106 protein-coding genes and 9 tRNA genes (1 of these 115 running past the window's edge) are annotated in these 115,343 nt (G+C 55.2%); 39 read left to right on the top strand and 76 right to left on the bottom strand.

Annotation, left to right across the window (positions count from 1 at the left end):
- From G6Q29_RS15520 to G6Q29_RS15540, 5 genes are all read right to left on the bottom strand, one after another.
- A partial coding sequence (locus G6Q29_RS15520) for a GTP-binding protein (RefSeq protein ID WP_000031685.1) occupies window positions 1–294 on the bottom strand: 294 nt, incomplete at its 3' end.
- A 119-nt stretch (window positions 295–413) separates the two neighbouring features.
- A tRNA-Thr gene (locus tag G6Q29_RS15525) sits at window positions 414–489 on the bottom strand.
- Window positions 490–495: 6 nt separating this feature from the next.
- A tRNA-Gly gene (locus G6Q29_RS15530) sits at window positions 496–570 on the bottom strand.
- A gap of 116 nt (window positions 571–686) precedes the next feature.
- Window positions 687–771, bottom strand: a tRNA-Tyr gene (locus tag G6Q29_RS15535).
- A gap of 8 nt (window positions 772–779) precedes the next feature.
- Window positions 780–855: transfer RNA gene (locus tag G6Q29_RS15540), tRNA-Thr, on the bottom strand.
- Between the two features lie 316 nt (window positions 856–1,171).
- Here G6Q29_RS15540 and coaA point away from each other — a divergent pair.
- Window positions 1,172–2,122 (top strand): type I pantothenate kinase, encoded by a 951-nt coding sequence (gene coaA, locus G6Q29_RS15545; RefSeq protein ID WP_165466326.1) that lies wholly within the window; start codon window positions 1,172–1,174, stop codon window positions 2,120–2,122.
- A 42-nt stretch (window positions 2,123–2,164) separates the two neighbouring features.
- Here coaA and dppF read toward each other — a convergent pair whose 3' ends face one another.
- The 9 genes from dppF to G6Q29_RS15590 form a co-directional block, all read right to left on the bottom strand.
- Entirely contained in the window at window positions 2,165–3,178 is a 1,014-nt protein-coding gene (dppF, locus tag G6Q29_RS15550; RefSeq protein WP_165466327.1) for a dipeptide ABC transporter ATP-binding subunit DppF, read from the bottom strand.
- Entirely contained in the window at window positions 3,175–4,158 is a 984-nt protein-coding gene (gene dppD, locus G6Q29_RS15555) for a dipeptide ABC transporter ATP-binding protein (protein WP_045342709.1), read from the bottom strand. The genes dppF and dppD overlap by 4 nt, the downstream gene beginning before the upstream one ends.
- A gap of 10 nt (window positions 4,159–4,168) precedes the next feature.
- Window positions 4,169–5,071: a dipeptide ABC transporter permease DppC gene (gene dppC / locus G6Q29_RS15560; RefSeq protein ID WP_045338310.1), complete on the bottom strand. Its 903-nt coding sequence runs from the start codon at window positions 5,069–5,071 to the stop codon at window positions 4,169–4,171.
- Window positions 5,072–5,080: 9 nt separating this feature from the next.
- The gene (dppB, locus tag G6Q29_RS15565; RefSeq protein WP_006810536.1) at window positions 5,081–6,100 is read right to left on the bottom strand and encodes a dipeptide ABC transporter permease DppB; all 1,020 of its coding nucleotides are present in this window, start codon (window positions 6,098–6,100) and stop codon (window positions 5,081–5,083) included.
- Between the two features lie 163 nt (window positions 6,101–6,263).
- Window positions 6,264–7,871: a dipeptide ABC transporter periplasmic-binding protein DppA gene (dppA, locus tag G6Q29_RS15570; RefSeq protein WP_006177809.1), complete on the bottom strand. Its 1,608-nt coding sequence runs from the start codon at window positions 7,869–7,871 to the stop codon at window positions 6,264–6,266.
- Window positions 7,872–8,492: 621 nt separating this feature from the next.
- A tRNA-Pro gene (locus tag G6Q29_RS15575) sits at window positions 8,493–8,569 on the bottom strand.
- A 91-nt stretch (window positions 8,570–8,660) separates the two neighbouring features.
- Complete coding sequence (gene eptB, locus G6Q29_RS15580) at window positions 8,661–10,355, bottom strand: kdo(2)-lipid A phosphoethanolamine 7''-transferase (RefSeq protein WP_165466328.1); 1,695 nt, start codon at window positions 10,353–10,355, stop codon at window positions 8,661–8,663.
- A 237-nt stretch (window positions 10,356–10,592) separates the two neighbouring features.
- Window positions 10,593–11,795, bottom strand: coding sequence for an L-lactate MFS transporter (locus G6Q29_RS15585; protein WP_165466329.1), 1,203 nt, complete (start codon window positions 11,793–11,795; stop codon window positions 10,593–10,595).
- 236 nt (window positions 11,796–12,031) lie between these two features.
- Window positions 12,032–12,574 (bottom strand): lipase, encoded by a 543-nt coding sequence (locus G6Q29_RS15590; protein ID WP_165466330.1) that lies wholly within the window; start codon window positions 12,572–12,574, stop codon window positions 12,032–12,034.
- Window positions 12,575–12,733: 159 nt separating this feature from the next.
- Here G6Q29_RS15590 and tag point away from each other — a divergent pair, with 159 nt between their 5' ends.
- Together tag and G6Q29_RS15600 are read left to right on the top strand one after the other, a co-directional pair.
- Window positions 12,734–13,315 (top strand): DNA-3-methyladenine glycosylase I, encoded by a 582-nt coding sequence (gene tag, locus G6Q29_RS15595; RefSeq protein WP_165466331.1) that lies wholly within the window; start codon window positions 12,734–12,736, stop codon window positions 13,313–13,315.
- Window positions 13,293–13,739 carry an N-acetyltransferase gene (locus G6Q29_RS15600; RefSeq protein WP_165466332.1) on the top strand — a complete coding sequence of 149 codons (447 nt, stop codon included), beginning with the start codon at window positions 13,293–13,295 and terminating at the stop codon, window positions 13,737–13,739. Before tag ends, G6Q29_RS15600 begins: the two co-directional genes overlap by 23 nt.
- Here the strand turns inward: G6Q29_RS15600 and G6Q29_RS15605 are convergent.
- A complete protein-coding gene (locus G6Q29_RS15605; RefSeq protein WP_165466333.1) occupies window positions 13,702–16,071 on the bottom strand; it encodes a molybdopterin guanine dinucleotide-containing S/N-oxide reductase in 2,370 nt (789 codons plus the stop codon). The genes G6Q29_RS15600 and G6Q29_RS15605 overlap by 38 nt on opposite strands.
- A 122-nt stretch (window positions 16,072–16,193) precedes the next feature.
- On the opposite strand from G6Q29_RS15605, the gene G6Q29_RS15610 reads away from it, so the two are divergent.
- From G6Q29_RS15610 to ghrB, 6 genes are all read left to right on the top strand, one after another.
- Complete coding sequence (locus G6Q29_RS15610; protein WP_165466334.1) at window positions 16,194–16,856, top strand: OmpA family lipoprotein; 663 nt, start codon at window positions 16,194–16,196, stop codon at window positions 16,854–16,856.
- A gap of 179 nt (window positions 16,857–17,035) precedes the next feature.
- On the top strand, window positions 17,036–18,052 hold the full coding sequence (locus G6Q29_RS15615) for a LacI family DNA-binding transcriptional regulator (RefSeq protein WP_165466335.1): 1,017 nt from the start codon (window positions 17,036–17,038) through the stop codon (window positions 18,050–18,052).
- A 102-nt stretch (window positions 18,053–18,154) separates the two neighbouring features.
- Window positions 18,155–18,904, top strand: coding sequence for a sugar phosphate isomerase/epimerase family protein (locus tag G6Q29_RS15620; protein ID WP_165466336.1), 750 nt, complete (start codon window positions 18,155–18,157; stop codon window positions 18,902–18,904).
- 3 nt (window positions 18,905–18,907) lie between these two features.
- Window positions 18,908–19,846, top strand: a complete 939-nt coding sequence (locus tag G6Q29_RS15625) for a sugar kinase (RefSeq protein ID WP_165466337.1) — start codon at window positions 18,908–18,910, stop codon at window positions 19,844–19,846.
- A 117-nt stretch (window positions 19,847–19,963) separates the two neighbouring features.
- On the top strand, window positions 19,964–21,244 hold the full coding sequence (locus tag G6Q29_RS15630) for an MFS transporter (protein WP_165466338.1): 1,281 nt from the start codon (window positions 19,964–19,966) through the stop codon (window positions 21,242–21,244).
- A 27-nt stretch (window positions 21,245–21,271) separates the two neighbouring features.
- Window positions 21,272–22,246, top strand: coding sequence for a glyoxylate/hydroxypyruvate reductase GhrB (gene ghrB, locus G6Q29_RS15635; protein ID WP_165466339.1), 975 nt, complete (start codon window positions 21,272–21,274; stop codon window positions 22,244–22,246).
- A 58-nt stretch (window positions 22,247–22,304) separates the two neighbouring features.
- Here the strand turns inward: ghrB and cspE are convergent, their stop codons facing one another.
- The gene (gene cspE, locus G6Q29_RS15640) at window positions 22,305–22,517 is read right to left on the bottom strand and encodes a transcription antiterminator/RNA stability regulator CspE (RefSeq protein ID WP_003860775.1); all 213 of its coding nucleotides are present in this window, start codon (window positions 22,515–22,517) and stop codon (window positions 22,305–22,307) included.
- A 243-nt stretch (window positions 22,518–22,760) separates the two neighbouring features.
- Window positions 22,761–23,471, bottom strand: coding sequence for a DUF3053 domain-containing protein (locus tag G6Q29_RS15645; protein ID WP_006812337.1), 711 nt, complete (start codon window positions 23,469–23,471; stop codon window positions 22,761–22,763).
- A gap of 331 nt (window positions 23,472–23,802) precedes the next feature.
- Between G6Q29_RS15645 and G6Q29_RS15650 the strand changes: the two genes are divergently transcribed.
- Entirely contained in the window at window positions 23,803–24,090 is a 288-nt protein-coding gene (locus G6Q29_RS15650; protein ID WP_063452196.1) for an HTH-type transcriptional regulator, read from the top strand.
- Between the two features lie 38 nt (window positions 24,091–24,128).
- On the opposite strand, the gene G6Q29_RS15655 is transcribed toward G6Q29_RS15650, so the two are convergent.
- The 3 genes from G6Q29_RS15655 to ubiD form a co-directional block, all read right to left on the bottom strand.
- Window positions 24,129–25,748 (bottom strand): ABC-F family ATP-binding cassette domain-containing protein, encoded by a 1,620-nt coding sequence (locus tag G6Q29_RS15655; protein ID WP_165466340.1) that lies wholly within the window; start codon window positions 25,746–25,748, stop codon window positions 24,129–24,131.
- A 217-nt stretch (window positions 25,749–25,965) separates the two neighbouring features.
- On the bottom strand, window positions 25,966–26,667 hold the full coding sequence (gene fre, locus G6Q29_RS15660; protein WP_006812340.1) for an NAD(P)H-flavin reductase: 702 nt from the start codon (window positions 26,665–26,667) through the stop codon (window positions 25,966–25,968).
- 39 nt (window positions 26,668–26,706) lie between these two features.
- Entirely contained in the window at window positions 26,707–28,200 is a 1,494-nt protein-coding gene (gene ubiD / locus G6Q29_RS15665) for a 4-hydroxy-3-polyprenylbenzoate decarboxylase (RefSeq protein WP_165466497.1), read from the bottom strand.
- A gap of 172 nt (window positions 28,201–28,372) precedes the next feature.
- Here ubiD and rfaH point away from each other — a divergent pair, with 172 nt between their 5' ends.
- Window positions 28,373–28,864, top strand: a complete 492-nt coding sequence (gene rfaH, locus G6Q29_RS15670) for a transcription/translation regulatory transformer protein RfaH (protein ID WP_165466498.1) — start codon at window positions 28,373–28,375, stop codon at window positions 28,862–28,864.
- Here rfaH and tatD read toward each other — a convergent pair.
- The 9 genes from tatD to udp all read right to left on the bottom strand — a co-directional run bounded on the left by tatD (window position 28,861) and on the right by udp (window position 36,771).
- On the bottom strand, window positions 28,861–29,643 hold the full coding sequence (tatD, locus tag G6Q29_RS15675) for a 3'-5' ssDNA/RNA exonuclease TatD (protein ID WP_165466341.1): 783 nt from the start codon (window positions 29,641–29,643) through the stop codon (window positions 28,861–28,863). The two genes, rfaH and tatD, sit on opposite strands and share 4 nt — an antisense overlap.
- Window positions 29,644–29,684: 41 nt before the next feature.
- Entirely contained in the window at window positions 29,685–30,455 is a 771-nt protein-coding gene (gene tatC / locus G6Q29_RS15680) for a Sec-independent protein translocase subunit TatC (RefSeq protein ID WP_015569997.1), read from the bottom strand.
- 2 nt (window positions 30,456–30,457) lie between these two features.
- Window positions 30,458–31,000: a Sec-independent protein translocase protein TatB gene (gene tatB / locus G6Q29_RS15685; protein ID WP_165466342.1), complete on the bottom strand. Its 543-nt coding sequence runs from the start codon at window positions 30,998–31,000 to the stop codon at window positions 30,458–30,460.
- A 3-nt stretch (window positions 31,001–31,003) separates the two neighbouring features.
- Window positions 31,004–31,258 (bottom strand): Sec-independent protein translocase subunit TatA, encoded by a 255-nt coding sequence (gene tatA / locus G6Q29_RS15690; protein ID WP_003860787.1) that lies wholly within the window; start codon window positions 31,256–31,258, stop codon window positions 31,004–31,006.
- Between the two features lie 76 nt (window positions 31,259–31,334).
- Complete coding sequence (gene ubiB, locus G6Q29_RS15695; protein WP_165466343.1) at window positions 31,335–32,975, bottom strand: ubiquinone biosynthesis regulatory protein kinase UbiB; 1,641 nt, start codon at window positions 32,973–32,975, stop codon at window positions 31,335–31,337.
- A complete protein-coding gene (gene ubiJ, locus G6Q29_RS15700) occupies window positions 32,972–33,577 on the bottom strand; it encodes a ubiquinone biosynthesis protein UbiJ (RefSeq protein WP_165466344.1) in 606 nt (201 codons plus the stop codon). The genes ubiB and ubiJ overlap by 4 nt, the downstream gene beginning before the upstream one ends.
- A gap of 13 nt (window positions 33,578–33,590) precedes the next feature.
- Entirely contained in the window at window positions 33,591–34,346 is a 756-nt protein-coding gene (gene ubiE, locus G6Q29_RS15705; RefSeq protein WP_032668843.1) for a bifunctional demethylmenaquinone methyltransferase/2-methoxy-6-polyprenyl-1,4-benzoquinol methylase UbiE, read from the bottom strand.
- 66 nt (window positions 34,347–34,412) lie between these two features.
- Window positions 34,413–35,870, bottom strand: a complete 1,458-nt coding sequence (gene rmuC / locus G6Q29_RS15710; RefSeq protein ID WP_165466345.1) for a DNA recombination protein RmuC — start codon at window positions 35,868–35,870, stop codon at window positions 34,413–34,415.
- Window positions 35,871–36,009: 139 nt separating this feature from the next.
- Entirely contained in the window at window positions 36,010–36,771 is a 762-nt protein-coding gene (gene udp, locus G6Q29_RS15715; RefSeq protein ID WP_003860792.1) for a uridine phosphorylase, read from the bottom strand.
- A 255-nt stretch (window positions 36,772–37,026) separates the two neighbouring features.
- Here udp and G6Q29_RS15720 point away from each other — a divergent pair, with 255 nt between their 5' ends.
- A complete protein-coding gene (locus tag G6Q29_RS15720; RefSeq protein ID WP_165466346.1) occupies window positions 37,027–37,830 on the top strand; it encodes a dienelactone hydrolase family protein in 804 nt (267 codons plus the stop codon).
- Between the two features lie 41 nt (window positions 37,831–37,871).
- Here G6Q29_RS15720 and G6Q29_RS15725 read toward each other — a convergent pair whose 3' ends face one another.
- Genes G6Q29_RS15725 through G6Q29_RS15745 form a run of 5 tightly spaced genes read right to left on the bottom strand, consistent with a single transcriptional unit; the run spans window position 37,872 to window position 43,500 of the window.
- The gene (locus tag G6Q29_RS15725; protein ID WP_165466347.1) at window positions 37,872–38,930 is read right to left on the bottom strand and encodes a glycoside hydrolase family 130 protein; all 1,059 of its coding nucleotides are present in this window, start codon (window positions 38,928–38,930) and stop codon (window positions 37,872–37,874) included.
- Complete coding sequence (locus G6Q29_RS15730) at window positions 38,914–40,497, bottom strand: alpha-glucosidase (protein ID WP_165466348.1); 1,584 nt, start codon at window positions 40,495–40,497, stop codon at window positions 38,914–38,916. The genes G6Q29_RS15725 and G6Q29_RS15730 overlap by 17 nt, the downstream gene beginning before the upstream one ends.
- Window positions 40,498–40,507: 10 nt before the next feature.
- The gene (locus G6Q29_RS15735; protein ID WP_165466349.1) at window positions 40,508–41,335 is read right to left on the bottom strand and encodes a carbohydrate ABC transporter permease; all 828 of its coding nucleotides are present in this window, start codon (window positions 41,333–41,335) and stop codon (window positions 40,508–40,510) included.
- The gene (locus G6Q29_RS15740) at window positions 41,336–42,202 is read right to left on the bottom strand and encodes a carbohydrate ABC transporter permease (protein ID WP_207309803.1); all 867 of its coding nucleotides are present in this window, start codon (window positions 42,200–42,202) and stop codon (window positions 41,336–41,338) included.
- A gap of 8 nt (window positions 42,203–42,210) precedes the next feature.
- Window positions 42,211–43,500, bottom strand: coding sequence for an ABC transporter substrate-binding protein (locus G6Q29_RS15745; RefSeq protein WP_165466351.1), 1,290 nt, complete (start codon window positions 43,498–43,500; stop codon window positions 42,211–42,213).
- Between the two features lie 186 nt (window positions 43,501–43,686).
- Here G6Q29_RS15745 and G6Q29_RS15750 point away from each other — a divergent pair, with 186 nt between their 5' ends.
- Genes G6Q29_RS15750 through G6Q29_RS15760 form a run of 3 tightly spaced genes read left to right on the top strand, consistent with a single transcriptional unit; the run spans window position 43,687 to window position 47,224 of the window.
- Window positions 43,687–44,727 (top strand): LacI family DNA-binding transcriptional regulator, encoded by a 1,041-nt coding sequence (locus G6Q29_RS15750; RefSeq protein ID WP_165466352.1) that lies wholly within the window; start codon window positions 43,687–43,689, stop codon window positions 44,725–44,727.
- Between the two features lie 29 nt (window positions 44,728–44,756).
- Complete coding sequence (locus G6Q29_RS15755; protein WP_165466353.1) at window positions 44,757–46,145, top strand: phosphomannomutase CpsG; 1,389 nt, start codon at window positions 44,757–44,759, stop codon at window positions 46,143–46,145.
- Window positions 46,142–47,224: an ABC transporter ATP-binding protein gene (locus G6Q29_RS15760; protein WP_165466354.1), complete on the top strand. Its 1,083-nt coding sequence runs from the start codon at window positions 46,142–46,144 to the stop codon at window positions 47,222–47,224. The genes G6Q29_RS15755 and G6Q29_RS15760 overlap by 4 nt, the downstream gene beginning before the upstream one ends.
- Window positions 47,225–47,256: 32 nt before the next feature.
- On the opposite strand, the gene metE is transcribed toward G6Q29_RS15760, so the two are convergent.
- Window positions 47,257–49,518 (bottom strand): 5-methyltetrahydropteroyltriglutamate--homocysteine S-methyltransferase, encoded by a 2,262-nt coding sequence (gene metE, locus G6Q29_RS15765; RefSeq protein ID WP_165466355.1) that lies wholly within the window; start codon window positions 49,516–49,518, stop codon window positions 47,257–47,259.
- 116 nt (window positions 49,519–49,634) lie between these two features.
- Between metE and metR the strand changes: the two genes are divergently transcribed.
- Window positions 49,635–50,588, top strand: coding sequence for an HTH-type transcriptional regulator MetR (metR, locus tag G6Q29_RS15770; RefSeq protein WP_165466356.1), 954 nt, complete (start codon window positions 49,635–49,637; stop codon window positions 50,586–50,588).
- On the opposite strand, the gene G6Q29_RS15775 is transcribed toward metR, so the two are convergent.
- The 3 genes from G6Q29_RS15775 to pldB form a co-directional block, all read right to left on the bottom strand.
- Window positions 50,476–51,375, bottom strand: a complete 900-nt coding sequence (locus G6Q29_RS15775) for a carboxylate/amino acid/amine transporter (protein ID WP_165466357.1) — start codon at window positions 51,373–51,375, stop codon at window positions 50,476–50,478. The genes metR and G6Q29_RS15775 overlap by 113 nt on opposite strands.
- Window positions 51,376–51,457: 82 nt before the next feature.
- Entirely contained in the window at window positions 51,458–52,258 is an 801-nt protein-coding gene (gene yigL, locus G6Q29_RS15780; RefSeq protein WP_165466358.1) for a sugar/pyridoxal phosphate phosphatase YigL, read from the bottom strand.
- Between the two features lie 31 nt (window positions 52,259–52,289).
- Window positions 52,290–53,282: a lysophospholipase L2 gene (pldB, locus tag G6Q29_RS15785; protein ID WP_015570002.1), complete on the bottom strand. Its 993-nt coding sequence runs from the start codon at window positions 53,280–53,282 to the stop codon at window positions 52,290–52,292.
- 111 nt (window positions 53,283–53,393) lie between these two features.
- On the opposite strand from pldB, the gene rhtB reads away from it, so the two are divergent.
- A complete protein-coding gene (rhtB, locus tag G6Q29_RS15790; protein WP_165466359.1) occupies window positions 53,394–54,014 on the top strand; it encodes a homoserine/homoserine lactone efflux protein in 621 nt (206 codons plus the stop codon).
- Here the strand turns inward: rhtB and rhtC are convergent.
- From rhtC to pldA, 3 genes are all read right to left on the bottom strand, one after another.
- Window positions 54,011–54,631 carry a threonine export protein RhtC gene (gene rhtC, locus G6Q29_RS15795; protein ID WP_165466360.1) on the bottom strand — a complete coding sequence of 207 codons (621 nt, stop codon included), beginning with the start codon at window positions 54,629–54,631 and terminating at the stop codon, window positions 54,011–54,013. The genes rhtB and rhtC overlap by 4 nt on opposite strands.
- Window positions 54,632–54,692: 61 nt before the next feature.
- Window positions 54,693–56,522, bottom strand: a complete 1,830-nt coding sequence (gene recQ / locus G6Q29_RS15800; protein WP_165466361.1) for an ATP-dependent DNA helicase RecQ — start codon at window positions 56,520–56,522, stop codon at window positions 54,693–54,695.
- A gap of 90 nt (window positions 56,523–56,612) precedes the next feature.
- Window positions 56,613–57,482, bottom strand: a complete 870-nt coding sequence (pldA, locus tag G6Q29_RS15805) for a phospholipase A (protein ID WP_039272915.1) — start codon at window positions 57,480–57,482, stop codon at window positions 56,613–56,615.
- A 160-nt stretch (window positions 57,483–57,642) separates the two neighbouring features.
- Here pldA and yigI point away from each other — a divergent pair, with 160 nt between their 5' ends.
- Window positions 57,643–58,110, top strand: a complete 468-nt coding sequence (gene yigI / locus G6Q29_RS15810) for an acyl-CoA thioesterase YigI (protein WP_165466362.1) — start codon at window positions 57,643–57,645, stop codon at window positions 58,108–58,110.
- Window positions 58,111–58,161: 51 nt separating this feature from the next.
- Entirely contained in the window at window positions 58,162–59,058 is an 897-nt protein-coding gene (rarD, locus tag G6Q29_RS15815; protein WP_165466363.1) for an EamA family transporter RarD, read from the top strand.
- A gap of 516 nt (window positions 59,059–59,574) precedes the next feature.
- Here rarD and corA read toward each other — a convergent pair.
- The 8 genes from corA to lptM form a co-directional block, all read right to left on the bottom strand.
- Complete coding sequence (gene corA, locus G6Q29_RS15820; RefSeq protein ID WP_032608220.1) at window positions 59,575–60,525, bottom strand: magnesium/cobalt transporter CorA; 951 nt, start codon at window positions 60,523–60,525, stop codon at window positions 59,575–59,577.
- Window positions 60,526–60,675: 150 nt separating this feature from the next.
- Complete coding sequence (gene ysgD, locus G6Q29_RS21750; protein WP_212743980.1) at window positions 60,676–60,732, bottom strand: YsgD/CorL family protein; 57 nt, start codon at window positions 60,730–60,732, stop codon at window positions 60,676–60,678.
- A gap of 149 nt (window positions 60,733–60,881) precedes the next feature.
- Window positions 60,882–63,044, bottom strand: a complete 2,163-nt coding sequence (gene uvrD, locus G6Q29_RS15825; RefSeq protein WP_165466499.1) for a DNA helicase II — start codon at window positions 63,042–63,044, stop codon at window positions 60,882–60,884.
- A 79-nt stretch (window positions 63,045–63,123) separates the two neighbouring features.
- Window positions 63,124–63,840 carry a 5-amino-6-(5-phospho-D-ribitylamino)uracil phosphatase YigB gene (yigB, locus tag G6Q29_RS15830; protein ID WP_165466364.1) on the bottom strand — a complete coding sequence of 239 codons (717 nt, stop codon included), beginning with the start codon at window positions 63,838–63,840 and terminating at the stop codon, window positions 63,124–63,126.
- Entirely contained in the window at window positions 63,840–64,742 is a 903-nt protein-coding gene (xerC, locus tag G6Q29_RS15835; protein WP_165466365.1) for a tyrosine recombinase XerC, read from the bottom strand. The genes yigB and xerC overlap by 1 nt, the downstream gene beginning before the upstream one ends.
- A complete protein-coding gene (locus tag G6Q29_RS15840; protein ID WP_165466366.1) occupies window positions 64,739–65,446 on the bottom strand; it encodes a DUF484 domain-containing protein in 708 nt (235 codons plus the stop codon). Before G6Q29_RS15840 ends, xerC begins: the two co-directional genes overlap by 4 nt.
- Window positions 65,443–66,267 (bottom strand): diaminopimelate epimerase, encoded by an 825-nt coding sequence (gene dapF, locus G6Q29_RS15845; protein WP_022646661.1) that lies wholly within the window; start codon window positions 66,265–66,267, stop codon window positions 65,443–65,445. Before dapF ends, G6Q29_RS15840 begins: the two co-directional genes overlap by 4 nt.
- Before the next feature lie 35 nt (window positions 66,268–66,302).
- Window positions 66,303–66,506: an LPS translocon maturation chaperone LptM gene (gene lptM, locus G6Q29_RS15850; protein WP_165466367.1), complete on the bottom strand. Its 204-nt coding sequence runs from the start codon at window positions 66,504–66,506 to the stop codon at window positions 66,303–66,305.
- Window positions 66,507–66,641: 135 nt separating this feature from the next.
- On the opposite strand from lptM, the gene cyaY reads away from it, so the two are divergent.
- Window positions 66,642–66,962 carry an iron donor protein CyaY gene (gene cyaY, locus G6Q29_RS15855; protein WP_165466368.1) on the top strand — a complete coding sequence of 107 codons (321 nt, stop codon included), beginning with the start codon at window positions 66,642–66,644 and terminating at the stop codon, window positions 66,960–66,962.
- Between the two features lie 91 nt (window positions 66,963–67,053).
- Here cyaY and cyaA read toward each other — a convergent pair whose 3' ends face one another.
- The gene (gene cyaA, locus G6Q29_RS15860) at window positions 67,054–69,597 is read right to left on the bottom strand and encodes a class I adenylate cyclase (protein WP_165466369.1); all 2,544 of its coding nucleotides are present in this window, start codon (window positions 69,595–69,597) and stop codon (window positions 67,054–67,056) included.
- 350 nt (window positions 69,598–69,947) lie between these two features.
- Between cyaA and hemC the strand changes: the two genes are divergently transcribed.
- The 5 genes from hemC to G6Q29_RS15885 all read left to right on the top strand — a co-directional run bounded on the left by hemC (window position 69,948) and on the right by G6Q29_RS15885 (window position 75,421).
- A complete protein-coding gene (hemC, locus tag G6Q29_RS15865) occupies window positions 69,948–70,889 on the top strand; it encodes a hydroxymethylbilane synthase (RefSeq protein WP_165466370.1) in 942 nt (313 codons plus the stop codon).
- Window positions 70,886–71,626 (top strand): uroporphyrinogen-III synthase, encoded by a 741-nt coding sequence (gene hemD, locus G6Q29_RS15870; protein ID WP_165466371.1) that lies wholly within the window; start codon window positions 70,886–70,888, stop codon window positions 71,624–71,626. The genes hemC and hemD overlap by 4 nt, the downstream gene beginning before the upstream one ends.
- A 20-nt stretch (window positions 71,627–71,646) precedes the next feature.
- Window positions 71,647–72,840 (top strand): uroporphyrinogen-III C-methyltransferase, encoded by a 1,194-nt coding sequence (gene hemX / locus G6Q29_RS15875; protein ID WP_165466372.1) that lies wholly within the window; start codon window positions 71,647–71,649, stop codon window positions 72,838–72,840.
- 2 nt (window positions 72,841–72,842) lie between these two features.
- On the top strand, window positions 72,843–74,042 hold the full coding sequence (hemY, locus tag G6Q29_RS15880; protein ID WP_165466500.1) for a protoheme IX biogenesis protein HemY: 1,200 nt from the start codon (window positions 72,843–72,845) through the stop codon (window positions 74,040–74,042).
- 167 nt (window positions 74,043–74,209) lie between these two features.
- Window positions 74,210–75,421 carry an MFS transporter gene (locus G6Q29_RS15885; protein ID WP_165466373.1) on the top strand — a complete coding sequence of 404 codons (1,212 nt, stop codon included), beginning with the start codon at window positions 74,210–74,212 and terminating at the stop codon, window positions 75,419–75,421.
- Window positions 75,422–75,926: 505 nt separating this feature from the next.
- Here G6Q29_RS15885 and G6Q29_RS15890 read toward each other — a convergent pair.
- From G6Q29_RS15890 to trxA, 17 genes are all read right to left on the bottom strand, one after another.
- Window positions 75,927–76,003: transfer RNA gene (locus G6Q29_RS15890), tRNA-Pro, on the bottom strand.
- A gap of 44 nt (window positions 76,004–76,047) precedes the next feature.
- Window positions 76,048–76,134, bottom strand: a tRNA-Leu gene (locus G6Q29_RS15895).
- Window positions 76,135–76,155: 21 nt separating this feature from the next.
- Window positions 76,156–76,231 (bottom strand) — tRNA-His (locus G6Q29_RS15900).
- A gap of 67 nt (window positions 76,232–76,298) precedes the next feature.
- A tRNA-Arg gene (locus G6Q29_RS15905) sits at window positions 76,299–76,375 on the bottom strand.
- 102 nt (window positions 76,376–76,477) lie between these two features.
- The gene (gene thrP, locus G6Q29_RS15910) at window positions 76,478–77,863 is read right to left on the bottom strand and encodes a bifunctional threonine/serine APC transporter ThrP (protein WP_165466374.1); all 1,386 of its coding nucleotides are present in this window, start codon (window positions 77,861–77,863) and stop codon (window positions 76,478–76,480) included.
- A 196-nt stretch (window positions 77,864–78,059) separates the two neighbouring features.
- Window positions 78,060–78,800, bottom strand: a complete 741-nt coding sequence (gene wecG / locus G6Q29_RS15915; protein ID WP_165466375.1) for a lipopolysaccharide N-acetylmannosaminouronosyltransferase — start codon at window positions 78,798–78,800, stop codon at window positions 78,060–78,062.
- A 12-nt stretch (window positions 78,801–78,812) separates the two neighbouring features.
- Window positions 78,813–80,165: an ECA oligosaccharide polymerase gene (wzyE, locus tag G6Q29_RS15920; RefSeq protein ID WP_165466376.1), complete on the bottom strand. Its 1,353-nt coding sequence runs from the start codon at window positions 80,163–80,165 to the stop codon at window positions 78,813–78,815.
- Window positions 80,162–81,241, bottom strand: coding sequence for a TDP-N-acetylfucosamine:lipid II N-acetylfucosaminyltransferase (locus tag G6Q29_RS15925; protein WP_165466377.1), 1,080 nt, complete (start codon window positions 81,239–81,241; stop codon window positions 80,162–80,164). Before G6Q29_RS15925 ends, wzyE begins: the two co-directional genes overlap by 4 nt.
- A complete protein-coding gene (gene wzxE, locus G6Q29_RS15930) occupies window positions 81,238–82,488 on the bottom strand; it encodes a lipid III flippase WzxE (RefSeq protein ID WP_165466378.1) in 1,251 nt (416 codons plus the stop codon). The genes G6Q29_RS15925 and wzxE overlap by 4 nt, the downstream gene beginning before the upstream one ends.
- A 1-nt stretch (window position 82,489) precedes the next feature.
- Complete coding sequence (gene rffA / locus G6Q29_RS15935) at window positions 82,490–83,620, bottom strand: dTDP-4-amino-4,6-dideoxygalactose transaminase (protein WP_165466379.1); 1,131 nt, start codon at window positions 83,618–83,620, stop codon at window positions 82,490–82,492.
- A gap of 4 nt (window positions 83,621–83,624) precedes the next feature.
- Window positions 83,625–84,302: a dTDP-4-amino-4,6-dideoxy-D-galactose acyltransferase gene (gene rffC, locus G6Q29_RS15940; RefSeq protein WP_165466380.1), complete on the bottom strand. Its 678-nt coding sequence runs from the start codon at window positions 84,300–84,302 to the stop codon at window positions 83,625–83,627.
- On the bottom strand, window positions 84,299–85,561 hold the full coding sequence (gene wecC, locus G6Q29_RS15945) for a UDP-N-acetyl-D-mannosamine dehydrogenase (protein ID WP_165466381.1): 1,263 nt from the start codon (window positions 85,559–85,561) through the stop codon (window positions 84,299–84,301). Before wecC ends, rffC begins: the two co-directional genes overlap by 4 nt.
- Window positions 85,558–86,688 carry a non-hydrolyzing UDP-N-acetylglucosamine 2-epimerase gene (gene wecB, locus G6Q29_RS15950; protein ID WP_165466382.1) on the bottom strand — a complete coding sequence of 377 codons (1,131 nt, stop codon included), beginning with the start codon at window positions 86,686–86,688 and terminating at the stop codon, window positions 85,558–85,560. Before wecB ends, wecC begins: the two co-directional genes overlap by 4 nt.
- Window positions 86,689–86,744: 56 nt before the next feature.
- Window positions 86,745–87,791 carry an ECA polysaccharide chain length modulation protein gene (gene wzzE / locus G6Q29_RS15955; RefSeq protein ID WP_165466383.1) on the bottom strand — a complete coding sequence of 349 codons (1,047 nt, stop codon included), beginning with the start codon at window positions 87,789–87,791 and terminating at the stop codon, window positions 86,745–86,747.
- 13 nt (window positions 87,792–87,804) lie between these two features.
- Window positions 87,805–88,908, bottom strand: a complete 1,104-nt coding sequence (gene wecA, locus G6Q29_RS15960) for a UDP-N-acetylglucosamine--undecaprenyl-phosphate N-acetylglucosaminephosphotransferase (protein WP_001050933.1) — start codon at window positions 88,906–88,908, stop codon at window positions 87,805–87,807.
- 243 nt (window positions 88,909–89,151) lie between these two features.
- On the bottom strand, window positions 89,152–90,411 hold the full coding sequence (rho, locus tag G6Q29_RS15965; RefSeq protein WP_001054528.1) for a transcription termination factor Rho: 1,260 nt from the start codon (window positions 90,409–90,411) through the stop codon (window positions 89,152–89,154).
- A 341-nt stretch (window positions 90,412–90,752) separates the two neighbouring features.
- Complete coding sequence (gene trxA, locus G6Q29_RS15970; RefSeq protein WP_006812392.1) at window positions 90,753–91,082, bottom strand: thioredoxin TrxA; 330 nt, start codon at window positions 91,080–91,082, stop codon at window positions 90,753–90,755.
- Between the two features lie 144 nt (window positions 91,083–91,226).
- Between trxA and rhlB the strand changes: the two genes are divergently transcribed.
- Together rhlB and gppA are read left to right on the top strand one after the other, a co-directional pair.
- Entirely contained in the window at window positions 91,227–92,495 is a 1,269-nt protein-coding gene (gene rhlB, locus G6Q29_RS15975) for an ATP-dependent RNA helicase RhlB (RefSeq protein WP_006812393.1), read from the top strand.
- A 6-nt stretch (window positions 92,496–92,501) separates the two neighbouring features.
- Entirely contained in the window at window positions 92,502–93,986 is a 1,485-nt protein-coding gene (gene gppA / locus G6Q29_RS15980; protein WP_165466384.1) for a guanosine-5'-triphosphate,3'-diphosphate diphosphatase, read from the top strand.
- A gap of 55 nt (window positions 93,987–94,041) precedes the next feature.
- On the opposite strand, the gene rep is transcribed toward gppA, so the two are convergent.
- Window positions 94,042–96,066, bottom strand: coding sequence for a DNA helicase Rep (rep, locus tag G6Q29_RS15985; protein WP_165466385.1), 2,025 nt, complete (start codon window positions 96,064–96,066; stop codon window positions 94,042–94,044).
- An 85-nt stretch (window positions 96,067–96,151) separates the two neighbouring features.
- On the opposite strand from rep, the gene ppiC reads away from it, so the two are divergent.
- Window positions 96,152–96,433 (top strand): peptidylprolyl isomerase PpiC, encoded by a 282-nt coding sequence (ppiC, locus tag G6Q29_RS15990; RefSeq protein WP_001140251.1) that lies wholly within the window; start codon window positions 96,152–96,154, stop codon window positions 96,431–96,433.
- A 54-nt stretch (window positions 96,434–96,487) separates the two neighbouring features.
- Here the strand turns inward: ppiC and cysE are convergent, their stop codons facing one another.
- The 5 genes from cysE to G6Q29_RS16015 form a co-directional block, all read right to left on the bottom strand.
- Window positions 96,488–97,309, bottom strand: coding sequence for a serine O-acetyltransferase (gene cysE, locus G6Q29_RS15995; RefSeq protein ID WP_165466501.1), 822 nt, complete (start codon window positions 97,307–97,309; stop codon window positions 96,488–96,490).
- 75 nt (window positions 97,310–97,384) lie between these two features.
- On the bottom strand, window positions 97,385–98,404 hold the full coding sequence (gene gpsA / locus G6Q29_RS16000; RefSeq protein WP_165466386.1) for an NAD(P)H-dependent glycerol-3-phosphate dehydrogenase: 1,020 nt from the start codon (window positions 98,402–98,404) through the stop codon (window positions 97,385–97,387).
- Entirely contained in the window at window positions 98,404–98,871 is a 468-nt protein-coding gene (gene secB, locus G6Q29_RS16005) for a protein-export chaperone SecB (protein ID WP_003860835.1), read from the bottom strand. Before secB ends, gpsA begins: the two co-directional genes overlap by 1 nt.
- A 31-nt stretch (window positions 98,872–98,902) precedes the next feature.
- Window positions 98,903–99,154, bottom strand: a complete 252-nt coding sequence (gene grxC / locus G6Q29_RS16010; protein WP_003860837.1) for a glutaredoxin 3 — start codon at window positions 99,152–99,154, stop codon at window positions 98,903–98,905.
- Between the two features lie 11 nt (window positions 99,155–99,165).
- On the bottom strand, window positions 99,166–99,597 hold the full coding sequence (locus tag G6Q29_RS16015; RefSeq protein WP_003860840.1) for a rhodanese-like domain-containing protein: 432 nt from the start codon (window positions 99,595–99,597) through the stop codon (window positions 99,166–99,168).
- A gap of 248 nt (window positions 99,598–99,845) precedes the next feature.
- Here G6Q29_RS16015 and gpmM point away from each other — a divergent pair, with 248 nt between their 5' ends.
- The 5 genes from gpmM to G6Q29_RS16040 are packed head-to-tail and all read left to right on the top strand — an operon-like array spanning window position 99,846 to window position 105,793.
- Window positions 99,846–101,390 (top strand): 2,3-bisphosphoglycerate-independent phosphoglycerate mutase, encoded by a 1,545-nt coding sequence (gene gpmM, locus G6Q29_RS16020; protein WP_165466387.1) that lies wholly within the window; start codon window positions 99,846–99,848, stop codon window positions 101,388–101,390.
- Between the two features lie 33 nt (window positions 101,391–101,423).
- Entirely contained in the window at window positions 101,424–102,683 is a 1,260-nt protein-coding gene (gene envC / locus G6Q29_RS16025) for a murein hydrolase activator EnvC (protein ID WP_242637226.1), read from the top strand.
- A 3-nt stretch (window positions 102,684–102,686) separates the two neighbouring features.
- Window positions 102,687–103,637 (top strand): divergent polysaccharide deacetylase family protein, encoded by a 951-nt coding sequence (locus tag G6Q29_RS16030; protein WP_165466389.1) that lies wholly within the window; start codon window positions 102,687–102,689, stop codon window positions 103,635–103,637.
- Between the two features lie 20 nt (window positions 103,638–103,657).
- Window positions 103,658–104,863 carry a glycosyltransferase gene (locus G6Q29_RS16035; protein WP_165466390.1) on the top strand — a complete coding sequence of 402 codons (1,206 nt, stop codon included), beginning with the start codon at window positions 103,658–103,660 and terminating at the stop codon, window positions 104,861–104,863.
- Window positions 104,864–104,878: 15 nt separating this feature from the next.
- Window positions 104,879–105,793: a hypothetical protein gene (locus G6Q29_RS16040; RefSeq protein WP_165466391.1), complete on the top strand. Its 915-nt coding sequence runs from the start codon at window positions 104,879–104,881 to the stop codon at window positions 105,791–105,793.
- Window positions 105,794–105,820: 27 nt separating this feature from the next.
- On the opposite strand, the gene tdh is transcribed toward G6Q29_RS16040, so the two are convergent.
- Window positions 105,821–106,849: an L-threonine 3-dehydrogenase gene (tdh, locus tag G6Q29_RS16045; protein WP_042717745.1), complete on the bottom strand. Its 1,029-nt coding sequence runs from the start codon at window positions 106,847–106,849 to the stop codon at window positions 105,821–105,823.
- Between the two features lie 9 nt (window positions 106,850–106,858).
- Window positions 106,859–108,055 carry a glycine C-acetyltransferase gene (kbl, locus tag G6Q29_RS16050; protein WP_165466392.1) on the bottom strand — a complete coding sequence of 399 codons (1,197 nt, stop codon included), beginning with the start codon at window positions 108,053–108,055 and terminating at the stop codon, window positions 106,859–106,861.
- Window positions 108,056–108,270: 215 nt separating this feature from the next.
- Between kbl and rfaD the strand changes: the two genes are divergently transcribed.
- From rfaD to G6Q29_RS16080, 6 genes are read left to right on the top strand one after another with little or no spacing between them, the layout of a single operon-like run.
- Window positions 108,271–109,203, top strand: a complete 933-nt coding sequence (gene rfaD / locus G6Q29_RS16055) for an ADP-glyceromanno-heptose 6-epimerase (protein ID WP_041911658.1) — start codon at window positions 108,271–108,273, stop codon at window positions 109,201–109,203.
- Between the two features lie 12 nt (window positions 109,204–109,215).
- Window positions 109,216–110,262 (top strand): ADP-heptose--LPS heptosyltransferase RfaF, encoded by a 1,047-nt coding sequence (rfaF, locus tag G6Q29_RS16060; RefSeq protein ID WP_165466393.1) that lies wholly within the window; start codon window positions 109,216–109,218, stop codon window positions 110,260–110,262.
- Window positions 110,263–110,265: 3 nt separating this feature from the next.
- Window positions 110,266–111,249 (top strand): lipopolysaccharide heptosyltransferase RfaC, encoded by a 984-nt coding sequence (gene rfaC, locus G6Q29_RS16065; RefSeq protein ID WP_165466394.1) that lies wholly within the window; start codon window positions 110,266–110,268, stop codon window positions 111,247–111,249.
- 3 nt (window positions 111,250–111,252) lie between these two features.
- A complete protein-coding gene (locus tag G6Q29_RS16070; protein WP_165466395.1) occupies window positions 111,253–112,362 on the top strand; it encodes a glycosyltransferase family 9 protein in 1,110 nt (369 codons plus the stop codon).
- Window positions 112,363–112,367: 5 nt separating this feature from the next.
- On the top strand, window positions 112,368–113,267 hold the full coding sequence (locus G6Q29_RS16075) for a glycosyltransferase family 2 protein (protein WP_165466396.1): 900 nt from the start codon (window positions 112,368–112,370) through the stop codon (window positions 113,265–113,267).
- Window positions 113,255–114,466 (top strand): O-antigen ligase family protein, encoded by a 1,212-nt coding sequence (locus G6Q29_RS16080; RefSeq protein ID WP_165466397.1) that lies wholly within the window; start codon window positions 113,255–113,257, stop codon window positions 114,464–114,466. Before G6Q29_RS16075 ends, G6Q29_RS16080 begins: the two co-directional genes overlap by 13 nt.
- Window positions 114,467–114,492: 26 nt before the next feature.
- Here the strand turns inward: G6Q29_RS16080 and G6Q29_RS16085 are convergent, their stop codons facing one another.
- Window positions 114,493–115,343, bottom strand: the 3' portion of a protein-coding gene (locus tag G6Q29_RS16085; protein WP_165466398.1) for a polysaccharide deacetylase family protein. It continues 103 nt past the right edge of the window; only the last 851 of its 954 coding nucleotides appear in the window; its start codon lies off the right edge, out of view — the gene reads right to left on this strand; the stop codon is at window positions 114,493–114,495.

The following is a 115,343-nucleotide window of genomic DNA, read 5'->3' on the forward strand; positions in this document are numbered from 1 at the left end:
CTGCGCAGCACCGGTGATCATGTTTTTAACATAGTCGGCGTGGCCCGGGCAGTCTACGTGTGCGTAGTGGCGAGTCGGGGTGTCATACTCAACGTGAGAGGTGTTGATGGTGATACCACGAGCTTTTTCTTCTGGTGCATTATCGATCTGGTCGAAAGCACGAGCAGCACCGCCGTAGGTTTTAGCCAGTACGGTAGTGATTGCAGCGGTCAGCGTTGTTTTACCATGGTCAACGTGGCCGATAGTACCGACGTTAACGTGCGGTTTTGTACGTTCAAACTTTTCTTTAGACATCGATTGTCCCTCTAAGACACGGATAAATCGGTGATATCACCACATCAACCAGGCGAAAATGCCTGAACTGTTGAATACATTTACATTGAAACAGAGAGAAATGGGAGGGAGAAGTGAAGTGGTGCTGATACCCAGAGTCGAACTGGGGACCTCACCCTTACCAAGGGTGCGCTCTACCAACTGAGCCATATCAGCACGTATTGGAGCGGGCAGCGGGAATCGAACCCGCATCATCAGCTTGGAAGGCTGAGGTAATAGCCATTATACGATGCCCGCATCCTGAAACTCGGCTACCCAGTTCTTTCTGTAACAAAAAAAGAGATTTCTCTCTTTTCTGTTCGAGCTGGTCAATTTTTCCAACCAGCTCTGGCGGCGTTGACGCTGCCAGAAAGTGGTGGTGGGGGAAGGATTCGAACCTTCGAAGTCTGTGACGGCAGATTTACAGTCTGCTCCCTTTGGCCGCTCGGGAACCCCACCGGACTTGATGGTGCCGACTACCGGAATCGAACTGGTGACCTACTGATTACAAGTCAGTTGCTCTACCTACTGAGCTAAGTCGGCATCAAGTAGCGCGCATTCTATGGAGACCTGCGCAGTCATGCAACTAAAAAATTGCATAAAACGTTCTTTCGCTCACATTTTATTCGAAACCAGGGGTAACCGCTGTAAATTCATCCGCTCGCGGTTAAAAATTCAACACGAACATCCGATTTCGGCACGCTATAGCGCCAGGCAATGCCTGCCCGGTTAAGCATCGCTTCCCATATTTTTTCTTATTATTCCTCTCATCTGGTGTTAACCTCCTGCCCATTGTCCAAAATTAACTATGTGATGAGCCCGCACCTGCCGTTTCGTGATGGTTCACAGAAGCATGCTTATGAGCAAAAAAGAGCAAACGTTAATGACGCCCTATCTTCAGTTTAACCGTAGCCAGTGGGCAGCCCTGCGTGACTCCGTCCCTATGACGCTGACGGAAGGTGAAATCGCAAGGCTAAAAGGGATAAACGAAGATCTCTCCCTGGAAGAGGTGGCAGAAATCTATCTCCCCCTCTCTCGCTTGCTTAACTTCTATATTAGCTCCAACTTGCGTCGTCAGGCCGTTCTGGAACAGTTCCTCGGCACGAACGGTCAACGTATTCCTTATATCATCAGTATTGCGGGCAGCGTGGCAGTGGGTAAAAGTACTACCGCGCGCGTGCTACAGGCGCTGCTGAGCCGCTGGCCGGAACACCGCAGCGTGGAGTTGATCACCACCGACGGCTTCCTGCATCCCAACGAGGTGTTAAAAGAACGCGGCCTGATGAAGAAGAAGGGCTTCCCGCTCTCTTATGATATGCACCGCCTGGTGAAGTTTGTCTCTGATTTAAAATCGGGCGTGCCTAACGTCACCGCACCGGTTTACTCGCATCTGATTTACGACCGTATCCCGGATGGCGACAAAACGGTTGTGCAGCCCGACATCCTGATTCTGGAAGGCTTAAACGTTCTGCAAAGCGGGATGGATTATCCTCACGATCCGCATCACGTGTTTGTCTCTGACTTCGTCGATTTCTCAATTTATGTCGATGCACCGGAAGATCTGCTGCAACGCTGGTATATCAACCGCTTCCTGAAGTTCCGCGAAGGCGCGTTCACCGACCCGGATTCCTACTTCCACAACTACGCCCAGCTCTCTGAAGAAGAGGCTATCAGCGTGGCGACCGGGCTGTGGAATGAGATCAACTACGTCAACCTCAAAGAGAACATCCTGCCGACGCGCGAACGTGCAAGCCTGATCCTCACCAAGAGTGAGAAACACGCCGTTGACCAGATTCGTTTGCGGAAGTAGACCTCAGACGTAAAAAAACCGGCTTATCGCCGGTTTTTTTCTTTATGCATGCGGCTTTTCGCCGTTTTCATCCTGATCGACCGCGAAGCAGGCCACCAGCTGTCCGTCATAATCCTTCAGCTGTGGCTGCAACTGCGTGCACGGGCCGAAGCGGCGACGGCAGCGGGCGTTGAACGCGCAGCCCGGCGGCGGGTTCAGCGGGCTCGGCAGCTCGCCGGTCAGCTTGATACGCTCACGTCGGTCATCCGGCTTCAGTCTTGGCGTTGCAGACAGCAGCGCCTGCGTATACGGATGACGCGGGTTAGTAAAGATCTGATCTTTCGTCCCCTTCTCCACGCAGCGTCCCAGATACATCACCATCACCTCATCGGCAATGTGCTCAACCACGGACAAGTCATGGGAGATGAAGACGTACGACAGTCCCAGATCCTGCTGTAAATCCATCATCAGGTTAAGCACCTGCGCGCGAACGGACACGTCAAGCGCTGAGACCGGCTCATCGGCAATCACCACGTCCGGGTCAAGCATCAGCCCACGAGCGATGGCAATACGCTGACGCTGACCGCCAGAGAACATATGCGGGTAGCGATCGTAATGCTCGGTTTTAAGCCCCACCTTCGCCATCATCGCCAGCGCTTTTTCACGACGCTGCTCTTTGCTCAGATTGCTGTTAATCAGCAGCGGCTCTTCCAGAATCTGCCCCACTTTTTTACGCGGGTTTAAAGAACCGTACGGGTTCTGGAACACAATCTGGATTTTCTGGCGACGCAGCTTCTGCGCCTGCGGATCGTGCTTGAGCAGATCCTGGCCCTGATAGTAAAGCTCGCCGCCGGTTGGCGTTTCGATCATCGTCAGCAGACGGCCCAGCGTGGATTTTCCACAGCCCGACTCCCCGACGACCGCCAGCGTTTTACCGCGTTCAAGGCTAAAGGAGACGCCGTCCAGCGCTTTCACCAGGCGCTCAGGGGCAAAGATCCCCTTCTTCACCGGGTAATGTTTTTTCAGGTCGATAGCCTGCAACAGCGGCTGTTGCGTGGTGGCCTGGTGCGTACTCATAGTGTTGGCCTCCCGGCATCATCGAGTGGGTAGTGGCATTTTGACTGCCGACCATCGGCCAGCAGATTCAGCTCTGGCTCCTCGGCTCGGCATTTATCCGTGGCATACGGGCAGCGCGGATTCAGCAGGCAGCCCTGCGGACGGTCATATTTACCCGGAACCACGCCCGGCAGCGACGCCAGACGCGCTTTGTCCTGAGCAAACTCCGGCAGCGCGCGCAGCAGTGCCTGCGTATACGGATGACGTGGCGCGCGGAAGATATCGTGCGAACTTCCGGTCTCCACCACCTGACCCGCGTACATCACGATGATTTTGTGTGCCGCTTCCGCCACCAGCGCCAGGTCGTGCGTAATCAGCACCAGCGCCATATTCTCTTTCTGCTGCAACTCCAGCAGCAGCTCGATGATTTGCGCCTGGATGGTCACGTCCAGCGCGGTTGTTGGTTCATCCGCAATCAGCAATTTTGGCCGACAGGCAATCGCCATGGCGATCATCACGCGCTGGCTCATCCCGCCGGAGAGCTGATGCGGGTAAACGTCCAGACGCGATGCCGGATCGGGAATACCCACCTGCGTCAGCAGATCGATCGCACGCTGACGACGGGTTTTCTTGTTGCCGCCCTGATGCACCTTAATCGCTTCCATAATCTGGAAACCTACGGTGTAGCACGGGTTCAGGCTGGTCATGGGGTCCTGGAAGATCATCGCCACTTCCGCGCCCACCAGCTGGCGGCGCTGTTTTTCGGAAATGCGCTTCAGATCCTGACCGTTGAACTCCAGATTTTCCGCCATCACGCGGCCGGGGTAGTCAATCAGCCCCATAATCGCCAGCGAACTCACAGACTTACCGGAGCCCGACTCTCCTACAATCCCAACCACTTCGCCCTGATTAACGCTATAGCTAATACGGTCCACGGCGCGAAACGGTGTGCCTTCGTCGCCAAAGTGCACGGATAATTTATCTACATTTAATAACGCCATCTCGTGCCTCTTACTGCTTCAGTTTGGGATCAAGTGCATCACGCAGACCATCACCCATCAGGTTAAATGCCAGCACCGTCAGCAGAATCGCCAGACCCGGGAAGGTGACGACCCACCAGGCGCTTTGCGCGAACTGCAACACGTCGGAGAGCATGGTGCCCCACTCCGGTGTTGGCGGCTGCGCACCCATGCCAAGGAAGCCAAGAGCGGCCATATCAAGAATGGCGTTAGAGAAACCGAGCGACGCCTGGACAATCAGCGGCGCAAGACAGTTTGGGAAGATATTGATAAACATCTGGCGCATCGCACCGGCACCCGCCACGCGGGAGGCGGTAACGTAATCGCGGTTAACCTCCACCAGCACCGCCGCACGGGTCAGACGCACATAGTGCGGTAGCGCAACAAACGTCAGCGCCAGCGCGGCGTTACCAATCGACGGGCCAAAGATCGCCACCAGCACCAGCGCCAGCAGCAGGCTTGGCAATGCCAGCATAATGTCGACGACGCGCATGATGATGTTATCAACGATGCCGCCGAAATAGCCCGCCACCAGGCCGAGTACGATCCCCATGATCAGCGACAGTACGACAACGAGGCAGCCAACCAGCAGCGACAGGCGTGCGCCGTACATCAGGCGCGACAGCACATCGCGGCCCACGTCGTCGGTGCCCAGCAGGTGCGCCAGGCTTCCACCGTCCTGCCATGCAGGAGGTGCCAGCAGCGCATCGCGGAACTGATCCGCCGGGTTATACGGCGCAAGGAAGTTCGCAAACACCGCAATCAGGATCATGATGGAAACATACACCAGCCCGACGACCGCGCCTTTGTTGCGCTTGAAGTAGTGCCAGAACTCCTGCATCGGCGTCATTGGCACCGGTGCGGTGACCACTTTATTTTGAGTAACTTGTGACATGATGGCCCCTTACTTCTTATGACGAATACGCGGGTTCACCACGCCGTACAGCAAATCGACCAGCAGGTTGACGAGGATAATCATCGTCGCGACCAGCAGTACACCACCCTGCACAACCGGATAGTCACGGCGTTGCAGCGCATCAATCAACCAGCGTCCAAGACCCGGCCAGGAGAAGATGGTTTCGGTCAGAATCGCCCCCGCCAGCAACGTCCCCACCTGCAAACCGATAACGGTCACTACCGGCAGCATGGCGTTGCGCAGGGCATGAATGATGATGACGCGCATACGGGTCAGGCCTTTGGCGCGGGCAGTACGAATATAATCTTCGCCCAGCACTTCCAGCATGGAAGAACGGGTCATACGCACGATCACCGCCAGAGGGATGGTGCCCAGCACCATGGCAGGCAGGATCATGTGCGCAACCGCATCAATGAAGTTGCCCTCTTCGCCCCAGATCGCCGTATCAATCAGCATAAAGCCGGTTAACGGGTTGGTGTCGTCCAGGAAGACCATATCGCTGACGCGACCGGAGACCGGCGTCAGGTTCCACTGCACCGAGACCAGCATGATCAGCATCATGCCCCACCAAAAGATAGGCATGGAGTAACCGGTCAGCGCCAGGCCAACGGCGGTGTGGTCGAAAATAGAGCCACGCTTAACGGCAGCCAGTACGCCAACGGGAATACCCACCGCGGTCGCGAAGATCATGGCGCAAATACCGAGTTCCAGCGTCGCTTTAAAACGCGGTACGAACTCGTCCCACACCGGAAGACGGCTTTTCAGTGAAATCCCTAAATCGCCGTGTAACACCCCCCAGATATAGTGGAGGTACTGCTGCCACATCGGCTTATCAAGGCCGAGTTCAGCCAGCAGTTGCGCATGACGTTCAGGGGAGATACCACGCTCGCCCGCCATAATCATTACCGGGTCACCCGGGATCATATGGACGAAGGCAAAAGTGAGAAGGGTGATACCGATAAACGTCGGGATAACCAGTCCCAGACGTCGGAGGATGAACTGCAACATAACCCGGATTCTCTCTGATGACGCACGCCCTGTGGCGTGACGTCTGTATTGCTCACAAATGTAAATTCCCTCTCCCTTCGGGAGAGGGTTAGGGTGAGGGGATGCATGCACGCCCCTCACCCCTGCCCTCTCCCAGAGAGAGAGAGGGAGAACACCCTACTTATTATTCAACAGACACGTTTTCGAAGTGGTGTTTGCCCAGTGGATCAACCACGTAGCCTTTCACTTCTTTACGCACTGGCTCGTACACGGTGGAGTGAGCAACAATCAGCGCCGGAGCCTGATCGTGCATGACAACCTGAGCTTGCTTGTACAGTTCGATACGTTTGTTGTGATCGTCGGTCGCACGCGCCGGTTGGATCAGGTCTTCAAACGGCTTGTAGCACCAGCGAGAATAGTTGGAACCATCTTTCGCTGCCGCGCAGCTGAACAGGGTCGCGAAGAAGTTGTCCGGATCCCCGTTGTCACCGGTCCAACCCATCATGACCGCCTGATGTTCACCCGCTTTGGCGCGCTTCAGGTACTCGCCCCACTCGTAGGTCACAATCTTGGCCTGTACGCCAATCTTCGCCCAGTCAGCCTGGACCATTTCCGCCATACGACGGGCGTTCGGGTTGTAAGGACGCTGTACCGGCATCGCCCACAGCTCAACGGTGAAGCCTTTGTCCTGACCGGCTTCTTTCAGCAGCGCTTTCGCTTTCTCAGGATCGTAGGTGTAGTCCTTGATGTCGTCGTTATAGCCCCACATGGTTGGTGGGATCAGGTTCTTGGCCGCAACGCCTGCGCCCTGGTAAACGGCTTTGATGATCGCTTCTTTGTTCACCGCGTAGGTCAGCGCCTGACGCACTTTCACGTCATCGAACGGTTTCTTCTCGGTGTTGAAGGAGAGATAACCTACGTTCAGACCTGCCTGTTCCAGCAGATTGATATTTTTGTCCTGCTTCATGCGAGCAATGTCAGCCGGGTTTGGATACGGCATCACCTGACATTCGTTTTTCTGCAATTTTGCGTAACGCACGGAGGCGTCAGGCGTGATGGAGAAGACCAGGCGGTCGATCTGCGGCTTGGTACCCCAGTAGCCCGGGAAGGCTTTATACAGAATACGGGAATCTTTCTGGTACTGAAGCAGCTGGAACGGGCCGGTACCGATTGGGTTCAGGTCCACTTTTTCCGGCGTGCCGGCTTTCAGCATATTGTCCGCGTACTCTTTAGAGAGAATAGAGGCGAAGTCCATTGCCAGGTCAGCCAGGAATGGCGCTTCCGGACGCGTCAGCACAAACTGAACGGTTTTATCGTCCACTTTTTTCACTTCAGCGATCAGGTCTGGCAGCCCCATCCCTTCGAAGTATTCATAGCTGCCGCCAGACACTTTATGGTACGGGTTCTGGGCATTTTTCTGACGGTCGAAGGAGAACACAACGTCGTCGGCGTTAAAGTCGCGCGTAGGTTTAAATTCTTTGCTGTCCTGCCACTTCACGCCCTGGCGCAGGTGGAAGGTATAGGTTTTACCGTCTTCGCTGACATCCCACTTCTCAGCCAGGCCAGGAATCACTTCCGTGGTGCCGGTTTTAAATTCAACCAGACGGTTATAGATCGGTACAGAGCTTGCGTCGTAAGTGGTACCAGAGGTAAAGAGCTGTGGGTTAAAGCCTTCCGGAGAGCCTTCAGAACAGTAAACCAGGGTTTTTGCCTGTACGCTTGCTGCGACGGTCATGGCCACCAGGCTCAGACCAAGCTTCAGCATCCCTGACTTCTTCAAGGAAATACTCATTATTGTGCTCCAATGTGATGTTTTGCTTTGTTGTGTTACGCCGCCTGACCTTTATTTATTTTTTACCCGGTCCGGTCGGAGATGCCCGAAGGCGTTAAAAGGGATAGAGAATCCTTTCAGAAGAGCGTTTGAGTTGCAGCGCAGATCCTCCCTGAAATGCCCCTCGTGCCCTACAATCTGTCAACAGAATGTGAAAACGTCAATACAGGTGGCGGGGATTTACGTGGAGTGTGAGAAACCGCAAACAAAGATTAAAAAAACCCTGAACGTTAGTTTTCAGCAGAGAAATTTATGCTACTCGCCATGACGCAGCACAATTATCTTCATATTTCGCAACACTCAGTGATTAAGTTTTATTCAGAATGGGTAAATTTTCTTACAGAATGGTGATTATCTGAGCACTAAATACCGCGAACGTTAAAACGCACAGCGAAAAATGCTGAGGTAATCCATAAGCAACGCGAAAAAAGATCACACTATATATAAAAAAATACAATGGATTATGTCACAAAACCGCAAGCAGGCAGGGGGAAGCAGGGCTAAGGGGTATTTTGAGGACTCGTGCGGGGTAACGCGTTAATGCAAAAAGGGCTAACCTTGCGGTTAGCCCTTTTTAGAATGTGGTCGGCGAGAGAGGATTCGAACCTCCGACCCACTGGTCCCAAACCAGTTGCGCTACCAAGCTGCGCTACTCGCCGAATGCGGAGCGCATCTTACTGCTGAGGTGCGCCCCCGTCAATCCCTTATTTTCAAAAAGCCATTCAACTGGCGATATTCTCGCCAGACCAGCTACTGCGCGGCTTTTGTGGTGTTATCAGGGAGTTTACACCAGTTGTTATTTTCGTTAATCCCACCGTTCGGTGAGGTATAGCCGAGACAGCCCATAATGGTGTCGTACAGCTCAACGTGACGGCGCGGTACCTTGATCTCTGCCTGCTGCTTCAGATGGGCAAACATTTTGGCTTTGTCCGGGTTTTCCAGGTACTTATCCGACATCCACATGATCATCGGCACGCGGAACTGTTCTGGCGGAGCCAGCTTACGCGGCGTACCGTGTAAATGCTCTTTCTCGTTGATGGACTCGCCGTGGTCGGCCGCGTAGATCACAATCGCCTTCTTATCGCGAAGCTGGTCGATCACCCGGCTGAGGAAGGTATCCACATACAGAATCGAGTTATCATAGGCATTGACCAGCTCCTGCTTGCTACAGTTCTTGTTAATGCCGACGCACTCAGGCGTCCATTTGGCGAAATCGCGCGTATAACGCTGATAGTAGCTGTAGTGTGACCCTTTGGTATGCAGAACAATAAGGTGCTTACCCTGCGGATGGTTTTTCAGCGACTGTTCCATCTCAGAGAGCAGCAGCATGTCATCAACGTTCTTTCCGCGGTTACGCGGCTCGGCGCCAATCTGCTCGCGGTAGGCGATGTTATCCGCCATGGTGTTGGTGTAAAACCACATCTCACTTTGCATGGCGAACAGATCGGAGGTAAATCCAAGCTGCTTCAGAACAGCAAACACGTTTTGCTCTTTGAGAGTGCGCTGAGGATTATCACTCGCACCGCCCTCACGCACAAACATACAGCGCAACGAGAGCTTCGTGGCGGTATCGCAGGAGTAGCCGCGGTAAGCCACCAGATTTTTTTCCTGCGCCAGCTTCGGGGTGGTATCGCGGTCATAACCGAGAAGACCCATATGATCCCAGCGCGTCGTTTCGCCGATAACAAAGACCACGTAAGTATCATCCAGTCCGTCAGCCGGAGCCTGGTAGGTGAACTTTTTGGTTGGGTTAATCAGCGATTTTACATCGCTGGACTCGTCCGCCTGTGCCCAGGCATAAAGTCCTAACGCGGACAGCCAGTTAGAGGGCAGATACGAGTTAGCCACCACGCCGCCGTAGCTTGGCATATCCACACCCGTCGCTTTTTCGATGCGTTTTTGCTGTTTTTCCATCAGGCGAATCGGCGCCCACACCAGCAGACCCGCCAGGAGAACGACGGCGACGTTGCGAATGCGCTGCCCGCGAGTGCGCAGCTGGCGTAACAGGGTATAGCGGCAGGTATTACTCCAGATAAAGAAGAGCGGAACCAGGCAGGTCAGGATCGTCCAGATGATGAACCCTTGTCCCACCACCTCTTTCGAGAGGTCAATATCCGTGGTCATCACCGAAGCCACAATACCGTAGCCAATGACCACGTTCATGAACGTCATGTAATAACTGGCGGCGGCGGAGATAATCACCACCAGCGAGGCCAGAATTTGCCATGTGCGGCGGCCAAAGAGAGAAAGCAGGCGTAACAGGAAGAAAGTGGCCAGTACAGAACCAAACACTTCAATCGCGGCGAAAATCCCATTTCTTACGGTGAGGTTTTCAAAATAACCTTCCACTCTTCTGAACAGCACCGCGCCATTCAGAAACAAACCGATATAGACAGCCAGCATCAGACATAATCTTTGCTGGGTAAGAGATCTAATATATTTCATGCAAACAACCCTGGGGGAAGGGGTATAAAGACCCGCCGAATCTCGTTGAGAAAGCAGACAGAGTAAGTAGGTGCAAGAGAAACCGTTATCAGAAACGTCTACAAGCGCGATAAGTAGACCACAGCGAGGACGAAAAGTGGCAGCAGAGAATGTGATCGTTGAAGATTTTTACAAAATAACAAGTCCGGAAGTGAAATTGCGATAAAAAAAAGAGGCCCTGCGGCCCCTTTTACAGAATCATGCATGTGCTTCTTTATATACCTCGCGCTGCGGCTGACGAATCGTGGTGGACAGCGCCAGAGAAATAATCAACAGGGCAAATATCACGCAGAAGGTCACATAGAAGCCGCCGAACAGCGAGGCAATCAGCGACCCGCAAATACTGCCAATACCGAAGCCGAGATAAATCACGCCGTAGTTTTTCGCCAGGTTGTTCAGGCCAAAGAACTCGCTCACCAGTGACGGGAAGACGGTAATGGTGCCGCCAAAGTTAAACGCTACGCAGGCAATTGCCGCAAAGAATGTCGCCTCGTTGAGCGGAGCGAACAGCAGCGCCGCCATCCCTACCAGCGAAATGACCTGCCCCAGCGTAATCACGCGGATCCGGGCAATTTTGTCAGACAGAATACCCAGTACCAGACGACCCGAAAGGTTAGCGATGGAAATGACTGTTACCGCGTTCGCCGCCGTCGCCGCGTCCAGCTTTACCATGCCCTGCGCAATATCCTTCGCCACACCGATGACATACAGCCCGCTCATGCAGGCCGTCAGGAACATCACCGCCAGCATCCAGTACTGCGGTTTACGCATGGACTGTGCGAGGGTGAAATCATTCTCCACTACGCCGTTTACGGTTTTTACTTCCTGCTGCGGGGCATCTTTCATCAGCGTTGCGCCGAAGAGGATCATCACCAGCACAATCACGCCCCAGATCATAAAGGTTTTCTCAAGCCCCACCGAGGCCAGCAGATGCGCATCGATGAATTTGAACCCGAGGCTGCCCAGGCCATACGAACCAATGGCAAACGCAGAGATAAGTCCTTTACGCTCCGGGAACCACTTCACGCAGTTAGACAGCGTCAGCAGGTAACCCGCGCCGTCCGCCAGTCCCACCAGCACTCCGGCGCTCAGCCACAGCATCATCAGATTGTTAGAATGTGCCGTCAGAAAGAAGCCCACGCCCAGCAGGATCCCGGAGGCCATGGTCACACGCTTCACGCCGAAACGCTCCTGAAGTTTGCCCGCCACGGAAGAGGAAATTGCCAGCCCAAGACTCAGCAAGCCAAAGGAGAACGCCACCTGGCTTATCGGCGCGCCGATCTTATCAGACAGGGCGCTGTTGAACAGGCTCCAGGTATAGACCGAGCCCAGTGCAAACTGGGTAACGATGGTGCCAAATAGCGTAAGCCAGCGCGTGCGGTTATAAGTTGATGTATTCATGGCAGTGTCCTGCAAGATAAATTAAGGAAATTCGCTGAGGACACGATAAACAAAACCCTAAAACGCCAGGGGTAAAACGGCATGAAATGCAGGAGAAACGGAATGAAATGCCTGGAAGCAGGAATGAATGACCTTGCCGGAAAAGAAAAAGCTTAAAAGTGAGTGAGCACTATCGCTACAGGCTTCGCCGTTATTGTATTAAATCTGTTACCGCAACGTTTAAAAAAGTAACAATCCTAAAATTTGGCGCTTAATCCCAGGGTGTACAAATACTCTTCCTCCGACTGCTGGTTATAGCTTATCTTCGCCCAGGGGTGTAACTCACCATACTGCGTATCGACACGCCACCCCAACGAGTTCACGTTGGCATGCCAGAGGGGATCGGTAAGCGACTGCGTGGAGGTGGTATCACCAAACGCATTCACTGGTGCGGGGGGCGTGCCATCCGTGCGCCACGCCATTACGGGTCCGGTGGTGAAATGTCCTGCTATGGAAAAATTCCAGCCAACGCTCAGAACGGTTTCCGCATCCGAACCGGAGGAATCGCTCAGGGCAAACCCCGCACTATTCTGCGAGCGGTTTATACGCTCCGCGAGAATATCTTCATATCGAGGTTGGTGATCGGCGTCCCAGGTATAGCGTTCCGTCGTATTATTTTGTGCATCTGAAACGATATATTCCTGTTGCCACGCAAAAGCGGTGTTACAAAGAAGCAGGCAGGCTGATGCACCCACCAGGCCAGAAGCAGCATGGCGACCACTGATTTTTGAAAACATCATAAAAGCGACTCCAGAAAGAGCCGAATTCGGCAATATATGTCATTGTTCGAAGAGGTATTAGGGCATATAGCCCTGTATTAACTATTGTCTCTTTAACAGGCACGTCAAGCCGGGCAGATTGAAATTTTTGCGTTACCGTATCAGGAAGGGGGATAACCTATGCAACGTTGCGGCTGGGTAAGCCAGGATCAGCTTTATATCGATTATCACGACAAGGAATGGGGCGTACCGGAAACCGACGGTAAAAAACTGTTTGAAATGATTTGCCTTGAAGGCCAGCAGGCCGGACTGTCGTGGATCACCGTTCTGAAAAAGCGTGAAAACTACCGCAAAGCCTTCCACCATTTCGATCCTGTAGCGGTTGCCGCCATGACCGATGAAGATGTGGAAAGACTGGTTCTGGATACCGGTATTATTCGCCATCGCGGTAAAATTCAGGCCATTATGGGTAACGCGCGTGCTTATCTGGCGATGGAGCAAAACGGCGAACCCTTCTCAGCATTTGTCTGGTCGTTTGTGGATAACGAACCGAAGGTAACACAGGCCGCCACGCTTGCAGATATCCCAACCTCGACTCCCGCCTCAGATGCCCTGTCGAAAGCGCTGAAAAAACGCGGTTTTAAGTTTGTTGGCACCACCATCTGTTACTCCTTTATGCAGGCCTGCGGGCTGGTCAATGATCACATTACAGGCTGCTTCTGCCATCCGGAGGGCCACCATGATCCGCAAATGGCAAAGTGAGAACACCGCTCCGCTTTTGAGTCTGTGGCTGGAAAGCACCACCGAGGCGCATCCGTTTATCGACGCAAGTTACTGGCAAAGGAATGAAGCGGTAGTGCGGGATGATTACCTTCCTGCCGCCCAGACTTGGGTATGGGAGGAAAACGGTACCCTGTGCGGTTTTATCAGCGTTATGCAGTTCCAGTTCGTGGGGGCATTGTTTGTTGCCCCGACACACATCGGAAAGGGGATCGGGCGTGCGCTGCTGAACCACGTTCAGCAGCACTACCCGTATTTAACCCTGGAGGTGTACCAGAAAAACGTGCGGGCGGTGAATTTCTATCATGCTCAGGGTTTTCGCATTGAAGACAGCGCCTGGCAGGACGATACCCAACACCCGACGTGGATCATGAGCTGGCAGGCGGATCAAACGCCGTCAGCGTAAGCGCCGGCCCTTCATATTTCTCCACCCATGCCAGCGCCGTATTCCCCGCGCAGCCATTCCCCAGCTTCGAGCTGGGGAGATCTTTAGTCAGTACGTTTACGGCGCCGTTCTTACAAATACCGCCCTCGCCCAGCGCCAGATCAGGCCATGCGCCCTGATGAATGCAGAAAACGCCAGGGCGGATCCCGTCACTCACCACGGCGCCTGCCAGCACCTGTCCGCGGGCGTTCCAGACCCGGACGAGATCGCCGTGGTTAATCCCCCGCGCTTTTGCGTCATCGCTGTTCAGCGCAATCGGCTCACGATCGGCCACCGCATACTGCTCGCGCAGAGCCGAATAGTTTAGCTGGCTGTGCAGACGATGGGCAGGGTGGGCAGACAGCAGCTGAAGCTGCCCCGGCTGCGCATTGCCATGCCATTCATCCGGCTCCAGCCATGCCGGATGCGGTGGACAGTCCGCGTAGCCATAGCTGGCGATACGTTCGCTATAGATCACAATCTTTCCGCTTTCTGTTTTTAACGGGTAATTCTCCGGATCGCGACGAAAATCAGCGAAGCGTACAAACCGCGCGTTCTGCTCGCTTTCGGGCATTTCGAAGAGTTGGTTTGCTTCCCAGAATTCAGCAAATGGCGGCAACGTCACGCCCTGTGCAGCCCCGCGCTGGCTGGCAATCTGGTAAAATGTTTCCAGCCATTGCAGATCCGTTTTACCCTCGGTGAAACGCTCGCGCCCGCCCGCTTCCCACATTTCACTCAGGTCGGCAAAAACGTCAAAATCATCCCGCGCTTCATCCCGGGGAGCCACGACGCGCTGCATCGGCACCATATGCTGATTGCTGTAATCTCCGGTCATCGTGAGATCGTTACGCTCGAACGAGGTCGTGGCGGGCAACACGATGTCGGCATGTTTGGCTGACGCGGTCCAGAAGCACTCCGAGATCACCACCAGCTCCGGTTTTTGCCAGGCACGGATCAGGCGGTTGGTATCCTGGTGATGGGTGAAGTTGGCTCCACCCGCCCACCAGACAAACTTAATATCCGGGAAATGGCGATCCTGACCGTTGTGCTGATAAAACCCGCCTGGGTTCTCCAGCGCTTCAACAATTCGTGCCACAGGAATTTTATCCACTGCGTCCACGCCACCCTGCACCGAGCCCTGCATGGAAGCCAGTACCGCCGCTTTACGCGTCGGATTGCCGCCGTTAGCAAAGTGATAGGAAAGGCCAAAACCGCCGCCGGGGGTGCCAATCTGCCCGAGCATCGCGGCGAGCGTCACCAGCATCCAGTGCTTCTGCTCGCCAAACTGCTGGCGCTGCATTCCCCAGCCTGACATGAGCATCGTGACATGGCTATGGAATAACGCCGCCAGTTCGCGGATTTTAGCAGCATCAACGCCGCAAATCTCCGCAGCCCACTCTGCGGTTTTGGCGATACCGTCGGTTTGACCCGTCAGGTAGTCGGCAAATTTGTCGAAGCCCGTAGTGCAGCGAGCCAGAAATTCCGTATCGTGCCAGCCGTTCTCCACCAGGGTGTGGGCGATACCCAGCATCATCGCCACGTCGGTACCCATATGCGGCGCGATCCACTCGGCGCTGTCGCCGAAGAAATCCAGCGTTTCAGAACGCATCGGATCGATACAGATGATGCGCTTGCCGCTTTTGCGCAGCGCATCAAAGTAGGAAACGCCCTGCTCGTCGGATGCATTCCAGGCAATTTTCAGGGTATTGAGCGGATTGGCGCTCCAGAGCACCACCACCTCCGCATGCTCCAGCACCAGCGGCCAGCTTGTCTGCTGCTGATAAACCTCATTGCCGCCCACGACGTAAGGCATGATCGCCTGCGCCGCGCCGGTCGAGTAATCACCCAGATGGCCGGTATAGCCCCCGGCCAGGCTCATATAGCGTTGCAGTAGGGTTGCGGCCTTATGCAGCACGCCGTTCGAGCGCCAGCCATAGGAGCCGGCAAAAATGGACGACGGGCCATAGCTGTCGCGAATGCGTTTATGCTGCGTATGGATCAGTGCCAGCGCGTCATCCCAGCTCACGCGGACGAACTCATCCTGCCCGCGAATGCCCTGCGGTTTATCCGGCGACGCCAGAAAGCCTTTACGCACCATTGGCCAGCGTACACGGGTTTTGCTGTGTACCTGATCGCGAACCACGGTCTGTAAAGAGTTGAGATGGCGCGAAGGCAAAGCCCCGCGAGACGACAGCACTCTATCGCCATCGGTTTCGACCAGCATCGGCCCCCAGTGGGCGGCGGTCAGAATGGTTTTTGTTGAGGTGCTCAAAGCGTGCGCTCCTGGTTGCGTGCAGGTGTTACGGCCTTTCATTGGGGCAGTTTATTGTTTGTGACAAATTTCAGAGTTATCTATGGAATTTTCTCCGTATCCGGACGTCATAATCCACTGCCACGCCCGTCGTGGCAAAGAATAAAAAGGATTAAGGAAATAAGATGAAAAAACGCGTACTCGTTATTGCCGCTCTGGTGAGCGGTGCACTGGCTGTTTCAGGCTGCACAACCAACCCTTACACCGGCGAACGCGAAGCGGGTAAATCCGGCATTGGCGCGGGTATTGGTTCTCTGGTTGGCGCAGGTGTTGGCGCCCTCTCCTCCTCCAAGAAAGATCGCGGCAAAGGCGCGCTGATTGGCGCAGCGGCAGGGGCAGCCCTGGGCGGCGGCGTGGGTTATTACATGGATGTGCAGGAAGCGAAACTGCGTGACAAAATGAAAGGTACGGGCGTGAGCGTGACGCGCAGCGGTGACAACATCATCCTGAACATGCCAAACAACGTGACCTTTGACAGCAGCAGCGCGACGCTGAAACCAGCAGGCGCGAATACCCTGACCGGCGTAGCCGCGGTGCTGAAAGAGTACAACAAAACTGCTGTGAACGTGATTGGCTACACCGACAGCACCGGCAGCCACGATTTGAACATGCGTCTGTCACAGCAGCGCGCTGATTCCGTAGCCAGCTCGCTGATCGTCCAGGGCGTAGAAGCGAACCGCATCCGCACCAGCGGGATGGGTCCGGCTAACCCGATCGCGAGCAACAGCACGGCGGAAGGTAAAGCGCAGAACCGTCGCGTAGAGATCACTTTGAGTCCAATTCAGTAGGTAAAAGTAAAACGGCAACGCTCGTTGCCGTTTTTAGTGGTTGCACCCTCTCCCTCGGGAGAGGGTTGGGGTGAGGGCACCAGACCGCACCCCAGGTAAGCGCAGCGCCACCGGGCAAATTACTTGATTCGTCCGATTTTCCCGCTAAGGTACTCTCACTACCTTCAGGGAAATCAGCGATGAGAAAACCAACCCGGGCCACCATCAGCGACGTGGCGAAAGCCGCCAAAACCGGTAAAACCAGCATTTCACGCTACCTCAATGGCGAGAAACACCTGCTATCCGATGCGCTGCTCACAAGAATCGAACAGGCCATTGCCGATCTTGACTACCGTCCCAGCCTGATGGCGCGCGGCCTCAAGCGAGGTCGTACCCGTTTGATTGGCCTGATCATCGCCGATATCACCAACCCTTACTCCGTCAATGTTCTCAGTGGCATTGAAGCGGCGTGCCGTGAGAAAGGCTTTACCCCGCTGGTCTGTAACACCAATAACGAGGTTGACCAAGAGCTGCACTACCTCGATCTGCTGCGCAGCTATCAGGTGGAAGGGATCGTGGTGAATGCCGTCGGGATGCGCGAAGAGGGGCTAAATCGCCTGCAACAATCGTCTCTGCCGATGGTGCTTATTGACCGCAAAATCCCGGAATTTGCCTGCGATGTGGTCGGACTGGATAACACCCAGGCGGCCACCACCGCCACCGAGCACCTGATTGAGCAGGGTTTCGAAGCCATTCTGTTCCTGAGCGAACCGCTGGGCATGGTTAACACCCGCCGCGACCGCCTGGCTGCATTTCGCGCCACGCTGGCGCGATATCCCGGCGCGATCGCAGAGAATGCCGAAATCCCCCTGCATGAAGCCGGACAGCTGGATAATACTCTGCGCCAGTTCCACACCCGCCATCGGGGTATGCGAAAAGCGGTGATCTCCGCCAACGGGGCGCTGACGCTTCAGGTTGCCCGCTCGCTTAAACGCATTGGCCTGCACTGGGGCAGCGATATCGGCTTACTTGGTTTTGATGAACTGGAGTGGGCAGAACTTGCAGGCGTAGGCATTACCACCCTCAAACAACCTACCTGGCAGATCGGCTATGCCGCCGTTGAACAAGTGGTTCGCCGAATAGAAGGCACCCGCGACGCCGTACGAGAGCAGGTTTTTTCCGGCGAGCTTATAGTTCGCGGCTCTACCGCCCGTTAATTTCCCCTTCGTGACAGCGATCATAAATTCGATATCCCGATCTTTCCTTTGGAACCGGTTCCATCTAGCGTAATACTATCGATTACGCGTTGGAGTCAGGAAATGAGCAGGAAAATAATGGTGGTCACCGCCGCGTATGGCGCGGATCGGGTGCGACAGGCAGGCGGTCAAAGGGCGATGCTTCCCGTTATTGCCGGCGCAGGGGCTGATGGCGTTGAAATCCGCCGCGAGCTCTTCAGCAACGACGAGTTAATGGCCCTGCCTGCGCTGGGCGAATCCATTGAACTGCTGGGTTTACTGGCGTGCTATTCCGCCCCGGCCCCACTGTTTATGCCCGACGGAACCCTCAACCCGGATCTCCCACGCTACCTTAGCGAAGCCAGCGCCCTGAATGCGCTGTGGCTTAAAGTCTCGCTGGGTCATTTCAGCGACAAACAGCCGCTTGAAGCCTTGCGCGCGCTGCTGGATGAAAGCGGCATGACGCTGGTGGTGGAAAACGACCAGACCGACTGCGGGCAGCTCGCGCCGATGCAGCGCTTCAAAGCCGCCTGCCGGGTAATGGCGCTGCCGGTCACGCTGACGTTCGATATGGGCAACTGGCTGTGGGTTGGCGACTCCCCGGAAGAAGCTGCACGTCAGCTGGCTCCCGCCGTGAGCTATATTCATGTGAAGGCCGCAGTCCCGCATAAGGCGCAGTTCCGCGCCATCGCGCCGGATCAGGCCGATTCTCGCTGGCGGGATCTGCTTAATCAACTCCCTGTCGATGCGCCACGTGGTATCGAATTTCCGCTCGAAGGGTCGGACTTAACCGCCGTCACCCGCCATTACGTCAACCTGCTGCGCGAGGAGTAAATCATGCACAAGACGCTGGACGTTATCACCATCGGCGAGGCCATGGCGATGTTTGTCGCCACCGAAACGGGCGAGCTGAGCGCGGTGGAACACTTTATCAAGCGCGTGGCTGGCGCTGAGCTGAATGTCGCTACCGGCCTTGCGCGGCTGGGGCTGAATGTCGGCTGGGTAAGCCGCGTAGGCAATGACAGCTTTGGTCATTTCGTTCTCGACTCGCTGAAAAAAGAGGGGATTGATGCCGCAGGCGTCACGCTCGACGGACGCTTCCCGACGGGCTTCCAGTTAAAATCTAAAGTTGAAAATGGAACCGATCCCATCGTGGAGTATTTCCGCAAAGGCTCAGCGGCAAGCCATCTCTCCGTGGATGATTATCACGCCGCGTATTTCTCCTCCGCGCGCCACCTGCACCTGAGCGGCGTGGCGGCGGCGCTCTCGGCCAGCTCGTGCGATTTACTGGATCACGCGGCTTCGGCAATGAAAGCGCAGGGCAAAACGATCTCTTTCGATCCTAACCTGCGCCCGGTGCTGTGGAAAAGCGAAGCGGAGATGGCTGAGAAACTCAACCGACTGGCGTTTCAGGCGGACTGGGTTCTGCCTGGCATAAAAGAGGGAATGATCCTTACTGGCGAAAGCACGCCCGAAGGCATTGCTGATTTTTACCTCAACAGAGGGGTAAAAGCCGTGGTGCTGAAAACCGGTGCCGACGGCGCATGGTTCAAAACTGCCGACGGTGAGCAAGGCGCTGTCGCTGCGGTAAAAGTCGACAACGTGGTCGATACCGTGGGCGCGGGTGATGGGTTTGCGGTCGGGGTCATTAGCGCCCTGCTGGAGGGCAAACCGCTGCCGCAGGCCGTGGCGCGAGGCAACAAAATTGGTTCGCTGGCGATTCAGGTGCAGGGCGACAGCGAAGGATTACCAACACGAGCAGAGCTCGGCGTTTAAATTCCTTCTCCCCATGGGAGAGGGCCAGGGTGAGGGCAGCAATCCGCACCAGATAATTAAGCCACCGTGTACCCTACAGACAACGGCGGTAACAACCTCAACAACAGAGGCAAGCCTATGAACAGTTCGACCAATGCAGTAAAACGCTGGTGGTACATCATGCCAATCGTGTTTATCACGTACAGCCTGGCGTACCTGGATCGTGCCAACTTCAGTTTTGCATCCGCCGCCGGGATCAACGATGACCTCGGGATCACCAAAGGAGTCTCATCCCTGCTGGGCGCCCTTTTCTTCCTGGGTTATTTCTTCTTCCAGATCCCCGGCGCGATTTATGCTGAACGCCGCAGCGTGCGAAAACTCATTTTCATCTGCCTGATCTTATGGGGTGCCTGTGCATCGCTCACTGGGGTGGTGAATAACATTCCTGCTCTGGCGGCCATTCGCTTTATTCTCGGTGTGGTTGAAGCCGCAGTCATGCCAGCAATGCTGATTTACATCAGCAACTGGTTCACAAAATCTGAGCGTTCACGTGCTAATACTTTCCTGATACTCGGTAACCCGGTCACCGTGCTGTGGATGTCGGTGGTTTCCGGCTATCTGATCCAGTCCTTCGGCTGGCGCGAGATGTTCATCATCGAAGGGGTCCCCGCAATTATCTGGGCCTTCTGCTGGTGGGTGCTGGTGAAAGATAAGCCAGCCCAGGCAAAATGGCTTTCTGAAGACGAAAAAGCCGCACTCCAGGCGCAGCTGGATAAAGAGCAACAAGGTCTGAAAGCGGTGCGTAACTACGGCGAAGCCTTCCGCTCCCGGAATGTCATCCTGCTGTGCGCACAGTATTTTACCTGGAGTATTGGCGTGTATGGCTTCGTGCTGTGGCTGCCGTCGATTATTCGCAGCGGCGGTGAAAACCTTGGCATGGTGGAGGTAGGCTGGCTGTCATCTGTGCCTTACCTGGCGGCGACCATCGCGATGATTATCGTCTCCTGGGCATCGGACAAGCTGCAAAACCGTAAGCTGTTCGTCTGGCCACTGCTGCTGATCGCTGCTTTTGCCTTCATTGGCTCCTGGGCCGTGGGCGCGAACCACTTCTGGGCTTCCTATACGCTGCTGGTGATTGCGGGTGCGGCGATGTATGCCCCGTATGGTCCGTTCTTTGCCATCATCCCGGAAATGCTGCCGCGTAACGTCGCAGGGGGCGCGATGGCGCTGATTAACAGTATGGGTGCGCTGGGCTCGTTCTTTGGCTCGTGGTTTGTGGGCTATCTAAACGGCGCCACCGGCAGCCCGTCGGCCTCTTACATCTTTATGGGGGTGGCGCTTTTTGCCTCGGTATGGCTTACTCTGATCGTTAAGCCTGCTAATAATCAACAGCTACCCGTCGGCGCACGCCACGCCTGAATCCTTTTAAAATCAACGGAGATTTGCATGAAGCCGTCCGTCATTTTATACAAAGCACTGCCTGATGATTTGCAAAAACGCCTCGAGGAACACTTTACCGTTACCCGGGTGAAGAACCTGAGCCCGGACACCGTGGCACAGCACGCCGACGCGTTTGCCAGCGCCGAGGGCCTGCTGGGTTCAAGCGAAAAGGTGGATGCGGCGCTGCTGGAGAAAATGCCGAGGCTTCGTGCAACCTCGACCGTTTCTGTGGGATACGACAATTTCGACGTGGATGCACTTAACGCGCGCAACATCCTGCTGATGCACACGCCACATGCCCTGACGGAGACCGTCGCCGACACGCTAATGGCGCTGGTGCTCAGCACCGCCCGTCGCGTGGTGGAAGTGGCCGAGCGCGTGAAAGCGGGCGAGTGGACGAAAAGCATTGGCCCGGACTGGTTCGGCGTGGACGTACACGGCAAAACGCTGGGTATCGTAGGTATGGGGCGTATCGGGCTGGCTCTGGCACAGCGCGCGCATTTTGGCTTCAACATGCCGATCCTGTACAACGCACGCCGTCACCATAGTGAAGCTGAAGAACGTTTTAACGCCCGCTATTGTGACCTTGATACGCTATTGCAGGAAGCCGACTTTGTCTGCCTGATCCTGCCGCTGACGGATGAAACGCGTCATCTTATCGGAAAAGCGGCGTTTGAAAAGATGAAGAAATCGGCCATTTTCATCAACGCGGGTCGCGGCCCGGTGGTAGATGAGAAGGCGCTGATTGAGGCACTACAAAACGGTGAGATACACGCCGCCGGTCTGGACGTGTTTGAACAGGAGCCACTGCCAGTGGATTCTCCGCTGCTGACCATGCCGAACGTCGTCGCTCTGCCCCACATCGGCTCTGCGACTCACGAAACACGCTACAACATGGCGGCAACTGCCGTGGATAACCTGATTGCCGCACTCGGCGGTAAAGTGGATAAGAACTGCGTTAACCCACAGATACAACAGTAGAAACGAAAAAACCCGCCAGAAGGCGGGTTTTTGAAATTTGTGCTACTGGGTTGGAAGCTTACAGGCTTACAACGTTACCAGCTGCTGGGCCTTTAGCGCCGCTTTCGATGGTGAAGGAAACTTTCTGACCTTCATCCAGAGATTTGTAGCCATCGTTCTGGATAGCAGAGAAGTGTACGAACACGTCTTTAGAGCCATCGTCAGGAGTGATGAAGCCGAAACCTTTATCAGCGTTGAACCATTTTACCAGACCAGTCATTTTAGCAGACATAGAAATTACCTTATTAACAAATATATTGTGCCTTCCGGCTTGATGGATTGCGTTACAGATTTTTAAGCGATGAAGGAAGGGTCACTACGAAGGGTATCTATGGATAACAATCTGGACTGCTTTACTAAACTGCTTTAGGTCTGTGTAACAAACCGACGAACATAGTTATACCGATGTGGTAGATGAATGACAAGCGTTATTTTCATCAAGCATAAAAAAACCCCGCCGAAGCGGGGGTTTTTCTTATTCCGTAGCAGCGACCGCTGCGCTCCAGGCCTGGCTAAAGGCCTGATGCTGGGATGCGAGCGGCCCGATCAGCGCGTTGTACTGGCTCGCCTGCTGGGAGGTCGGGAACTGGATACCGTTAGAGACAAAGCTCACCTGCGTACCTTGTTCACTAATAAAGTCACCCACCTGAACCAGCTGCTGAGTAAAGACCTGCGCCGCCGGGATCAGCGGTTGCAAGGCGTTTGACGGCTTGGTCACGACTTTCTCATACACCTGGTCATAGACCGGTTTGAGATCCTCGCCCTGCTTCAACGCGGAACGCGACGCATCAGCCTGCATTTTGGCATTTTGCAGCTGCTGGCTCAGTACCCCAAGCGCACCATTTGACTGGCGCAGCGGTTCACGCTGGGTCAGATAATCCTGAGGAACGCGGATGGCATTCACGCTATCCACGACCGGGCGAATACCGGAATCCATCGCCTGGCTTACCTGCTGTGAATAGCCATACAGAATGGCGTAATCCGACACGAATGGACCAAACTGTTTTTTCTGATCCGCAGTCAGCGTTGGTAAACGCTCGCCGCTGCGCATCACTGTATTCTGTAGAAAATCGATAAACGCTTTGCGCTGATCGCCTTCTTTATCGAAACACCCACTCAGGCTAACCACCATCAATAACGCCGCAATAGGCGCAAACCAGCGAGAGCAGGACTTTCCTGTCGCCATTTTATTACTCCTTTCACCCAAAAAAGCGCACATCGGCACACGCGTGCCCAACGCTGACAAGGATAGTCCAGGTCAGCCTTGCAAGATAGAGTTTTCATGCAAAACGGGTATTCCCGTTTTTGTACTGACTATTTACAAAAAAATACCTGTTCATTCCTACATATGACTAATCAGGTAATTAGCATAACTATCCATATAGCTGAAACGGGTAAAGCGATCGTTATCGCACAATTAATCACAGCCGTGACGATCCTATGTTTGGTTTAGGGACTATTCTTAACATGCTCTCTGATGTTCATGATCCCGATGTGTGATTTATGAGGAGTTCTCAATGGAATTAAAAGATCCTGAGTTTGAGCTGCTGAGCAGCCTGGAACAGATTATTTTTAAAGATGTACCGCCGACGATTACCCTGAATCAAAAGTCCAATCCTTTTAGTGAATTTGAGCGTTTACGTAAAGGGTCGGGCCTGAAAACAGATGAATTTGCAAGAGCGATGGGTGTCAGCGTAGCGATGGTGCTGGAGTGGGAGTCAAAACGTGAAAAGCCCACCCCAGCCGAGCTAAAGCTGATGCGCCTGATCCAGGCAAACCCTGATCTTCGCAAGCAGTTAGCCTGATAAAGTTTGTTTGCCCCCGCCCTTGCGGGGGCTTGTGTTTACAGGCTTTCACAGCGCCATCCCGACTCTTCCCATATCAATTCATGCGTCAGCTTTAGCCCTGCCAGAAAGGCTTCATCGTGCGACACCACCAACAGCGCGCCGGGGAAATCGGCTAAAGCCGTTTCAATGGCCTGAACGGAGGCCAGATCAAGATGGTTGGTCGGCTCATCCAGAAGCAACAGCTGCGTTGCCGCTTCACGCCACAATACACAGGCCAACGCGGCCTTCAGCCGCTCCCCACCACTCAGTTCGGCCAGAGGAAGTGTCACTTTCTCCGCGCCCAGCTGAAGCTGCGCTAAACGGGTGCGCAGCGCCCCCTCTTCGAGCGGCGTATTGCCGAGGCTAAGGTGAGTTATCACCGACTGCGACAGATCCAGCCGGGAAAGATGCTGATCGAGATAAGCACACCTGACGGAGACCTTACAGGTTCCCGTGACAGGGGCGGTTTCGCCCAACATCACTTTCAGCAGCGTGGATTTTCCACAGCCGTTCGGCCCGCGTAGCGCCACGCGCATCGGGCCATCCATTCGCCAGTTTATCGGGGAGACAGGCACGTGCGGAAGCACCAGTTCTTCCAGCACCAGCACCTGTTTTCCTTCCGGGATTTCACTGCCCGGCAGGGTAAACATCACCGCGTTATCCTCTTCAACCCGCTCGCGTGCCTGGTTAACCGCAGCGTTCAGAGCATGATTTTGATCGCTATGCTGTTTTTTCCAGGAACCAATACGTTCTTTCGCCGCCCCTTTGTATTTGACCCGTTCAAACGAGGCGATGTTAAGGCTGTCGACCGTGCGAAGCGTTTTGGCTGAACGCCGCAGGCTGTCGTCATGCTCTTTATGCATACGGGCACGGGTACGCTTGCGCTCGGTGGCAGCATGCTCCAGCGCGGCGCGGGCAGCCAGTTGCTCAGCCTCACGCTGGGTTCGATAGTCAGCATAATTCCCACCGTAGCTGCGCAAGCCCAACGCGCTCAGTTCAAGGATACGCGGTACCTGGGCCAGCAACTCACGGTCGTGAGAGGCCACCAGCACCCCGCCCTGATACCGGGAAAGCTGCTCGTAGAACCACATGCGGCCTTGCCTGTCGAGGTGGTTGGTCGGTTCGTCCAGCAGCAGGTAATCAGCATCTGCGGTGAATGCGCCGCACAGCAAGGCACGAATGCGCTCGCCGCCGCTCAGCTCTGCCGCGGGTTTATTCGGGTCAAAAGGTGGAAGCGAGGCCGCGATAAACGCCTGGCTCAGCCGTTCAGCCAGATCCCAGTGGCCGTCGAGCGTGTCGAGATCGTCGGGTTCATAATGACCGCTGTCGATGCGCGTGCGCGCTGCAAAAATCGCGTCGTAGCCAAGCAGTACGGCAAGAGTCGTATCCGCAGAAATATCCTGCTGCTGCGCCACGTAGACGTGTGTTCCAAAGCGCTCAATGTGACCGCTGGCGGGTTCATCAACCCCTGCCAGCAGCCGCAGCAGGCGTGTTTTACCGCTGCCGTTGCGGCCAACCAGCGCGCACACTGACGCATCCAGGGAGAGATTTAGTGGACCGAAAAGGTTATCGCCCGTCGCAAACTGACAGGTGACCTGATGCAAAATAAAAGAGGGGGACTGCGCAAAATGAGCCATAAGCACTCCTGAATGAAATCAAAACATCCCCTGCCGACGCGGTGCGTTGAGCAAGGATCGAAATTCATCAGTCGTGTTTGTTCATTTTTGGGGGGTGCTCCTGAGGGCGAAAGTTAACGGGAACAAGGATAACGGCAGTGCACCGCCCATTTCAAGGTTAAATTTTCACCAGCGCTCGTGCCAGAGCGAAAAAAACCCGCCGAAGCGGGTCTCTCAATCAGATAAACGCAAACGCATCGCCAAACAGACGATCTTCCCGCGCGTCACGCTCGTTGCAGAACAGGTCGCGAGCAATTTTCGCCATTTCAAAGCGTCCAGCGATGTAGATATCGTGCCCGGCCAGCGTCCCGTGATCCTGCAATACCGCGGTCAGCACCGTACCGCTGCGCCCGCGCCAGCCCTCTTCCGGCTGCTCGACAACCGGCTCAATGCGCAGGTTTGGATGATTTACGCTCAGCGCTTCCAGCTCAGAAAGATCGTAAAGGTGCTTCTCTTCACGGCCACCCCAGTAGATGGTGATATCGCGATTTGGGTTGCGCGCCAGCGCGGTCAGCAAAATAGAGCGGACATAAGAGAAGCCCGTGCCACCGGCAATCAGGATCAGCGGACGGTCTTCGTCTTCACGCAGCCAGGCTTCGCCATGAGGAATATCGACCACGATTTCACGCTCTTTCAGGATGCGGTCCATCACGGCCATCGCGTACAGGTTAAGCTCAGACGCACCAATATGCAGCTCAATAAATTCCTGCTCTGCTGGCGTTGAGGCCATAGAGAAAGGACGCTTATCACGCTCGTCCATCACGACCATCAGGTACTGACCGGCACGGAATGAGAATGCCGCTTCAGGAACCAAACGGACGCGATATACGGTGTCGGTAATAGCATCTACCGACGTCACTTTACAGCTTAAGGTTGTCATTCGCTCTCTCTGTCGGGAAGTCTATAGGGCTAAACGGTCTTATTCTGCCTTACCGTTATTCATTATGGCCAGCTCGTCCCAGATCGCGTCAATTCGCGCGGTCACGGCAGGATCTTTTTCGATCGGGCGACCCCATTCGCGGTCGGTTTCGCCAGGCCATTTGTTCGTGGCATCCAGTCCCATTTTTGAGCCAAGGCCGGAAACCGGCGAGGCAAAGTCCAGATAATCAATCGGCGTGTTTTCCACTAACACCGTATCACGCGCCGGATCCATACGCGTGGTGATGGCCCAGATGACGTCATTCCAGTCGCGGGCATTGACGTCATCATCGCAGACAATTACAAACTTGGTATACATAAACTGGCGCAGGAAAGACCATACGCCCATCATCACGCGTTTAGCGTGACCGGCATACTGCTTCTTAATGGTCACCACCGCCAGGCGATACGAACACCCTTCCGGCGGCAGATAAAAATCAACAATTTCCGGGAACTGCTTTTGCAGGATCGGCACAAACACTTCGTTAAGCGCCACGCCCAGCACCGCCGGTTCATCCGGTGGACGACCGGTGTAGGTGGAGTGATAAATGGCATCTTCACGCTGGGTAATGTGCGTGACGGTGAACACCGGGAAGTTGTCCACTTCGTTGTAATAACCGGTGTGGTCGCCGTACGGCCCTTCGGGTGCCAGCTCGCCCTGTTCAATATAACCTTCCAGCACGATCTCGGCACTGGCCGGTACTTCCAGGTCATTGGAGATGCACTTCACCACTTCGGTTTTGGTACCGCGCAGCAGCCCTGCAAACGCATATTCAGACAGCGTATCCGGAACGGGCGTCACCGCGCCCAGAATCGTTGCCGGATCGGCACCCAGCGCGACGGATACCGGGAAGCGTTCGCCCGGATGGGCCGCGCACCACTCCTGGAAATCCAGCGCGCCGCCGCGGTGGGACAACCAGCGCATTATGAGCTTGTTCTTGCCAATCAGCTGCTGACGATAAATGCCGAGGTTTTGACGCTCTTTATGCGGCCCACGCGTCACGGTGAGGCCCCAGGTGATCAGCGGTGCGGCATCTTCAGGCCAGCACTGCATGATCGGAATTTTGGTCAGATCAACCGCATCGCCTTCCAGCACTTTTTGCTGGCACGGCGCTCCGCGCAGGCGTTTGGTGGGCATATTCAACACCTGTTTAAACTGCGGCAGCTTGTCGAACAGGTCGCGGAACCCTTTTGGCGGCTCCGGCTCTTTCAGAAAGGCCAGCAGTTTGCCCACTTCACGCAGCGCCGTGACGTCTTCCTGCCCCATGCCCATCGCCACGCGGCGAGGTGTGCCAAACAGGTTGCACAGCACCGGCATGGCGTAGCCTTTTGGGTTTTCAAACAGCAACGCCGGGCCGCCCGCGCGCAGGGTGCGGTCAGCGATTTCTGTCATTTCCAGATACGGATCAACAGGAAGCGTAATGCGTTTGAGTTCGCCCTGCTTTTCCAGCAGCGCCAGGAAGTCGCGTAGATCGTGGTATTTCATGCAGTTAATCATGGCCTCTCTGTAAGCGCTTCATTATACGGCGTAAGACCGCGTGATGCTGTAATTTTGTTAAATTAGCGTGAACTTCCACGACTTACTCTCTTTTTCGCCATTATAATCACCTTAGCGATCCCGCCAGGGTTTTGGTATGCTTGCGCCCCGAACATTGGGAAGAGTGATTATGCAGGCCTGGTATTTACTGTATTGCAAACGCGGGCAACTTCAGCGCGCGCAGGAACATCTTGAACGTCAGTCTGTTAACTGCCTGACACCCGTGATCACGCTTGAAAAAATGCAGCGTGGAAGACGCACGACCGTCTGTGAGCCTCTGTTCCCGAATTACCTGTTCGTCGAGTTCGACCCCGAAGTGATCCACACCACAACGATCAGCGCCACGCGCGGCGTCAGCCATTTTGTGCGTTTTGGCGCCCACCCGGCAAGAGTACCGTCATCGGTTATCCATCAGCTTTCTGTTTATCAGCAGCCTGAAGATATTACCGATCCGGAAACCCCTTATGCTGGCGACAGCGTGGTGATCACCGAAGGAGCCTTTGAAGGGTTACAGGCCATCTTCTCTGAGCCGGACGGTGAAGCGCGCTCCATGCTGCTGCTCAACTTGTTGAATAAAGAGGTGTTGCAGAGCGTTAAAAACACCGATTTCCGCAAAGTTTAGAACTGCACGCCGAACAGACGACGCACGTTATCATCGGTTTGCGCTGCCAGCCACTGCGCATCTTCTCCGCGCCAGTGCGCCACGCGTTCAGCAATATGCCCCAGATAGGCCGGTTCATTACGTCGTGATGGCGGTTTGGGCTGCATATCCCGGGGCAACAGATACGGCGCATCCGTTTCCAGCAGCAAACGATCGGCCGGGATAACAGGTAACAGCTCACGCAGCTCCAGCCCACGACGCTCATCGCAGACCCAGCCCGTGATACCCAAATACAGCCCGCGGTTCAGGCAATCCAGCGCTTCCTGACGGGAGCCCGTAAAGCAGTGCAACACCGCGCCCGGCAGTTTCTCCAGCCAGGGTTCCAGTAGCGCCATAAAACGTTCATGCGCATCGCGACAGTGCATAAACACCGGCATCTCCAGCTCTGCTGCCAGCGCGAGCTGGGCGGTAAACGCCTTTTCCTGCTCTTCAGGCGTCGAGAAGTTCCGGTTGAAATCAAGTCCGCATTCGCCAATGGCAACCACTTCTGGCGTTTGTGCCAGACGATGAAGCGCCTCAACGCTTTCATGCGTCCACTGGCTGCTGTCATGAGGATGCACGCCTGCGGTGGACCAGCAGTGTGGATAGCGTTGTGCCAGCTGCTGTGCCTGCGCGCTTTCGTGCAGATTCGTTCCCGTCAGTAACAGCCCGCTCACGCCGGCCGTAAAGGCGCGCGCCACCACCTCATCGCGGTCTTGCGCAAACTGGGCGCTGGTCAGGTTAAGCCCGATATCAAACATACGTATCCCCATATGACAACCGCCCTGACGGGCGGTTGGTTTTATTCTTTAGTGGTCTCTTCAGACGGCTCGTCTTCTTCGTCCCGGGTACGCCCCTTTCCCACGTAGAAACGAGCAAAGAATACGCCGACTTCAAACAGGCAGTACATGGGTATCGCCAGTAAGGTTTGCGAGAAGACGTCCGGTGGCGTTAACAGCATACCCACGACAAATGCCCCCACCAGGATATAGGGGCGCTTCTTACGCAGATCGTCAGGCGTGGTCACGCCGACCCAGCAGAGCAGGACAATCGCTACGGGCACCTCAAAGGCGACACCAAAGGCCATGAACAGCGCCATGACAAAGCTGAGGTAGCTGGCGATATCCGTCGATACCTGTACCCCTTCTGGCGCGGTATGCGTCAGGAAGCCAAAGGCCAGCGGGAAGACAACGAAATAGGCAAACGCCATGCCGATATAAAACAGCAACGAACTGGACACCAGCAGAGGAATAACCAGCTTGCGTTCATGCTTGTACAGGGCGGGCGCCACAAATGCCCAGACCTGATACAAAATGACCGGCGCAGAGGCAATCAACGACACCCAGAAGGTCAGCTTAATAGGTGTAAAGAATGGCGAGGCAACGTCCGTCGCAATCATCGTCGCGCCCAGCGGCATCTGTTTAATCAGCGGCGCAGAAACCACCTGATAGATATCGTTGGCAAAATAGACCAGACATAAAAAAATGAGGAAAACCGCAATGATGCAGTTTAACAGGCGCTTACGCAGCTCAATGAGGTGTGTAATGAGCGGTTGAGTATCATCTACTGCCATGTTTACGCTTTATCACTCGACGAGGGGGATGATTCGGAAACGGGCGCGGCGGGTTTTACCTCAGCCGTTTTGACCACGGGCTCTTCCGGCGACAGTTGCTTTTTCACTTCGGGCTCCTGCGGCGTTTGCTCTGGCGAAGCAGCCTGATGCTCTGCGCTGGAAGGCGTCACACCTTCACGCTGCTCTTCGCTGCCTTTTACCACCGGATTATGGATGGTGTTTGCTTCATCGCTCGCTTTCTCAGGATCGTTAATGCTGTAAGAGCGCTTCATGGATTCAGCCGCTTCGCGCAGCTCGTCCATTGAGGCCTTCAGTTCCGGCGTCAGGTTGTCCATGCTCGCCTTTTCAACCTTTTTCAGGCTGTCCTGAAATTCCTGAAGCTTCAGCTCCTGCGCCAGCTCGTTCTGCACGGTCGTTGCCAGCGAGCGAAGCGCTCGCACCCAGCCCACGACGGTTTTCACCGCAACGGGTAAACGCTGCGGCCCCAACACAATCAGACCAATCACAAAGACCAGCAGTAACTCACCAAAACCAATGTCGAACACGAATTACACCTGCTCTTTATCGTGACGTTTAGCCTCTTCCTTTTTGGCTTCGTCCTGCTTATCGGCGATAGATTTAGCGGTAAAATCAGCATCCTGACTGGTTTTTTCCTGCTTATTCTCATCATCGCTCATGGCTTTCTTGAAGCCTTTGATTGACGCGCCCAGGTCGGAACCAATCGATCCGAGTTTTTTCGTGCCAAACAGCAGCACAACGATGACGGCAATGATCACTAACTGCCAGATACTGATACCACCCATGCGTGTTCCCCAGTGATAGATGATTAATTAGTCAGATCGCATTATACGTATGCAATCCCTCGATAGCGACGCTAATTCAGCGCGTTTTTCGCCAGCCAGCAAGCCAGACAACCACACCGGCAGCCATAATCCAGGCTGGCATCATTTCCCAGTCCGGACGATTGATCAACAGCAACGTGCCGCTTATCAGCAGCGTCGCGCCAATTCCGAAGAGATAGCGGGACTGCCCCTGACGCACGCGACTGGATTGAAGCTCGTGCGCGATTTTATCCATGCTGTGCTGAAGGTTCTTGCTCTGACGCAAACTGTCGTAAACCAGTTCAGGAATTTCAGGCATTTTTTCAATCCAGAACGGGCCTTTCTCTTTAAGCGAGCGAATCAGCGCAGGAATACCGACCTGATCCTTAATCCAGGATTCGAGGAACGGTTTCGCCGTTTTCCACAAGTCTAACTGAGGATAGAGCTGGCGGCCTACGCCCTCAACGTAAAGTAATGTTTTCTGGAGTAAAACTAACTGTGGCTGCACTTCCATATTGAAACGGCGTGCGGTGTTGAACAGGTTGAGCAGAACATGTCCGAACGAGATCTCCGAGAGCGGCTTTTCAAAAATCGGCTCACAGACGGTGCGGATCGCAAATTCAAACTCTTCCACGTTGGTATCTGGTGGAACCCAGCCTGAATCCACGTGCAGCTCGGCCACCTTACGGTAGTCGCGGTTGAAGAACGCGATAAAGTTCTCGGCGAGATAACGTTTATCTTCTTTATTCAGCGAACCGACAATTCCGCAGTCGATGCCGATGTATTTCGGATCTTCCGGGTGCTCATAGCTGACGAAAATATTGCCAGGGTGCATATCCGCATGGAAGAAGCTGTCGCGGAAAACCTGTGTGAAGAAGACCTGCACGCCGCGCTCGGCCAGCAGCTTCATGTTGGTGCCCTGTTTTTCCAGCGCCACCACGTCCGAAACCGGAATACCATAGATACGTTCCATCACCATCATGTTCTGACTGCAATAGTCAGAATAGACTTCAGGAACATATAGCATCGGGCTGTCTTCAAAGTTCCGACGCAGCTGAATGGCGTTCGCCGATTCGCGCAACAGGTTAAGTTCGTCAATCAGCGTTTTTTCATACTCCCGCACCACTTCCAGCGGACGCAGACGGCGGCCATCCGGCAACAGGCGCGGCACCCAGCGAGCCAGACGATAGATCAGCTTCATGTCGGCTCTGATAACAGGCAAGATATCCGGGCGAATCACTTTAATGACCACCTCTTTGCCATTCTCTTTCAGGCGCGCGGTGTGAACCTGCGCAATAGAGGCAGAGGCCAGAGGCTGAATGTCGAAATCATCAAACCAGGTCTCGATGGGGATATTGCCCATCGCTTCTTCGATTTGTTTTTTTGCTCTCTCGCCATCAAACGGAGCGACGCGATCCTGCAACAGCGCGAGCTGATCGGCAATCTGCGGCGGGAAAAGATCGCGACGTGTTGAGAGCATCTGCCCAAACTTGATCCAGACCGGGCCCAGCTCCTGCAACGCAAGACGCAGGCGTGCACCCAGCTCCTGATCCTTATGGCGATTCGGCATCCAGAATAGCGTGCGCCGCCAAAGCCGAAGCGGCAGGGTGATACGCATTCTGGGAATAAGCTCGTCGAGCCCGTAGCTCAAAAAGGTGCGAACGATAAAATAGAGGCGCCGAATTTCACCTGGCGTCATTTGCCCTCCAGTTTTTCCAGCCGTTTGGTTAACGCATCAACTGCGCGCTCAACTGCCGCGGTCTCTTCTGCAAACCAGGCGGCTTCTAAAGGCCCCGGCGCCATACGCCACTCTTCGGTCAGCACCTCGGCAGCATAGCGCTGTTGACGGAGCAGACCTTTACGCAGGAAAGCGGAACCCGTGCGCAGCGTTTTGCTTATCCCTTCAGCCGCGATGTCGCCGATAAACGGCGCCAGCAGTTCCGCCGGGTCAAATTCAGCCTGATCGCTGAGTGCAACGAAATTCTGGACCACCTGAATATCGCCTTCGACCTCCAGTTCACCGCTGCGAATAAGCGCCGTCATCTGCTGACGGTCACGCAGTTTTGGCAAAACGCTCATATGCGTAATTACCGAGCAGTCCGCCTCGCCTTCCCACTCCCCCAGAACGTCAAGCTGGCGTTCGCTGAAAACCAGCACAAGCGGCGTCGAGAACTCTTTTAAAACGATGCGCAGTACCTTTCCGTTAAGCCGCTGACGTGCGGTTTTCAACGCCGGAGCGCGATACAGAAAGGCATTCAGTACATTCTCGATGCCTGCGGTGACTAAGGGTTTAATGGGCACGGGAAACCTCCACTCAGAACTTGTAACCACGATGCAGCGCGACGACACCCGCCGTCATATTGAAGTATTCCACGTTCTCAAACTCCGCATCCTGCATCATCGCTTTCAACGTGTCCTGATCCGGGTGCATACGGATGGATTCCGCCAGATAACGGTAACTTTCTGCATCGTTCGCTACCAGCTCGCCAATGCGCGGCAGGACGTGGAAGGAATAAGCATCGTAAGCTTTACTCAGCGGGTCGATAATCGGTTTAGAAAACTCGAGCACCAGCAGACGTCCGCCCGGCTTCAGCACGCGGTACATAGAGCGCAACGCTTTATCTTTATCGGTCACGTTACGCAGACCGAAAGAGATGGTAATGCAGTCGAACGTATTGTCCGGGAACGGCAGCGCTTCGGCGTTCGCCTGAACATATTCAACATTTCCTACTACGCCGATATTACGCAGTTTTTCGCGTCCCATTTTCAGCATGGAGTCGTTAATATCCGCCAGCACCACACGTCCGTTTTCGCCAACCAGACGGGAGAATTTTGCGGTAAGATCGCCTGTTCCTCCGGCTAAATCCAGCACCGTTTGTCCACGGCGCACACCGCTGCAATCAATGGTGAAGCGTTTCCACAAGCGATGAATGCCGAATGACATTAAATCATTCATCACATCGTACTTCGCCGCCACGGAATGAAATACGTGGGCCACCATGTCAGCTTTCTGCGCTTTGGCGACAGTCTGAAAGCCAAAGTGCGTTGTGTCTTGTGAATCGTCAACCATCTCAGAGCCTGCTAATCAGTCAAATGTTCGAGAAGTGTAACAGATTGGGCGCATTTGCCCTACGTTTCAACTACCGTGAAAGAAATGCGCCGGCTGGGCGTCGGGCGTTAAATTCGCTGCTAAATCGTTGTCTTCATTGCGGGTCTTTTGTTCAGCGTCGCCTTCGCGAAGACGAAACTCTTCATCCTGAGCGGTAGCCTGCTCCACCAGTTCCGGATTAATCTCGCGTTTCACTTCCACCCCCAGGCTGCGAAACGCCTCCGCCTGCGCCAGCAAATTACCGCGCCCGGAGGAGAGTTTTTTCATCGCCTGGCGGTAGTTATCCTGCGCGCGATCCAGGCTTTGCCCCACCGAGGACATATCGTCCACGAACAGCCGCATTTTGTCGTACAGCTTGCTGGCGCGATCGGCAATTTGCTGCGCGTTACGGCTTTGGTGCTCATAGCGCCATAGGTTGGCAATGGTCCGTAACGCCACCAGCAGCGTGGTGGGACTGACCAGCATAATGTTATTTTTCAACGCTTCGGTGATCAGTTCGGGTTGTCTGTCGAGCGCCAGCAGGAAGGCAGGCTCGACCGGAATGAACATCAGCACATAATCCAGCGATCGCAGCCCCGGCAGTTGCTGATAATCTTTTCTGCCCAACAGACGGATATGGTTACGCACGGAGGCGATGTGCTCCTGCAACGCGGTTTCGCGGGTGTAGTCATCGTCTGCGTTGAAGTAGCGCTCATAGGCCACCAGCGTCATTTTGGCGTCGATGACCACATCTTTGCCCTGCGGCAGACGAACAATGACATCCGGCTGCATTCGCGAGCGCGCATCGCTCTCAATGCTGACCTGCGTTTCGTATTCGTATCCTTCGCGCAGACCAGAAGCCTCCAGCACGCGCGTCATGACCACTTCGCCCCAGTTTCCCTGCGCTTTGTTATCACCTTTCAGTGCGCGCGTCAGGTTAACCGCCTCCTGCGCCATCTGGGCATTCAGCTGCTGGAGGTTACGAATTTCATGCGCCAGCGTGTGGCGCTCGCGGGCCTCCTGACCAAAGCTGTCCTGTACCTGACGGCGAAAACCATCGAGCTGTTCGCGCAACGGCGTCAGCAGGCTGTTCAGGCTCTGGCGGTTCTGTTCGTCAACGCGGCGGTTGCTGTGCTCAAAAATGCGATTGGCGAGATTCTCAAACTGCTCGCTAAGGCGCTGCTCGCTGTTGATCATCTGGCGGATTTTGTCTTCCGCATGCAGTTGGGTGGATTCAAGGCGGGTGGTTACTTCACGGAGATCGGCCTCGAGCGAGGTATTGATATCACGCAGGTTGCGCAGCTCGTTATTAAGCAGTTCGCACTCGTCGCGCCAGTGGTCATTCAGCGCAAGCTGTTGTTTCGTCGCGCTGAGTTCGGCAACGATCTCTTCGCGCTCTGCCAGCTGTTCGGCTTTCTGCTGGGCATGCTGGTAGCTGGAAATCAGCCAGCCAATCGCAACGCCCGCCAGCGCAATCACCGAATAAATCAGGATTGAGATATCCACAATGCCCCCTGCATCAACGTATTACCCGCACAAAATAGAATTGTGCTGTATAAACGTCCAGTTTGAAAGGGTTTTCCTGCGAAGCGCTACGCAAAAAATAAAGGCCGAACGCGTCGGCCTTTAATTTGGGAAGGGAGAATTAGATCAGACGACGAGCCGCTTCCACCACGATTTTCACCGCATGGCTTTCGGTCTGCTTCATGGTTTCGGCGTTCGGGATCTCCTGCTGGGTACGGTTGACGATAACGCCCGCCACCATACCGGCACGCAGCCCCTGGCTTGCGCACATGGTCAGCAGCGTTGCAGATTCCATTTCGTAGTTCATGACGCCCATGGACTGCCACTCTTCCATTGAACCTTTGAAGCGGCTCACTACGCGGCCGGAGAAGGTGTCGTAACGCTCCTGCCCTGGGTAGAAGGTGTCAGAGGAAGCGGTTACGCCCACGTGGGTAGTTGCGCCCACGGATTTCGCGGCCTCAACCAGCGCGGTGGTGCATTCGAAGTCGGCTACCGCCGGGAACTCCATCGGTGCAAAGTGCAGGCTTGCCCCGTCCAGACGCACGGATGCGGTGGTAACCAGTACGTCACCCACATTGATGTGCGGCTGAATGGCGCCCGTGGTGCCGATACGCAGGAAAGTACGAATGCCCAGCTGCGCCAGCTCTTCAACGGCGATTGAGGTAGACGGACCACCGATACCGGTAGAGCACACAATCACCGCCTTGCCATCCAGCTCTGCGCGCCAGGTGGTAAATTCACGATGGGCCGCCAGCTTGACCGGCTTATCCATCAGCGCGGCGATCTTTTCCACACGCTCCGGATCGCCAGGGACGATAGCGAGCGTAGCCCCTTGTAAATCGTTTTTAGTGAGGCCGAGATGAAAAACATCAGACTTAGACATAGGTGACTCCTCTGTGGGTCGGTTAGTCAGAAGAAGTAAAACGGTACTTTACAGAAGCGGTAAGCATAATTTCGTGACATACCTCACCATGAATGAAAATGATTGCATTGTATTTCCATAAAAAAGTGATTCACATCACATTAACAAGTTATATCGCCAGGTGCTGCACAAAAGATAGACCGTTTAAGGCACTGTGGGTTGTTAACCTGGTGTCTATATTTACCTTTGCGCTAACTCATTGGTACGGAGAATGCCATGACTGAAAAAACCGGATTTGCACCTGCTGCGGCTCCGCATGCTTCAACCATCGTCTCAACCTCAGAAGAGGCCATTACCGCAGGCGAGACCTCCATTCCCTCTCAGGGGGAAAATATGCCTGCCTATCACGCGCGACCAAAGATGGCAGACGGCCCGCTGCCCATCGTGATTGTGGTTCAGGAGATTTTCGGCGTTCACGAACATATTCGCGATATCTGCCGCCGCCTGGCGCAGGAAGGCTATCTGGCCGTTGCGCCAGAACTCTATTTTCGTCAGGGCGATCCAAATGACTTCAGCGATATCCCGACGCTGTTCAGCAATCTGGTCAGCAAAGTCCCGGACGCGCAAGTACTGGCCGATCTCGACCACGTTGCCAGCTGGGCGGCGCGTAACGGCGGCGATCCGCACCGTCTGATGGTGACCGGCTTCTGCTGGGGCGGACGCATTAGCTGGCTGTATGCTGCGCATAACCCGCAGCTCAAGGCCGCTGTCGCCTGGTACGGTAAATTGGTGGGCGAAAAAACACTAAACTCACCGAAGCAGCCTGTTGATATCGCCACGGATTTAAATGCGCCCGTGTTAGGACTTTATGGCGGACAGGACACCGGCATTCCGCTGGATACCGTCGAGACTATGCGCCACGCGCTGCGGGCCGCCAATGCCAAAGCGGAGATCGTGGTATATCCGGACGCCGGACATGCGTTTAACGCGGATTACCGTCCGAGCTACCACGCGGAATCGGCGAAAGATGGCTGGCAGAGGATGCTGGCGTGGTTTAGCCAGTACGGCGGGAAGAAGTGAATGCTTTGCAGCCCCGGCAAGAGGCGGGGCTGCGTCAGGCCTTAATTCAGGCCAAGATGTTTCCACAGATCGTCCATCGGCAGCGTGGCCAGCGCGATACACTCATCCGCCGCGCCATACCAGATATGCAGCGTGTCATTACGCACCAGCGCCCCGCAGGTAAAGACGACGTTACCGAAAAAGCCTTCACGTTCATAGGGCGCACTCGGCTCCAGCAGTGGTACGGAAGATTTGGCGATGAGGGTGAGTGGGTCATTAAGATCCAGAAGCAGAGCGCCCAGGCAGTAACGCTGGCTTTCGTCCACGCCGTGATAAATTTCCAGCCAGCCGCGCGCAGTCTTGATCAGCGGTGCGCCGCCGCCCGACTTCAGCGCATCCCATTCGTCTCCCGAGCGCCCCAGCAGATGCCGGTGGTTTCCCCAGTGCAACATATCGGGTGATTCGCAGATCCAGATTTCCGGGTGGCCAAAATGGCAGGGCGCGGGCCGTGTAAGCGCCCGGAACGATCCGCCAACCTTCTCCGGGAAAAAACAAACGTCGCGATTATCAGGGCAGAAAATCAGCCCTTTCTTCTCGACGGAGACAAAATCAACGGTGGTCGCCAGCGCGGTGGAGATACCCAACGATGACACGGCGGAGTAGTTGATGTACCAGACATCTTCAATCAGGGTAATGCGCGCATCTTCGCAGCCAAATTCCTCATAGCGGCTGTCGGCGGTAATAAACGGCTGTTCATCGATGGTGAAATTTATACCGTCCTGGCTTCGCGCCAGGCGCAGGTGGGACATTGACGTCAGCCAGACCTGAGCCGGGTCGCTTTTCAGCACAATGGTACGCGGGTCGCTAAAATCATAGCGCGGGTCGTTGCGGTCGAACGTTTTTGTCGCCGGCTGCCAGCCGCCAGATTGCTGTACCAGTAGCGGCACGACGATCTTCTGTGGGTCATCATTTATCACGCTCTCGGCGACCCGAAGCAGCAGGATAATCTCTCCGTGATATTCCGTTACCCCGGCGTTAAAGACGCACTCCACTTTCCGTCCTGGCAGAGAAGGCACCACGTCGCGCGGGGCGATCAACGGATTATTACCGTGTCTCTTCATATACACTCCTTTTTATCAGAATTTGATTTTTGTCCAGCTGCGGCGCGTTTTGCCCGTACAGGACATCCCCTTCAATAGCCCACAAGGGGTTTTGTACCGGCTGGCCAAAATTCACGGCCACCCAGACCTGCTCCCGCGGCGTCGTTCGGGTAAACCAGACGCACGCCTTATGGCGTGTCAGTGGGCTGCACTCTCCATGCTGTAGCGCCCCGATGGCGGCCCGAAGCGCAATAAAGGTCTGGTACTGACGCCACAACGATCCGGGCGTCGATATCTGCTGTTCGGCATTGAGGAAGGGATAGTCCTGACTGACGGGCATCCACGGCATGCGGATGGAAAAACCTGCAAACGGGGCGTCGCGCCAGAGGAAAGGGGCGCGGGACCCATCCCGGGAATGTTCAATGGCCTGCGCCAGCGCGTCGGCGGCACTGCATCCCTGCCGTATTGCCGTGTCGTAGTAGGTTTTTCCCTGAATATCATAAATCTGATCGACCGTTTGAGGCACATAGTCAGGCATACCCAACTCCTCGCCCTGAAAAATAAACGGCACGCCGCGCACGGTTAGCTGTAGCGCCAGGACTGCCAACGCCCGGGCGGTGTCGTGCGGGCCTTCACCGAAGCGGTTAATCATGCGTGGCATATCGTGACTGGAAAAAAACAGCGTCGGCAGGCCAGAATGCAGCGCCAGCGTGGCGTTGATCTCGTCGCACAGGCGTGCCGCATCGAAGGTTTTCTGGCTGCCAATATTGAAGTTAAAAACCACGTCCATCAGCGACGGAGCCTGATAACGCGCCAGGATTTCCCTCTCCTCGCTGCCAATTTCGCCGATCAGGAAAACATCGCGTTGCTGCCTGGCATGCTGACACAGGCGTTGCAGCGTGCCGATAAGCCCCGGCTGGTTCACGTCATGTTCATGCTGTTGTACTCCCGCTTTCTCCGGGTTATCAGGCCCGATGCCACGAGTGCTGAGGAAGTTAATCACGTCGAAGCGGAAGCCATCGACCCCCAGCGCCTGCCAGAAATCAATCACCTGAAACATTTCCTGTTCAACCGCGGGGTTCGCCCAGTTTAAATCCACCTGCTCTGGCGCGAATTTATGGTAGTAAAACTCGCCAGTGTCCGGTTCCGGGCTCCAGGCGCTGCCGGAAAAAAAGGACTCCCAGTTGTTAGGGTGCGCGCTGAAAAGAAAATAGTCCCGATAGCGGCTTGCGGGATTATTCCAGGCATCCTGAAACCACGGATGCTGCGAAGAGACATGATTCAGCACCAGGTCGATAATGACGCGGATCCCCTTTTCATGGCAGCGATGAACGACATCGCGAAAATCGTCCAGAGTGCCGAACCGTGGATCGACGGCACAGTAATCGCTGATGTCATACCCGTTATCCACCAGAGGAGAGGGATAAAACGGCGTGATCCAGATAGCACCGATACCTAACGCGCTCAGGTAATCCACTTTTGAGAGCAGGCCGGGGAAATCACCCAGCCCGTCGCCGTTGCCATCGCAAAACGAGGGCAGATAAATTTGGTAGCAGGTGCAGGCCTGCCACCAGGATTGTTTATTCACCGTACGTTCCTTATTTCAGTGATAACGACATGCCCTGAAGGAAATATTTCCGGAACAGGATGAACAGCACGATGACCGGCAGCATTTGCACCACGGCACCCGCCATCACCGGCCCCAGATAAACGCCGTAGGATTTACTGAAGGTGGCCAGCAGCACCGAAAACGGCATTTTGTCGGCATCGCGCATGACAATCAGCGGCCAGAGGAAGTTGTCCCACGAGCTTGAGAAGGTAAATAACGCAACGATCGCCAGAATAGACTTGTTCAGCGGCATCATGACGTGGCGCAGAATGGCCCACAGGCTGGCATGATCCAGACGCGCGGCGTACAGGTAATCGTTGGGCGTGCCCTTGAAGCTCTGAGATACCATAAAGATCCCCCAGGCGCTCATCGCATAAGGCAGGATCATGGCACTGTAGCGGTTGATCAGCCCCAGCTCACGCATCAGCACAAACTGCGGAATGATGAACATAAACACCGGGAAAACCATCTGCACAATCAACAGATTACGGAAAGCGTTTTTGCCCCTGAATTCCGTTTTTGCCAGCGCATAGCCCACCAGCATGGAGGTGACAGTCACGCTCGCGGTCACGGTGACAGAAACGAAAAGCGAGTTAAACAGCGTGCGCAGAAAGGGTTTATCTGCCCGGTTGCTGTTATCGAATAGGAAGGTGTAATTTTCGAGCGTCAGCGTGCCCGAAAAGAGATCCGTGGTGTAAATCTGCACCGTGGGCTTCAGGGATGACACCACCATCCAGACGAACGGATAGAGCCAGCTTAGCGCCAGAATAAACATTAGCGCATGAATTAGCAGGCTCAGGGGCGTGAGTTTTTTCATTCATACAATCTCAATGTGCTTTTCGAATAACCGACGAAATAGCCAAATCATCAGGAAACTACAGGCAGCGACAATAATCGACATGGCAGCAGCCCAGGTGGGTTTCATATTTTGAAACGCGGCTTCGTACATCACCACCATGGGGCTGGTGGTACTGTTCAGTGGCCCGCCGCCAGTAATTAAATACGGCTCTGTAAAAATACTGAACGCCACCGTAATAGCCAGCACCATAACCATCACAATTTGCGGATTCATCATCGGTAACGTTATTGCCCACCCTTTTTGAAAACGCCCGGTTTTATCGAGAATGGCCGCACTGTAAATATCGGCCGGAATAGCCTGCATGCCGGAATAGAGAATTAATCCGTAATAGCCGACAAACTTCCAGGTCACGATAAGCGCAATAGAGAGCATTGCGCAGTCAGGGTTGGTAAACCACGGCACGGAAATCCCAAACCATGAAGACAATATTCGGTTAATCGGGCCATACTCATTAAACAGGCGCGAAAAGACAATCGAGTACGCCACCCCTGACGAGATATTTGCCAGTAAAAAACTTAAGGCAATAAACCCCCGACCATAGTGGATTCTGCGTAACCCGGCGGCAAAAAGCAGAGCAGTAATAAACACGATCGGGATATACCACATTAAAAAGCGGCAGATGTTCCACATGGATGTCCAGAATAACGTATCGTTCAGTACGCCAATAATATTCTGCAACCCGGTAAATTGCGGTACGCCGATAAACTGCCAGCGAGTCACGCTAAGCACAACCAGCCAGGCAAGAGGATAAAACCAAAACAGCAGCGAATAGCCGATCCAGGTGGAGGCCAGCAGGCCTCCGGTTCGGGATTCATATCCAGCCATCATGCCCCCTACTGGCCCGCGAGGGCGCTGATTTCCTGCTGAGATTGCTTCAGCGCGTCGGCAGGCGTACTGGTTTTGAATATCACGCGCTCAATCATTTGCGTCATGCTGCGCTGGACTTCTGTCGTCTGGTTTGTTGCAGCAGGAGGAAGCGCAACGTTCACCCAGGAGGCAATCTGTTTCTCAAGGGGATTTTGTTTGAAGTAACTGACAAAGATCGGATTACTCATCAAATCCGCGCGCGCGGGCGGCATCCCCGTCAGCTCAAGCCACAGCCGGTCATGCTCCGGGTTACTGAAGACCCACTGCATAAACTGCCAGGCCTGCTCCTTGCGCTTGCTGGAACTGAAGATCGCCAGACCTTTACTGTCGCCGAACGTATACGGGTGTTCAATGCCCGTCTCGGTCAGCATCGGGCCAATCTGAATCGTTTTTAAAATGTCCGGATACTGTTTGCGATATCGAGCTAAATCCCACGGCCCGCGCGCAGAGGCGATAACCTGCCCCGTGGCGAGGGGATCCTCGGCGGAAGTGAAGTCGTAGCTGCTCCACTTATTGTTAAACACGTTTGCCATGAAGGTCAGTACAGCCTCGCCAGCCGGCGTAGTCAGCGCAGGCTTTTTGTCGACAAGATACGGCTTGCCCTGGCTCTGAGCGTAAAACAGCGGAATGAAGTCGAACCAGCGCTCCCACCAGTTTTTACCTGCCGTAAGCTGTATCACGTAGCCCTGATTATCCGCCGCACGGCGCTTCGCCAGCGTGTAAAGCTCGTCGTAGCGAACCGGCACCCGATCAAAACCGTATCGCTTCAGTAAATCGCCGCGCCACCACCAGACAATTGGGTTGATATATACCGGCAACACCGTTTGTTTGCCGTTTAATTCCCAGGCTGACAGCAGAGAAGTCATTTGTCGTTTCTGAATCGTTTCCTGAAAACCCGGCATTTTGGATAAATCTTCTATCTGCCCGACATCCGCAAGCTGGCTGGCAAAACCAATAAATATATTGGTTGAAATATCCGGCTCAGTACCTGATGCCAGCGCGTTCATTATCGCTTCTTCTGAACTGTTAGCGGCAGGAATAGCGGTGAATTCAACAGGCATATGGGAAGGGTCTTTATTCCATTCCGCAACTATTTTACTCCAGAATGCTTCTTCATTGACGGTAGGTGTAACCCACATTTTAATTGTTTCACGCGCTCCGGATTGTGCCTCTTTTTTATCGTCAGGCCCGCAACCGGTAAGAAACAAGAGGAGTATTACCGATACTATTAATTTCGCTGCTTCTGCAACTCTCACGTTATATCTCCCTGATATCGATAAGTGTTAATCGCTCACTGCTGCACTCTGTGAATGGTGCGTAAGCTAACACCCCTTTTTTATGTTTAACGTTAAACAAATCACAAAACTATTTATAGTTAACGATAAACTCAGCCGCTATTGTTTATTTAATTACGCCCCATAAATAACTTACGTGAATATTAAATGCCAAAATCATTTAGCAAAATAAAGAATAAAAAGGTAACGGTTAAATCGCTGGCAGCAGAGATGGGTATTTCACATACTACGGTATCAAACGCGTGGAATAATCCCGAAAAGCTGTCTGCTGAATTACGTGAAAGGATACTTGGGCGCGCCCATCAGGTGGGATTTCAGGGGCCGGATAAACTCGCCCGGGCATTACGCACCGGAAAATCCGGCGCGATCGGCGTCATCTTTAACGATGCCATGAGTTATGTCTTTATCGATCCGCATGACGTCAGCCTGATGCGCGGCGTCGCGACCCGCTGCGAAGATCGTAATATTAATCTGGTGCTGATCCCGCTTCAAAAGGGGCCGTCATCGCTCACCACCCTGGTGGACGGGTATATTCTCAACGCCACGCATAACAGCGCCGCCATTATTCAGCAGACATTGGCCCGCAATCTGCCCGTAGTGACGCTCGATTTTCAGCTTCCGCAGTTCAGCAGCGTGTCGGTGGATAACACGCGCGCCATGCGTGATATCACCCACTACCTGATCCAAAAAGGTCATCGCCATTTCGGCATTATTGCCTTCCCTTCCCACCCGAACGCGCGCGGCATACGTCCTCTGACGCACCCAGTGACGGGGGATAACCAACTCATGCTTACCCGCGTGAATGCCTGCTACGACGCGTTTCAACAGCACGGTATTGCGCTCGGCGACTGCTGGCTGTGTGAAACCCATCACGATGAGCCGCATGGCGAAAGGGCAGCGGAAGCATTGCTGACGATACACCCTGAGATCACGGCGCTGATCTGCTTATCCGATCGTTTTGCCATCGGTGCGGTGAATTATTGCCGGCGGCAGCGTCTTGCTATACCCGGCCGGGTCGCCATTACCGGGTTCGACAATACTGCCCGGCAGCTCGACGGGCCCGGGCTTACGACCGTAGCGCAGAACGCCGAACGTAAAGGTGAAATTGCGGTTGATCTACTTCTGAACAATGGCCCTGTCACCCACGTTGTGCTGGAACACCAGCTTATCGAGCGTGATACGGCATGAGATAACCCTGCTTAAAATAAGAGTGAACTATGGATGAACTGACGTGTTTTAAAACTTATGACATTCGTGGCGTCGTTGACGACAATCTCACCCGAGACATTGCGCGTCGCATCGGGCGGGCGTATGCCGCCTGGCTGCATCCCCGGCGCGTGGTGGTAGGGGCTGATGTCCGCCTCAGCTCGGAGGCGCTAAAAACGGCCCTGATCGACGGGCTTACCGCAGGCGGCGTCGATGTCATCGACCTGGGCATGACCGGTACGGAAGAAGTCTATTTCGCCACCCGGGAATTGCGGGCAGACGGAGGGATCCAGGTAACGGCAAGCCACAATCCCGCGAATTACAACGGCTTTAAGCTGGTCGGTCTGGAGGCGCGTCCAATCAGTAATGACAACGGCCTGCTGGAGATCAAAGCGCTGGCGGAGCAAAACCACTTTCCACCCTGCGTGCGCCGTGGAGGCGTTTTTCCCTTCGACAATCGACCGACCTGGGTGAACTGTCTGCTGCGATTTCTCACTACGCCCCTAAAACGCACGTTACGCCTGGTGGTCAACGCCGGGCACGGCACCGCCGGTCCGGCGCTGGATGCCCTGGATGAGGGCCTGACGCGTGCGGGCGTACCGGTCGAGTTTATCCGTATTCATCACCAGCCAGATGGCCGCTTTCCCGCAGGCGTACCTAACCCCATGCTGGCGGAAAACCGACAAAGCACCCGTCTGGCCGTCATCGAACATCACGCGGATGCTGGCATCGCCTGGGACGGAGATTTCGATCGCTGTTTTTTCTTCGACGAGCGCGGAGATTACGTTGAAAACTATTATCTGGTGGGACTGTTTGCCGAACATTTTCTGCAACGCTATCCCGGCAGCCGCGTCATTCTGGACCCCCGCTTAATCTGGAACACGCTCGACGTGGTTGCACGCTGCGGCGGTAGTGCAATCGTCAGTAAAACCGGGCATGCCTTTATCAAAGCCCGGATGCGCAGGGAAGACGCCATTTACGGCGGCGAGATGAGTGGCCATCACTATTTTCGCGATTTTAATTACTGCGATAGCGGCATGATCCCCCTGATCCTGATGCTCCAGATCCTGGGCGCAACCGCGCTGCCGCTCTCTCAATGGCTGCGCCACGCGCAGGCCCGCTATCCGGTGTCTGGCGAGATCAACCTGACGGTCAACGATCCGGCTGCCCTCCTCCAGGACGTCGCCACGCACTATACCTCCGCCGCAGCCCGCCGCGACGATTGTGACGGCCTGAGCCTGGCCTTCGCAGACTGGCGTTTTAACCTGCGCGCCTCCAATACCGAGCCGCTGGTTCGCCTTAACGTTGAAACGCGGGGAGATGCCGCCCTGCTTGTCCATAAGACCCATGAAGTGCTGATGCTGATTTCTGCCCTGCAAGCGGCTAAGGAGACATTATGAGCTCTCTGTCATTACGACATATTCATAAAAAGTATGATAAAAACGTCATCGTGGCGGATCTGTCGCTGGAGATAGCATCAGGGGAATTTATCGTTCTCGTTGGCCCCTCCGGATGTGGGAAATCGACGCTGCTGCGCATGATTGCGGGGTTAGAGGCGCCAGACAGCGGCATGCTGATGATGGGGGATGAGGATGTCACCCACCTGGCGGCGGGCAAGCGGAGCCTGTCGATGGTTTTCCAGTCCTACGCCCTCTATCCGCATATGACCGTGCGGGAGAACCTCGCCTTTGGCTTGCGCAATATCCGCACCCCGGAGGCTGACATTGCGCAGCGCATCAACCATGCCGCCACCATGCTCAGGCTGGATGAGTTGCTCGACAGGCTTCCGCAACAGCTATCCGGCGGCCAGCGCCAGCGCGTGGCGATAGGTCGTTCTATTGTCCAGCAGCCCGCGCTATTTCTCTTTGACGAACCGCTCTCCAATCTGGACGCCGCGCTGCGGGTTGAAATGCGCCAGGAGATCCAGCAGCTCCACAATACCCTGAGAAACACCATGATTTACGTCACGCACGATCAGGTCGAAGCGATGACGCTGGCGGACCGTATCGTAGTGATGTGTAAAGGCACTATCGAGCAGACGGGGACGCCGCTTGAACTGTACAATACCCCGGCGAACCGTTTCGTGGCCGAATTTATCGGTACGCCAAAAATTAATATGCTACCCGCTATCTGGCAGCAGGGCGCATTGCATATCGATCCTGATACCGTTTTTCCGCTTTCGCGTCAGCCCGCAGGCATTCAGGAGGGGGAGGCGGTGTTTGTCGCGATCCGCCCTGAACACCTGCGTTATCAGCAGCCGGGGGATTTTAGCCTGAGCGGAAAAACGCGGCTATGCGAACTACAAGGGGATTCGACCCTGGTGTGGCTGGACGTGGCGGGGCACGCCGTGTGTCTGAAATCCTTCCAGCAGCTGAGTCTGCCCGCGCAACAGCGCATTACGCTGACCGTGCAGGAGGCTCATCTGCATATCTTTGATGCGGCAGGCAAGCGGATGGCCTTGTCGGAAAATGCCGCCTGATGGCGATGCCAGGCGGCAAGAAACGCGTGAACTTATCCTTGTCGCAAGTTCTGTGCCGCCTGCACCATGTTCGCCAGCGCCGCGCGGGTTTCAGGCCAGCCGCGGGTTTTCAGGCCGCAGTCCGGGTTCACCCACAGGCGCTCTGCCGGAATGCGCTGAGCGGCTTTTTTCAGCAGCGCTTCAATCCACTCCACGCTCGGCACGTTCGGGGAGTGAATGTCGTACACCCCCGGCCCGATTTCGTTCGGGTAGTCGAACTCTTCGAACGACTCAAGCAGTTCCATGTCTGAACGCGAGGTCTCGATTGTGATCACGTCGGCATCCAGCGCGGCAATGGAGTCCATGATGTCGTTAAATTCGCAGTAACACATGTGGGTATGGATCTGCGTATCGTCCTTCGCGACGGCCGCGTTGAGGCGGAACGCCTCCACGCCCCACTGTAGATACGCATCCCAGTCGCTGCGGCGCAGCGGCAACCCTTCGCGCAGCGCCGGTTCGTCAATCTGGATGATGCCAATGCCAGCGGCTTCCAAATCCGCCACCTCATCACGCAGCGCCAGCGCGATCTGTTTGGCGATGGTTTCGCGGGATACGTCTTCACGCGGGAACGACCAGCACAGAATGGTCACAGGCCCCGTCAGCATACCTTTTACCGGCTTGTCGGTCAGAGACTGGGCGTACTTCGCCCACTCCACCGTGATCGGTTCCGGGCGGCTGACGTCACCGATCACTACCGGCGGCTTCACGCAGCGCGAGCCGTAGCTTTGCACCCAGCCATTCTGGGTAAAGACGAAGCCGTCCAGATGTTCACCGAAGTATTCCACCATGTCGTTACGCTCGGCCTCGCCGTGCACCAGCACGTCCAGACCTAAACGCTCCTGCTCGATAATCGCCTGCTTGATGTGTTCCGCAATGCCGGTGCGGTAGTGGTTCGCATCCAGGTTGCCCTTTTTGAAGTCCAGACGCAGGCCGCGGATCTCAGTCGTTTGCGGGAAAGAGCCGATCGTCGTGGTTGGCCATGCTGGCAGGTTGAAGCGGGTGCGCTGGGCTTCGGCACGGACTTCATACGGACTCTGGCGCTGGCTGTCCTGCGCGGTGATGGCCGCCAGACGTTTTTCCACTGCCGGGTTATGCACGCGTGCCGAATGACGGCGCGCCTGAATCGGGGCGCTCCATTCGGTAATCGCCGCCGTGTCACCGCTGTTCAGCGCGTCGCGCAGCAGCGCCAGCTCTTCACATTTTTGCAGGGCGAAGGCAAACCAGCTTTTCACTTCGGGGTCGAGGCGGGTCTCCACGCTCAGATCGATCGGGCTGTGCAGCAGCGAGCACGAGGATGCCACCCACAGCTCACGTTTGCTGACGATATCCTTGATTTGCGCATATTTCTCGGTCAGATCGGCACGCCAGACGTTACGACCGTTTACCAGACCGGCAGAAAGCAACCACTCCGCGGGCAGACGCTTATGCAATTCCGCCACGTCGTCTTTGCCGTGAACCAGGTCAACGTGCAGGCCCTGAACCGGCAGCGCGGCAATCGTGCTCAGGTTTGGCGTCACGCCCTCGAAATAGGTGGTCAGCAGCAGCTTCACCTGGCCCGTGAGCGCGTTATACGCCGGTTTAAAGGCATCCAGCCACGCCTGCGGCAGCTCAAGCACCAGCGCCGGTTCATCGATTTGCACCCACTGAATACCGCGTTTGCCCAGCTCAATCAGCACTTGCTTATAAACCGGCAGAATATCCTTCAGCAGGCTGAGGCGGTCAAACGGCTCGCCTTTGACTTTACCCAGCCACAGGTAGGTGACCGGCCCCAGCAGCACCGGTTTCACCTGGTGGCCCAGCGCCAGTGCTTCGTCTACTTCATCCAGAAGCTGGGTCCAGGTCAGCCTGAACTGCTGGCCCTTAACGAACTCCGGCACCATATAGTGATAGTTGGTGTTAAACCACTTGGTCATTTCCGCCGCTGCCGCTGGCTCACCCGTTGGCGCGCGGCCACGGCCGATGCGGAAAAGGGTGTCGATATCCACCGATCCATCGTTGTTCTGATGACGAGCCGGCACGTTGCCCAGCAGCAGGCTGGTCGTCAGAACATGGTCGTACCAGGCGAAATCGCCCACCGGCAGCAGGTCAATGCCCGCCTGCTTTTGCTGATCCCAGTGACGGGCGCGCAGCTCACGTCCCACGGCCAGCAGTTCTTCACGGGTAGCGTTACCCGCCCAGTAGCTTTCTTGCGCTTTTTTCAGCTCGCGACGCAGGCCAACGCGAGGGAAACCGAGAGTGTGATTGCGGATTGTCATGGTATGCCCCTTGTGAATTTTTACGTTTTAGACGTCCAGATGTTTACACTTCCATAATGTAAAGGTACTGTATATTCCTCAAGCGCAAAATGTTCATGGCGAAGTGAAGGACTTTCATGATCGAGATAAAACACCTGAAAACGCTACAAGCGTTGCGGAACTGCGGATCGCTCGCAGCGGCGGCGGCCACGCTGCACCAGACCCAGTCTGCCCTTTCTCACCAGTTCAGCGATCTGGAACAACGCCTCGGATTTCGTCTTTTTGTGCGTAAGAGCCAACCTCTGCGCTTTACGCCGCAGGGTGAAATTTTGCTTCAGCTGGCGAATCAGGTCCTGCCGCAGATCGCCAGCGCGCTACAGTCCTGTAACGAGCCGCAGCAGACAAAACTGCGCATCGCCATTGAGTGCCACAGCTGCATTCAATGGCTAACCCCTGCGCTTGAGAACTTCCGCCAGAAGTGGCCGCAGGTGGAGATGGATTTTAAATCCGGCGTCACGTTCGACCCGCAGCCGTCGCTGCAACAGGGTGAGCTGGACCTGGTGATGACCTCCGACATTCTGCCGCGCAGCGGCCTGCACTATTCGCCGATGTTTGATTTTGAAGTGCGCCTGGTGCTGGCGCCGGATCATCCGCTGGCGGCTAAAACGCGCATCACGCCGGAAGACCTGGCAACGGAGACGCTGCTGATTTATCCGGTTCAGCGCAGTCGCCTGGATATCTGGCGTCACTTTCTGCAACCGGCGGGCATTAGCCCACAGCTGAAAAGCGTGGATAATACCCTGCTGTTGATTCAGATGGTGGCCGCCAACATGGGCATCGCGGCGCTGCCGCACTGGGTGGTGGAGAGTTTTGAACGCCAGGGTCTGGTGGTGACCAAAACCCTGGGTGAAGGACTGTGGAGCCGTCTGTACGCTGCCGTGCGCGATGGCGAGCAGCGTCAGCCGGTGACAGAAGCGTTTATTCGCTCAGCGCGGAACCACGCGTGCGACCATCTTCCGTTTGTGCGGAGCGCGGAGCGACCCAGCGGCGATGGACCCACAGTGAAGCCAGGATCACCGTACCCCCAATAAGGAAGCTCGGCCAGTGCGGCTGCTGCTGCCAGATGGCGAGGTTAACCAGTAGCCCCGCCGGGACATGCACGTTGTTCATGATCCCGAGCGTTCCGGCGTCGACCTGCGTCGCGCCATAGTTCCACATGAAGTACCCCAGCCCGGACGCCACCACGCCAAGCCAGACCAGAACGCCCCACTGCACCGACGTGGTCGGCAGCTTTTGCGGGTTACCGAGCAGAAACCACGCCGATACCGCGATAATCGCCGCGCCCATATAGAACCACGCAAACGCATTATGCTGCGGCATTGGGCGGGTTTCCATCAGGCGTTTGTAGCCCACCATGCCGATGGCGAAACTAATGTTGGCAAGCTGGACGAACATCAATCCGGTCCAGAAGTGTTCGCTTACCTTGTCATAGCGAATAATCGCCGCACCAATGACTGCCAGCGCAGCGCTCAGCAGGTATCCCCAGCGCAAACGGCGCCTGCTGAGCAAGTCATAAATCAGCGTGATGTAGAGCGGCGTCAGCACGGTAAAGAGCAGAAATTCCGAGACGGACAGGTAGACGTAAGCCCGGAAGCTGAACAGATACATGATGCCGAGCTGCATCGCGCCTACCAGCATGTATAGCACAATCGTTTTCAGCGATTGACCACGCGTACGCAGAAACGGCAGGAACACCAGCGCCGCCAGCCCTACGCGCATCAGTACCGAAAAGTAGCTGTCGACCGATCCAGCAAGGTACTCGCCAATCAGGCTAAAGGAGAAGGCCCACAGGATAGTGGTGATAATGAGTAGCGCCACAATGCTTGTCTCTCAGAAAGAAGGACAGGCATTGTAGCGGACTCTTCAGTTGACATCTGAACAATAAACAACCTAATGAAGATTATTCAAGGAACAGTTTGCGCAGATACTTAGGTACCGCGTTGTCAGCGTTGGAACCAATCACTTCCAGTTCCGGGTGCAGATCTTTCAGACGCTGATGCGCGTTTTGCATGATGCAGCCTTTACCCGCCATGGAGAGCATCTCGGCGTCGTTCATGCCGTCGCCAAAGGCGATACAGTCTTTCAGATCAAAGCCCAGCCGTTTTGCTACCGCTTCCAGCGCATGGCCTTTGGAGACGCCCCCCGCCATCACTTCCAGACAGGTCAGCGTAGAGAAGCTCACGTTCACGCGATCGCCCCAGCGGGCGTTGATCGCCTGCTCCAGCGGTAGCAGCGCTTCGTGGCTTTCGCAGGTAAAGAACACCTTGCTGATCCCTTCGGGATCCAACAAACCCGGCTCATACAGGGAGTAGTTGAAGACAGCTTCCTTGAAGAAACGCATTTCGTCCGGGCGATGACGGTTCATAAACCACTCGTCGTCGCGGTAAACGTTAGTGACGATCTCCGGGTTGTTATGCACAATGCCAAACAAATCGGTGGCGATGTCGCGATCGAGATTGTGGGTAAAAATCAGGTTGCCATCCGTGTCGTGAACGCGCGCACCGTTGGAGGTGATCATGTACGACTTGATCTCCAGATTATCGCGGATCTGCCCCACGTCCACGTGGTGGCGGCCGGTAGCAAACACAAAGTTCACGCCACGGGCAGTCAGGAGTTTTAAGGTCTCTTTCGCGTAAGGCGACAGGGTGTGATCGGGGGAAAGCAGCGTGCCATCTAAATCAGATGCAACAACCTGGTACATAGGGATTTCAACCTCTGGTGGAAAACAATAATCAGTTATGCCTGTTGAAAAATTCAACAATGGCGTTGAGCGCGACTGAGCGCATAGCGTCCTTTTCAAAAAGGATCTCATGGTACGCACCGTTGATGACAAGCGGTTTACCTCCTTCACAGGGATGGCCCGCAGCGGCGCGAAGTTCACAATAGCGGTCATGCATGCGGTTATCCACCACACGCTCTTCTTCCGCCTGGATCAGGAGCGTCGGCGTGTCATCATCGCCTACGCCCGCCAGTACCTGCTCACCGGCATGAATACCTTCCCGCACCCAGTGCCAGGTGGGGCCGCCGACGCGCAGACGCGGTTCATCGGCATAAAAACGCAGGTTGCGGCGATAACGCTGCCGGCTGTGGGTTAACACGTTGATGGCAAACGGCAACGCCCGCCAGCGACCTGTGCCGATGGCATAGCCTTCTCGAATGCGCTGATGGCCCTCAGCCCAGTCGAGCAGATGGCGCACCATCCAGTCAGGAAAACGTATCACAATGCCGTACATCGGCGCGGTCAGCGCAATGGCGTCGCACTGGTGCTTATGGCGCTGCAAAAACAACGTCGAGATCGCGCCCCCCATGGAGTGGGCAAGGATATACCGCTTACGCCAGGGTCCGGGCTGCACTTCCTGCTGCCAAAACGCGGCCAGATCGTCGACGTAATCGCTGAAGTTATCCACGTGACCGCGATGGGTATCCGGCAACATCCGGCCAGAAAGCCCCTGCCCGCGATGGTCGATAATTAACACATCAAAGCCCAGATGGAACAGGTCATACGCCAGCTCAGCATATTTTATATAGCTTTCGATGCGCCCGGGGCAGACCACAATCACCCGGTCATTTTTTTCATCACGGAAACGAACGAAGCGTACCGGGATTTCCCCGACGCCCATAAACTCATCTTCCTCACGCTGGCGCCAGAAGTCGGTCAGCGGCCCCATGGAGAAAGCAGCAAATGCGTTTTCTCGTGTTTCCCAGTCCTTTTTCTGCTGAAACATTGGGTTTCCACCCCCCGTAATTCAGGGAATATCGTTTTTTTCGTCACCGGTCACAAAATGACTCAACAATAGCGTATTGTGGCATAAAAACAGACGATCCGGGAGTTTCAAATGACCTTCGAGTGGTGGTTCGCTTACCTGCTGACATCCATCATCCTCAGCCTTTCGCCTGGTTCGGGAGCTATTAACACCATGACCACCTCCATTAACCACGGCTATCGCGGCGCAGCGGCGTCAATCGCCGGTTTACAGACCGGGCTTGGCATTCATATTGTGCTGGTGGGGATTGGTCTGGGCACGCTGTTCTCCCGTTCGGTGCTGGCCTTTGAGGTGCTGAAATGGGCCGGTGCGGCGTATCTTATCTGGCTGGGTATTCAGCAGTGGCGCGCCGCAGGCTCGATTGACCTGCATACGCTCTCCCGGACGCAAACGCGCGGCCACCTGTTTAAGCGCGCGGTGTTCGTTAACCTGACCAACCCGAAAAGCATTGTGTTCCTCGCCGCCCTGTTCCCCCAGTTTATCGTGCCGCATCAGCCACAGGTGATGCAGTACGCGGTGCTCGGCGCGACCACCATTATTGTCGATATCATTGTGATGATTGGTTACGCGACGCTGGCGCAGCGAATTGCGGCGTGGATCAAAGGGCCTAAGCAGATGAAGGCCCTGAATAAAATCTTTGGTTCGCTGTTTATGCTGGTTGGCGCGCTGCTTGCGTCAGCGCGTCATGCCTAGCGAGAAATGATGAGATGAATGCCGAAGCCAGCGAACAACGCGCCGGCAAAGCCGTCGATCCATTTCGCGATGCGCTGGTAGCCGCGACGCATCGCCGGTAAGGCAAACAGGCTTGCCACAACGGTAAACCAGGCGAATGTCTCAACGACGATCAGCAGGAAGATCCCCCAGCGCGCACCTGCGCCGACGCTATCGCCCACAAACAGCGAGAACACGGAGCCGAAATAGATAATCGCTTTCGGGTTCGCCAGGTTGGTCAGCAGCCCTTTCACAAAGCTGCGACCGCCCGTTGCCAGCTCAACCTTTGGCTCTTCCGCCTTTTTCTCTTCTTTTTTCAGCGCCCCGCGCAGCATCTGATAGCCCATCCAGCACAGGTACAAACCGCCGCCGACCATGATGATGTTATGCAGCCACGCCATTTTCGCCAGGATCAGGTTCAGACCGAGCAGCGCAACCGCCGCCCAGACCATGACGCCCATGGTAATACCGAGAACGCCCATCATCGCCTCTTTGCGGGAGCGACTAACGGCCGTTTGTGACACGAAGAAAAAATCAGGGCCAGGGCTCATCAGCGCAACGATGTGCACTAATGCCACGGTGAGAAATAGCATTAACATAATTAACTCGCGGGGAAATAATGTAGTGAGTCACCATCCTGGCACTTTTTTGCCCGGCTGACTACTCCTCGTCATCACCATCGGCGTGAGAGCGAATAAGCGCCATAAACTCTTTACCAAAGCGCTCCAGCTTGCGCGTGCCGACGCCGTTGACGCTGAGCATCTCGCTGGCGCTAAGCGGCATTTGCTCGGCCATCTCGATCAGCGTCGCGTCGTTGAACACCACGTACGGCGGGATGTTCTCTTCATCCGCAATGGCTTTACGCAGCTTGCGCAGCTTGGCGAACAGCTTGCGATCGTAGTTACCGCCGTAGGATTTTTGCATTACGCGCGGCTTCAGGGCGACGACGCGCGGAACGGCGAGCTTCAGCTCAACCTCACCACGCAGGACGGGTCGCGCCGCCTCGGTAAGCTGAAGCGCAGAGTGTTGAGCAATATTTTGCGTGGCAAAGCCGAGATGGATCAGCTGGCGGATGATACTCACCCAGTGCTCGTGGCTCTGGTCTTTCCCGATGCCATAAACCGGCAGCTTGTCGTGACCCATATCGCGGATACGCTGGTTGTTAGCCCCGCGCAGCACTTCGACGACGTAGCCCATCCCAAAGCGCTGATTGACGCGATAGATTGTTGAGAGCGCTTTACGCGCGTCCATCAGGCCGTCGTACTGCTTCGGCGGGTCAAGGCAGATATCACAGTTGCCGCACGGCTCCTGCCGCCCTTCACCAAAGTAGTTGAGCAGCACCAGGCGACGGCACGTTTGCGCTTCGGCGAAGGCACCCATGGCGTTGAGCTTGTGGCGCTCAATGTCCTGCAACTGCCCCTGCGGTTTCTCTTCCAGGCAGCGGCGCAGCCACGCCATATCCGCCGGATCGTAAAACAGCATCGCTTCCGCAGGCAGGCCATCACGCCCTGCACGGCCGGTTTCCTGATAGTAGGATTCGATATTGCGCGGGATGTCGAAATGCACCACAAAGCGGACGTTGGGTTTGTTGATCCCCATTCCGAACGCCACCGTTGCGACCACGATTTGCAGGTCATCGCGCTGAAATTTCTCCTGCACGTCGGCGCGGAGAGAGTTATCCAGCCCGGCGTGATAGGCGGCGGCGCTAAAGCCGCGGTTTTGAAGACGCGCGGCGGTGTCTTCCACCTTCGCGCGGCTGTTGCAGTAGATGATGCCGGACTTTCCGCGCTGCTCCTGCACGTAGCGTAAGAGCTGATCCAGCGGCTTGAACTTTTCCATCAGCATATAGCGGATGTTCGGGCGATCGAAGCTGCTGACCTGAATATACGGGTCGTTCAGCCCCAGCAGGCGAACGATGTCCAGACGCGTGGTGTCGTCCGCCGTGGCGGTAAGTGCCATAAACGGCAACTCGGGAAAGCGCTGACGAAGCTGGCCAAGAGCGGCATATTCCGGACGGAAATCGTGCCCCCACTGGGAGATACAGTGCGCTTCATCCACCGCCAGCAGAACCGGATTCCAGTGCGCCAGGTGATCGAGGAAGTTATCCAGCATCAGACGCTCGGGGGCGATATACAGCAGGCGGATCTGCCCGGTGCGGCACCCGGCCATCACCGCTTGCTGCTGCTCGCGGGACTGCGTCGAGTTCAAACAGGCCGCCGCCACGCCGTTGGCAAGCAGCTGGTCGACCTGGTCTTTCATCAACGAAATAAGGGGTGATACCACGACCGTCAGGCCGTTAAGCACCAGCGCGGGCACCTGATAACAGAGGGATTTCCCGCCGCCGGTCGGCATGACCACCAGGCAATCGCGGCCTTCCAGCACGGTTTCAATGATGGTTTCCTGGCCGGGGCGGAACTGCTGGTAGCCAAAGGTTTCATGCAAAACCTGTTTAGCCAGCGACTCCTGATTCAATACTTCCGCCTGCGCCACGTTAACCCCATATGCCAGAAATGAAACAGGCGCTATTTTCAGCGCCTGAGAGAGAAACTTCAACGTTTAACGCAAAAACATTCGAGCAGCTTAGAAAATATCGTTCAGCATAACGCCCACACCCACGCGGGTCTGGTTAAAGTTATAGTCGATCAGCGATTCGCCATACCCGCTATACACCTGAGTATAGAGACGAACGTGTTTCGTCACCGGGTAGCTCAGGCCCAGCTCTGCGCCGCCGTAGCCGGTATTCCAGTTGTACTGGCCTTTGGCGCTCAGCACCGCGTCACCCAGCTGATAGCCCACTTTAAGCTGATAGTAGCCCATGTATTTGGTGATATCCGGGTTGTCATCGGTGCTGCCCACCACGTACCACGGCTTCACTTCCACCATGAAATTGCCATTCTGCGCCATCAGACGCGTATAGACGCGGTTCCAGCTGCGTGAGGTGGGGTCGGAACGACCGTTGGAATCGTGGTTATAGCCCACCTCCACGTCTCGCAGCGTCCAGCCAGCAAACTCATAATCGGTGGCGAAGCCGAGGAACAGCTGCGGTTCATAGTTGGTTTCGCGAAACGGTGAAGATTCTCCGCTGTTGGAGAGCTGCCACCATGACTTCTGCGTGTAAGACGCGCCAAGTACCGAGTTCGGCCCCAGGATGCCGCGCCAGAACGGGAAGGCGAGGCTGAGCTGGAACTTCACCTCATCCTTACGCGCATTATCAGACCAGTTATAGGAGCTTATCGCCTCTTTGTTGAGATCGCTGGTCTGGGTGTAAATCACGTAGTTTGTGTCATACGGGTACAACGTGAACGGATTGTCATGCTCCTGAAGCATATTGGCGATGATGCTGCCCTTAACGGCAGGTTTATCATGCACCTCTTTGATCGTCGCTTCCTGCGCATATGCTGTGAGGGGCAGCGCAACCGCCGCCAGTAACCAACCCAGATACGTCCGCATCGGTGGTGTTCTCCTGAAATGGTGACATTTAATGAATAGTTTTGTCCGGGCATTCTACAGACTTCTGCGATAACTTCCGCTTCCTCGTTTCTTAAAGTGGCATTCCTTTATCCTGAAGCATAAAATCAACATTTTGTTAACAACAAGGATGCCACGTCAGATGTCAGCCACACTCACCGCCGAAGAAACCTTAAAGCTCGTGGGCGAGATTTTTGTGTACCACATGCCGTTCAACCGTGCACTGGGTCTTGAGCTGGAGCGATACGAAAAAGACTTCGCTCAGCTGAGTTTCAAGAATCAGCCAATGATGGTCGGTAACTGGGCGCAAAGCATTTTGCACGGCGGGGTAATTGCCTCCGCGCTGGACGTGGCGGCCGGTCTGGTGTGCGTGGGCAGTACGCTGACGCGCCACGACACCATCAACGAAGATGAGTTACGCCAGCGCCTGTCGCGCATGGGCACCATCGATTTACGCGTCGACTACCTGCGCCCGGGACGAGGAAACCGCTTTACCTGCACCAGCAGCCTGCTGCGCGCCGGGAATAAAGTGGCCGTCGCCCGCGTTGAGCTGCATAACGAGGAGCAGGTTTATATCGCCAGCGCAACCGCCACTTATATGGTGGGTTGAGACGGCAAATTCGGGTAAAATTACTTCACTTTTTTGTAACGGATTTTCCCGATGGATGCTAAACAGACGCGGCAGGGCGTTTTACTCGCCCTTGCCGCTTATTTTATTTGGGGTATCGCACCGGCGTACTTCAAGCTTATCGCCTATGTCCCGGCGGACGAGATCCTCACTCACCGCGTCATCTGGTCGTTTTTCTTCATGATTGCGCTGATGAGCATCAGCCGTCAGTGGTCAGGCGTCAAAACGCTGCTGAAAACCCCGAAGAAGGTCTTCCTGCTCGCCCTCTCTGCGGTGCTGATTGGCGGAAACTGGCTGTTGTTTATCTGGGCGGTGAATAACCATCACATGCTCGAAGCCAGCCTGGGCTACTTTATTAACCCGCTGGTCAATATTTTGCTGGGAATGATTTTCCTCGGCGAGCGCTTTCGCAGGATGCAGTGGGTGGCGGTGATTCTGGCCTTCTGCGGCGTGCTGGTACAGCTGTGGACCTTCGGCTCACTGCCGGTTATCGCCCTCGGCCTGGCGTTCAGCTTTGCGTTTTACGGTCTGGTGCGTAAGAAAATCGCCGTGGAAGCGCAGACCGGAATGCTGTTTGAAACCCTGTGGCTGCTGCCGGTTGCTGCGATCTACCTGTTTGGCATTGCCGACAGCGCTACCAGCCACATGGGCAGCAACCCATGGTCGCTGAACCTGATGCTGATGGCCGCGGGCGTGGTGACGACGATCCCCCTGCTGTGCTTCACCGGCGCGGCAACGCGTCTGCGTCTCTCCACGCTGGGCTTCTTCCAGTACATTGGCCCGACGCTGATGTTCCTGCTGGCGGTGGTGTTTTACGGTGAGGTGCCGGGTGCGGATAAGATGGTGACCTTCGCCTTTATCTGGGTGGCACTGGCCATCTTTGTTGCGGATGCGATTTATACCCAGCGCAGGGCGCGCAAAGGGCTGTGATGTTGCCCTCACCCTAACCCTCTCCCACAGGGGAGAGGGTTCCCCAGTAATTTGAAAGCAAAAGCGATAACGTTGCCTCAGAATAACTGAGGGCTTTCAGCGATGCCTCGGTCCGGCTGTAAATCGCTGAGGCGTTTCCTGTAGGCCGGGGCGAGGCGCAGGGATGCGCCGAGAGGGCGGGCTTTACAGGGATGTTACCTCCGCCCGTCCCCGATAAGCCGGAAGGAATAAGCCGAAGGCACCGCGAAGCGGCGATTTTCCGCCGGAAGCCCGGGTCGCCAGGGTGGTGGCGACTGAGCCACCCTGGCACGTTCACCGGTCATGTCGTGACAGAGTAGCAAGGAACATAAAGTGAACGGAATGACCACCAGAGCCGTATGTTCCCCCTCACCCCAGCCCTCTCCCTCAAGGGAGAGGGGGCCGTCTGTGCAGGCATTATTTTGTGGGGAACCCTCTCCCACAGGGAGAGGGAATTCGATCGTAGGGCGGGTAAGCGCAGCGCCACCCGCCAGATTTTTACAGCCAGTTCCGGCGTTTAAAATACAGATACGGCGCCAGCCCGGCGAGGATCATAAAGATAATCGCCCCCGGGTAGCCAAAGCTCCACTTCAGCTCCGGCATAAACTCGAAGTTCATCCCGTAGCTCGACGCTACCAGCGTCGGCGGCAGGAACACCACGGATACCACCGAGAAGATCTTGATAATGCGGTTCTGCTCGATGTTGATAAAGCCCATCGCCGCCTGCATCAGGAAGTTAACCTTCTGGAACAGGGATTCGTTGTGCGGCAGCAGGGATTCGATATCGCGTAAGATCTCACGCGCCTGCTCCAGCTGACCGCCCGGCAGACGCGCCTTGCGCACCAGGAAGTTCAGCGCGCGCTGGGTATCCATCAGACACAAACGCACCTTCCAGCCGATATCTTCCAGCTCAGCCAGCGTGGACAACGCTTCGTCGTACTCATCGCCCTGATGGCCTTCCATGATCACGCGGCTCAGCTTTTCCAGGTCGCTGTAGATGTTTTCGATTTCATCCGCCAGCTGTTCGATTTTGGTTTCGAACAGATCCAGCAGCAGCTCATAGGCGTTGCCGTCCATCATCGCCTGGCTGCGGGCGCGCATACGGTAGAGACGAAACGCAGGCAGTTCGCGCTCGCGCAGGGTGAACAGGCGGCCATCACGGATGGTAAACGCCACGGTGGAGTTCCCCGCGTGGTCTTCGGCATCTTCGAAAAAGAAGAAGGAGTGAATGTGCAGGCCGTCTTCGTCTTCAAAAAAACGGGCGGATGCTTCGATGTCTTCCAGTTCCGGGCGCGTCGCCAGGCTTTGCCCCAGTTCAGATTGTACGCGAAGGCGCTCATCGTCGTCCGGCTCGACCAGATCCACCCATACGGCATCAATGAGGGGCTGTGACTCTTCGGCTTCAAGCCGAGTCAGTCGGTTATTTTCGAGTTGAAATGCGCTCAACATGACCGGGACTCCCAATGCAAAAAATATCGGACAGTTCGGTGGGCACACAGAAACAAATTGGGTTTCAGACCATTAAACAGCCTGACTCAGCGCGACGGGAATGATGCAGTCGCTGACAACCACTAAGGCCATCAGCAAGAGGAGATAGCCTTAGGAGTTGTTCCTGGATGACAGGGAATTGAGCCAGTATCTACTGGGTGTGTCCAAGGCGAATGTCCTCTTAGCGTAATCGTGCGCGCATGTTACGCCAGCAGTAACAGTGGCGTCAACACGCAACGGAACGCTGAAGGGCATTAATTGACCTTCAACGTATAAGGCTAGCAGATTATTACAAAATAGTGATATTTTTCTGAAAGTTACACACTTTCCAGCTTGGCATAGGCTGCCACCAGCCATTTGATCCCCTGCCCCTGGAACGCCACCTGCAAACGGCTGTGCTCGCCGCTGCCTTCCAGGTTGACGATGGTGCCTTCGCCAAACTTCGAGTGGCGCACGCGCTGGCCCAGCTTGTAACCGGTGTCGGTTTCAGAGATCGGCGAGCCCATACGCTGATGGCTGACCGGACGGCTGATGCTGGCGCGCAGGCGCACTTCTTCCACGCACTCCTCCGGCAGCTCGCCGATAAAGCGCGACGGACGGTGATATACCTCTTTTCCGTACAGGCGGCGGGTTTCCGCGTAGGTCAGGGTCAGCTTCTGCATCGCACGCGTCACGCCTACGTAAGCCAGACGACGCTCCTCTTCCAGACGCCCGCCTTCATCCAGCGACATCTGGCTCGGGAACATCCCTTCTTCCATCCCGACGATAAATACCTGCGGGAACTCCAGCCCTTTTGCGGAGTGCAGCGTCATCAGCTGAACCGCATCCTGCCAGGTATCGGCCTGCCCTTCACCTGCCTCCAGCGCGGCGTGAGAGAGGAATGCCTGCAACGGCATCAGGTCTTCGTCTTCTTCGTTGTAGCTGAACTGGCGCGTTGCCGTCACCAGTTCCTCTAAGTTCTCAATACGGGTCTGGCCCTTCTCGCCTTTTTCCTGCTCGTACATGGTGCGCAGGCCGGAATCTTTGATTACCCGGTCGGTCTGGACGTGCAGCGGCATGTCGGCCGTTTCCTGCGCCAGCGCGTCGATTAACTCCAGGAAGCGCTGCAATGCGCTGGCGGCACGCCCGGCGAGGGCTTTTTCCTGTAACAGCTCGCGGCACGCCTGCCACAACGTGAGCTGACGATCGCGCGAGGCCTGACGCACCACGTCCAGCGTACGATCGCCGATGCCGCGCGTCGGCGTGTTCACCACGCGCTCAAACGCCGCGTCGTCGTTACGGTTGGCAATCAGGCGCAGATACGAGAGCGCATCTTTGATCTCCTGACGCTCGAAGAAGCGCATACCGCCATAAATGCGGTACGGCATGCTCACCTGCAACAGCGCCTCTTCCAGCACGCGCGACTGGGCGTTGCTGCGATAGAGAATCGCACACTGCTCCAGCGCGCCGCCGTTCTCCTGCCAGGTTTTAATGCGATTCACCACGAAGCGCGCTTCGTCGAGTTCGTTAAACGCACAGTAGATAGAGATCGGTTCGCCGTCGATGCCGTCGGTCCACAGCTTTTTACCCAGACGCCCGTTGTTGTTCTCAATCAGGGCGTTGGCCGCGCTCAGAATGTTGCTGGTTGAGCGGTAGTTCTGCTCCAGACGGATGGTTTGCGCGCCGGGGAAATCGTTGAGGAAGCGCTGGATGTTCTCCACCTGCGCGCCGCGCCAGCCGTAGATAGACTGGTCGTCATCGCCGACGATCATCACCTTGCCGGTATCCCCGGCCAGCAGGCGGATCCACGCGTACTGGATATTGTTGGTATCCTGGAATTCGTCCACCAGGATGTTGGTGAAGCGTTCACGGTAGTGTTGAAGGATATGCGGTTTGTTCAGCCACAGCTCGTGGGCGCGCAGCAGCAGCTCGGCGAAATCCACCAGACCGGCGCGATCGCACGCTTCCTGATAGGCCTTGTAGACGTTCTGCCAGGTCTGCTCGACCGGATTACCGAAGCTCTGGATATGATGCGGGCGCAGCCCTTCGTCTTTCTGACCGTTGATATACCACATCGCCTGACGCGGCGGCCACTGCTTCTCATCAAGGTTCATCGCCTTGATCAGGCGTTTCAGCAGGCGAAGCTGATCTTCGCTGTCAAGGATCTGGAAGTCCTGCGGCAGGTTAGCGTCCATATGGTGCGCGCGCAGCAGACGGTGCGCCAGGCCGTGGAAGGTGCCAACCCACATGCCGCCCTGGCTGGTGCCCATCAGCTGTGCGATACGGTGGCGCATCTCTGCCGCCGCCTTGTTGGTGAACGTCACGGCCATAATTGAGTACGGCGAGCAGTTCTCCACGCTCTGTAGCCAGGCGATGCGGTGAACCAGCACGCGCGTCTTACCACTGCCCGCTCCAGCCAGTACCAGCAGGTTTGTACGCGAGGCGGCAACCGCGTCACGCTGTTTATCATTAAGGCTGTCGAGCAGGTAAGAAACGTCCATTGGCACCGTCACGTCATGTCGGGCAGGCAAATGTTTCCATTCGCCAAAACCCTGTTAATTTATACAGAACAATTGATGATTATATCAGCGTCGTGAGGGATGCCAACCGTGAAATTTCCACGTGCGGCAGAAGACGGCTGTCCGGGGTAATCATCAGATCGGCGTTTTCCGGCTTGACCCAGCAGGCCTGCATGCCGCAGCGGATCGCCCCGGCGACGTCCGTGGTCAGGTCATCGCCCACGTGCAGGATCTCACCGAGCGGCAAATCCAGTTTTTCCGCTGCCAGATGATACATATCGTTGAACGGCTTCGAGCGTCCGTGCGGACCCGCGCGCAACACGAACTGAAAATAGTTCCCCAGACCAAACAGTTCAGGCTGAGCGTTGCCGTTGGTGATGGCCACCAGCGGCCACTTTTCGGCGAGCTTCGCCAGCGTGTCGTGAGTCTCCTGCGGTACGTCGATCCGGCTGCGCCATTTGGCGAAGTTTTCCATGGCCGCTTCAGCTCCGGTGGCCGCATCCTGCGGGCTTAGGCCAGCATTAAGCATCGCCTGCTCAACCGCACGGCGGCGCCATTCGGTCACGTCATGATAAATGTCCGGCTCGGTTTCCCGCAGGGACTGACGCAGCGTCTGGAAGTCTTTATTCTGCATCGTCTTTAGCGCAGGATGGTAGTTCTGCACAAACGCCAGCGACTCCTGCTCGGTACGCAGGATCACTGGGCGGTTGTCATAAAGGGTGTCATCAAGGTCAAACGTCAGGGCTGAGATCTGACCAAGTGGGCGGTAAAAACGCATTATTTCCCCCGTTTGGCGCGTGGATGCGCCGCGTCGTACACCGAGGCAAGGTGTTGGAAGTCTAAGTGGGTATAGATTTGGGTGGTCGACAAATTGGCGTGACCAAGCAGCTCCTGTACGCCGCGCAGGTCGCCGCTTGATTCCAGCATGTGCGTCGCAAAGGAGTGGCGCAGCTTGTGCGGATGAACGTGGCTGTTCAGCCCCTGCTTAATGCCCCACTCCGCAAAGCGCTTCTGCACGTTGCGCGCCGAGATCCGCTTGCCAAGCTTCGACAGAAACAGCGCCTCTTCGTCGGTGCTAAACAGCCCGCGAAGATCCAGCCAGTGCTCAATCCAGGAGACCGCGTTGCGGCCAATCGGCAGGCGGCGCTCTTTGCTGCCTTTGCCCATCACCCACACTTCTCCTGTTTCCAGGTCGAGATGCTTTACGTCGAGATTGACCAGTTCAGACAGACGCAACCCGGCACCGTACATCACTTCCAGCATCGCGCGGTCGCGCACGGCGAGCGGATCGTTGAGATCGATATCCAGCAGGCGGTTTACGTCGTCGACGTCGATATTTTTCGGCAGATGACGCGGGGCTTTCGGCGTGGCGATACCTTTTGCCGGGTTGGCTTTCAGGTTACCCTGGCTGACCAGCCAGTCGAAAAAACTGCGCAGGGCAGAAAGCCGGAGCGCCAGGCTCGCCGGGCTAAGATTTTTTTTACGGCTACGCACGACGAACCCGCGTACCGTGGCAGCGTCACAGTGTTGCCAGCTTTTCAGGCCGATTTCATCGGCGATCTGCATGATGGCCTCAAGCTGACGCTGATAGTTGAGCAGCGTGATGGGGCTGAGCTGGCGTTCTACGCCCAGATAGCGCAGAAAGCGGTTGACGTCAGTGGCGAGCAGTCCGTCCGTCATACGCGCTCAATCCAGCGCTCCAGCAGCTCAGGCAGCATCAGGGCGATCTCCTGCAACAGTTGCGTGCCCTGCCCTTGTTCGTAATGATGCACGTCGCGGCTGGTAAATAATATCACCCCCAGGTCACCCTCGCGCCCCATCAGCGACATTGCCACCGAGCCGATCGCTTTGGCTTCCGGCAGCACCACCAGGAGTTCTGGCCCGTTAAGCGGCCCCAGATAGTGGTGCTCATGGCCCAGACGCTGAATGCGCAGCGGCTCAAACGCCTGACGGCTGAGCGCCAGATGGGTAAAACCGGACGGTGCGCCAATGCGCCAGCGGTCAGGGAACAGACGGATCGTTGCCCCCGCCAGTCCTAGCTCGCGCGCCCAGCGGTGGAAGCGGTTGAGAAACTCTTCGAGACTGTGTGCGGAAGCCAGACGCGCCTGGAGGTGCAGTAGACGGTAGAACAAGCTTTCGTTATTGCTGGCCTGCTCCATCAGCAGCGTCATGTTCTCTTCGAGCTGATTGATGTGGTTGCGCGAGCGCGCCATGTGCCATTCAACCAGCGACACGGTCTCACGAACCGGATGCGGCACGCGCATCCGTTCGACGACGCGTGCATTGCGAATAAAAAACTCAGGATTGTGCAGCAGGTAATCCACAACAGCGCTGTCGTCCAGCTCCGTTACGGCTTCCCGCAGTTCTTCCCCTGGTTGCTTCATAGATGGATAAACCCGTCATAAACATGTGTCGCCGGGCCAGTCATGTACAGTGGATGACCCGCTCCTTTCCAGGCGATATCAAGACGTCCGCCTGGTAATTCCACGCGAACCTCTTCTGCCAGTAGCCCCTGCGAAATGCCGACGGCCACCGCCGCGCAGGCACCGCTTCCACAGGCCTGGGTTTCGCCCGCGCCGCGCTCGTAAACCCGCAGGCGAATGTGTTCACGCTTCACCACCTGCATAAAGCCGATGTTCGCCCGCTCCGGGAAGCGCTCGTGGCTTTCCAGCACCGGGCCGAGTGTTTCAACCGCCGCGGTTTGCACATCATCCACCTGAATCACGCAGTGCGGGTTACCCATCGAGACGACGCCGCACAATACTGTCTGCTCGGCGGCACGCATAATATAGGTCTTTTCCGCTTTGTTGGCGCGAAACGGCACGGCAGAGGGTTCGAAGTTCGGCTCGCCCATGTTCACGCGCACCAGTTCGTCGTCGGTGACGCTGAGCACCATCCGGCCATTGGCGGTGCTGACGCGGATATCGCGCTTGTTGGTCAGCCCTTTCAGCCGAACAAAGCGGGCAAAACAGCGCGCGCCGTTGCCGCACTGGGAAACTTCGCTGCCGTCGGCGTTAAAAATGCGATAGTGAAAGTCCAGGTCAGGATCGTAAGGCGGCTCCACCACCAGCAGCTGGTCAAACCCCACGCCCACGTGTCGATCCGCCAGTCGACGGATCAGCTCCGGGGAGAAAAAGACATTCTGCGTTACCGCGTCGACGACCATAAAGTCGTTGCCAAGGCCATGCATTTTAGAGAACTGCATCATTTGCTCCATTGCGCGGGTACAGAACGTAATTGTCAGAGATTGACCTGAGTCGGGCCGCCGTTATTGCCGCGATCGTTGGTATCCGGCGTAGATGACTCGATACCACTTTGCACCGGTTTTGTCGGCGGTGGTGCGCTTTTATCCTCTGGCGGGAAGTACAGTGGTCCCTTCAGCCCACAGCCGGTCAGGCTAAACAGAGTGACAAGAACGGCAAGCGTTCGAAAGACGTTTTTCATGTAGAGGTTGCCCGTAAGTTCAAATCTGTTTCTATCATCGCAGGAGAAGACACAAAAGCAAGAGTTTGCCGCTTTCCTGCAACGGGAATTATTTAGCGTTATACTGCCGCCATCACGAAAAACAGGAATAAAACCATGAACGACAGTGAATTTCATCGCCTTGCCGATACCCTGTGGATGACCATCGAAGAGCGTATCGACGACTGGGACGGCGACAGCGATATCGATTGTGAAATCAACGGCGGGATACTGACCTTAAGCTTCGAAAACGGCAGTAAGATTATTATTAACCGCCAGGAGCCGCTTCACCAGGTCTGGCTGGCGGCGAAACAGGGCGGTTATCACTTTGATCTGAAAGGTGACGAGTGGGTCTGCGATCGCAGCGGCGAAACGTTCTGGGATCTGCTGGAGCAGGCGGCAACGGCGCAGGCGGGTGAGACCGTCAGTTTCAGGTAGTTTTGTTGCCGGGTGGCGCTGCGCTTACCCGGCCTACGGGTTCGGGCTGTTGTAGGCCCGGTAAGGCGTAGCCGCCACCGGGCTCACGAAATCAGGAGAAATACTGCTGCAACAGCGGCGCAGTATCCTGGTTAGCAGGCGCCGCAGGGGTAATTGCCTGCGTACGGAACGGGATCACCTGCGCTCGCCCATCCACGTTCACAATCTGGTAGAACTGCGGCAGGTTGAAGTTAATAAAGCTTGAGCCGTAGGTAAAGCGATCGTGCGAGGATGAATAGAAGCGGCTGACGTCACGCACCAGCTCCTCTTTGCTGCCTTCACAATGGTGATAGACCTCGGCGCGGTTGGTCTCATCCAGAATGTAGATGTTAAACCCGGCGTTATCGCCCGACTCTTCGAAGAAGAATTGAATAATCCCTTCACTCGCAAAGCCATCCACCACCTGCGGCAGTTTGACGTGGTTGGTTTCCACCTGAACGGACAGGCCATGCAGTTTGTTGTGTGAAATCGCGCCGTAGAATTCAATGGCGTTTTCCAGCTTCTGTACCGACACGTTCAGGCGCTCAAAGAACAGCCCCCAGGTCTGGCCGGAGACGCGCAGCGCTTTAAAGCGCCCGGTTTCCTGACGGGTACTGGAGAGACGCAGTTCGATGCACTCGGAGACCAGCTGCTGCACGCGGGTACGAATCAGGCCGCGCAGGTGCTGGCTGTAGCAGAACACCTCCACGCTGTCCGGTGGCGCAGCGTCCTGGTGCATCTTGCCGAGGATCGTTTTCAGCGCCTCGATCATCGCCTGCTCGCCGTTAAAGTGCAGGGTACGCACCTCGTTCCACGAGTTGCGGTACAGCAGATCCACGCTGCCCACCAGGCAGTTTTGCTGCTCGCCGAAACTAAAGACGTCCAGCTTACGGAAGTCAAAATGGACCACCTGATTGCGGAAGGCCGCCGTCGGATCGTATTCCAGGTTGACGATGATCGCCAGATGGCGAATCTCACACGGGCTGTAGAGCGCTTTTGGCGTCGGCGCAGGCAGACGCAGCGGGAAGTGGTGCGAAACATCCGCTACCATCTCCTGCAATTTGGCTAAATCGACCACCTCGTTGCCTTTGATAAATAACCGGGTGCGTGAGGTGAGAAGGCCGTTAAACCAGGCCCAGGCCACCAGCTTGTTCAGATAGCGGTTATATTCCAGCGGCTGATGGCTGATGATTGAGTCCATGCTTGGCGCACGGTTATACAGATACCACCCGGTACGGTTCGCGCGTCCCGGCGGTACATAGATAAAGGTCAGATTCGGTTCAGACAGGTCAGGTGAAATCTGTGGGTTAACCAGCGTAACCTTGCCCGGCAATGCTTCAAAGGCGGCGTACAGCTTACGGGTCAGCACCCCGATGTCCTGTGGGCTGGCAGAAACGCTGAGGTTGTTACGACGCGCAAAGCGGATCAGATTACGGTAGCTCTGCATCATCGCATCAAGCAGTTCGTTGTGCGCCTCACGCACCTGATCGATCTTCCAGTTGGCGCGGTTGTCGAGCATGGCGAGACGTTCTTCGTCCCATCCCCACTCTTTGACTAACTGGCTGACCACTTCACGACGCCAGCCCACGCAGGCGCGTTCGCGGCTCAGTTTTTCACAGACTTTGAGATAGAAACATCGACGCACCAGGTCAAGACGCGTGGCGTCCTCAATGGCTGTCAGGTATTCGGTAACGCGTTCCAGCATCATGCAGTAGGCATCAAGCCCGTAGGAGACGATCTCCCCGTCATGCAGACGCTGTTTAATATCTTTTGCCAGCAGGCGCGGCGTGGGGTATTCCCAGGAGTAGGCTTCCAGCAGCAGGGTTTTCAGCACCGCTTTGTACGGGGAATCAATGCTCTTGTACAGCTGCCAGAGGCTTGCGCCAAAGTACTCTTCGGCGGACAGGGAGCTCAGGCCGCCCAGATCCAGCCACTCGTTTGGCGTCAGAACGCCCTGCGAGTAAAGCGACATGACGTAGTCGTCATAATTCTCTTCTTCATCGCACGGCACCATATTCCACAGAATACGCTTCCCGGCCAGGCGAACGGCAGTTCGGTAAAACTCATCCAGCAACAGAATGTGCTGAGTCGAGCCACAGTCTTCACCACCCAGACTGCCGCTTTCGTTATGGCGGAAACGGTTTTCATCAATCAGGAAGAAACTCACTTCCACGCCAAGCGATGCCGCCCAGCTCTCCAGCAGGCTGCATTTACGCTGCAACAGCTGGCGTTCTTCATTATCGAGCCAGGACTGATGGCAGACCCAGATATCCAGGTCAGAAGAACAGCTCTGCCCAACCGATGAGGTGCTCCCCATCGAGTAAACCCCGGTAATCGGCAGCTCGCCTTTAGGCGAGACCTGCGGCGGCATACCACGGTAGAGCTCAAGTTCAGTCAGGTAATGCTGTTGGGTTTCATCAGGCGTGAAGAGGCAAATGCCCTGGGGAACGTTACCATCGAGGTAACCCGGCATTAGCGGATGGTGATAGTGCAACAATGTCGGCAGTAGACTGTATACCTGCTGGAAAGCAGGGCCCATGGCAGCAAGCGCGCGATCGACACGCAATTGATTAATGGCATCCAGTCTCTGTTTCAGAGTCTCAATATAGAGGTACAAGACGTATCGCCTGATGTTTCCGGGTGTCGCACGCCAGTCAGAATACAAAAAAGCAGCGGACCCGCAGTATTTCAAAAAATAACCGTTACCCTTTTTCGCCTTTTGCTTTTCTGGTGGTACAGACGAAAAAATGGTCTAAAACGTGATCAATTTAACACCTTGCCGGTTGACCGTAAAGAAAGATGCGCTACATACAAGTGTAGCACCGTTCTGAACGTGTAAATTCCTGAATACGGCGATGGCTGACGAGTACGCCGCCCTGTCCCTCCCACTCTTCATCAACCGTAAAACTGCCATCCGAGTGTCAACAATGTTAGGATGGTCAGCGATTGATAATGACGGTAACAAGCATGTTAGACAATGTTTTGAGAATTGCCACACGCCAAAGTCCTCTTGCGCTCTGGCAGGCACATTATGTTAAGCAGCGCCTGGAAGCCTGCCACACCGGCTTACGCGTTGAGCTGGTGCCCATGGTCACGCGTGGCGATGTCATTCTTGATACGCCGCTGGCTAAAGTGGGCGGGAAAGGTCTGTTTGTCAAAGAGCTGGAACTGGCATTGCTTGAGAACCGCGCCGATATCGCCGTGCATTCGATGAAGGATGTGCCTGTTGAGTTCCCGGAAGGGCTGGGGCTGGTGACCATTTGCGAGCGCGAGGATCCGCGCGATGCGTTTGTCTCTAATCGCTATGACTCGCTCGATGCGTTGCCGGCAGGCAGCGTGGTCGGCACGTCCAGTTTACGCCGCCAGTGTCAACTGGCTGAACGTCGCCCGGATCTGGTGATTCGTTCGCTGCGCGGGAACGTCGGTACACGCCTTGGCAAGTTGGATAATGGTGATTACGATGCCATTATTCTTGCGGTTGCGGGCCTGAAACGGCTTGGGCTGGAAGAACGCATTCGCGTGGCATTGCCGCCGGAGCAGTCGCTGCCCGCCGTCGGTCAGGGTGCCGTCGGCATTGAGTGTCGTCTGGATGATGCGCGCACCCAGGCACTGCTCGCGCCGCTGAATCATGACGATACCGCCATTCGCGTAAAAGCCGAGCGCGCGATGAATACTCGCCTCGAAGGAGGCTGTCAGGTGCCAATTGGCAGCTATGCTGAATTAACGGGCGATGAGCTGTGGCTGCGCGCGCTGGTTGGCGCGCCGGACGGCTCGAAGATGGTGCGTGGTGAACGTCGCGGCAAGCCGCAAGATGCCGAGGCGCTTGGCGTATCGCTGGCGGAAGAGCTGCTGAATAACGGCGCGCGTGAAATTCTGGCTGAGGTCTATAACGGAGAGCCCCCTGCATGAGCATACTTGTCACCCGCCCTTCTCCCGCAGGAGAGCAGTTAGTGAGCCGTCTGCGCGCACTGGGGCAGGTGGCCTGGAGTTTTCCACTGATTGAATTCTCCCCCGGCCGCGAGCTGCATACGCTCGCTGACCAGATGCGTGTCTTGCAGGAAGGCGATCTGCTCTTTGCGCTGTCGCAGCATGCCGTGGAGTTTGCCCATGCGCAGCTGCAACAACACGGCGTTAACTGGCCTCACGCCCCCCGCTATTTCGCCATCGGGCGCACCACTGCGCTGGCCTTACATACCGCGAGCGGAATCGATGTTCGTTACCCGTTAGATCGGGAAATCAGCGAAGTCTTGCTACAATTACCTGAATTACAAACCATTGCCGGAAAGCGTGCGCTCATTTTGCGCGGCAACGGTGGCCGCGAACTGCTGGGCGAAACGCTGCGGGAACGCGGCGCTGACGTGACGTTTGTGGAGTGCTATCAGCGCTGTGCGAAACACTACGATGGCGCGGAAGAGGCAATGCGCTGGCACGCGCGCGGCATTAATACGCTGGTGGTCACCAGCGGTGAAATGTTACAACAGCTTTGGTCGCTGATACCGCTCTGGTATCGCGAAAACTGGTTACTCCGCTGTCGGCTTCTGGTCGTCAGCGAGCGTCTGGCGAACCACGCCCGGGAACTGGGCTGGCAGGATATTAGGATCGCTGATAACGCCGACAACGATGCGCTGCTGCGCGCATTACAATAACTCTCAAATGGGAAGCCATAATGACGGAACACGATAAATCCTCCGCCGTGGTTGAAGAGACCAGGGAGACTGTAGACACCACGTCACAGCCAGAGACGACAGACAAAACCGTTGAGAAGAAAAACGGCAGCAACAAAACCAGCCTCACGCTGAGCGTGATTGCCATCGCGATTGCGCTGGCCGCAGGCGTGGGCCTTTACGGACTGGTGAAGAAACAAGGCACCAACCAGACGGCCACCAGCGACGCATTGGTTAACCAAATCACAGCCCTACAGAAAGCGCAGGAGACGCAAAAAGCTGAGCTGGAAGGCGTGATTAAACAGCAGGCCGCCGCCCTCGCCGACGCGAACAGCAAACGTGAAGAGTTGATCAAACAGCTGAGCGAAGTGCAGGAGAAAGTCGCCACGATTTCGGGGACCGATGCTAAAACCTGGCTGCTCTCACAGGCCGATTTTCTGGTGAAACTGGCCGGGCGCAAGCTCTGGAGCGACCAGGATGTCACCACCGCGGCCGCACTGCTTAAAAGCGCCGACGCAAGTCTGGCTGACATGAACGATCCTAGCCTGATCAATGCACGTCGCGCTATTACGGAAGATATCGCCAGCCTGTCTGCGGTTTCTCAGGTCGATTACGACGGTATCATCCTTAAAGTGAATCAGCTCTCCAACCAGATTGATAACCTTCAGCTGGCCGATAACAACGACGATGACTCCCCGATGGATTCCGACGGCACCGAGTTGTCCAGCTCTCTGAGCGAATGGCGTATCAACCTGCAAAAGAGCTGGCAGAACTTTATGGACAGCTTCATTACCATCCGCCGCCGCGATGAAACTGCCGTGCCCCTGCTGGCACCTAACCAGGACGTCTATCTGCGTGAAAATATTCGTTCCCGCCTGCTGGTGGCTGCTCAGGCCGTACCGCGTCACCAGGAAGAGACCTACAAACAGGCGCTGGATAACGTTTCAACCTGGGTACGTGCTTACTACGATACCAATGATGCAACCACGACCGCGTTCCTTGAAGATATCGACAAGCTGAGCCAGCAAAACATCACCATGAACGTGCCGGACAAACTGGAAAGCCAGCCGATTCTGGAGAAAATCATGCAGACGCGCGTGCGTAACCTGCTGGCCCAGCCGGGCGTTCCGGCAGAGCGTCCGGCTGAAGCACCTGCCGCCGCGCCGGCGCCTGAAAGCGCGCCGCAAGGAGAGTAATGATGCTAAAAGTCTTCTTACTCTTCATCCTGCTGATCGCCGGGATTGTACTGGGGCCGATGCTCGCAGGTCACCAGGGTTATGTATTGATCCAGACCGATAACTACAACATCGAAACCAGCGTGACAGGGCTGGTGATTATCCTGATCCTGGGTGTGGTCGTCCTGCTGTCCGTGGAATGGATGCTACGTCGTATTTTCCGTACCGGCGTACACACGCGCGGCTGGTTCGTTGGCCGTAAGCGCCGTCGCGCCCGTAAACAGACCGAACAGGCGTTGCTGAAGCTGGCCGAAGGCGACTATCAGCAGGTTGAAAAGCTGATGTCGAAAAATGCCGACCATGCAGAACAGCCGGTTGTTAACTATCTGCTGGCCGCCGAGGCGGCGCAACAGCGAGGCGATGAGGCACGTGCCAATCAGCATCTTGAACGCGCGTCTGAGCTCTCAACAAAAGATCCGATTCCGGTTGAGATCACCCGCGTTCGTCTGCAACTGGCACGGAATGAAAACCATGCGGCACGCAACGGCGTTGACCGTCTGCTGGAAATTACCCCTCGACATCCGGAAGTGCTGCGTCTTGCTGAGCAGGCATACATTCGGACCGGTGCCTGGGGCTCGCTGCTGGACATTATCCCTTCCATGGCGAAAGCCGACGTGGGCGATGATGAACATCGTGATGAACTTCAGCGTCTGGCCTGGATTGGCCTGATGGATCAGGCTCGCGCCGATCTTGGCAGCGACGGTCTGAAAACCTGGTGGAAAAACCAGAGCCGCAAAACGCGCCAGCAGGTTCCCCTTCAGGTGGCGATGGCAGAACATCTGATTGAATGTGACGACCATGACACCGCGCAGGAGATCCTCCTCGACGGTCTCAAGCGGCAGTATGATGACCGTCTGGTGATGGTGATCCCACGTCTGAAAACCAATAATCCAGAACAAATTGAAAAAGCACTGCGACAGCAGATCAAAACCGTCGGCGACCGTCCGCTGCTGTGGAGTACGCTGGGCCAGTCTCTGATGAAACACGGCGAGTGGCAGGAGGCGAGTCTCGCTTTCCGCGCAGCGCTGAAGCAACGCCCGGATGCATTTGATTACGCATGGCTTGCTGATTCGCTGGACAAGCAGCACAAGCCGGAAGAGGCCGCCGCCATGCGCCGTGATGGGCTTCTGCTGACGCTACACAATAACGGAACGCAGCCGTAATTATCCAGGAGGCCAGATGGCCTCCTTTTTTTATTTCATTTCACCTGCTACATTCTTTTAACGCTTAACTGCAAACGAACCCGCCAATGTAACGATGTCTTTTCATTAACCTTTTTTGCACACGTGCTTGCCCGCGTGGACTTAACCGTTTCTGAAAGGATATCGTCATGAACTCGCTTTTATATGCGCTTTTCGAAGCGCTGCGGTGCCATCGCTGGCTCCGCCTGCTGGCCTGCGCCTTTATCTTTAGCTCCCTGGGTAATGGCTTAACTCAGGTTGTTGTTTTCGGCTTACTGTTACAGTGGTCAGCCCCGTCAGCGCTGTTAACCCTCGCCTTTCTTTTTGCCACGGTGCCCGGTTTTATCGGCAGCCGGATGGGAGAAAAGCTATGCCAGCGGTTTTCACCTCTCTATCTACTGATGCTGACCGAATGGCTGGGCTTGCTCGCCCTGCTCTTCCCCCTGTCAGGTGCACATTACCACAGCATACCGGCGCTGCTTGCGGTGCAATCCACAGAAGCATTGCTAAGCGGGATGAGCTGGCCTGCGTTAACGCTGTTGTTTAAACGTGGACTGCATGAGGCAGAACTGCCTGCGGCAACGTGTCTGGAAAATGTGATTTTTGCCTCCCAGGTTTTGTCAGGAACCGGGCTGGGTGTGGTGTTGTTCCAGCGCATCCCGGTCTTCGCATTACTGGTCATCGACGCCGCCAGTTTTATGGGATCGCTGGTCATGCTGTTTCTCGCTGTACGCCAGTATGTAGCACGTCCTGCACCGTTGCCTGTCGGGGATCCTCAACCTGTGGCATTGCGCTGGCAAACCCTGACCCTTCGGCAAAAACGCAGTTTGCTGATTTTGCCTGCCCTTGCCGCCGTAGGCTCCCCTGCAATGGCGTTGCTGCCAGCACTGGCGCAGCAGATCAACCCCGGGAATGCAGCCGGGCTTGCGCTGCCCTTGCTATTTGCCAGAAGCCTGGGGCAGCTTTGTGGCCCCTTGTTGCTCAGAAAAGAGTGTCTGACGCGCTTTGCAGCAAGAACGCCTTTGCTACTTAGCTGTCTTGCCCTTTTTCTGGCAGCCTATGGGGTGCTCCCGTTTTTATCCGCATGGGTGGGGCTTGCGCTGGGGATGATCTTTATCGCGCATCTGGCGTCGAATATCGTTTTTGCGGCGGGTACATTTGGGGTGCTGAGTCATTTTGAGGCTATTCAGATATCCGCTGCCAGCGGTAAGGCCTGGCGCTGGCAGACGTTGAGCGCCTCCCTCTTTACGGGCCTCGCCGCAATGATGGCGACGAAAATGGGAGCGGCTCAGACGCTATACGCTGTCTCTGCTCTCGCTCTGCTGTTAGTTGCGCTGGTCCTGGCCCGTTATCGTGAATAAGGCATAAAAAAACGCCTGCTATAAAAGCAGGCGTTAAAACAGGTCTGTAAGACAACATATTTGGTGCTTCACTCAACGTTATGTCCATGGTGTTTGATGAGGCCGAAGCGACATCTGTCAGTGGACGATAAGCACCGTAAACGGCTCTGCGTCATTCCTGAGTTTATGAGGCCTTAAGGCGAACATAAGAGATGGAATGAGCATCTACACGCATATTATTGCATGTAATGTGCCAGGTTTACACGCAGAAATTTTACATCGCGCAACATTTTAAGATAAAAGGAAATTATGCTGTTAAGAACCGCCTTAAGCCATACAACATCGCGCTAAAGGCGGCAATCTGTCGTCACCAGGAGACAGGTTAAGCGGTAAAATAATAAATTCTTTAATATTAACGGGTTATATGTCGCTGAATCGCGACAATAATGTTGGATGTTGTCGGGGAATGGCTACAGGATAAAAAAACGCAGAAAACAAAAAACCCCGCCGAAGCGGGGTTCAAAATTGGTCGGCGAGAGAGGATTCGAACCTCCGACCCACTGGTCCCAAACCAGTTGCGCTACCAAGCTGCGCTACTCGCCGATGTACTGCTTTTTTGAATTTTTAGTTCAACTCATTAAAAGTCGTGGTGCGAGGGGGGGGACTTGAACCCCCACGTCCGTAAGAACACTAACACCTGAAGCTAGCGCGTCTACCAATTCCGCCACCTTCGCAATTCACAACTCTTTCAATAATGGGGTGGCTAATGGGATTCGAACCCACGACAACTGGAATCACAATCCAGGGCTCTACCAACTGAGCTATAGCCACCACTGTATTCTTTCACGCGGTTCTGACTACTTCTCAGACCACCGCAGCTCTAGCGCCGGGACTAAAATGGCGCGCCCGACAGGATTCGAACCTGAGACCTCTGCCTCCGGAGGGCAGCGCTCTATCCAGCTGAGCTACGGGCGCTTAGCGCCGTTGCGGGGCTGGATATTACGTACCTCCGTCCCCGCTGTCTAGTGCTTTTTTGAAAAAAATGCGCGTTTGGTTATGGTTTGCACATTTTGCCGCTTATTCCTCCACTTTATGGGCGGAGCCACGGCGACCCAGTCCAAAAATTTTATATGCAGCTGTGACGGCAGCCAGGAAGATCATCCCGACAAACAGCGACATGCGGGTATCTTCATTAAAGTACATTCCAATTAATACGCAAATCAGGAACGCCATCGTCAAATAGTTCGCATAGGGGAACAGAATGGAGCGGAACGGATGGCTGGCGATCGCTTTTTTGTGCGCCTGCCGGAAACGTAGCTGGCTAATCAAAATCACAAACCACGGTACCATCCCCGGCAGCACGCTGGCGCTATAGACATAAACAAACACGCGCTGCGGATTCGGGATAATGTAGTTCAGGCATGAGCCAACCAGCAGAATGGCAATTGACACCGCCACACCCGCCACCGGAACACCCACGCGGGAGACTTTTCCCATCACCGCCGGTAGCTGTTTATTTTGCGCGAGGGCGTATAGCATGCGTCCGCAGCTGTACATCCCACTGTTACAGCCGGAAAGCGCTGCCGTCAGCACCACAAAGTTGATAATAGCGGCAGCCGCCGTGATGCCAATCTTTGCGAAGGTTAAGACAAATGGACTGCCGGTGGTGCCGATCTCGTTCCATGGGAAAATGGTCACGATAACGAAGATCGCGCCCACATAGAAAATCAGGATACGCCACAACACTTTACCTACCGCGCTACGCAGCGTGACCTGCGGGTTTTTCGCCTCACCGGCGGTAATGCCGATCAGCTCAACGCCCTGATAGGAGGCGACAACGATACAGAGCGCCGTCAGGAAACCTTTCCAGCCGCCGGCAAAGAAGCCGCCGTGCCCGGTCAGGTTATCGAAACCCATCGCGTGGCCGCCGTTACCGAAACCAAAGAAGATGACACCCAGACCCACAACAATCATCACGATAATGGTGGTGACTTTGATCATCGCAAACCAGAACTCGATTTCGCCATAAAGACGAACAGCGGCAAGGTTCGCCAGCGCCACCAGTCCTACTGCGATAAGCGCGGGTATCCACTGAGCCATATCAGGGAACCAAAACTGCACGTAGACCCCGATGGCGGTGATCTCCGAAATCCCCACGGCCATCCACATAAACCAGTACGACCAGGCCGTGAGATAGCCAAAGAACGGGCTCATATAACGGTGGGCGTAAACGGCGAAAGAGCCCGTTACTGGCTCCAGAAACAGCATTTCGCCCATAGATCGCATGATGAAGAAGACGAACAGCCCGGCAATAATATACGCCAGCAGAACGGAAGGCCCCGCCCATTTCAGCGTGCTTGCCGAGCCCATAAACAGACCAACGCCGATAGTCCCGCCCAGCGCGATCAACTCAATATGTCGAGCTTCCAGACCACGCTGAAGCTCCGGTTTTTTCTCTGCCATAATTCCTCGGTTGTGTTTGCTGTGTCCCGACTTGTTGCCGGGTATTGTTTTGAGGGGTACTGAAATACGGAGCGAATGGTTTCTTAAATTCTGGCAAATGGCAAACAATGCATTAAAAAAATGAATGCATTGCACATAAAGTCAGCAGTTTTGCAGGGGCGTTGCAGCGCGAACCGCAGATCACGCTGCGTATTGATTACATTTTTCCGGTGTAGTGCCAGGCGAGGTAGCGCAGCAGACGAATCTGTCGTTTGATACGTGTCGGTTGAGAGAGCAGGCGGTACAACCACTCCAGCCCCAGGTTTTGCCAGACTTTTGGCGCACGCTTAACATGGCCGGTAAAGACGTCGTAGGTGCCGCCCACGCCCATATAGAGCGCATCCGGGCTGATCAGACGGCAGTCCCGCATCAGAATTTCCTGGCGCGGCGACCCCATAGCGACAGTGACAATTTTCGCCCCGCTGTCGCGCACGCGTGCATATAAACCCTGGCGATCTTCTGGCCTGAAATAGCCATCCTGACTGCCCACAATGTTAACATTCCACTGGCTACGCAGCTTTTGTTCGGTCTGGGCAAGCACCTCTGGCTTACCGCCAATCAGAAATACCGGCGTGCCTTCAGCGCCTGCGCGTTCCATTAGCCGCTCCCAAAGGTCAGCTCCCGCCACGCGGGACACATTAGCGTCAGGAAACTTTTTACGAATTGAACGCACCACGCTGATACCGTCTGCGTATTTAAACTCCGCGGCCTCAATCAGGCTTTTCACTTCCGCATTATCTTCAACCGCCAGCATTTTTTCTGCGTTGATGGCCACCAGCGTGCCCGATTTCATCTGCCCGTCCGCGAACAGAAAATCCAGCGCGTGTTGCATGTCGCGCCAGCCTATAAGCTGTAGCCCACGCAGCGCATAACGCGGGGCTGAAGTTGTATTCGTCATGATGATCCCTACTCAGACTTGCGACAGCGATGTGCTGCCCTGTGGCTCACGTCTGTGCACAAGCCCTGCACTGTCAAACAACCAGTACAGCAGTTTTGCCAGCAGCAGACAGAGACCGAAAACGACCATAAAGAACACCACGCGTGAGACGAACGAATCCAGCCCCTCGCGTGCCAGAACGATCATATTGAAAATGGCACCGAAACAGAAACTGTGCAAAACAGCGGCTTTATAGCGATTGGTCTCTTCGTTACCCAGCGTGTACAGCCAGTCGAACCATTTTATTATCAGCCCGACCGCGATCGCGCCAGGCAGGATAAACCACGTTCCGCCCATCACCACCAGTGAGCCAATCAGCGTTGGGGAGATCGCCAGACCCGAATGGTTGTTCAACACTTCCCAGGTAAAGTAGTTCGCCGTGTTCAGGACGATATCGGGCCGGTCAGGCCACAGCCACGTCGGTATAAAGACATAGAAATCACGAATAATCGGCGCCAGCCCCTGGAATTCAATCTTGTCGTAGTTTTGCAGCAGTAATGCCAGGTTTTCCCACGGCGAGAAGGTATCGCGCGTCAGATACAGGAAGGTATAAAACGCTTCGTCACCGGCCACGTTCAGACCGTAGCGCTTCAGGGCCAGCCAGAACATCCCCACGATGCCCAAGACCCCTGCCGCTGCCAGCATCCACAGAGAGATCCAGCCGCGAATAATGCCGATAAACAGGAAAATCGCGAAGGCGATAATGATATTGGCGCGCGTCCCCCCGACGATCATGTAGGTCAAAATGCCAAATGCGACGGTGCTAACCAGGAAGAACAGCCAGGCTTTACTATCCTGACGCAGGAAAAAGACCACCAGCATCGCCGGAATGAAGAAATAGAAGAAACGTTTGAGCGCGACGCCGGAAACTTCGGCGGAGAAAATCTGGCTATAGGACTGCAACTTAAACAGTAAAAAGCCGTTATGCATAAAGAAAATCGCTACGCTGACGAGAGCGATGGTCATCAGCATCACCCACGTCAGATGGGTTTCTACCCGGTTCATGGTAAACAGCGGACGACGGGGTGCAGTGTCTTTAGCCGCGCGCAGGCGCGTTTTATAGGTGACGTAATACACCGCGTAGAAGCAGGTCGCAGAAAGCAGCGCCTGCAACAAGATTTCCGGCGGAGCGACGCCAACATCAAAGCGGAACACGAGAATGCTGGTCAGCGGGAAGCCAAAGAAAAAGGTCAGCAAAAACAGCAACGAGAAGAAGACGTTGAAGTTAAAACGTACGCGCCGGAACTCAAACCAGGTGAGCGTGGCGATAAACAGCGTGCTCAGCAGCCAGACCACCAGCAAGCCGCTAAATTGCAACAGGCTCATGCGTTGTCTCCTGAAGCAATACGCAGCGCGCGGTGCCACGGCGTGAGGTAGTTCGGACTGAAAAAGTCGATGCTATTTTTATCCACCAGCGTGAGCTGACGCTGTGCTTCCCGTACCACCTCAATATTAAGCGTGTCAGAGGTAAATAGCACCGGAATATGCTGCTCAGCCATGTCCTGCCAGAATGGGTTTTCGCGGTTGAGCACGCATGGTACTCCCGCCTGAATCAGCAGACACAGCGTTCCAATCCCCTGCTGACGGGCAAAGATGAAATAGCCCAAATCGCATTTTCGCAGCAGCGCAAGATAGTCGCTAAATTCCAGCTTATCGCTGAGTATGTGCAGGTTTTCCGCGCTGAACAGCGCAAGCCCTTGCTGGCGAACCTCGTCGATGTAGGCATCGTTATTGGCGGGATAGCCCATCGGCACCACCACGTTGACCGTGTCGCCAAACTGCTGATGCACCGCCCGCAGCGCCGCGGCATGCTCGTTACTGCGATCGCCGGAATTTCCCACCAGGATGGTCAGCTTGCCCTCACGAACCGCGTCATTCGCCATCGTGTTCAGCGTCGGATCCATACGAGTTGGGAAATAGAGCAGCTCCCCGCGAACCGTAGGATGCTGTTTAGCAAAATAGGTGAGATCGCCGCGGGTGGCGAACACGCAGCCTACGCGCGCCTGCGCCAGACGACGCAGCGGATAGAAAAGACGAAACTTCCATCCATGGGAAACTTCATAGAGATCGGCTCCCCAGATATGCCAGCTGAACTGGGAAGGTTTGATCCCACCGCTTAACAGCGCCAGCCACAGGCCGGTATTGAACTGTCCATGGAAGAAGAAACGCTGGCTTCGGTCCGCTTTGGCTTTAGCAACCACAGCCTTCGTCAGCGCCGCTTTGTCTGGCCAGAAGGAGATGTGCAATGCCGGACACGCCGCGCTCAGGCCGTTATCGCTTCCAACGACCATAAACTCACGTGCATCGGGCGTACCGGATGCCAGCTCATCGTTGAAAAACCGCAGAACGGTCTGGTTATGATGCGGGATATCCGATCCCAGTATGTGTATCAGTGCAGTCATGCGCGTTTACGCCAAAGTAAAAATACGCCGCAACAGGCAGCGAAATAAACGATATAAGTTGCCATATAGGCCTGAGCCGCCCCCAACGCACCGTGGGTAGGGATCAGCCAATGAGAAAATGCCGTCAGCAGCGCAAACTGGCTCATCTCCGCCAGGATATACAACCGCAGCGATGCCTTCGCAATCACCAGATAGCCGAAAACGTATGCCCCCACTTTCAGCACATCGCCGACCAGTTGCCAGGCAAACAGATCGCGCATGGCGGTAAACTTCGACGAAAACAGCAGCCAGATGGCGACATCACGCAGTAACCAGACGGTAAAGCTGGCAACCGCAACCGCCGGCAACACAAAACGCAGGGAGCGAAAAATCTCGCGGGTAATCTCCTGCCTGGACGTCAGGCGCGATAAGGTTGGCAGCAAATAGACGCTAAAGGAAGCCGTAATAAATTGGAGGTAAGCATCTGAAATGCTGCTCACTCCCTGCCAAATCCCCACCTCATCCCAGCTGTAATGCGCTGCCAGCAGGTTTCGCATCATCACGTAGGCTACCGGGATGGTGACGGACGTAATGAGCGCCATCAGCGTAAATTTCGCGAGCTGGCCCGCCAGCATCTTGTCCCACTGCGGTTTAAGATAACTCAGCGGAACATCGCCCCTGCGGATCATCATAAACGCCGCCGGAATGACAACGAGCGCAGGCACCAGCGCCAGCCCCAGCAGCGCGCCTTCATAGCCGCCGAGACGATAGCAAAAGTAATAGGCGATAACGCCGATAACGCTGCCGAAGATCAGCGCCAGCGCATTTCCCGCCGCATCGCGGAAGCCTTTCATTAACGCCAGAAGCAGGTTCGCCCAGGCGATCCCCATCTGGACGAGCGCCACAAGGCGCACCAGCCCCTGATAGTGCGTATGTCCGAACAGTCCCTGGCTAATCGGTGCCGCCGCCAGCAAAAAGACGACGGCCAGCAACGTAGAGAAGCCCAGCACCATAGCAGAAGAAGTCCCCACCACCGTGCGGAGCTTTTCGGCATCGTCATGATGCTGCGCGACGTATTTGGTCACGCCATTGAATATCCCGGCTCCCGCCAGCACGCCAAGCACCGTGACCAGCTGGCGGAAATTCCCTGCCAGCCCAACGCCTGACGGCCCAAATGAAACGGCCAGCAGCTTGACGACCAGTAACCCGGCGCCAATTTTTACAAGCGTGGACGCTGCCGTCCACACCGACGCTTTTGCCAGAGACATATCAGGCGAAATAACTCAGAAGCGAATTGATCACCGTACGCTGGTTCACCGGCGCGAGGTTGTAGAACAGGGGCAGGCGAAGCAGACGTTCGCTCTCTTTGGTGGTGTAGCGGTCTTCACCGGCAAACATCCCGAAGGCTTCGCCAGCCGGGCTGGAGTGCAGCGGAATATAGTGAAATACAGCCATAATTTCCGCCTCTTTCAACCAGGCGATCAGCTTGCTGCGATCGTCGTTATCGCGCAGTTTGATGTAGAACATATGGGCATTGTGGACACAATCAGCCGGAATGGTCGGCAGTTCAATACGTCCTGCTTTTCCCAGCGGTTCCAGCGCGTCGTAATAGGTTTGCCACAGGGAGAGGCGTTGCAGATTGATTCGCTCTGCCGCTTCCAGCTGCGCCCAGAGATATGCGGCCTGCAAATCCGCCATCAGATAGCTTGAACCGATATCGCGCCAGGTGTACTTATCCACCTGACCGCGGAAGAACTGGCTGCGGTTGGTCCCTTTCTCACGGATCACTTCCGCACGCTCCACCAGGGCACGATCGTTAATCAGCGTCGCGCCGCCTTCGCCGCCAGCGGTGTAGTTTTTAGTTTCGTGGAAGCTAAAGCAGCCGATATGACCGATGGAGCCCAGCGCGCGTCCTTTGTAGGTGGACATCACGCCCTGCGCGGCGTCTTCCACCACAAACAGGTTGTGCTTTTTCGCGATGGCCATGATGGTGTCCATTTCACAGGCCACGCCCGCGTAATGCACCGGAACAATCACCCGCGTTTTGTCGGTGATCGCTGCTTCAATCAACGTTTCGTCGATGTTCATAGTATCCGGACGAATATCCACAAACACGATTTTCGCTCCGCGCAGGACAAACGCATTCGCCGTAGAGACGAAGGTGTAGCTTGGCATGATCACTTCATCGCCGGGCTGGATATCCAGCAGCAGCGCCGCCATCTCAAGCGATGCGGTACAGGACGGTGTCAGCAGCACCTTGGCACTGTGAAAACGTTGCTCTATCCACTGCTGGCAGCGACGGGTAAAGCCACCATCGCCACAGAGTTTGCCACTGCCCATAGCAGACTGCATGTAATCAAGTTCGGAGCCCACGACGGGAGGCGCGTTAAATGGAATCATCTTGTCACCTGTATAACCAGTAGGCGGTGGCGTCGATGCTGGCACCACTCGCAATATAACGTTTAAGCGCGGCGGTGTTACCCATCTGGGTCGCTACCCGCAGCGTCGATACTTTTTGTTGCTCCGCCCAGTGCAGCGCCGCGTGCATGAGTTTCTCGCCCATGCCGCGCCCGGCTAACAAACCGATGCGCGCCTCGTGCTCATTGAGCCTGCGAAGCGAAACAAAACCCTGAATCTGCCCCCCGGCAGTACGGAACACCAGGCATACGTGGTCAAACGTGCCTTTAACCGCGTTCTCTATCCACTGGGCATAAAAGCGACCGCTGTCATCGGGTGCATACCACGGCGTCCGGAAACGGCTTTGAGCGAAGGCCAGCGCCGCCATCTTGCGCAGCGCGGGAATATCCTGCTCTGATGCACTTTCCACACCCGGTGAGGCGTGCCGGCTTACGGTAATGGAGAGATCAACTTCCCCCTCAACCAGCCGGAATCCGTGCTGCTGAAGCGCGTCCAGCAGATCGGCGCGGTCCGCCGGGATCTTAGCCTGTATACGCTGCCAGGCGCTGAAGTCTGCTTCCTGCAACGCCGGAGCATTGTCGCGCAGACGCACTATGGCTGAGGGACGCGCAAAGAATGCGCTTTCCCACTCAAGGGACTCCAGTACGCCGTTGAGGTTACTCAACGCCACACGCCTTTAGTATCAACCACATACTGCTGGCGCACGGCATCGCCGGAGACCGCTTTAAACGCATTGTGATCGACCAGCAGCACCAGCACATCCGCCGTGGCCAGCGCATCATCCAGTGCGGTAAGGGTGCAGTGACCGGCAAGTTTTGTCGGCAACGTATGAATATTCGGCTCAACCACCAGCGTTTCACCGCTGTGCCAGGCCGCGATCATTTCGGCAATTTCCATCGCCGGGCTTTCGCGCAGATCGTCAATATTCGGTTTGAAGGCCAGACCAAAGCAGGCGATTTTCAGCTCACTGGCGCGTTTACCGCTGGCGGCCAGGCAATCCGCAACCGTCGCTTTGACCTGGTTGATAACCCAATGCGGTTTGTGGTCGTTCACTTCACGCGCGGTGCGAATCAGGCGTGCCTGTTCCGGGTTTTGCGCCACGATAAACCACGGATCGACCGCGATACAGTGCCCACCTACGCCTGGCCCCGGCTGAAGAATATTCACGCGCGGATGGCGGTTGGCCAGGCGGATCAGTTCCCAGACGTTAATCCCCTGATCGGCACAAATCAGTGACAGTTCATTCGCAAACGCGATGTTAACGTCACGGAAACTGTTTTCCGTCAATTTACACATCTCGGCGGTACGGGAGTGAGTGACCACGCATTCGCCTTCCAGGAAGATTTTATACAATTCGCTGGCGCGCGCGGAGCAGACTGGGGTCATGCCGCCAATCACGCGGTCATTTTTAATCAGCTCTACCATCACCTGGCCTGGCAGCACGCGCTCAGGGCAGTAGGCGATATTGATATCAGCCTGGTCGCCTGCCTGCTGCGGGAAGCTAAGATCGGGGCGGGCCTCGGCCAGCCACTGAGCCATCTGCTCGGTTGCCCCAACAGGTGAAGTAGACTCAAGGATAACCAGCGCCCCTTTCTTCAGCACAGGTGCAATGGATTTTGCCGCCGCCTCGACATAAACCATGTCAGGCTCATGATCGCCTTTAAAAGGAGTTGGTACCGCAATCAGGTACGCATCGGCTTCTACCGGCGTGGTGCTGGCGCGCAGGAAGCCACCGTCCACCGCTTTTTTCACCACGCGATCGAGATCGGGCTCTACGATATGAATTTCGCCACGGTTGATGGTTTCCACCGCGTGCGCGTTGATATCTACGCCAACAACCTGTTTTTGACGAGAGGCAAAGGCCGCCGCAGTAGGCAGCCCGATATAGCCAAGACCCACGACAGAGATGGTAGTAAAACTCATAGCGTTACCCGATTGTGTTTAAGTGCGTGCAAAATACGACCACAAGCCTGCCCGTCACCGTACGGGTTATGGGCCCGGCTCATCGCCTGATATTCTTCATCGTCATGCAGTAAGCGCGTGACCTCTTCGACAATACGACGCGGATCCGTTCCCACCAGACGTACGGTACCGGCAGTGACCGCTTCCGGACGCTCGGTGGTTTCTCGCATCACCAGTACCGGCTTACCGAGGGAAGGCGCCTCTTCCTGGATGCCGCCAGAATCGGTCAGGATCAGCCAGGCGTGGTTCATCAGCCATACAAATGGCAGATAGTCCTGCGGCTCGATCAGGAGCACGTTTTCCACGTGGCCGAGGATACGGTTGACCGGTTCGCTGACGTTCGGGTTGAGGTGCACCGGATAGACAATCTGCACATCCTCGTTCTGCGCGGCGATTTCAGCCAGCGCGTGGCAGATTTGCTCAAAGCCACGGCCAAAGCTTTCGCGGCGGTGGCCCGTCACCAGAATCGTTTTCTTGCCGTTGTTCAGGAACGGATAGCGCGCAGCAAGTTCTGCCTGAAGCTCGCTGTTAGCCAGCACGCGGTCACGCACCCAAATCAGCGCATCAATGACCGTATTGCCGGTGACGAAGATCTTGCTGTCGCTGATATTTTCGCGCAGCAGGTTTTGGCGTGAGTTCTCGGTTGGCGCAAAATGGTACATCGCCAGGTGACCGGTGAGCGTACGGTTGGCCTCTTCCGGCCACGGGGAATAGAGATTGCCGGTACGCAGACCCGCTTCAATATGACCAACGGGGATACGCTGATAAAACGCGGCCAGGCTGGTTGCCACGGTGGTGGTGGTGTCGCCGTGCACCAGTACCACATCCGGCTTGAACGATTCCAGAATAGGCTTTAATTCTTGCAGAATACGGCAGGTGATTTCCGTCAGTCCCTGTCCCGGTTTCATTATATTGAGATCGTAATCCGGGACGATAGAAAAGAGGGTTAAGACCTGATCGAGCATCTCACGGTGCTGGGCAGTCACGCACACTTTTGCTTCAATATCAGGATCTCCGGCCAGCGCATGAACCAGAGGTGCCATCTTGATGGCCTCCGGCCTGGTGCCAAATACGGTTAGTACTTTCACATCGATTCTCTTCGATTAGACGATGAAGGCCATAGCCTTCATCGTAGACGGCGTTCTTAGTTTGTGCGGCGACGCAATAACGCTACGCCAGCGCCAGTCAGTGCGCCCACAATCCCCCACATGATCATCAGGAAGGCGCGACGCGGACTATCGCGTTTTACAGGCTCTTCAGGCGTTCTTAAATAACGATAGGTCTGAAAACGCGGGTCCAGCGTTGGACCGACGTTGAGCGTATTGAGCATGGCGCGGTTTTGATCGTAATCAAGGTCATAGTCAGGGCCAACGGCCTGGAGATTTTCCAGACGAGCCTGAAGCATTGGGCGACCAAGAAGGAACATTTCTGAATCCGGGAGTTCGTCAGCCGGAACATCTGTTTCGCTACGGGAAATATTGTGCTGTTCCGCAATCTTGAGCGCCTGCTCAAGATTATGCACGCGACGGGCGAAGATGGCCTTAGCGACCTCTTCCTGACGTTTGACCTGCGCTTTCATCTGGATAGTGCGCGCAGCCCAGGCACCTTTCAGCTCGTCATTCAAATGACTGGCCGCGCGCTGGCTGGCAAAAGCCACATACTGACGCAACAGGTTATTGGCGTCCGGCGCCGTTTCCGCAATCAGCTTCACGCTGTCGCTAACGTTACGCAGCATATCGCCAGGCATAAACTGAATGTTATTAATCAAGTCATCCAGAAGCGCGGCATCCGCTTTGCTGTTACCGACCATGCGCTGCTTGTAGTAGTCCGTCTGGGACCAGAAATCGCGACGTGTATCCCACGACGCCAGCTGCATCACAAACTCTTTGTAGGATTCATCCATCACCGAGGCCTGATCCGGGGTCGCCAGATTGGCCTTGATATCAAGATTACGCAGGAATTGCTGCTGGGAGTAGTAGCCTCCAAGCATATTCACCGTTGGTCGGTCTGTGATCGCCGTGGCGCTCCACTCTTGTTTTGCAAAGAAGGTGTAAGCAAGCGCTAACAGCGCGAACCCCAGGGCAATTCCCACAATCCACAGTTTGCCCTGCCATAACACGCGAAACAAACCACGAATATCCAGCTCGTTCTCAGTGCCCACTGATTTCGCTCCCGCCAACGGTTGAGTCATCATAGTCCCGGTTTTACTTAGTTAATGTTGTGTTTTTGCCACTGTTCCGACGCATCCTGCGTTTTAAGCGTTTAATAAAACGCGCGACTTTCCATGCACGCTTGATGCAGTAACCGTACATGAAAAATGCTAGCAAGAATAATACCAACATTACCCATTCAGGAATGAAATGTGCGTATTCCGCGGCAACGCCAATCGCAGCCAGAATAGCGGCCGCAAGCGTAATCAGCACAAATGCCTGACGAGACGTGAAGCCGGCGCGCATAATCAGGTGATGAATATGCTGCCGATCGGGAGAGAACGGGCTCATCCCTTTACGCAGACGGCGGTACATAATAGCGACCATGTCCATCAGCGGGATGGCGATAATCCAGAGAGCCGTTACCGGGCTTATAGGGTGAGTTTTACCCTGCGTGGTCTCCAGCAGAACCCAGATAACCGTAAAGCCAATCAGAGTACTGCCCGCATCGCCCATAAAGACTTTATAGCGACGCCCTAAGACACCCAGGTTCAGGCAGATGTAAGGCAGGATGGCGGCAATCATGGCAAAGCACCACATTGACAGACTGTACTGGCCATCAAACCATAAAATGATGCCGATCGCGCCGAACGAAACAGAGGACAGCCCACCGAGCAGACCGTCTATACCGTCAACCATGTTAAAGGCGTTGATAGCCGCCCACACGGCAAACAGCGTCAGGAAGAAGCCGAATGGCCCAAGCACCAGCTCCCAGGGACCAAATACATATCCCAGGCTTCTGAGATAGAGGCCGCCAACCACCATCATAATGATGCCAATGGCCGCCTGTACCGTCGCGCGGAACTTCACGCTGATATCAAAACGATCATCAAGGGCGCCGACCAGTACCAGCACACCGGCACACGCCAGGTAGAGCGCGGCATGGGGGATATAGTAATCCGCGATCCCGAATGTGAAACAGATGCCTGCGTATACCGAAATACCGCCCACCAGCGGAATAAGCCCCTGATGACGTTTACGGAAATTCGGTTTGTCCACTAACCCAATTCTTTTTGCTACCTTGCGCGCAATGAACAAAAAACAGGTTGTGAATAAAAAAATACTGATCAGCTCAGTTACTGCAGTGAGTAGATTCACAATGGATTGCTCTCAACAAATGTTAGTCCCGGAAGTATAACCATGAAGCCCCCTGCCTCAGAAGAATTAAAGACGGCTTCTCACAACTCCCTTTGTATGTTTTTCAATCAATTATTGCTTTGACTGTGCAAACCTTCTTATTGTCGCACCGACAGGTCAAAAATGGGAGTGTGTGGTAATAGCGTATAGTCCATAAATAAAAAACGCCACGTAAAAACGTGGCGTTGATTCGGATTATTTGCGTTACGAGCGTTTCATCATATCGAAGAAATCGTCGTTCGTTTTGGTCATCGCAAGTTTGTTAATGAGGAATTCCATTGCGTCGATTTCACCCATTGGATGGATGATTTTGCGCAGGATCCACATTTTCTGAAGCTCTTCCTGAGTGGTAAGCAGCTCTTCTTTACGGGTACCGGAACGATTGTAGTCGATCGCCGGGAAGACGCGTTTTTCTGCGATCTTACGAGAAAGGTGCAGTTCCATGTTGCCTGTACCTTTAAACTCTTCGTAGATAACTTCGTCCATTTTGGAGCCGGTATCGATCAGCGCCGTCGCGATAATGGTCAGGCTACCGCCCTCTTCCACGTTACGCGCCGCACCGAAGAAACGCTTCGGACGATGCAGGGCGTTGGCATCCACACCACCGGTCAGTACTTTACCGGAAGCTGGCACCACGGTGTTGTAGGCACGCGCCAGACGGGTAATGGAGTCGAGCAGGATGATCACGTCTTTCTTGTGCTCAACCAGGCGTTTCGCCTTCTCGATAACCATTTCCGCAACCTGAACGTGGCGAGAAGCAGGCTCGTCGAAGGTAGACGCAACCACTTCCCCTTTCACCAGACGCTGCATCTCGGTCACTTCTTCCGGACGTTCGTCAATCAGCAGCACCATCAGCACACAGTCTGGATGGTTGTAAGCAATGCTCTGCGCAATGTTTTGCAGCAGCATGGTTTTACCCGCTTTTGGCGGCGCCACGATCAGGCCACGCTGACCACGACCAATTGGCGATGCCAGGTCCAGCACGCGAGCGGTTAAGTCTTCAGTAGACCCGTTACCACGCTCCATGCGCAGGCGAGAGTTCGCGTGCAGCGGCGTTAAGTTCTCGAACAGGATCTTATTGCGGGAGTTTTCCGGTTTGTCGTAGTTAACTTCGTTAACCTTCAACAGCGCAAAGTAGCGTTCACCCTCTTTTGGAGGACGAATCTTACCTGAAATGGTGTCACCAGTGCGGAGGTTGAAACGGCGGATTTGGCTAGGGGATACGTAGATGTCGTCAGGGCCGGCGAGGTAGGAGCTGTCTGCGGAGCGGAGGAAACCAAATCCGTCTTGCAGTATCTCCAGCACACCGTCGCCAAAGATATCTTCGCCACTCTTAGCGTGCTGCTTCAGGATGGCGAAAATGATGTCCTGCTTGCGCATACGAGCCTGGTTTTCCAGTCCCATATTTTCGCCGAGAGTGATCAGCTCAGAAACCGGCGTATTCTTTAATTCGGTAAGATTCATAATGGTGTGGGTTCTTAAACTCGGGGTGATTCTCGAACTTAATGTTGTGAATGGTATGGCAGGGTCATCCATGCCTGTTTAGCGGCCATCACCTCATGTCTGTTCGCTGTCTGGTCACAGGGAAAGAACGCAGAACTGAAACGACAAGACGGATTGAGTGACAAGCCCGGAATCTAGCAACTTCACGCACTGTTTAAGTTAACAACGGGAAGTATCGGGTAAAACAAGATTCAAACAACAAGATATGTTTAAAACGTAGTCATAGCTAACTTAGCACGACTAAAGCCGGGCGTCCAGATCTCGCCATTAATTAGGCGCTCTGGACGCTCAGCTGAGAAACCTTACGCCAGGTTAGCGTCCAGGAACTCTTTCAGTTGACCTTTGGACAGTGCGCCCACTTTGGTCGCCGCCACGTCACCGTTCTTGAACAGCAGCAGGGTCGGGATGCCACGGATACCGTATTTTGGCGCGGTGCCCGGGTTCTGGTCGATGTTCAGCTTGGCAACGGTCAGTTTGCCCTGATATTCGTCAGCGATTTCATCCAGAATCGGAGCGATCATTTTGCAAGGACCACACCATTCAGCCCAGAAATCAACGAGGATCAGCCCGTCAGCTTTAAGTACGTCCGTGTCAAAACTGTCGTCAGTCAGGTGAATAATTTTATCGCTCATATATAACTCCACAGGAATAAGCCTGGTATGTTGGTTTTGTCTCCACCAACGACGTGTTGATGTCGCATTAACCAACTAAAGGTTGACTTTATTTCACCGGATACGCTTTCGTAAAGCAATAGTAAGCTGATATTCTACCACACTATGAGCAAAACACATTTAACAGAACAGAAGTTTTCCGACTTCGCCCTGCACCCAAAGGTGATCGAAGCCCTTGAAACTAAAGGGTTTCATAACTGCACGCCCATTCAGGCTCTCGCCCTGCCGCTGACGCTGGCCGGCCGCGATGTTGCAGGGCAGGCGCAAACCGGTACTGGCAAAACGATGGCGTTTTTAACGTCAACGTTTCATTATTTACTTTCTCATCCAGCGATTGCAGACCGCAAAGTTAACCAGCCGCGCGCGCTAATTATGGCCCCGACGCGAGAACTGGCGGTACAGATCCACGCAGACGCTGAGCCCCTGGCGCAGGCCACCGGCCTGAAACTTGGACTGGCCTATGGCGGCGACGGCTACGATAAACAGCTGAAAGTGCTGGAAAGCGGCGTGGATATCCTGATTGGGACCACCGGCCGTCTTATCGATTACGCCAAACAGAACCATATCAACCTCGGCGCAATCCAGGTTGTCGTGCTGGATGAAGCAGACCGCATGTACGATCTGGGCTTCATTAAAGACATCCGCTGGCTGTTCCGCCGCATGCCTGCGGCAAACCAGCGTCTGAACATGCTGTTCTCCGCAACGCTTTCTTATCGCGTTCGCGAACTGGCGTTCGAACAGATGAACAACGCCGAATATGTGGAAGTGGAACCGGAGCAGAAAACCGGGCACCGCATTAAAGAAGAGCTCTTCTATCCTTCAAATGAAGAGAAAATGCGCCTGCTGCAAACGCTGATCGAAGAAGAGTGGCCGGATCGCGCGATCATCTTCGCGAATACCAAACACCGCTGTGAAGATATCTGGGGTCACCTGGCCGCAGATGGTCACCGTGTGGGCCTGCTGACCGGCGACGTGGCGCAGAAAAAACGCCTGCGCATTCTCGACGAATTTACTCGTGGCGACCTCGATATTCTGGTCGCGACCGACGTGGCGGCCCGTGGCCTGCACATTCCAGCCGTGACGCACGTCTTTAACTATGACCTGCCAGATGATTGTGAAGACTATGTACACCGTATCGGTCGTACCGGTCGTGCCGGCGCAAGCGGTCACTCCATTAGCCTTGCGTGTGAAGAGTATGCCTTGAACCTTCCGGCCATTGAGACCTACATCGGTCACTCTATTCCTCAGAGCAAATACAATCCGGACGCGCTGTTAAGCGAGCTGCCGCCACCTAAGCGCCTTACCCGTCCACGCTCCGGCAATGGTCCGCGTCGTTCCGGCGGTGCACCGCGTAATCGTCGTCGTTCAGGTTAAGAAAATATGCTCAGCTCCACCTCGCTTTATGCGGCAATTGATCTCGGTTCGAATAGTTTTCATATGCTGGTTGTGCGCGAGGTGGCGGGAAGCATACAAACGCTGACACGCATTAAGCGCAAGGTCCGCCTCGCGGCGGGCCTGAGCAGCGATAATCACCTCTCCCCTGAAGCCATGGAACGTGGCTGGCAGTGTCTGCGTCTGTTTGCAGAACGTTTGCAGGATATCCCGCTCAGTCAAATTCGCGTTGTTGCCACGGCGACCCTTCGTCTGGCGGTAAACGCTGGCGATTTCATTGCCAAAGCACAGGAAATTCTGGGCTGTACGGTGCAGGTCATCAGCGGTGAAGAAGAAGCGCGACTGATTTATCAGGGTGTTGCGCACACGACCGGTGGCGACGATCGCCGTCTGGTGGTAGACATTGGTGGTGCCAGTACAGAGCTGGTCACGGGCACAGGCGCACAGGCGACGTCCCTCTTCAGCCTGTCGATGGGCTGCGTGACCTGGCTGGAACGCTATTTTACCGATCGAAACCTCGCCAAAGAGAATTTTGACGAGGCGGAAAACGCGGCGCGTGAGGTTCTGCGCCCGGTTATGGACGAACTGCGCTATCACGGCTGGAAAGTGTGCGTCGGCGCATCCGGAACCGTTCAGGCGTTACAGGAAATCATGATGGCACAGGGGATGGACGAGCGGATCACGCTTGCCAAACTCCAGCAGCTTAAACAGCGCGCCATCCAGTGTGGTCGTCTGGAAGAGCTTGAAATAGAAGGCCTGACGCTCGAACGTGCGCTGGTTTTCCCAAGTGGACTCGCCATTTTAATCGCCATTTTTACTGAACTGAATATCCAGTGTATGACCCTCGCAGGCGGTGCGCTGCGTGAAGGTCTGGTCTACGGAATGCTGCACCAGTCGGTCGATCAGGACATTCGTAGCCGTACGCTGCGTAACGTTCAGCGCCGCTTTATTGTTGATACCGACCAGGCGCACAGAGTGAGTCAACTGGCGTCACTGTTTGCCGATCAGGTCAAAAAAAGCTGGGATATTGAGCCGTTAAGCCGCGATCTGTTGCTAAGCGCCTGTGCGCTACATGAAATTGGTCTCAGCGTGGAGTACAAGCAGGCACCGCTGCACGCAGCCTGGCTGGTACGTAATCTCGATTTGCCGGGCTATACGCCCGCGCAGAAGAAGCTGCTGGCTACCCTGTTGCTGAACCAGACCAACGCCGTCGATCTCTCTTCGCTTCATCAGCAGAACGCTGTGCCGCCGCGCGTGGCGGAGCATCTGTGCCGTCTGCTTCGGCTGGCGATCCTGTTTGCCAGCCGGCGACGTGATGATTTGCTGCCAGCCATTACGCTGGCGGCAGACAACGAGAAACTGACGCTGACGCTGCCGGATAACTGGCTTGAGGATCATCCGCTTGGAGCGGAATTGATTGAGCAGGAGTACCAGTGGCAGAGCTATGTGCACTGGGCGCTTGAGGTGAAGTGACCCTTTAAAGCGTGCCGGGAGGCAGCTTCGCCTTACCCGGCCTGCAAACAAATAGTTATCCCTTCGCTTTGGCTTTTGCCAGCATCGCGCGAATGTTTGCCACGTTTGCCTGACCTTTATGCATACGCTCTTCAGCGGTAATGGCTTTACGCTCCTGCTCCCAGATTAGATCGTCCTGTGGCAACTCCAGCAGAAAACGGCTCGGCTCCGGGCGCACCAGCTCACCATACTGGCGTCGCTCTTTGCACAGCGTAAACGTCAGCTCTTTCTGCGCACGGGTGATCCCCACGTAGGCCAGACGGCGTTCTTCGTCGACGTTATCTTCATCAATGCTGCTCTGGTGCGGCAATAGGCCCTCTTCCATCCCCACCAGATAGACATATGGGAACTCCAGACCTTTCGAGGCATGTAACGTCATCAGCTGAACCTGATCGGCCTCTTCTTCGCTTTCGCCGCGCTCCATCATATCGCGTAGCGTGAAGCGGGTGACCACCTGCGTCAGGGTCATGGGCTCGTCAATCTCAGAACCTTCAAGCATTTCGGTCATCCAGCTGAAAAGCTGGTTAACGTTTTTCATGCGCATCTCTGCCGCTTTCGGGCTGGCAGAGGTTTCATACAGCCATGATTCATAATCAATGCCGTGGATCAGATCGCGTACTGCCGCCACAGGCTCGCGCTCAGCCAGACGCTGCACCTCACTCAGCCAGTGGGTAAAGCGGGTTAAGGCGTCATAGCCGCGCCCGGTCAGAGTCTGGTTCAGCCCCATATCGAAGCTGGCGCTGAACAGGCTTTTATTGCGGGTCATCGCCCATTCGCCCAGCTTTTGCAGCGTCGCAGAGCCAATCTCGCGTTTCGGTGTATTCACGATGCGCAGGAAAGCGCTGTCGTCATCCGGATTGGTCAGCACGCGCAGATAGGCCAGCAGATCCTTAATTTCCGGACGCGAAAAGAACGACGTACCGCCGGAAATTTTGTAGGGAATACGGTTCTGCATGAGCATCTTTTCAAAGACGCGCGACTGGTGATTACCGCGATAAAGGATCGCGTAATCCTTGTATTCGGTTTTGTTGACGAAGTGATGGGCAATCAGCTCACCCGTTACGCGCTCTGCTTCGTGCTCTTCGTTGTTGGCGCTGAGTACTTTCAGCTCGGTACCGTAACCCAGTTCAGAGAACAGACGCTTCTCAAAAACGTGCGGGTTATTGGCAATCAAAATGTTCGCTGCCTTCAGGATGCGCCCGGAAGAACGATAGTTCTGCTCCAGTTTAATCACCTGCAACGCCGGGAAGTCTTTGCTCAGCAGCACCAGGTTTTGCGGACGTGCGCCGCGCCAGGAGTAAATGGACTGATCGTCATCGCCAACGACGGTAAAGCGCGCACGCTGCCCGACCAGCAGCTTTACCAGCTCATACTGGCTGGTGTTGGTATCCTGGTATTCATCCACCAGCAGGTAGCGAATTTTGTTCTGCCAGCGCTCGCGCACCTCTTCATTCCGCTGAAGCAGCAGCGTCGGCAGCAGGATCAGGTCGTCGAAATCCAGTACGTTGCAGGCTTTCATGTGCGCATCGTACAGACCGTAGCAGTGGGCAAAGATACGATCGCGCTCGCCTTTGGCACTCGCCGCTGCCTGGGCCGGCGTCATGAGATCGTTTTTCCAGTTCGAGATCGTCGAGATCAGCTGTTGCAACAGCACTTTGTCATCTTCGATCAGCCCTTCCGTCAGCTCTTTAAGCAACGCCACCTGGTCGGTGTCATCGAAGAGCGAAAAGTTGGACTTCATGCCCAGCGCCGCGTATTCACGCTTAATGATATCCAGGCCCAGCGTGTGGAAAGTGGAGATCATCAGCCCGCGCGCCTCTTTACGGCCCAGGGTCTGGCCGACGCGCTCTTTCATCTCACGCGCCGCTTTGTTGGTAAAGGTGACTGCCGCGATATGGCGCGCCTGGTAGCCACAACCCCGAATGAGGTGGGCAATTTTGTTGGTGATCACGCGTGTTTTACCGGATCCCGCTCCCGCCAGCACCAGGCAGGGTCCGGTGACGAATTCGACAGCTTGTTGTTGTCCGGGGTTTAAACGCATAAATGATCGCTCAATGAAAGTCGGGAGAGGAGGAAAAACGCGTGGTAGTATACCGATCGTAAACTAGTCGACTCAAGGCACGATCATGGCAAAAACAGCAGCAGCACTGCATATCCTTGTTAAAGAAGAGAAACTGGCACTGGATCTGCTCGAACAAATTAAAAATGGCGCCGACTTCGGCAAACTGGCGAAGAAACACTCGATTTGCCCGTCAGGCAAACGCGGCGGTGACTTAGGCGAGTTCCGCCAGGGCCAGATGGTCCCGGCGTTTGATAAAGTGGTTTTCTCCTGCCCGGTGCTGGAGCCAACCGGCCCACTGCATACGCAGTTCGGCTACCACATTATCAAAGTGTTATACCGCAACTAATCAAAAGCCCGGTGCATTGACTCACCGGGCTTTTTTATTTAAATGGGTCTGCGTTCAGATGCCGTCGCCGAATTCGAAGGTGTGGTGAATACCGTTGAAATGCTGATCCATATCCATCGACGGTTTATCGCTGTCTGGCTTACCGACGATGCGCGCCGGGACGCCAGCAGCGGTGGTGTGCGGCGGTACAGGCTGGAGGACAACCGACCCCGCGCCAATCTTCGCGCCACGCCCAACTTCGATATTGCCAAGGATTTTGGCACCCGCGCCAATCATGACCCCTTCGCGAATTTTCGGATGGCGATCGCCGCTGGTTTTACCGGTACCGCCCAGCGTAACGGATTGCAGGATCGACACATCATCTTCGATCACCGCCGTCTCACCGACGACAATGCCAGTGGCATGATCGAGCATGATCCCGCGGCCAATTTTCGCCGCCGGGTGAATATCGACCTGGAAGGACACGGAAACCTGGTTTTGCAGGAAGATGGCCAGCGCGCGGCGTCCCTCATTCCATAACCAGTGACCGATGCGGTACGCCTGTAAAGCGTGGAAACCTTTAAGATACAGCAGCGGCGTAGAGTATTTATCCACCGCCGGGTCACGGGTGCGCACTGCCTGAATATCGCAGGCGGCAGAAGCAATCATTTCCGGATCGGCGGCGTAGGCCTCTTCCACCACCTCGCGAATGGCGATAGCAGGCATGATAGGGGAAGCCAGTTTATTGGCGAGCATATAGCTCAGGGCGCTGCCGAGATTTTCGTGCTTGAGTAGCGTCGCGTGATAGAAACTGGCCAGCATAGGCTCACAGTCGGCCAAAGCTCGGGCTTCGGCTTTAATATTATTCCAGACGATATCCAGTTCTTCACACGGCATTGCTTGCTCCAGACGATAGTTAATGACCAGCCAGTTCTGCGCTGGCTGGGTCATTCAGGTGACGATACTTCCCGGCTAATTGCTGCTGCGCTCGTCCTTGCGCGCACGACCTAATAAGGTCAATGCTGCCTCGCGCGCATTTTTTCCGCAATACAATACCTGATAAATTTCCTCGGTTATTGGCATTTCGACACCGAAACGATGCGCCAATTCGCGAACTTCTTTGGTATTGCGATAGCCTTCAACCACCTGACCAATCTTCTCCTGCGCGCTTTTTACATCGCTACCCTGTCCGAGCATCATGCCAAAGCGGCGGTTACGCGACTGGTTGTCGGTACAGGTAAGCACCAGATCGCCCAGCCCAGCCATTCCCATAAAGGTGGCCGGATCGGCGCCCAGCGCTTCGCCCAGGCGGGACATTTCAGTCAGGCCCCTGGTGATCAACGCTGTACGCGCATTCGCTCCAAAACCGATGCCATCAGACATCCCGGCCCCGATGGCAATGACATTCTTCACTGCACCGCCCAGCTGTACGCCGATAAAATCAGGATTGCTGTACACACGGAAGCTTTTGCCGCAGTGCAGCAGTTGCTGAAGATCGTCGGAAAATGCCTGGTCAGTGGACGCCAGCGAGATCGCCGTCGGCAAACCCGCAGCCAGCTCTTTGGCAAAGGTCGGCCCGGAGATCACCGCCAGCGGGATCTCCGTTCCCAGCGCTTCGCGGGCAACGTCCTGCAACAGACGTCCTGTTTCCGCTTCCAGTCCCTTCGTCGCCCACACAATACGCGCATCCGCACGCATCAGCGGCTTAATCTGACGCAAAACTTCGCCAAACACATGGCTCGGCACCACAATCAGAATATTGCGGCTGGCCGCCAGCGCGGTCGCGAGGTCGCTTTCCAGATAGAGAGAATCAGGGAACGGAACGTCCGGGAGAAACGCCACGTTGCAGCGGTCGTGTTGCAACGTCGCGATATGTTTTGGATCGTGGCCCCACAGGACCACGTCGTGACCATTTCTTGCCAGCGTGATGGCAAGAGCGGTGCCGTAAGAGCCGGCACCGATCACAGTCATTGACGCATTAACAGTGCTCATCAGGCATCCTGATGTTGTTCGGCACCTTCGCCAGCCTGCTGCTGTAAATAGTTCATGAACAGCGCATCAAAGTTGACTGGCGCAAGGTTCAGTTGCGGGAATGTACCGCGAGAAACCAGGCTGGTGATGCATTCACGCGCATACGGGAACAGGATGTTCGGGCAGTATGCACCCAGGCAATGCGCCATCTGGTTGCCTTCGATGCCGCCGATGGAGAAGATACCGCCCTGCTGTACTTCGCACAGGAATGCAGTTTCTTCGCCCAGAGAGGCGGTCACGGTGACACGCAGTACGACTTCATACACGTCATCCGCCAGCTGGGTGGATGCGGTATCCAGATCAAGTTTAACCTCTGGCTGCCAGTCTTTCTGGAAAACATGCGGCGCGTTTGGCGCTTCGAAAGAGACATCCTTGGTGTAGATGCGCTGGATCTGGAAAGTCATTTCGGTGTTGTTTTGTTCTGACATGGAAAAACCCTTTTTAATTGTCCTAAAGTCTCTAGCTCAGCAGCGGATCGAGTCCACCGCGGGCGTCGAGCGCATACAAGTCATCACAGCCGCCAATGTGCTGCGCATCAATAAAAATCTGTGGAACCGTTGTGCGACCACTGCGTTGGATCATCTCTTCGCGTTTAATCGCGTCACCATCGATAGGCAGTTCCTTGAACGTTACGCCTTTGCTGGACAGCAGCGCTTTCGCTCGGTGGCAGAACGGACACGTTGCTTTGGTGTAGATCTCAATATTGGCCATCACTTAACTCCTTATTTGCCGCGCACTAAAGGAAGATTCTCCCCGCTCCAGCCGGAGATGCCTTCTTTCAGCACCGTTACGTTTTCAAAGCCTGCTTTATGCAGTGCGTTGGCAGATTCCTGCGCCTGCATGCCAGTGCCGTCAACAACGATAATCGGCTGGGCTTTATGCTTCTCCAGCTCACCAATGTTGTTCGCTTTGATTTCCGCTGGCAGCAGGTTGATAGCACCTGCAATGTGGCCCTTGCGGAAATCGTCGCGCTGACGCAGATCAACCACAACGGCGTCCTCTTTGTTGATCAGACGTGTCGCTTCACCGCGGGTGATCACCTTAATTTTAGACGTCAGTCCCTTAAATGTGGTGAACAGTACAGCGACCAGCAGGCCAATCCACGCGATGCTCAGAACCGGGTGGCGGCTAACGAATTGCATAATTTCTTGCATGGGGGGTAACAACTCCCGACTAAGTGATTAAAAAAACCAGGACAGGAGTATACCTGTGCGCTGTGGCAAATACAGCCAGCGACATAAAGCTAATCTATTTTCTGCGGCATGCCACGAAAAAAAAGCCTCAAAATGGCCCGAGAACGGCCTTGCCTCCACGCTTTCTTTGATCTTCTGCGGCTATTTTATCGATTCAGCTGTAGTAAAATTACGCAAATTTTTTGTCTCTTGAGCATGAGGTTGTCGCAATGTCGGTTTCTAAAAAACCTATGGTACTGGTGATTCTTGATGGCTATGGCTATCGCGAAGATCAACAGGATAACGCCATTTTCAACGCCAAAACCCCGGTGATGGACGCGCTTTGGGCAAAACGTCCCCACACTCTGATTGATGCGTCTGGCCTGGAAGTGGGTCTGCCGGATCGTCAGATGGGCAACTCTGAAGTGGGTCACGTAAACCTGGGCGCGGGCCGTATCGTTTATCAGGACCTGACGCGCCTGGACGTTGAAATCAAAGAACGTACATTCTTTGCCAACCCAACGCTCACCGAGGCCGTTGATAAAGCCGTTGCCGCAGGCAAGGCCGTTCACATTATGGGCCTGCTCTCTGCGGGCGGCGTTCACAGCCACGAAGATCACATCATGGCGATGGTAGAACTGGCCGCCGAGCGTGGTGCAGAAAAAATCTATCTGCACGCCTTCCTGGATGGTCGCGATACGCCGCCACGCAGCGCAAAAGGTTCTCTGGAAGCGTTTGAAGATAAATTTGCCGCACTGGGCAAAGGCCGCGTGGCGTCCATCATTGGCCGTTATTATGCCATGGACCGCGACAACCGCTGGGACCGCGTTGAGCAAGCCTATGATCTGCTGACCCTGGCAAAAGGCGAGTTCCAGTTCGCGACTGCCGTTGAAGCTCTGGAAGCGGCTTATGCCCGTGATGAAAACGATGAATTCGTGAAAGCGACCGTGATTCGCGCAGAAGGCCAGGCCGATGCTGCCATGGAAGATGGCGATGCGCTGATCTTCATGAACTTCCGTGCTGACCGCGCGCGCGAAATCACCCGCGCCTTCGTTAACAGCGATTTCGACGGTTTCGCCCGTAAGAAAGTGGCGAAGATCGATTTCATCCAGTTGACAGAATATGCAGCGGATATCAAAGCCCCATGCGCTTATCCACCCGCTTCCCTGGAAAATACTTTCGGCGAATGGATGGCGAAAAATGATAAGACCCAGCTGCGCATCTCCGAAACTGAAAAGTATGCGCACGTGACCTTCTTCTTTAACGGTGGCGTAGAAGATCCGTTTAAAGGCGAAGACCGTATCCTGATTAACTCACCGAAAGTCGCCACTTACGATCTCCAGCCAGAAATGAGCTCTGCGGAGCTGACCGAAAAACTGGTGGCCGCGATCGAAAGCGGTAAATATGACACCATCATCTGTAACTATCCAAATGGCGACATGGTGGGTCACACCGGCGTGATGGAAGCAGCCGTTAAAGCGGTTGAAGCGCTGGACCACTGCGTAGATCGGGTTGCGAAAGCCGTTGAATCCGTGGGAGGCCAGCTGCTGATCACCGCCGACCACGGTAACGCAGAACAGATGCGTGACCCGGCAACCGGTCAGGCGCATACCGCTCATACCAACCTGCCTGTTCCACTGATTTATGTGGGTGATAAATCAGTGAAAGCAGTAGAAGGCGGCAAGCTTTCCGACATCGCGCCAACCATGTTGTCGCTAATGGGTATGGAAATCCCTGAAGAGATGACTGGCAAGCCGCTGTTCATCGTGGAATAATCGCTCCCCATGAGGGGAAAGGCGATTTTTTCAATCACATGGGTCGTGAAACCGCTTCGGTTATCAGTCAGACCTCTGCTTTGCGCCAGCGCACTCAGCGCTGGCGTATTGCTGTGCGCCGCATCCGCCCATGCAGATGACCGCGATCAGCTTAAATCCATTCAGGCCGATATCGCCGCCAAAGAGCGTGCGGTACGTCAACAGCAACAGCAGCGCGCCACCCTGCTAGCCCAGCTTAAAAAGCAGGAAGAGGCTATCTCCGCCGCCGCGCGTAAGCTGCGTGAAACCCAAAACACCCTTGCCCAGCTCAATAAGCAAATCGATGAAATGAACGCGTCGATTGCGAAACTGGAGCGTCAGCGCGACGCGCAGGAGCGCAACCTCGCGGCACAGCTTGATGCTGCTTTCCGCCAGGGTGAACACACCGGCCTTCAGCTAATCCTCAGCGGTGAAGAGAGCCAGCGTGGCCAGCGTTTGCAAGCCTATTTTGGCTATCTTAACCAGGCCCGTCAGGAGACCATTGCGCAGCTGAAGCAGACGCGCGAAGAAGTCACCACGCAAAAAGCTGCGCTGGAAGAGAAGCAGAGCCAGCAGCAAACGTTGCTCTACGATCAGCAGGCGCAGCAGGAAAAGCTTGAGCAGGCGCGCAATGAGCGTAAGAAGACGCTCGCCGGGCTGGAGTCCTCCATCCAGGCAGGACAAAGCCAGCTGAGCGAAATGCGCGCCAACGAATCCAGACTACGTAACAGTATTGCCCGGGCGGAAGCCGCGGCCAAAGCGCGCGCCGAAAAAGAAGCGCGCGAAGCGCAGGCGGTGCGTAATAAGCAGCAGGAAGCCTCCCGGAAAGGCACCACCTACAAACCGACTGAAAATGAACGTTCCCTGATGTCGCGAACCGGCGGCCTCGGTTCCCCACGCGGTCAGGCATACTGGCCCGTTCGCGGTACGATCCTGCATCGCTATGGCGAACAGTTGCAGGGTGAGCTACGTTGGAAGGGGATCGTGATCGGTGCGTCTGAAGGTAGCGAAGTGAAAGCCATCGCCGATGGCCGCGTGATCCTGGCCGACTGGCTACAGGGTTATGGGCTCGTGGTGGTGGTTGAACACGGTAAAGGCGACATGAGTCTTTACGGTTACAACCAGAGCGCGCTGGTCAGCGTCGGCACTCAGGTGCGCGCGGGTCAACCCATTGCCCTTGTGGGCAGCAGTGGCGGTCAGGGCCGCCCGTCACTCTATTTCGAAATTCGTCGTCAGGGTCAGGCGGTCAATCCACAGCCGTGGTTGGGAAGATAAGTTTTGCTTCAATTTCGTCGAAGAGTTTTTTCCGTGGTCAGCGCACTGGCGCTGGCTGCGCCGGTTTATGCAGGCAAACTCGCCATTGTGATTGATGATTTCGGTTATCGACCACACTATGAAAATCAGGTGCTGGCGATGCCGTCAGCCATCTCTGTTGCCGTCCTGCCTAATGCACCTCACGCGCATGAAATGGCGACCAAAGCTCACAATAGCGGCCATCAGGTGCTCATCCATCTGCCGATGGCCCCCCTCAGCAAGCAGCCTCTGGAAAAAGATACCCTGCGCCCGGACATGAGCAGCGACGAGATCGATCGCATTATTCGCGATGCGTATAATAAAGTGCCGTATGCTGTGGGCCTGAATAACCATATGGGCAGCGCGATGACCTCCAGCCTGTACGGTATGCTGAAGGTGATGCAGGCGCTGGAGCGTTACAATCTCTATTTCCTCGACAGCATGACCATTGGCAACAGCCAGGCGATGCGTGCCGCTCAGGGTACGGGGGTGAAGGTCATCAAGCGCAAAGTATTCCTGGACGACGTCCAGAACGAAGCGGATATCCGCGTACAGTTCAACCGTGCGGTACAGCTGGCGCGCCGTAACGGTTCGGCAATTGCCATCGGGCACCCGCATCCGTCTACCGTTCGCGTTTTGCAGCAAATGTTGCCGGGCTTACCCGCCGATATCACGCTGGTGCGCCCGAGCGATCTGCTCAACGAACCTCAGGTGGATACCTCTCGTCCGGGTAGTGCGCAACCGCCCGCAACGCAGCCGCGTAACCCGTTCCGCGGCGTGAAGAACTGCACGCTGAAACAGCCGCCTGAACCGGTGCATGCCACCCGCTTCTTCACGGTAATCGGCGAAAGCGTAAGCCAGAGTACGCTGGTGCAATACTTCCAGCACCAGTGGCAGGGCTGGGGAAAAAAATCAGCAGCGAGCCAATCCCAGTGACAGGCGATTAAGGTAGAAAGATGCCGCAACGACACAAAATTCTTCTCCTCGATACCGGTAAAGAGTGGGGAGGAGGCACCAACAGCATGCTCGAACTTCTGAAGCGTATTAACCGAGAGAAGTTTGATATTACCTGTTGTTTTTATAGTGACTATAGCCGGGCGGAGGGACAAACCATCGGTCAGGTGTTGAACAGCATTGGCATCCCCTTAATTGTCATTCCTCAGCGTAAACAGCCCGCATGGGCGAAGATTGCCAAAGAGCTAGGCCGCAGCCTGCTGTTTTTCTCGCGCAGCGCCCGGAAGGCGTTTACCCGACATATTGATACGCTGTGGCGCATTCGCCCCAACGTCAGCAAGATCGAAACCATTTTTAGAGACGGTGGTTTCGATACGCTGTACATGAACAACCAGCCGGGCTCTAACGAAGAGGGTTACCTGGCGGGCGCAAACCTGCATGCGCGGATTATTCAGCACTGTCGGATTGAACCAGTGCTAACCCCGCCGCTGGTGAAGCTGGTGAATGACCATGCCACAAAAATCATCGCCGTCTCGCACGGCGTTGAGCGCGTGTTACTTCAGCATGGCGTCCGGCCAGCGCTGTGTACCACGGTCAACAATGCCATCGACATCCATCAGCCTTTGCCCGACCGACGCGCCATGCGCCAGCGCCTGAACATTGATGATGAAACGTTTGTATTCGGCAGCATTGGCTCATTGATCCCTCGCAAAGCCAACCATCACACGCTGGAAGCGCTGGCCCAGTTCAACCAGAAGCATCCTCAGGCAAAATGGAAGATGGTGCTGGTCGGTGAAGGGGGTGAGCGCGGCGCGCTGGCGGCACAGGCTGATGCGCTGGGTATTGCAGAACACGTGATTTTTACCGGTTTCCAGAATACGCCGTTTGACTATCTTGCCACCTTCGACGCGTTTATTCTGGCCTCGCAGAGCGAAGGCTTGCCCCGCGTCGTGCTGGAAGCGATGCTGCTGAACATCCCCGTCATCGGCTCAAAGGTGACCGGCACGGCTGAGTTGATCGATCATGGGACGACCGGGCTGCTATTCCCCTGGAGCGATGTGTCGCAACTTGCTCAACATCTGGATAATATCTGGCAGGATCCTGCTCTGCGTGCCCGGCTCGCCGCGGCTGCGCATCAGAATGTCTGCAACGTGTATGCCATTGAAAGCTATGTTAACGGTGTCGAGGCCGTTCTTGGCGCGCAATAACCAAACGAGAAGAACATGTTTAAATTCCTGAATGCTCGCTACCGCCACATTACCGGGCGTCATAACATTCCTTACGCTTCCCTTCCGGTCACGCGCGATCTCGTTGCGGTTGATTCCATTGTGATCCCTTGTACGGGCGCGGATTTCGTCGAAGAAGCGTTATTGTCCGCGACCTTTGCTGAGCGTTACGCCACCGACGTCAGCGAGATTGTGATTGTCAGCGATCAGCCTGAATCCGCTTTCGGAAAGCTGCCGCCGAAAACCCGCGTAGTGACCCTCGACCTGCCAAAACGTGAAGAAGGTTATCGCTACAAGCAGATCTACCTCAGTCGTCTGGTGAAGCTTAACGCTCCGCTTCAGGCGCGCGGTGAAGGGGTTTTGATGATCGATTCCGATCTCAATCTGCTGAAGATGCCAGAGATCAACATGGCCGAAATGCACATCTACTCCAGCTTCCGCCAGGGCAAAATGATTGCCAAGCTGGACGGCGCGCCAGCGGAGAAAGTACCGGCCTATTACAAAGAGACGGTGCGTCCGTATCTGGTTGATCATGTTAACGGTGCATTTCTTGCAGCCACTAAAAAGACCTGGCGCCGAATCTGCCCGCTGTGGCTCACGCTGTTCCAGGATACCTGGGAGCTCATGGATGACACGCAGCCGCCGACCGATCAGCTGCCGCTCGCTGCGCTGCTGGACATGCTGGATTTAAAAACGGTTAACCTGGGCGACTGGATGAACTGGCCGGTGTCCAAGAAGATTGGCGGACAGGAAGCCGTTGTGCCGAAAGAGGTGATTGGTGCGCACGGTGGTTTCCCGCTCTCAGAATGGCAAAAGTATCTCGAATCACCTGACAACAAACTGTTGTTCAAGGGGCAGGACTATACCCGCAAGGTGCGCTACCTGACGGACGAAGAGAAAAAGAATCAGTAAAAAAAGGGGCCGCTGGCCCCTTTTTGATTACTTATCCCAGCTCAGGATCACTTTCCCTGACTGGCCAGAACGCATCGCGTCGAAGCCCTGCTGGAACTCATCGATGGAGAAACGGTGAGTGATAATCGGGGACAGATCCAGGCCGGACTGGATCAGCGCTGCCATCTTGTACCAGGTTTCGAACATCTCACGGCCATAGATGCCCTTGATGAACAGCCCCTTGAAGATGACTTTGTTCCAGTCGATGGACATATCTGACGGCGGAATGCCCAGCATCGCGATACGGCCACCGTGGTTCATGGTGTCGAGCATGGTGCGGAACGCCGGTGGCGCGCCGGACATCTCCAGACCCACGTCAAAGCCTTCGGTCATACCCAGCTCTTCCATCACGTCGGTCAGGCTCTCTTTGGAGACATCCACCGCGCGGGTAACGCCCATTTTGCGCGCCAGCGACAGGCGGTATTCGTTCACGTCGGTGATCACAACGTTGCGCGCGCCCACGTGCTTCGCCACGGCTGCCGCCATAATGCCGATAGGGCCTGCGCCGGAGACCAGCACGTCTTCACCCACCAGGTCGAAGGAGAGCGCGGTGTGTACCGCGTTGCCGAACGGGTCGAAGATAGAGGCCAGATCGTCAGAGATATTGTCCGGGATTTTGAACGCGTTAAACGCCGGGATCACCAGGTATTCCGCGAAGCAGCCCGGACGGTTCACGCCCACGCCGACGGTGTTGCGGCACAGGTGCGTGCGCCCACCGCGGCAGTTGCGGCAGTGGCCGCAGGTAATATGGCCTTCGCCGGAAACGCGATCGCCAATCTTGAAGCCTTTAACTTCCTGACCAATGCCAACCACTTCACCCACATACTCGTGACCGACAACCATCGGTACCGGAATGGTTTTCTGCGACCACTGGTCCCAGTTGTAGATGTGAACGTCAGTACCGCAGATGGCGGTTTTACGAATTTTGATCAGCAGATCGTTATGACCGACTTCCGGCTCCGGCACGTCGGTCATCCAAATCCCTTCTTCCGCTTTCAGTTTGGATAACGCTTTCATCACACGTCCTCAGGCAATGACGCCCAGCTGTTTGCCAATGCGGGTAAAGGCTTCCACCGCACGTTCAATTTGTTCAGGCGAATGCGCCGCAGACATCTGGGTGCGGATACGCGCCTGACCTTTTGGTACTACCGGGAAGAAGAACCCGGTCACGTAAATCCCTTCTTTCTGAAGCTCACGAGCAAATTTCTGCGCGACAACCGCGTCGCCCAGCATCACAGGGATAATGGCGTGATCGGCACCGGCCAGGGTAAACCCTGCGGCACTCATTTTTTCACGGAACAGGCGGGCGTTAGACCACAAGCGGTCGCGCAGCTCGGCGCCGGATTCCACCATCTCCAGCACCTTGATGGAGGCGGCTACAATCGCCGGTGCCAGGGAGTTGGAGAACAGATACGGGCGGGAACGCTGTCGCAGCCACTCCACCACCTCTTTACGCGCGGCGGTATAACCACCGGACGCGCCGCCGAGCGCTTTGCCCAGCGTACCGGTGATGATGTCCACGCGGCCCATTACGTCGCAGTATTCGTGGGAGCCACGACCGTTTTCGCCGACAAAACCGACCGCGTGAGAGTCATCCACCATCACCAGCGCGTCGTATTTATCCGCCAGGTCACAGACGCCCTTCAGGTTGGCGATCACGCCGTCCATGGAGAACACGCCGTCGGTGGCAATCAGCACGTGGCGAGCACCGGCTTCACGGGCCTCTTTCAGGCGTGCTTCCAGCTCGACCATATCGTTGTTGGCATAACGGAAGCGCTTCGCTTTACACAGGCGCACGCCGTCAATAATGGAAGCGTGGTTCAGGGCGTCGGAGATAATCGCATCTTCTGCGCCGAGCAGGGTCTCAAACAAACCGCCGTTGGCGTCGAAGCAGGAGGAATAGAGAATCGCGTCTTCCATTCCGAGGAAGCTCGCCAGCTTCTGCTCGAGCTGCTTGTGGCTGTCCTGGGTGCCGCAGATAAAGCGCACGGAGGCCATGCCGAAACCGTGGGTATCCATGCCGCTTTTTGCAGCGGCAATCAGCTCGGGGTGATTCGCCAGACCTAAGTAGTTGTTCGCACAAAAGTTGATCACATGGCTGCCGTCGGCAACGGTGATGTCCGCCTGCTGGGCAGACGTGATAATACGCTCTTCTTTGAACAACCCTTCCGCACGTGCGGTGTCGAGGTCGCTGTTTAACTGTTTGTAAAAATCACCACGCATTGCAATTCTCCAGACTCGGCAAATTTTGGCACATATTACCCAAACCTATAGTTCATGACGAGATGACGCAGTATCTCTTCTCGTTTTTGCAGCATAAATCACGTGTAACCCTGCTGCATATCGGTGAATGGCTGAAGGGTCGCCATACTAATGATATGATATGAATATTAGCGTCCGGGATTGTCCCCGGTCTCCACACTTCAAAGGTTACAGTTATGATCATCGTTACCGGCGGCGCGGGCTTTATCGGCAGCAACATTATCAAGGCCCTCAATGACAAAGGCATCACCGACATCCTGGTGGTGGACAACCTGAAAGACGGCACCAAGTTCGTTAACCTGGTGGATCTGAATATTGCCGACTACATGGATAAAGAAGACTTTCTTATCCAGATTATGGCGGGTGAAGAGTTCGGCGAGATCGAGGCCATCTTCCACGAAGGTGCGTGTTCTTCCACCACCGAGTGGGACGGCAAGTACATGATGGACAACAACTATCAGTACTCCAAAGAGATCCTGCACTACTGTCTGGAGCGTGAAATCCCGTTCCTGTACGCCTCTTCTGCGGCAACCTATGGTGGCCGCACCTCTGATTTCATCGAATCCCGCGAGTACGAGCAGCCGCTGAACGTCTATGGCTACTCCAAATTCCTGTTTGATGAGTACGTGCGTCAGATCCTGCCAGAAGCGAATTCCCAGATTGTCGGCTTCCGCTACTTCAACGTCTACGGGCCGCGCGAAGGCCACAAAGGCAGCATGGCGAGCGTGGCGTTCCACCTGAATACCCAGCTGAATAACGGCGAAAGCCCGAAACTGTTTGAAGGCAGCGACGGGTTTAAACGTGACTTCGTCTACGTAGGCGACGTGGCGGCCGTGAACCTGTGGTTCCTGGAAAATGGCGTGTCCGGCATTTTCAACCTGGGCACAGGCCGCGCGGAATCCTTCCAGGCGGTGGCAGACGCGACGCTGGCGTATCATAAGAAAGGCAGCATCGAGTACATTCCGTTCCCGGATAAGCTGAAAGGCCGCTACCAGGCATTCACTCAGGCGGATCTGACTAACCTGCGCGCCGCAGGCTATGACAAGCCGTTCAAGACCGTTGCCGAAGGCGTAACGGAATATATGGCCTGGCTGAACCGCGACGCGTAAGGCAAGTAACCGATGAGAATACTGGTGATCGGCCCGTCATGGGTGGGCGACATGATGATGTCGCAAAGTCTCTATCGCACGCTCAAGGCGCGTTATCCCCAGGCGATAATCGACGTGATGGCACCCGCATGGTGCCGTCCGCTGTTATCGCGCATGCCGGAAGTGAACGAGGCGATCCCGATGCCGCTTGGCCACGGAGCGCTGGAAATCGGCGAGCGCCGCAAACTCGGCCATAGCTTGCGCGAGAAGCGCTATGACCGCGCGTACGTGCTGCCTAACTCCTTCAAATCCGCCCTCGTGCCCTTCTTTGCGGGCATCCCGCACCGTACCGGCTGGCGCGGTGAGATGCGCTACGGCCTGCTGAACGACGCGCGGGTGCTGGATAAAGAGGCCTGGCCACTTATGGTGGAGCGCTACGTGGCGCTGGCCTACGACAAAGGCGTGATGCGCAGCGCGAAAGACCTGCCGCAGCCACTGCTGTGGCCGCAGCTTCAGGTCAGCGACGGGGAGAAATCCCACACCTGCAACACATTTGGCATTTCGTCTGAACGCCCGATGATTGGTTTTTGTCCTGGCGCGGAGTTTGGCCCGGCCAAACGCTGGCCGCACTATCACTATGCAGAGCTGGCGAAACAGCTTATCGACGAAGGCTATCAAATTGTGCTGTTTGGCTCGGCGAAAGACCACGAGGCGGGCAACGAAATTCTCGCCGCACTGAGCAACGAACAGCAGGCATGGTGTCGCAACCTGGCCGGGGAAACGCAGCTCGAACAGGCGGTTATCCTTATTGCTGCCTGTAAAGCCGTGGTGACGAACGACTCCGGTTTAATGCACGTCGCCGCCGCGCTGGATCGTCCCCTGGTTGCGCTGTATGGCCCAAGCAGCCCTGACTTTACGCCGCCGCTGTCGCACAAGGCGCGCGTGATCCGTTTAATCACCGGATACCACAAGGTGCGCAAAGGTGATGTCGCAGAAGGCTATCATCAGAGCCTGATCGACATCACGCCGCAGCGCGTCCTTGAAGAACTCAACGCACTGCTGTTGAGCGAAGAAGGATAACGGATGCGGGTATTGATCGTTAAAACCTCCTCAATGGGTGATGTTCTGCATACGCTGCCGTCGCTGACGGACGCCATGCGGGCCATTCCCGGCATCCGTTTTGACTGGGTGGTGGAAGAAGGCTTCGCGCAGATCCCCACCTGGCATGAAGCGGTTGATCGCGTGATCCCGGTGGCCATTCGCCGCTGGCGCAAAGCGTGGTTTTCTGAGCCGATTAAAGCCGAACGCAAAGCCTTCCGCGAGGCGGTGCAGGCACAGCGTTATGATGCGATTATAGACGCCCAGGGGCTGGTGAAAAGCGCCGCGCTGGTCACGCGTCTGGCGCACGGCGTAAAGCACGGCATGGACTGGCAAACCGCCCGCGAACCGCTGGCGAGCCTGTTCTATAACCGTCGACACCATATTGCGAAGCAACAGCACGCCGTGGAGCGCACCCGCGAGCTGTTCGCGAAAAGCCTGGGCTATGCAAAACCTGAAGCCCAGGGTGACTACGCTATTGCACAGCATTTTTTGCGCGAGACGGAGGAGCATGCCGAGCCGTATCTGGTGTTCCTGCATGCCACAACGCGCGACGATAAGCACTGGCCGGAAACGCACTGGAGAAGACTGATTGAACTAATGCAACCTTGCGGTATCCATATTAAACTCCCGTGGGGCGCAGAACATGAGCGGCAGCGTGCGGAACGCCTGGCAGCAGGCTTTTCCCATGTCGAGGTGTTACCCAAACTCACGCTGGCGCAAGTCGCCGCACAGCTGGCGGGCGCGAACGCCGTCGTTTCTGTGGATACAGGGTTAAGTCATTTAACCGCCGCACTGGATCGGCCTAATATCACGATTTTCGGCCCGACCGATCCGGGATTGATCGGGGGTTACGGTAAAAACCAGCATCAGATGGTCAGCCCTACGCAACAAACGAAGGATATTAGCGCAGATGCTATTTTTTCATTTTTACAGGGCAGCCATCGGCTTTCCAACAGGGATATTTAACCCATGAGTTATGTATTTCTGCTGATTTTACTCTTTCCGGTGAAACTCATCCGGAAGCTGTTTCGAAAGGACACGGGCAAGAACCTTGTCATTCAGACAGCCAAAATCGGTGACTTTATTAATGCGACGCCTCTTCTGGCCTGGCTGCAAAAAAGCGATGTGTTGATCAGTCGCAGCGTTGGCGCGCTGGCGAAGCATGATGAGACTATTGAGCAGATCTATTTTATTGAGCAGCATAAGCGCAACCTGTGGCGTAAACTGTGCTTCGCGTGCAGGATCATGAACCGCTACGACAACGTTTATCTGCTACAGCCCAATAGCGTCAACCTCTTTTTTGCCGCCGTCTGCAATGCCAAAAACAAACAATTTTTAAGCATTTACACGCGCAGGTGGTATCACGGGATTTTCTATCTCGCGGCCGACGGTACCGTTGAGCATGGCAAAAAAACGCTTTCGGTGACGAACTACCTGAAACTGGCCGACCGCTCGCTCACGTGGCAAGACTCTCCCAAGCACGCCACAAAGCCACTCTTCAAGCCGACGACCTGGCCGGCCATTCTTGATAAACCTGACGTTGTCCGCATCGGCATCAGTATTGCGGCGGGCAATAAAGCCAAAACCGTCCCTCCGGTTATCTGGAAGCGGATTGTTGATCAACTCGCTGATTTACCCTGCGAGTTTTATGTCTTCGGCGCGCCAAACGAACAGTCCTGGATGGACGATATCACCCGTCTTTACGGTGAAATCCCTAATTTTATTAATCTTATTGGCAAAATTTCGCTGGAAGAGGTTCCCTGGGCGATTTCTAAGATGGACTGCTATATCGCGTCTGACTCGGGGAATGTCTACATCGCAGACGCCGTCGGCGTGCCGGTGGTCCTGCTGTTTGGACCGTGTTGTCACTACGAACAGCGTCCGCTTGGCAATGTAATGCTGATCGGGAATGACGACAATATTTGTTCTTATGTGTTTGAAACGCGCTATTACTTCCCGCAAGAACGGGAAGCACTTTTCTCTGTCACTGACTCCGCTTTACACGATCTTCAGCAGTTTATCCGTACATTACCAAAAGCCCGCTTACTGGCTAGCGCTACCGACGCTCAAGGAAACTAATTTTTATGGCTTTTTTAAGCGTCATTATTGCTGCGCATAACGCTGAAGCTACGCTGCACGCCACGCTTTCGAGCCTGCTGGCAGCAACCGATCAAGACACGGAAATTATTATTTTTAATGACAGTTCTGAGGATGCCACGCAGGCAATAATTGAAGAGTGGTTGCCTAAATTTCCTCAGGTCATAACTCGTACTGTGAACTTTCGTAACGTCGGTCGGGTACGGAACAGTGCTGTCGCACTGGCATCGGGTGAGTATATTACGATGCTCGATAGTGACGATTGCTTAAAGCCAGGCAGCCTCAGGGATGCAATGACCTTCCTGAAAGCACAACGTCCGGATATGTTACTGACACGTTTGCTTGAGATCCGCGATCCCAGGAAAATAACTTCAGACTGGCAGGGATTTAACCCTGTGCCCTTGACACAGAGTGAAGCAGTCGCGCGTTTCTTACGCCATAAAGACTTTCAGGCACATCTCATTGGCCAGTTTATTCATCGCAGCCTGTACGAGAATAACCCTATTCCTCCGATGTCATGTTATGAGGATTTCGCCGTATTCCCCAGAATGCTGATGCAATCGAGCAAAATAGTCTATCAACGCCAGGGACATTATTATTACATCAAGCGTCGCGACAGCTTGTCGAGCAGTCTGGACGCCAGTAAAATCTCGACGCTTGTCGAATGCACGTTACAGATGGAAAGCACGTTTCCGTCCAGCTACAAGCATCTCGTCAATTGCCACTGGTTTGATATCTACCGCAATCATCGCTCCTGTCTTACAGACCAACAATTGCAACTCGTGAAACAACGCGTAAAGGCCATGTATACATTGTCTTTTTTCCTGTCAACCGATGTACGTTTTAGCTACAAAAAAAGGGTTATTGAGGCGTTATGGAAAAAATAAAACCACGGCTATATCAACTGACGATCGCTTTGAGCCTCATCTCTTTGATGCTGGCATTAGTCAGTTCAGGGAAGCAAAGAGAGTTTTTCTATATTGCTATTTACGTCAGTATTATTGGCCTGGCTTTCGAATATAAAAAAATCACTCTGCGACCTTTTACTATAGCGCTGCCCATTCTGCTGATTGGATTACTTAACCTCGGCTGGTACTTAACCTATGAGTATCATAACGAGGGCCTCAACCTTTACAGTGACTACCTCGGTGCCAGCAAAAAGTTAATTTTAGCGAGCATCCTGATTTTCTATATAGATCGCTTTAAGTTTTACATCGACAAAGACACCTTCAAAAAACTTTTCTTTTTCGCAACGGCCTTAGGGTTTGTGCTCGCTACTGGATATGGCTTGTGGCAGGCCTCGCAAGGTATGACTCGCGTTGAGATGGCAATTAACCGTGCCACCGTTTCAGCCTATGTTTATTCTGTCCTGTCACTGGCTTTCGTATACAGTCTTTACCTTCAGCGGAAGGTGAAGCTGTATGTTGTCGCGGGTTTCACTGTATTAATCTCTTACTTCGTCATACTGTTGACGGGTACCCGTGCAGCGATGGGTTTATATCTGCTTCTGGCGATTGTGCTCACGCTGTATCATTTCAGAAGAATTCATCTTAAATCAGCCCTCATCTTTTTATGCATTGTTGCAGGCGTTGTAATCGTTAGCTACAAGCCATTGATTTCGCCGAAAATAAAACAAACCCAACGTGAGGTTGAACGTTATCAACAAGGCTATGACCGCACGTCACTTGGCGCACGTTTTTCGATGTGGACTGTCGGGATCGAGAATGGTCTTGCGCATCCGTTAGGGCAATCGCTGGAACAGCGTGAAGCCTGGACGCGACACTATATTAAAGACGGACATCCCCACCTTAGCAGCGCGCTGGAATACATCAAAGTCCACCTGCATAATGAATTTATTGAGAAATACTCTTTGCAGGGGATCCCCGGCGTGGTGGTAATGCTCTTTTTCTTCATTTCGATGATTGTGTATGCCCTACGAAACAGAAACGCACTGCTGCTGACGTCGATGCTTCTGTTGCTTTTGTATGGACTGACGGATGTCATACTGCTCAGTTCAGAAGCTTTAATCTTCTTTATGATTTTGTTTGCGTTAAGTACACCTTTCTCACAAACAAAGCAGCAATAACAAATATGCCCGCCTGGCGGGCATAACTATTTTTTGTACTGGTAAAACTCCGCCAACGTCATCCCCACGGTCTTATCGGCTAACCAGGTAAAGAGCTGTTCCAGATCCTGATATAGCCCCTCAATCGCTGCCTCGTCTTTAAAAGTAGGGCTCCCGCCTGGCATGAATTCTGACGAGTGAAGCATGAACTCCACGTAGTCATTTCCCTGAGACAGGCACTGCTGCGCCACCTTAATCATCTCCGGCGCATTGCCTCCTGACGGGCGTAACCAGTTAACTGACGGAGAACGGTATTTACCGCGCAGACGATCATAACCTTGCTTCAGGGAATTCAGCCATGCCGGGTGTTTATACTGGATGCTCATCGGCACTTCGAGTAACGGGCTGTTTCCCGGCCGGGAAATGTCGTCTACGTCCAAAAAGTAGGCGCGTTCGGGAAAATGCTGATAATTCGTTCCGCCATTACCCTGCGGAGCGCCTTTTGCATTGCGCCAGTTCACGCGCGGCGTAACGGAACAATCTACCTGATAACCCAGCTCAATCAGCAATTGGGCGTAACGGCTGTCGAATGCCCAGCGCCCGGCGCGGTGGCTGAGCATTTTTGTCTGGAAAGTCTCTTCCAGTAAGCGGGTCATAAAGAGCACTTTCTCACGCATGACCTCGTCTGAGAACTCAATCAGATAAGGCTGCCAGCGCCAGTCATCACCGGTAAGATCGTGCTCCGGAGGGCTGTTCCAGGCATGGAGATGCATTCCCACCTCACCCTGGCCGCGGGCGATTACCTCTTTAGCGAACTCAATAAATACCGGTTCGACGGCCATCTCGTAGTTCGTCAACCAGACGGGCTTAAAGCCGAAACGTTCACAAAGCGCCTGGA

The sequence above is a fragment of the Enterobacter cloacae genome (genome assembly GCF_011078175.1).
Classification (GTDB): domain Bacteria; phylum Pseudomonadota; class Gammaproteobacteria; order Enterobacterales; family Enterobacteriaceae; genus Enterobacter; species Enterobacter cloacae_Q.

Bases quoted from the DNA above. Each gene is read 5' to 3' on its own strand.
- G6Q29_RS15925 (WP_165466377.1), bottom strand. From the start codon at position 81,241: ATGACTGCACTGATACACATACTGGGATCGGATATCCCGCATCATAAC.
- metE (WP_165466355.1), bottom strand. From the start codon at position 49,518: ATGACAATCCGCAATCACACTCTCGGTTTCCCTCGCGTTGGCCTGCGT.
- G6Q29_RS16040 (WP_165466391.1), top strand. From the start codon at position 104,879: ATGTTTAAATTCCTGAATGCTCGCTACCGCCACATTACCGGGCGTCAT.
- rep (WP_165466385.1), bottom strand. From the start codon at position 96,066: ATGCGTTTAAACCCCGGACAACAACAAGCTGTCGAATTCGTCACCGGA.
- G6Q29_RS15630 (WP_165466338.1), top strand. From the start codon at position 19,964: ATGAACAGTTCGACCAATGCAGTAAAACGCTGGTGGTACATCATGCCA.
- yigL (WP_165466358.1), bottom strand. From the start codon at position 52,258: ATGTACCAGGTTGTTGCATCTGATTTAGATGGCACGCTGCTTTCCCCC.
- G6Q29_RS16070 (WP_165466395.1), top strand. From the start codon at position 111,253: ATGAGTTATGTATTTCTGCTGATTTTACTCTTTCCGGTGAAACTCATC.
- lptM (WP_165466367.1), bottom strand. From the start codon at position 66,506: ATGAAAAACGTCTTTCGAACGCTTGCCGTTCTTGTCACTCTGTTTAGC.
- cspE (WP_003860775.1), bottom strand. From the start codon at position 22,517: ATGTCTGCTAAAATGACTGGTCTGGTAAAATGGTTCAACGCTGATAAA.
- ppiC (WP_001140251.1), top strand. From the start codon at position 96,152: ATGGCAAAAACAGCAGCAGCACTGCATATCCTTGTTAAAGAAGAGAAA.
- wzzE (WP_165466383.1), bottom strand. From the start codon at position 87,791: ATGACTCAACCGTTGGCGGGAGCGAAATCAGTGGGCACTGAGAACGAG.
- G6Q29_RS15755 (WP_165466353.1), top strand. From the start codon at position 44,757: ATGGATGAACTGACGTGTTTTAAAACTTATGACATTCGTGGCGTCGTT.
- hemD (WP_165466371.1), top strand. From the start codon at position 70,886: ATGAGCATACTTGTCACCCGCCCTTCTCCCGCAGGAGAGCAGTTAGTG.
- G6Q29_RS15600 (WP_165466332.1), top strand. From the start codon at position 13,293: ATGATCCGCAAATGGCAAAGTGAGAACACCGCTCCGCTTTTGAGTCTG.
- hemX (WP_165466372.1), top strand. From the start codon at position 71,647: ATGACGGAACACGATAAATCCTCCGCCGTGGTTGAAGAGACCAGGGAG.
- dppC (WP_045338310.1), bottom strand. From the start codon at position 5,071: ATGTCACAAGTTACTCAAAATAAAGTGGTCACCGCACCGGTGCCAATG.
- tatD (WP_165466341.1), bottom strand. From the start codon at position 29,643: ATGTTTGATATCGGGCTTAACCTGACCAGCGCCCAGTTTGCGCAAGAC.
- G6Q29_RS16035 (WP_165466390.1), top strand. From the start codon at position 103,658: ATGCCGCAACGACACAAAATTCTTCTCCTCGATACCGGTAAAGAGTGG.
- secB (WP_003860835.1), bottom strand. From the start codon at position 98,871: ATGTCAGAACAAAACAACACCGAAATGACTTTCCAGATCCAGCGCATC.
- rfaC (WP_165466394.1), top strand. From the start codon at position 110,266: ATGCGGGTATTGATCGTTAAAACCTCCTCAATGGGTGATGTTCTGCAT.
- trxA (WP_006812392.1), bottom strand. From the start codon at position 91,082: ATGAGCGATAAAATTATTCACCTGACTGACGACAGTTTTGACACGGAC.
- tdh (WP_042717745.1), bottom strand. From the start codon at position 106,849: ATGAAAGCGTTATCCAAACTGAAAGCGGAAGAAGGGATTTGGATGACC.
- G6Q29_RS15645 (WP_006812337.1), bottom strand. From the start codon at position 23,471: ATGGCGACAGGAAAGTCCTGCTCTCGCTGGTTTGCGCCTATTGCGGCG.
- tatA (WP_003860787.1), bottom strand. From the start codon at position 31,258: ATGGGTGGTATCAGTATCTGGCAGTTAGTGATCATTGCCGTCATCGTT.
- gppA (WP_165466384.1), top strand. From the start codon at position 92,502: ATGCTCAGCTCCACCTCGCTTTATGCGGCAATTGATCTCGGTTCGAAT.
- rarD (WP_165466363.1), top strand. From the start codon at position 58,162: ATGGATGCTAAACAGACGCGGCAGGGCGTTTTACTCGCCCTTGCCGCT.
- wecG (WP_165466375.1), bottom strand. From the start codon at position 78,800: ATGACGAATACAACTTCAGCCCCGCGTTATGCGCTGCGTGGGCTACAG.
- rfaF (WP_165466393.1), top strand. From the start codon at position 109,216: ATGAGAATACTGGTGATCGGCCCGTCATGGGTGGGCGACATGATGATG.
- G6Q29_RS15760 (WP_165466354.1), top strand. From the start codon at position 46,142: ATGAGCTCTCTGTCATTACGACATATTCATAAAAAGTATGATAAAAAC.
- uvrD (WP_165466499.1), bottom strand. From the start codon at position 63,044: ATGGACGTTTCTTACCTGCTCGACAGCCTTAATGATAAACAGCGTGAC.
- cysE (WP_165466501.1), bottom strand. From the start codon at position 97,309: ATGCCGTGTGAAGAACTGGATATCGTCTGGAATAATATTAAAGCCGAA.
- G6Q29_RS15615 (WP_165466335.1), top strand. From the start codon at position 17,036: ATGAGAAAACCAACCCGGGCCACCATCAGCGACGTGGCGAAAGCCGCC.
- yigB (WP_165466364.1), bottom strand. From the start codon at position 63,840: ATGCGTTTTTACCGCCCACTTGGTCAGATCTCAGCCCTGACGTTTGAC.
- gpsA (WP_165466386.1), bottom strand. From the start codon at position 98,404: ATGAGCACTGTTAATGCGTCAATGACTGTGATCGGTGCCGGCTCTTAC.
- ghrB (WP_165466339.1), top strand. From the start codon at position 21,272: ATGAAGCCGTCCGTCATTTTATACAAAGCACTGCCTGATGATTTGCAA.
- ubiB (WP_165466343.1), bottom strand. From the start codon at position 32,975: ATGACGCCAGGTGAAATTCGGCGCCTCTATTTTATCGTTCGCACCTTT.
- G6Q29_RS15650 (WP_063452196.1), top strand. From the start codon at position 23,803: ATGGAATTAAAAGATCCTGAGTTTGAGCTGCTGAGCAGCCTGGAACAG.
- rhtB (WP_165466359.1), top strand. From the start codon at position 53,394: ATGACCTTCGAGTGGTGGTTCGCTTACCTGCTGACATCCATCATCCTC.
- eptB (WP_165466328.1), bottom strand. From the start codon at position 10,355: ATGAAATATATTAGATCTCTTACCCAGCAAAGATTATGTCTGATGCTG.
- G6Q29_RS15740 (WP_207309803.1), bottom strand. From the start codon at position 42,202: ATGGCTGGATATGAATCCCGAACCGGAGGCCTGCTGGCCTCCACCTGG.
- G6Q29_RS16015 (WP_003860840.1), bottom strand. From the start codon at position 99,597: ATGCAAGAAATTATGCAATTCGTTAGCCGCCACCCGGTTCTGAGCATC.
- G6Q29_RS15620 (WP_165466336.1), top strand. From the start codon at position 18,155: ATGAGCAGGAAAATAATGGTGGTCACCGCCGCGTATGGCGCGGATCGG.
- ubiE (WP_032668843.1), bottom strand. From the start codon at position 34,346: ATGGTTGACGATTCACAAGACACAACGCACTTTGGCTTTCAGACTGTC.
- hemY (WP_165466500.1), top strand. From the start codon at position 72,843: ATGCTAAAAGTCTTCTTACTCTTCATCCTGCTGATCGCCGGGATTGTA.
- tatC (WP_015569997.1), bottom strand. From the start codon at position 30,455: ATGGCAGTAGATGATACTCAACCGCTCATTACACACCTCATTGAGCTG.
- metR (WP_165466356.1), top strand. From the start codon at position 49,635: ATGATCGAGATAAAACACCTGAAAACGCTACAAGCGTTGCGGAACTGC.
- rho (WP_001054528.1), bottom strand. From the start codon at position 90,411: ATGAATCTTACCGAATTAAAGAATACGCCGGTTTCTGAGCTGATCACT.
- pldB (WP_015570002.1), bottom strand. From the start codon at position 53,282: ATGTTTCAGCAGAAAAAGGACTGGGAAACACGAGAAAACGCATTTGCT.
- G6Q29_RS16080 (WP_165466397.1), top strand. From the start codon at position 113,255: ATGGAAAAAATAAAACCACGGCTATATCAACTGACGATCGCTTTGAGC.
- dppF (WP_165466327.1), bottom strand. From the start codon at position 3,178: ATGAGTACGCACCAGGCCACCACGCAACAGCCGCTGTTGCAGGCTATC.
- G6Q29_RS15625 (WP_165466337.1), top strand. From the start codon at position 18,908: ATGCACAAGACGCTGGACGTTATCACCATCGGCGAGGCCATGGCGATG.
- rfaH (WP_165466498.1), top strand. From the start codon at position 28,373: ATGCAGGCCTGGTATTTACTGTATTGCAAACGCGGGCAACTTCAGCGC.
- G6Q29_RS15885 (WP_165466373.1), top strand. From the start codon at position 74,210: ATGAACTCGCTTTTATATGCGCTTTTCGAAGCGCTGCGGTGCCATCGC.
- tag (WP_165466331.1), top strand. From the start codon at position 12,734: ATGCAACGTTGCGGCTGGGTAAGCCAGGATCAGCTTTATATCGATTAT.
- G6Q29_RS15655 (WP_165466340.1), bottom strand. From the start codon at position 25,748: ATGGCTCATTTTGCGCAGTCCCCCTCTTTTATTTTGCATCAGGTCACC.
- cyaY (WP_165466368.1), top strand. From the start codon at position 66,642: ATGAACGACAGTGAATTTCATCGCCTTGCCGATACCCTGTGGATGACC.
- corA (WP_032608220.1), bottom strand. From the start codon at position 60,525: ATGTTGAGCGCATTTCAACTCGAAAATAACCGACTGACTCGGCTTGAA.
- yigI (WP_165466362.1), top strand. From the start codon at position 57,643: ATGTCAGCCACACTCACCGCCGAAGAAACCTTAAAGCTCGTGGGCGAG.
- udp (WP_003860792.1), bottom strand. From the start codon at position 36,771: ATGTCTAAGTCTGATGTTTTTCATCTCGGCCTCACTAAAAACGATTTA.
- wzyE (WP_165466376.1), bottom strand. From the start codon at position 80,165: ATGAGCCTGTTGCAATTTAGCGGCTTGCTGGTGGTCTGGCTGCTGAGC.
- G6Q29_RS15585 (WP_165466329.1), bottom strand. From the start codon at position 11,795: ATGAATACATCAACTTATAACCGCACGCGCTGGCTTACGCTATTTGGC.
- G6Q29_RS15605 (WP_165466333.1), bottom strand. From the start codon at position 16,071: ATGAAAGGCCGTAACACCTGCACGCAACCAGGAGCGCACGCTTTGAGC.
- pldA (WP_039272915.1), bottom strand. From the start codon at position 57,482: ATGCGGACGTATCTGGGTTGGTTACTGGCGGCGGTTGCGCTGCCCCTC.
- G6Q29_RS15725 (WP_165466347.1), bottom strand. From the start codon at position 38,930: ATGAAGAGACACGGTAATAATCCGTTGATCGCCCCGCGCGACGTGGTG.
- dapF (WP_022646661.1), bottom strand. From the start codon at position 66,267: ATGCAGTTCTCTAAAATGCATGGCCTTGGCAACGACTTTATGGTCGTC.
- xerC (WP_165466365.1), bottom strand. From the start codon at position 64,742: ATGACGGACGGACTGCTCGCCACTGACGTCAACCGCTTTCTGCGCTAT.
- G6Q29_RS15735 (WP_165466349.1), bottom strand. From the start codon at position 41,335: ATGAAAAAACTCACGCCCCTGAGCCTGCTAATTCATGCGCTAATGTTT.
- dppD (WP_045342709.1), bottom strand. From the start codon at position 4,158: ATGGCGTTATTAAATGTAGATAAATTATCCGTGCACTTTGGCGACGAA.
- dppB (WP_006810536.1), bottom strand. From the start codon at position 6,100: ATGTTGCAGTTCATCCTCCGACGTCTGGGACTGGTTATCCCGACGTTT.
- G6Q29_RS15720 (WP_165466346.1), top strand. From the start codon at position 37,027: ATGACTGAAAAAACCGGATTTGCACCTGCTGCGGCTCCGCATGCTTCA.
- dppA (WP_006177809.1), bottom strand. From the start codon at position 7,871: ATGAGTATTTCCTTGAAGAAGTCAGGGATGCTGAAGCTTGGTCTGAGC.
- G6Q29_RS15750 (WP_165466352.1), top strand. From the start codon at position 43,687: ATGCCAAAATCATTTAGCAAAATAAAGAATAAAAAGGTAACGGTTAAA.
- kbl (WP_165466392.1), bottom strand. From the start codon at position 108,055: ATGCGTGGTGATTTTTACAAACAGTTAAACAGCGACCTCGACACCGCA.
- rffA (WP_165466379.1), bottom strand. From the start codon at position 83,620: ATGATTCCATTTAACGCGCCTCCCGTCGTGGGCTCCGAACTTGATTAC.
- wzxE (WP_165466378.1), bottom strand. From the start codon at position 82,488: ATGTCTCTGGCAAAAGCGTCGGTGTGGACGGCAGCGTCCACGCTTGTA.
- G6Q29_RS15610 (WP_165466334.1), top strand. From the start codon at position 16,194: ATGAAAAAACGCGTACTCGTTATTGCCGCTCTGGTGAGCGGTGCACTG.
- fre (WP_006812340.1), bottom strand. From the start codon at position 26,667: ATGACAACCTTAAGCTGTAAAGTGACGTCGGTAGATGCTATTACCGAC.
- G6Q29_RS16075 (WP_165466396.1), top strand. From the start codon at position 112,368: ATGGCTTTTTTAAGCGTCATTATTGCTGCGCATAACGCTGAAGCTACG.
- G6Q29_RS15840 (WP_165466366.1), bottom strand. From the start codon at position 65,446: ATGAAGCAACCAGGGGAAGAACTGCGGGAAGCCGTAACGGAGCTGGAC.
- rhlB (WP_006812393.1), top strand. From the start codon at position 91,227: ATGAGCAAAACACATTTAACAGAACAGAAGTTTTCCGACTTCGCCCTG.
- thrP (WP_165466374.1), bottom strand. From the start codon at position 77,863: ATGGCAGAGAAAAAACCGGAGCTTCAGCGTGGTCTGGAAGCTCGACAT.
- coaA (WP_165466326.1), top strand. From the start codon at position 1,172: ATGAGCAAAAAAGAGCAAACGTTAATGACGCCCTATCTTCAGTTTAAC.
- grxC (WP_003860837.1), bottom strand. From the start codon at position 99,154: ATGGCCAATATTGAGATCTACACCAAAGCAACGTGTCCGTTCTGCCAC.
- hemC (WP_165466370.1), top strand. From the start codon at position 69,948: ATGTTAGACAATGTTTTGAGAATTGCCACACGCCAAAGTCCTCTTGCG.
- G6Q29_RS15590 (WP_165466330.1), bottom strand. From the start codon at position 12,574: ATGATGTTTTCAAAAATCAGTGGTCGCCATGCTGCTTCTGGCCTGGTG.
- gpmM (WP_165466387.1), top strand. From the start codon at position 99,846: ATGTCGGTTTCTAAAAAACCTATGGTACTGGTGATTCTTGATGGCTAT.
- rfaD (WP_041911658.1), top strand. From the start codon at position 108,271: ATGATCATCGTTACCGGCGGCGCGGGCTTTATCGGCAGCAACATTATC.
- wecC (WP_165466381.1), bottom strand. From the start codon at position 85,561: ATGAGTTTTACTACCATCTCTGTCGTGGGTCTTGGCTATATCGGGCTG.
- rhtC (WP_165466360.1), bottom strand. From the start codon at position 54,631: ATGTTAATGCTATTTCTCACCGTGGCATTAGTGCACATCGTTGCGCTG.